This window comes from Streptococcus plurextorum DSM 22810 (assembly GCF_000423745.1).
Classification (GTDB): domain Bacteria; phylum Bacillota; class Bacilli; order Lactobacillales; family Streptococcaceae; genus Streptococcus; species Streptococcus plurextorum.
Window position 1 is genome coordinate 57,672 of record NZ_AUIO01000002.1, and the last position, 115,343, is coordinate 173,014.

Consider the following 115,343-nt stretch of genomic DNA (forward strand, 5'->3'; position numbering starts at 1 on the left):
TGTTTTGGTCATAAATAGTCCTTCTTTTCTTTTTTATGTAGCAACAAACTGTCACTCTTTATTAGATACGAGGGCGTTAAGCGAGCACGACAAAAATAGGAGTTTTAACGAAGAACTTTCCGTTCTATGAGAAACTCTCTTTTTTGTACAGCTCGTAGCCCAAGTTCAATACCATCATAAAAAAGAAGGCTTGATTTTGTTATCACAATACATTAATGTAAAAGAAAATGTTGCTTTTGCACTACAAATATTGTAAAATTGTAGTATAAAAGCAACATTGGAAGGAGTAAGTATGTCAAAAAAAGAGATTCTACTTGAATTTATAGAAAACCACAATGGCATTATCACCTATAAAGATTGTAAAGCTCTAAAGATTCCAACAATATATTTGACAAGACTAGAAAAAGAAGGGATTCTATACCGCGTCGAAAAAGGAATTTTCCTAACCCAGAATGGAGACTACGACGAATACTACTTCTTTCAGTACCGTTATCCCAAGGCTATTTTCTCTTATATCTCAGCGCTTTACCTGCAACAATTTACAGATGAAATTCCTCAATATTTTGACGTAACCATTCCTAGAGGCTACCGTTTTAATACTCCTCCAGCAAATCTGAACATTCATTCCGTTTCTAAGGAATATAGCGAACTGGGAATTACACTTGTAAAAACCCCTATGGGAAACGAGGTAAGTGTGTATGATTTAGAACGTATTATCTGTGATTTTGTGATTCATCGAGAAAAAATAGATACTGAGCTTTTTGTCAAAACACTTCAACATTACGGAAACTATTCTAAAAAAAATCTTACAAAACTCTATGAATATGCGACAAAAATGAACACTTTGGACAAGGTCAAACAAACTCTGGAGGTCCTAGTATGAATAAAGCTAAGCTAACAGCACTCTGTCATAAAATATCAAAGAATACTGGATTAACCTTTAATTCCGTGATGACCTATTACTTTCTTGAAGTGATTTTGAAAAAATTAAGTCAGAGTACCTATTCAAATCACTATATATTCAAAGGAGGATTCCTACTGTCAAATGTTATCGGAGTTGAATCTCGTAGCACTGTTGATATTGACTTTTTATTCCATCAAATAACACTCTCAGAAGAAACTGTTAAACAGCAACTTGAAGAAGTTTTAGCAGATTCTGAAAAAGGTATTTCTTTCACAATTCAATCTATCACAGCTATAAAAGAAAGTGATGACTATGGTGGCTATCGTGCAACCATTTTGTGCCAACTTGAGAATATTAAACAAGTTATCCATTTGGATATTGCGACAGGTGATGTTGTAACTCCTCAGCCGATAACATACGACTATAAAGCTATTTTTGATGAAGACAATTTTCCAATCATTGCTTATACAATTGAAACAATTCTAGCTGAAAAACTTCAAACCATCTATTCACGTAACTTCTTGAACAGTAGAAGCAAAGATTTTTACGATGTTTATATTCTTTCAAAACTGAAGAAAGAAGACATTGACTTCATTCAGTTGAGAAATGCCTGTCAGAGAACATTTTCATATCGCGAAACAGAACTCGATTTTGTAAAGATTATTGAACTACTCGAGAGGTTCAAATCTGATCCTATTCAGAATAAACAATGGCAAAATTATTCAAAAAAATATAGCTATACAAAAGGGATTTCACTTGCAAATGTGCTTGATGAGATGATTAGTCTTATTACAATTATTATTTCTACTGACTCTGATTAAAACTTTTAACTGTCAAACTAGGTAATCGTGACATTAAACGAAAAGGATATGCTAACATTTATTCATTTTGTTAGCATATCCTTTTTTATTTCGTCGTATAAGCAAAACTCAAGCTACTATCCACTCCAGATAATTTACGGAAGGTATAGTTTGGATTGCCATTATAGTTGGTTTCTGAGATAAGAAATGAACCATCTGGGTAGACTTTCTCCACAAAAGCCACATGTCCGTATTCTGTTGGTGTGCCATGTCCTCCTCCCGCAAAGGAAAGGATAGCTCCTTCTTGTGGACTTGTCCCTGTCTCTCCACCTAGACTTGCGGCTGTTCGTACCCAATCTTGGCCATTGCCCATGGTACTGATAATTGGAATCTTCTCACCATTTTTACCTTTGAGTTTTAGACCCAGTTGGTTAATACGGGCTGCGACTCCCCAAGTACATTGGCCGTAAGCATACCCCATACCGTCACCACCTCCTGGAACAGAGTTTTCAAAAAGGTCTCCTCGTACAGCTTCAAGTGCTTTTGGATCACTTTGTGCTGTCCCACCGTTGGGTTGACTAAAGCCTTTTTCAATTTGGTAATACCACTCACTTGCTCTTGTCTGACGTTCAAGTAGCTTATCACCACTATTTCCTTCCCAGTAAATGAGAAAGAGTTGGGCAAGACTAGCTGGACTACCTGTATTTTTGAAGAAGTCCTTTAACCAATTGGTGTAATAAGGACTATCCCCATGCAACATGAAATCCAGTTGTAAGCCTAAGTCATACCACTTTTGATGTTTTCCTTTGGCATATTCCAACAATAAAGTATGTCTGCGTGACCCATCCGCGGTATCTGTCCATTGGCCTAAGCCTAAACCACGTTTGAGAATATTTGGGTAACGTCCATTGTATATAGTTGGACCATTAAGTGAGAGCCAGCCCTCATCATCCCACGAACTATCTGTCGCACCAACAGGTGGAGATAAATAGTCGCCTTCAGCTCGTTTTGGATTAATGGAGGATTCTACCGACCAATTTCCTAAAATGGCTGCAATAGCTTGATTGGTCGCACCTTTGCTTTTAAGATAGTCATAAATTGCCTTGGCTCTCTCGAACTCATCGCCGCCAAACTGACCGATAGTTGGAAGAATGGTGGTCTGAACCTGAATCACTTTTGGAAAGTAGAAAGCTGGATTGACATAGACCAACTTATCCGTGTCATCATCAACCTTTTGATAGGTGACTTTGAGACCCGTTCCGTCTTTGGTCTGACCAATAATATCTCCTGCCAAGACTTGTTGATGTTCACTCACACGGCCTGAATGAATGCCAAACAAAGTTAGTTTAGTCTTATTCACTCCCTTACCAGATGTCAAAACAACGTTCTCTCCATCAAGAGATACCTTGCCATCCATCGGAGCTACAATGACTTGACCTTCTTTTGCTTCTAAGATGATATGGTGATGTAGCGTTGGTTTCTCATCAATGACCTCATACCCATATCGGTAGGTCATGCTTAAGCTATCCTCGTCAGTCTGTCCCTGAAAGGGATTGCCCAATTCTTGAAGGGCTAGATAGTTGCCTCCTTCTGTCAACTCCTTTAACTCTTCCTGGTCCTCATCAGACAGCTTGTAAGCAGGTTCTTTATACAAGTCAGACATGGATTTAATAGAATCACCACCATTTAAGTCCGTCCAGACTTGACTGAGAAATGCTTTGTAGGTCGCACCACCTGTTTCCATGACATCGTCAAGCTTGTAGTCTTGGTATTGATGATTCATGTAAACCATGACCTCATCAATCTTGGTGTAATAGGTAATCCCTTTTTCGTTAGTTCTCGTATGCTCCGCATCTTCCCACGTCATGTGGGTATAGGCCTTGGTCAATTCCATCTCATCTTGTTGAATGACACTGCTTCCTGAAACACTCATGAAAAAGCTCATCATCAAAAGGAGTATCAAGAGAATGCCTGAGACAATCCAAGTCAAAGGATTTCCCGCAAGGACAGAAAAGAAAGTCATACTTCCCTTAATGGCTTGGACGATTCCTTTGAAACCTGCGACACTTTGTTTTCTGGCAAGCTTTAAAAAGGTTTGGTAGCGTCTTCTTGGTTTAAGAGGTTTCTGGCGTGTGAATCCTTTTCCCTTTTTGAAGTTCTGGAATCGTTCCTTTCCATGAGAAAATTTTGTTTTGGTAAACCGCACACCAGTCTGTCCACTTTTTACTGCCACCTTACCTGCTTGAAAGGTAAACCTTCCATAGCGTCTGGCTTTCAAACTAGTATCCTTCATGATTCTTAGACCATCTAAATCATCCTCCTGTGCTATCAGGTCAAGGGATTCAGATGCAGCTAAGCCTAATCCAGCTTTGACTTTGGTAGAGTTTTTCTTAGTCTTTTGGACTTTCTTGAGTTGTTTAACCTCACGCTTGGCAGAACTTACGTCTTTTTCTGCACTTAGTCGATCAAATGATTTTTCTTGGTGAAACTGAAAACTAGACTTCAGGGAAGGATTTTCTTTTTGGAAAGTAAACTTGGGATTAACTGCCTTTTGCTTCTCACTTAGTTTCACTTCTGACAGATGTTTTCTTGCGGTCCGCAAACGCTCTTGAGCTTGAGGAAGTCGATAGTTCTTGATTTCCTTTACCTTCAACAGTCTAGGAGACACATAGGTAATTTCTTTTAGGAACTTCTCTTCTGCTTCCTTTTGGCTACTGAGTAGATTTTCTTTTAACTCTATTTTCTTATCTTGAAACAGAGAATTTTGGGCTGGTTTTCGAAATCGTCCTTTTTTAGGAACAGTCTGTCTTAAGGTCCTAACTTCTTTCCGATAATGCATACGGGCTGATTTTAAGTTGCTTCGAAAGTTTTGCCTAGCCTGTTTGACTAGCTTTTTATCCTCTTTCATCTCATGTCCTCATTTTTTCAGGGTCCGTACTCATGATGTCAAAGAGCATGGTGTGTTGTGGAATCTTATTCTTGAATGGGACAACGGTGGAACCGGCCTTGATTAGGCCAGCCCCTTTTTCAGGATTGACTAAGTACTTCTCCAGCTCTTTAGAAAGCCCAAGCATATGCACCAGTTCTTCGCGATCGCTCTTAGCCTGTTTCAAAAGAATCATAAACTCGCTATTGGCAATAATGCGTCTGCCGTTGGCATCCAAAAGAAGCGTTTCTACATTCTGAGTAATGCCTGTCGGTATCGCCCCATACTTACGGACACGACTCCAGAGTTTAAAGAAGAAATCAGAGGCATACTTGTCCAATAAGAGTAGCTGCATTTCATCAAAGTAAATCCAGGTCTTCTTCCCTAGCTTTTGGTTTTTGACCACCCGATTCCAAATTTGGTCAAAGATAACCATGAGGGCAATTTGTTTTAATTCATCGCCTAACTTTTTGACATTGTAAATCAGGAAATGACTGTCTGTTTTAATATTGGTCCGATGTGAAAATATGTCCAGCGACCCTTCCACATAGAGTTCCATATCCAGTGCCAAGTCCTTAGCTTCCTGTTCAGGTTGTTGAGCTAAGACAAAGACCCATTCGACCAAGGACGGTGTGTCAAAATGCTTATAAGTGAGTCTTGTCACACGGTCAATCAAGGACTTTTCACGACCATCCATTTTACGGTCCAAGAGCTTTCCAATCCAAGACAAGAGAAATTCGGACTTGACCTTAACCGGATCCTCATCCATATTCTCATCAGATAGATCTAAGACATTTAAGAAGGTGGTAGAATCTGGGGCAATATCAATACTCTCCCCACCAAAGGCTTGACCGATAATACTGTACTCATTTTCTGGGTCAACAATAATAATTTCAGTATCACTATCTGCTTCCTTGAGCTTAGTTGAGATGATTTCATGTTTTGTCGCCATCCCTTTGCCAGCTCCAGAAGTCCCTAAAATCAAACCTGACGGAGTATTTAACTTGCCACGGTCAATACTGATGATATTACTTGAGATTTGATTGATGCCATAAAATTTCCCACCCTTGTCCTGAATATCTACGGAAGTCCAAGGGGCATTCACGGCAATGTTTGAAGTCAATAGAGACCGAGAAATACCTTCGAGATAGTTCTTCCCAAATGGCAAGAGACTATTAAAGGCAGCTTCTTGCATATAGGTCAAATTATCAATAATCATATCATTAGACCCTGCAACTTGCTTGATAATATCAAGAGATTGTTTGAGTTGGTCTTCAGTATCCGCAAGCACGCCAATTAGAAATACGGTGTCAAACAGTTTATCTCCTGTTTGGGTCATGGTTTGAAGAAGAGCCTCAGCTTCATCGATGTTGTTCTCAAGAACATGGCCGACCTTCTCCAAATATATTCCAGTCCGAGCCATCTTTTGTTGTTCCCCAATCTTTTGTGATTCCATCAAGGTCTTCTTGGTTCGTAGCTTGGTCATGGTTTCAGACTTGGTAGAGCCTTTAGCATGTAGACTAATCATCACTTCCAAATCTGACTGCATCAAGTCTCGAATAAATTTATCCCCTAGCTCCATACCATAATCACGAACATAGACAATCTGTAATAATCGATCATCCAATTCAATATGATTCTTGTGTTTAAAGGAAAGGTAGGTTGGGGCAATAAAGTGTTTGGTGGATTGACCTGAGAGGGTCAAATCCTTGTAAGAGAACGGTGAATGATTTTCACCTCGTAACATATCCGCAAGGACATTCACTCGCTCCTCTCCACCGAGCAGACCAAGAGATACATCAATCTCTGAAAAGCCACTCTTGAAATATTCCCCAATCTGTGACAGAGAACGAAAAGCTAGTTTTGGTGTTTGGTCGCTCTTGCCAAATGAAAGAAACTTGACGGCTGAAAAGTTGTTCTCACCCGCCTCTAAGTTGGCATCCATCATGCGATTCAATTCATCACGATAAGCATCAAACCCATCTTCCTGCAAGGGATAGAGAATACTCTTACGGAATTTTTCCAAATTAACTTTTTGATTGAAAATAGTCAGTTGGAAATTGGTCTTATCATCCAGTGAATTGATTAAATCGGAATATTTCTCAACAATAGCTCCCTTATCATCTAAGCCAACTGTTTGATAATTAACATCTCCTAAAAGATAGGTTTGTGAGAAATAGCTTGGACTGACCTGCATAAGGCCATTCTGAAAAAGCCCTTGATAGGCTAACGTATTTACGGTAGAAGGTCTGAACTCCTGCTTCTGTATTTTCGTCTTTTGATTTTTGTCATTAGAAGAGGTCTTTGGTTTCATTGAGTGTTTTAATTTTTTCACGTTGGTCTCCTTTTCTTCCAGTAAATGTACGATCTGGTACTGTTAGTTCATAATGAAAACGGTACTTGAGGTAGGTTTCAAATGGTAAATCGTTGGGGCGATAGACCCCAAATAACATGAGTGGAATGGTAAAGCTAAAAACAAAACCATAGACAAACCAATCCCCAAATTGCCAGTAAAATAGGTTCAAGCCCAATACCAAAATGGTTATGGCGACGGCTGGAAATACAAAAATAACCTGTCTAGTTGTAAATCCTAACCATGCCCTGTGTTGAACCTTTGAGATGTCCTTAAAGACACGTGTGTTCATAAATGTTCTCCAATCTAAGTAAGCTATAAAAAGAGGAAGCGAGATAATGACTCCCTTCCTCCTAAATCCCCAAAATACTTCGGGCGGTTCGTTGACTGCCAACTAAGGCAATGATTAACAAGATGGCCTGTACCAAGCCACCAAACATAATGGCGAGTGATTCCATCACTCCAGCTCCATTTGATACGGCAATCTTTCCAGCCGATTCAAACAAGGGAACAAGAGATACAATTAGAAAAATCAAAATACCTTGAACGGCATAGACCATGATGTTTTTAAGGTAACCAATCCCAACACTTCTCCAGTCATCACTAAGAAAGGTCGGAATGGTAACAGGGGCAAAGGGTATCATCAGATAGAGTTGGATAAAACGAATGGTAATCAAGATATTGACAACCATGATGCTGGCCATTCGTACCAACCAAATGAGAATCGCAAAAAAGCCAATAATCATTTTTCCTACAATTCCAGATCCCTTAATGCCTGAAATGGTATCATAATTAGCACCACCATTCGTGACAAGACTTGCCACTTGTTCAATAACATAAGAGGCAATGGCAATAATAGCTTCCACAATAACCGTCGTATTGGTAATCACGACCGCGACCATGATGTAGCTGACAATCATAGGTGCTATGGCTTCAAAGGTCATTGCACCACCTGAGTTTGCGATTTTCTTGGCCATTTTTGAAAATTCGAGTACGAGAACAACCGCAAGAATAGCTACTCCCAAGGGCTGCATAATCCCCTTGGTAATGGCTGTCATGTAAGACCACACCGTCGGATTAAAGTCCGCTAGTGACTTAACCAAGTTGGCGGTTGATTCTAAATCCACTTGAAACCCTTCAAAAAGGCTATCGCTAGATACTTTTTCAGAGGCTAGAAATACAAAAGGTGACGTAAAATTCATTATCATGTCATGTGCTGTCCTCCCCTAAATGGTAATCTGTGTCACAAAAGCACCAGCGGCTCCCACCATGACCCCACCAACAATTTCTAGAATAGCATTTCGGACACCTGGTCCACCATCTTTAATATTGGTTGAAAGGTTGATAATTCCCATGACAACAAGAAAGGCTCCTACTGCAATTAAGCCTTTTTGTAATAGAGACATGGCTTGGGAGAACATGGAGCTGGCGTCCACTCCGTAAACAAAGCCTGTTAGTTTTTGATTCATATAATTCCTCATTTCTATTAATGTAGTGTCGTTTCTGTGCTTAAATCCCTTATTTTATGGCCTGACAAATCTACCTCTTCCTCAGCAGTTAGGGGATTGATGTGATAGTGCCACCATCGTTCATCGGTTTCCTTATCCGCAAGCCATTTCCAATTCTTATGTTTGAGTGGAAAATATTTCTTGGTTCGAAAAACAGGAACCCCTGCAATGCGTACAAGACACTCATCTCGTTTCATATTCCCGACTTCATCAGCCGTCATCAAGTCACGGGCAATTTTCTGGTGAGAGGTCGAACTTGAACCAGTCTGCCCAAAAGAACGACTGGTGCTTCTGACATCAACGGTTTGTTTGCCTAGAAGACTACTCATAAATTTGAAGGTTTCCTCATCATTTCCACCCAAATAGAGGAGGCTGTCACAGTTCCCCAGTATAGTTTTCCAAGCCTCTTTTTCCTTATAAAGTCCTTGGAGTTGAGCAATATTTTGCAAGATTGGAACTAGACTCATATTCCTAGAGCGGACTGTTGAGGTTTGTTCAGCGAAGTCTGGGATTTCTCCGACATTCGCAAACTCATCCAGATAGCTTCTAACATGAATAGGCAGTTGCCCTTTAAAGTCAACATCAGCCTGTCTGGTCAAAGTGGAGAAAACCGTAGAGAAAAATAATGCAGATAGAAAACGAAAGGTCGTATCATTATCTGGAATAACAAGATATACCATGGTCTTTTGAGTGCCCCACGTTTTCAAATCCATAGTGTCTCTTTGCGTCAAATCAATCACCGATTGAATATTAAAAAGGGCGAACTTAGCGGTCGTCACAGCAATGACCGAATCCAAGGTCTTGTCTTTGTAGTTCTGAAAATCCGCCCAGTTTCTCATGGTAAAGTTCTCATGACCGTATTTTTTAGCGTAATCTTCAAACAGGACTTCAAGAACACTTTTGTCCTGATTATCTCCCTTTGATAAGAGTTTGATGAGTTTCCCAATCTCAGAAAAGGCTGGATAACGGCCACGCTTACGTCTTGCTTCCTGCTCTTGCTTGGAACTTCCTGGAGGATTGTAAAAATCCACCAAATAAGAGGCAATAGCTCTCACCAATGTCATGGAAGCCTCGTCCCAAAATGGATCACTGCGAGAACCAGACCCACGGGTATTGTTAAAATAGACCGTTAACATGCGGTTCAAATCATTCTCAGTTTCTACATAACGAAAGGGATTAAAACCGTCTGAATTGGTCATATTAACCAAGTCTAAAACCTTGACCTGATAACCGTTTTCTAAAAAGAGTTTACCTGTCTTCTCAGCCAAATGGTCTTTAGGATCTACGACAATATTGGAACAATTAAGTTGGATAAGGTTGGGTTTAACAAATCGAAAGGTCTTGCCTGCCCCAGAACCCCCAATGACAATCAAATTTTTATTTCGGTCAAACTGGGGTTTCTTCTTTTCCAACAAGGTTAGACGAACATCACGAGCCAAAATCGTGTCATTGAAAGGATTCTTACTGTAAAAGTTCCGCTTTTCCTTACTGTTTCCAAATCGTGCAGAACCGTATTCTTCCCCTTCTCGATAGACCTTCTGTCCTGTCGATACATAAAGATAGACTAGCGTCATCGTTAGAACCCCAAGGATAAAGGCAAGAAGAGATTTTTGAGTAAAGGAAAATAGCCATAAAGGTTTGAAAACCTGATTTAACCCCTCTCCTAAGAGGTAGGCAATACGTTCCATAGGTGGGGCATTGGTTAAACTATCATAGAGCAGGGTTAGACGATGGCAGAAATAACCAAAGGCGAGCCCCAAGAGTCCAAAGACAAATGCTTTTTGCCTGGAATACATTACAAGGTCACCTCCTTGGTTTTGACTGCCGAAGGTTCTGTTACTCTAATTTTCTCTTTGGCCAGTTCTATCTCTTGGTCCAAGGTTTTATCAAAGGTTAGACCTTCTAGCTTCTCAGGGTTAGACACCAGTTTCTTCAACAATTCATCCAAGTGATGATCGAGCAAGGTCTTATCCTTGGCATAAAAGTAGAGATAGTCTTTTTGCCAACTAATTGCGATTGGCAGTTTTTCTGACTCCATCAACTCCTTAAATTTCTCCACATCGATTGGCTTATCCAGTATGTCTTTACTAACATCTATCGCTTCAATTGCGTAAGGGCTTTGAAGGAGTTCTTCCAGTTTTTGAACCCCAATTTTATAAGCTGAATCTTGAGCTAAGGCTTGCCTAGCCGACCATTCTAAGAGCTTTAAGAGGGTTCTGACTGTCAATAAACTACTTCTTTCCACGTATTGCATCGCTTGACGTTCTTGTTGTTCAGATGACATGGTGACCTCCTCTTTTTTCGATTCCCTATCAAACATAAGGTGCTTCCATAATACGGAAGCACTCTTGATTTTGGTATCACAAGAAAGTTACGACATAAGCCAAACTATTCCAAAGTAAATGTAAGGCGATTGCCGTCATACAATCAGTTTTCAATCGAACAACAGCCAAGGTCAAGCCAAGACAGCTATACATGAGCCAACTCCCTATCTGATTGGGTCCATGGGCTAGAACAAAGAGAAAACTGGTCACGCCTATTTGTAGAAGAGGGAATGTCAATTTTTCCCACAGCAGTTGCCTATAAACAATCTCTTCAAGGAGACTTGCATTGACCAGAAACAATAAAAAGATAAGATGAGGAACCTGCTTTCCTACTTGTACCAATACTGCTTGATTCCTAGCCTGAACTGAAAATAGGAAACTGATGAAGACTGCCAAAGCAACCATAGTCACAAAGCCAAGAAGCAACCATCTTAGACGATTGCTTAAGGTTATTTTTTTTGCTTGAAGAGTTTTATGACGGGCAATCTCTAGGCAAGTCACACTTAATAGGACCAATTGTAGCAAGACTACACCCTCTATCGTCATATACTCTTGTAGGTATAAACTCACCAGAAGTCCATTAAGCTGTATGGCTAGATAAAACACCACTATCCTTATCATTGTCAACTCTTAAATAAATCTTCATAATCAATTTCTAAGACTAGAACAATACGCTCAACCCATCTTGTTTGTGGCATCAGACGATTGGATTTGTAATGTCGCAATTTTTGATAGAGGCGATTAAACTCACTTGGATAAACATATTGACCGTTGAATACTTTGCGAGCTAGTTCTGCCCAAGTGAGGTCTTTTTCTGACAGAATGATTTCTAAATTGTCCCAAAATCGTTCATTCATCTTCACACCTACCCTGTCACTTGTTTCATCAAGCTGGCTTGAAACAGTTCTTCTTTTACCTGTCTGGGAAGAAAAGTACGCACTTCGTCTAATCCAATAGCTGGATAGACGTGATTCTGACAGACAATGAGAGGCAGACGAAGGTTTTGGTCTGGCTTTTGGAGAACGAGCTGAATCATCTCATTCAAACTTATCGAATATTGACGCTTAAAGCGAAGAAATCGTGGCGACAGCAACTCAAAACAATCCGTGGTTTTGGCGAAGAGTGACAGTAAGATTTCACGGTTTACATCACATGCTTTTGTACAACGATAAGCCACTCCATAGGTCGTCAAAATGGTTAGTAAATCTTGATTTGTATTGGCATTATTTCCTAGATATACCTCAAGCATAGGCACCTCCTTATAGGGTTAGGTTATTTTCAACTGTTGGTTCAGGAGTTGAGAAATAGCGACTCATATCAATGGGCATCCGTCCTTCACCAAAGCACTTGACCGTCACTAGAGTCGTTAAAATGCCCTCCTTTCCCCTAGCAGAATAATTTTCACCAAAGGCACGAAAGGCCAGGTGATTGTCTTTCGTCAATAGTGTATCTACACCATTTTTAATATCCCTAGTTTCCAAAAAATCCGAAATCCGATGAAGATTGGATTCGTAGAATAGGGGATCATTCATCTCTTTGTGGTAATCATCTTCAAAAGTCACCTCAAAGTCACAATCAAAATTGGGGAGCGACAGTATCTTTTGTAATAGCTGATTGGTTTCAGCTTGGTGAATACGTTCTTCTAATTCAGTACAATCTAGGATACTTTTCTTATGTAGTAAGTTCATGTTTTTCTTCCTCTTCCGTTCTTCTAAATTCTCTGGCAATGGCTTCAATAACTGTGACAGTCACGCTATTGCCGGCCTGTTTGTATAGCTGGCTCTTACTGGAAACACTTTCTGCTCTTTCATAAGCCCAATCAGGAAAGCCTTGAAGTCTGAAACACTCTCTTGGTGTCAGTCGTCTTATTCTCAGGCGATAAAGTTTTCCCTCTAAGACAATGCCTGTGACTTCATACCACTTATCCTGTCGATATTCCAGAGCAGCAACCACCACTCCCATATTGTCTGAAGTCGTCAGAGTATTGGATATTCCCTTTCCCACACGTCCCCTACGTTTGGTTGAGTCTGGATAAGCCAGATTAACAGAGTCTCCAAGAGTTGCCTTTGCGTACCCTGTTTTTGTGGCTTCCTTGATTTTCAGAAATGGCAGCTCCTCCCTCAGCAAAATTTTTGGCACCTTATCTCCACCTTGCATGGTGGTCAAAGTCGGTGACAAGCCAGCAATGTCAAATACTCTTCCAGTTTGGTCAAAGCTAGTCGGCAGATTTCCTGCGACAACAACTCCGTGTCTGTCTTGACTGGTCAAAGTAAACATAGGGTCTTGATTGTCCTTAAATCGACGACCATGTTGGCGTTTTTCTAGTCTATCTGGTGTTAAAACTGGAATGGCGATTTTTGCCCCCTCTCCTTTACCTCTTGTTAGTGTAGGAGCAAGTCCATTCGTCAGATAGACTTCACCATTCAAACCACGTTTAGAGGGATTGATATTTCCTAGCCTTTCAAGATGAGCTGGGCTGTTTTCTCTTCTGAGAGGAAATATGAATCTGGAACGGTATCTTCTAGAATGTCCGATAATAAAGACCCGCTCTCTGTTTTGCGGGACTTGGAAGTCCTTACTGTTAAGCACCTGCCATTCGACATCATACCCCAATTCATCCAACGTGGAGAGGATTGTGGCGAACGTCCGTCCCTCGTCGTGATTGAGTAGGCCTTTGACGTTTTCCAAAAATAGAAAACGTGGTTGGATTTGTTTGGCCGCTCGAGCAATCTCAAAAAAGAGAGTCCCTCGAGTATCTTCAAATCCCAATCGTCTGCCTGCGAGTGAAAATGCTTGGCAAGGAAATCCCCCGCAGATGATGTCCACTTGCCCTCTAAATTGTCTAAAGTCATGGTCTGTGACCTCTTTAATGTCATGGTATTCTATTTCCCCTTCTGTGTTAAACATAGCTTTATAAGATGTTCTGGCGAATTTATCAATTTCACAAAAGCCCAGGCATTTATGACCTTGTGATTCCATCCCTAGCCTAAAACCGCCTATTCCAGCAAATAAATCTAAAAATTTCATTTTTCCTCTCTTTCCAACTAAAAAAGAGCCTTACACATGTAAAACTCTTGCTTATATATGATCATCCATTTCTGGTGCACGAATGATTTCAACAATCAAAATGATGATAGAAATCAGATAGATTCCGCCTAGTATCCACAAAATCACCTTATTCACCTCCCTTTACTTCTTGTCGTCTCAGTTGCTTGGTCCACTCTGATAGCACACCATTAAATACGTATTCAGCTATTACTTCCGCTGACCGAGCAAATCGCATATGTTCCAAAGCATACTGATAACGGTCACTAAAATAAATCATGGCATAGTCACTAGCTGACTGAGATAGACCTGTCTGTCTTAACTGGTCATGAACCAAACCCCAAATATAGTCTCGATCGTACTTGGTCACGCCATCGACTTTTGCAGTAAAGTTTTCTTCTTGTTTCTCATCTACCAGCTGTCTCTCCTCCTCATCCTCAATAAGGAAATCACTCCCTTTAGTTTCACTACATTTAGTCTCACTTCTTTCAGTCTCACTAGGGGCTGAATTTAAGACCGGCCCCGTCTTTCTTTGAGACCCCCCTAGTGTTTTTTTAACACTAGCCCCGTCTGTATGTAAGACTGGGGTATTATCATGTTCTAATTCCCCCAAGTAAATTTTATTTGCCATTCGACCTCTTTCACTAGAGGACTGTTGGACTTCATCAATTAAGCCATAGTCACGTAAGTTTTTTTTGATTGAAAGTAATTTTGACTTTGAACAGCCTAATAGTGCCATCAGATTTGAATTGGAATAAATCAAATAAATAGCCCCATCCTCATCAATCCAACCTTTACTCAAAGACAACTCCAACCGATCTTTTAAAACCGCGTAGGCTACCTTAACCTCCAGCTTCATATCCTTATAACGTTCACTCTCAAACAAGACTTTTGGGAGTTTATAATAACGCTCTGATGTCTGATACTGATTAGCGGTAATACGTTTCATGATTATCCCTCCAAGACTAAAAGTCCAACATTTCCGAATTCATCAAATCGGATTAAACCTACTTGTTCCAATTCATCAACCAGATGAGTTGCTTTCTCAATATCAACTCCTAAAATAGCCACGAGATGGCACATCACGATTTGGCGTGATGATTTTTCCTTCTTTTGCATGATTACCTCCAAAACGCAAAAAAAGGGGTAGACAATTTAATGTCTACCCCCGAAAATTTATTAAAACAAAAATCCTGCCAAAGAATTTTTGGCAGGATTTTTGGCAGGAAACCAAATCAATTTATCAGTTTCTATCAATCGCTTATCGCTCTCAAAGACTGGTAAATAGGGATTCCGCAATCTAATTATGATGTGACTCTTATTTAAGAGTAACTGAAGCTCCAGCTTCTTCCAATTTAGCTTTGATGTCTTCTGCTTCTGCAGTTGCAACGCCTTCTTTAACCATAGCTGGTGCACCGTCAACAAGCTCTTTAGCTTCTTTAAGGCCAAGACCAGTGATTTCACGTACAACTTTGATAACGCCAACTTTTTTGTCGCCAGCAGATGTCAATTCAACGTCGAATGAATCTTTAGCAGCACCTGCATCAGCAGCGCCAGCAGCAGCTACAGCTACAGGAGCAGCTGCAGTTACACCAAATTCTTCTTCGATAGCTTTTACAAGATCGTTAAGCTCAAGGATTGTAGCTTCTTTAATTTCAGCAATAATGTTTTCAATGTTCAATGCCATTGTGATTTCCTCCAAATTAGGTTTTAATAAAATGTTTGTAGCATTAAGCCGCTACAGGCTGACGCATTAAGCTGCGTCTTCTTTTTCTGCAACCGCTTTGACAGCGTATGCAACGTTGCGTACAGGCGCTTGAAGTACAGAAAGGAGCATAGAAAGCATTCCTTCGCGGTTTGGCAATGTCGCAAGGGCTTCGATTTCTGCTTTTGTAGAAACCTTACCTTCGATGGCACCACCTTTGATTTCAAGAGCTTCTGCAGTTTTCGCAAAATCGTAGATAACTTTTGCTGGTGCTACTGCATCTTCGTTTGAAAATGCAACAGCTGATGGTCCTACAAACAACTCAACAAGTCCTTCAAGACCAGCTTTTTCAGCCGCACGACGCAAGATTGAGTTTTTGATTACTTTGTACTCAATGCTCTCACCACGCAAGTTACGACGAAGAACAGTATCTTGCTCAACAGTCAAACCACGAGCGTCAACTACGACGATAGATGTAGCTGCTTTCATTTGCTCGGCAACTGCGTCTACTAATTCCGCTTTTTTAGCAATAATAGCTTCTGACATGTTATTTACCTCCGTTTTTATTTTGGGCTAGGCACAAAAAAATCGCACCTAAACCTAGACACGAAAGTACAAATACGTTTATATCCATAATCGTTTTGTGCCTCGGTAGGATCTTTATGAGTCCAGCTCCCCTACTGTCTTAGGTCAGTTTTTTCAAACCTTAGCTATTTTATCATGCCTCTAAAAAACTGTCAAGAGATTTTTTCTATTTTTTTAAAAAAATCCTCCTTTACTGATGAAAGGAGGACGTCACGAGTGGCTACTCACCTAGAATGCTAGCAATCTTTGTGGTGATGACATCGATGGCAACGGTGTTGCTAACACCTTCTGGGATGACAATATCTGCATAGCGTTTGGTTGGCTCGATGAATTGGTGGTACATAGGCTTAACGACACTGGTGTACTGCTCAATGATAGAGTCAAGGCTTCGTCCGCGCTCTAACATGTCACGCTTGATGCGGCGGATAATGCGAATATCGTCATCAGTGTCTACAAATAACTTGATGTCCATAAGATCGCGCAAGCGTTCATCTTCCATAACCAAAATCCCTTCGATGATAAAAACATCCTGCGGTTCTTGGCGATAAGTTTTATCGCTTCGCGTGTGTTGCGTATAGTCATAGATGGGAATATCAACTGGACGGCCAGCAATCAACTCTTTAAGCTGCACAATCATAAAGTCTGTGTCAAAAGCTAAAGGATGGTCGTAGTTGGTCTTTACCCTTTCTTCAAAGGTCAGGTGACTTTGGTCTTTATAGTAAGAATCATGCTCAATCATGGCAATCTTTGCATTTGGAAAATTGGCCAGAATTGCCTGAGACACGCTTGTCTTTCCACCACCAGAACCTCCAGTCACTCCGATAACGATAGGTTTATGACGCATAATAAAGTGTAAGCCCCTCTCCTCAAAAATCTTATTCATGATATTTTACCATAAATCATGCTATAATGGAAAAGAAGACTCTAAAAAGGATGTAGTTATGATCAAAAAATTGCCAGATATTTGGCTAGAACAATTGAAGAATCTCGGTTTTGATTCCTTTACACCAATCCAGGAACAGGTATTTGAACCGATTGTTTCAGGGAAACATGTGCTTGGCATCAGCCCAACTGGAACTGGAAAAACCCTGGCTTATCTCTTACCTGCACTGCTATCTCTAACTCCAAAGAAAGCGCAGCAACTGCTGATTTTAGCTCCTAATACTGAATTAGCAGGTCAAATTTTTGAGGTCACAAAAGAGTGGGCAGAACCGCTCCAGTTGACGGCTCAGCTTTTCTTATCAGGATCTAGCCAAAAACGCCAAATCGAACGGTTGAAAAAAGGGCCTGAAATCCTCATCGGTACACCTGGACGGATTTTTGAGTTGATAAAGCTAAAAAAAATCAAAATGATGTCCGTAAACACCATTATTTTGGACGAATTTGATGAGTTGCTCAGCGATTCTCAATATCAGTTTGTTAAGAGCATCACTTCCTATGTGCCGCGTGACCATCAGATGGTTTATATCTCTGCTACTAACAAAGTGGATGCTTCTGCTCTTGCCGAGGACACACAAGTCATTGACTTGTCTCATCAAAAGCTTGATGCGATCAAGCACTATTACATCCAGGTTGATAAGCGTGATCGACTTGAGCTCTTGCGAAAATTCTCTAACATCCCTGATTTCCGCGGATTGGTCTTTTTTAACAGCTTATCTGACTTGGGGGCGGCTGAAGAGCGGCTACAATTTGCTGGTAGTTCTGCGGTTTCGCTAGCTAGTGATGTCAATGTCAAGTTCCGAAAAATCATTCTCGAAAGATTTAAACATCATGAGATTTCTTTACTTTTGGGGACTGATTTGGTTGCTCGCGGGATTGACATTGAGGATTTGGAAGTCATCATCAATTTCGAAGTGGCTCGTGACCGCGACACTTATACTCACCGTTCTGGACGGACTGGACGTATGGGGAAGGCTGGTGTTGTTCTTACCTTTGTTAGTCATCCGGAAGATTTGAAAAAGTTGAAGAAATTTGCCAAGGTTAGCGAAGTCTACCTGAAACATCAAAGCCTGCATGAAAAAAATCATTGAGATTGCTCATCTCAATGATTTTTTAGTTATTGGCTTGCTTTTTAGCCACGTGATCTTTGATCAGCTGATAGAAAGTGGCGGCTAGTGGTACTGCCATCAACATGCCTAGAATGCCTCCTAGAGCACCACCTATGGTAATCGCCATCAAAACCCACATACCTGGTAAGCCAATGGAGCCTCCAACCACTCGTGGGTAAATAAGATTTCCCTCAAATTGCTGCAAAAGCACTAAGAAGACTACAAACCAGAGAGCTTGTGTGATGGAATGCGTGGCAATCAGGATAAAACCGATCATCGTTCCGATATAAGCTCCTACAACTGGAATGATCGCTGTAAAGGCAATCAAAACACCTACCGTTGCTGCATATGGGAAGTTGAAAATATTCATCCCAATAGCTGTCAGACTCCCTAAAATCATAGCTTCTAAGGTCTGACTGACAAAAAATCCATGGAAACGTTTATCAAGGACACCAGCGACATAATGAACGCTTTTGCTGTATTTTCCTAAATAGGTATCAACTAGTAGACCAGCTTGACGTCCTAGTTGTTCTTTATTGCCCAAAACATATAGAGAGAAAATCAAGCTGACAAAGACATTGAGAACCGTCGAGGCTATGGAAGTCACAGAAGTCAAGACACCTGTCAAGACTGATAGGACTTGCTGGAGGATTTGTTGGCTGTACTGACTGATACGCGTCGCTAAATCAGACTCCTGTCCCAGGTATTCTAATACCCTAGCGACATATTTATTATCATATAAGTCGCTAATCCATTGGTAGATAATTGCTGTGTCAAAGTTTAGCAGGGTTTTGATGGAAGCAATCAAATCTGGGAGGACGATAGAGAAAAGCCAAAGGATGACAAAAATAAAGGTCAGATAGGCTAAAACCATCGATAAGCCTCTTCTCATCCCTTTAGACGGCTCATGAGACCAAATAAGAGCAAAGAGTCTTTCATAGGCTGACATGACAATATTGACCACGTAAGCGATGGCTGCACCTATCAGAAATGGCTGATTGGCACTCCAAATGGTCTTTAAAATACCTGATCCAGATTCCCAATAGGAATGAATCACATAACATAGGACAAAGGTGGTTACGACATAGTAAATGTGTTTCTTTTCAAAATTCATAGAACGATTATACCATATTCTCTAAATAAGGGGTAAGTAGGTGAGCTAATTTTTCATAGGCTTTGGGGGTCAGGTGAAGGCCATCAGTCGTGTAGGGGACTGCTAGCTGTCCAGTTTCATCTAAAAATTCAGGATAGAGATTGATAAATTCAATGCCTGACAGACCTTTAAGACTTTTATTAAGCTCTGTGATAAGGGCATTGCTTCTGATTTTAACGGTTTTGGCATAAGCTTGCGCCTCATTGACAGGAAGGACTGAGAGCAATAGTATCTCTGCCCCAAAACAAGTCATCCGTAATTGACCCAGTAGCTCCGCCATTCTCTCGACAATATCAGAGATTGAAAACCCCATGCCAATATCATTAACACCAATCATGAGGATAATCTGTCTTGGCTCCAGAGCTACTACCTGTTCATCAAGGTGTGATAGCAACCAGCTGGTGTCCATTCCTGCGATTCCGCGATTGATGAGAGGGAGATCCCTTCCGAGATATTTTTTTATAGGGAAAAATTCTGTAATCGAATCACCCACAAAGACAATACCCTGAGGGGAGAGTTTCGTATTTTCTAGGCGAAATTGTGCCAATCGTTTCTGATGATAGGCGGCAAGTTCTGGGGTGATGACATCTAGCATATAGGCTCCTTCTATACAATTGATACCAGTGATTTCACACCATTATATCAGATGATGTCCAAAAACCAAAAGAACTACTTTCATTGAGATGACTGTAGTGCTCCTAGATTGCAGAAAAAGTTTTTTGATACTTTTCTTAAGTGGTGCGGACGGTTGCGACTTCATTCCTGATTTTTAACCCTAGGGTCTCAAAAATTTCTGGTAGCGGAAATACTACTTTCACCTGGTCGAAAAGTATCCGATGAGGCTTGCTATCACTCGCAAAATCGGTAATCATATTTTAAACTATCGGAGCTTTTCAGATTGTTTGTAGAAAAACGATAGTTTGTCTCTATTCTAAACGAACTGCTTTCATTACCTGGAAAGCAGTTCGTTTATTATTTGACTTTTAGTTCATCACGCTCTGTAAGGTGCGTGACAAATAAACCACCCGTTTGACGGGCGGTCATGATTATTTAACTTTTTCTTCTTTGTAGTCACAGTTTTCATGACTGCAGGCGACTTGCTTGCCTCCACCGCGAACTTTTTTCTCTACCAGGTAGTGGCCAGATTTTGGACAGAAACGCCCGACTGGTAAATCCCATGAGGTAAAATCACAGGTTGGGTAGCGGTCACAGCCATAGAAAATGCGGTTTCGCTTGGTCTTACGCTCGATAAGCTGACCTTGTTCACATGTTGGGCAAAGCACACCAATCTCTTTTGTGATGGCTTTGGTATTGTGGCAATCAGGGAAGTTGCTGCAGGCGTAGAATTTCCCGAAACGGCCTAATTTGATGACCATCTCATGCCCGCAGACATCGCAATCAAAGCCGGCGGGTTCGTCTTTGATTTGAATTTTTTCAATCTCTGTCTCCGCCTTTTCCAATTCTTTGGCAAAAGGTTGATAGAATTGGTCAATGACTTGTTGCCACTCTTCTTTACCAACTTCCACTTCATCTAGTCTACCTTCCATCTCAGCGGTGAATTTCACATCTACGATTTCAGGGAAAAATTGGATGATGAGGGAGTTGACAATTTCACCAAGTTCAGTCGGCTCAAAGCGTTTTGCAGCTAGTTTAACGTAGTAGCGGCGTTGAATAACATCGAGCGTCGGTGCATAGGTAGATGGTCGCCCGACTCCATTTTCTTCCAAGGTTTTAATCAAGGTCGCCTCAGAATAACGTGCTGGCGGTTGTGTGAAATGTTGTTCAGGTGTGGTTAGGACTTTCTTGACAATGTCTCCTTCAGCCATATCTGGTAACATCTTGTTTTTATCAGAGTCATTGTAGACTGCCATATAACCGTCAAATTTGACCTGACTCCCGTTTGCTGTAAAGAGGACACCGTTTTGGGTCAGATTGACCTTGACAGTATCAAAGACTGCTGGTGTCATCTGACTTGCCACAAAACGATTCCAAATCAACGTATAGAGCTTGAGCTGATCTTTGTCTAGATACTTAGCTATAGATTCTGGGGTTTGGTAGATGTTTGATGGACGGATTGCTTCATGGGCGTCTTGCGCTCCTGTGCTATTTTTCACACGGCTACCATGCTTAGAATACTTCTCTCCAAAACGCTCGCTGATAAAGCTTGCTGCTTGCCCTTGAGCCAGAGGGCTGATACGGGTAGAATCCGTACGCATATAGGTAATCAAACCTTGCTGACCAGAACCGAGATTGATTCCCTCGTACAATTGCTGAGCAACCATCATGGTTTTACGGGTACGGAAATTGATTTTATTGGCAGCATCTTGTTGCAGAGAGGATGTGGTATATGGCAGCGGAGCATTTCTGCGGCGTTCCTTCTTTTCAACCTGTTCTACTTGAAAATCATCCGTGGTGATTCGTGAAAGCACTGCTTTGACGTCCTCATTTGTGGATAATTTCATCTTTTTGCCATCAAGTCCATAGAAAGAGGCTTCAAACTTCTTAGTACCTTTTTTGAAAGCCCCATTGATGGTCCAGTATTCTTCCGGTTTGAAAGCCTTGATCTCATTTTCACGATCAATGATGAGTTTTAGGGCAACAGATTGCACACGTCCTGCTGACAAACCTTTTTTGACCTTTTTCCAAAGGAGTGGCGAAATGGAATACCCCACAATTCGGTCAAGAACGCGACGTGCTTGTTGAGAATCTACCAAGTCCATATTGATTTGACGTGGCTCTAAAAAGGCATTTTTAACAGCATCTTTGGTGATTTCATTAAAAACGACGCGGTTTTTATCTGCTAAATCAAGGCCTAAAATGTGTGCCAAGTGCCATGAAATAGCTTCTCCCTCACGGTCCGGGTCACTTGCGAGGTAAACTTGTTTGGCACCCTTTGCCTCTTTCTTAAGCGACTTAATCAAATCACCTTTACCACGAATGTTGATGTATTCTGGCTCATAGTTATTATCAAAATCAATGGACATGCTTGATTTTTTCAAATCGCGGATGTGTCCTACTGAAGCGACAACCTTGTAGTTTCGTCCTAAATATTTTTCAATGGTTTTAGCCTTGGCAGGCGACTCCACAATCACCAAATTTTTCTTAGTAGCGCTTGTTTTGGTTTTTGTTGTTTTTGCTTTTTTAGCAGTAGCTGTTGCCATAGATTTTCCTCAACATTTCATTAAATCTATTGCATGATACCCCAGTTTGGATAAACTGTCAATAAAAAACTTTCTCCTATAGGAAAAAGTTCCTTTTTTGCTCTTTCGTGAAACAGCCTTCCTCCTTATCACAACTGACTATATTAGCTTATTTAAGCTGATATTCCATGAGCACATCAAATCCTGAAGAAATACATTTTGCGCCTTCTTGAATGAGGTGAATACAGCCATCTGAGCAACCGTCTAAAATGTTGCCTGGAATGGCAAAGACATCTCTTCCCTCTTCCATGGCTCGTTCGCAAGTGATAAGACTGCCTGATCTCATCTTGGCTTCTGCCACAATGACACCTTGCGAGAGACCGGCAATAATACGATTGCGCTCTGGGAAATGGTATTTGAGGGGTGGTTCTCCTGGAAAGTATTCTGTTAATATTAGGTGATTTTTACCGATATAATCCTGAAGCTTGGCATTTTCTTTGGGGTAAGCGACATCTAGACCACAGCCAATAACTGCAATCGTTGCTCCGCCATTTTTCAGACTAGCGACATGGGCTGCTGTATCAATTCCTCTGGCAAGACCTGAAACAATCACAAAATGATTGCCCAATTCCTTGATGATTTTAGCCACAGATTTACTACCTATTTCGCTACACTTACGTGACCCGACCACTCCTAGCTTGGGTTTATTCAAGAGTTCGATATCTCCTTGATAAAAGAGTAAGGCAGGGGGATTATAGATGTTCTTTAACTCAAGCGGGTAGTCCTTATCAAGAATGGAAAGACTGGGGAAGCGATTAAATTCTTCGCGCAATGACTTCGTATCCAGATTTTTGTAGGCCTCCATCACTAAAAGGGGCTGTTTGCACTTAGAAACGACTGCTATGTCCCGTAGTGACAAGGATTTTCCTATCCGATTTTGATAGTCCAAAACATTCAATAATTGATGATTATTAAGACCACTTTTTCGCCATTTATACAATTCAAAATTATTCATGCGATACCTCCACTTTATTATTCGTAAACCATAAAAAAGCTAGGACAAAGTCCTAGCTGCTAGATATTTATAAAAATGCTTGATGTGGTCCTAATGGTTTTCTAATGGCGTAAGTGTTTCGATTTGTTTGATGATTTTAGCAGGATTTCCAGCCAGCAAAACATTGTCACCGAAGGACTTGGTCACCACCGAGCCCGCTCCGACAACGACATTATCACCTAGCGTTACGTCAGGCAAGATAATGGCTCCGCCACCAGCCCAAAAATTATCGCCAATGGTAATGGGAGCTCCGTACTCTTGACCAGAATTTCGCTCAACTGGATCCAAAGGGTGTAGGGGCGTCAGCAACTGGACATTTGGGCCTAACATAGCATTTTTCCCAATCCGAATCTCGCAGACGTCCAGCATGGTACAGTTGAAGTTAGCGTAAAAATCCTCTCCAACATAGATATTGCTACCATAGTCACAGTAGAAATTAGGCTCCATATAGAGCCGCTCGCCCGTTGCCCCAAACCAACTCTTCAGCAAGTTTGACCGCTTTTCACCGTCCAGTTCACTGTTGAAAGCACGCATATTCTGACGAGCCAAATCCCGCATCTGTCGCAATTCTGGGTCTGCTGCACGGTAGAGCTGACCCGCAATCATTTTTTCTTTTTCTGTTAGCATAAATTCACCTCTAATTGACAATTAAACTAATCCCTACTGCCACTAGATAGATAACAGTGACAGTGACAATCCCAAGCCCCCAAAAGTGCTTTTTCCGACTCATGACCAAATAGCCGACAAACTCACGGATAAAGGCATTCAAACTGAAGTAAAACTTGGTCCTAGCCCCGTAGCCAATACATTTTATCTTTAGTTTTCGGGCCAATAGCAGAGCTCTAAAAACATGATAGTAATTGGTTACAAGGGCAAATCGACTGCCAGGTTTCATCAGGGCATAGGAAAATTTCAAGTTTTCCTCGGTATTGGTTGATTGGTTTTCTATCACAATATCTTCCAAAGGAATACCCTGTTCCATGGCATAATTAGCCATGGCCTGCCCCTCTGCCAAGAGTTCATCAGGACCCTGTCCGCCTGACATGATCAGCTTGCTGCCAGGATGTTTCTTGTAGATCGCTATGCCTTTTTCAATCCGCGAAGCCAAAAGTGGCGTTACCTTGTCACCAATCAAGCCAGCACCTAAGACCACCACATAATCAAGCTTGCCTGGGAAGAGATTGACCAAATTGACAAAGCTAGACGTGGTATAGAGCATGCTGATGATAATGGCATAGGACACTAGAAACCCAACATAAACAAACACCATATTTAACAAACTAATACCAGACAGGGATTGCACCACAAAAGGAGCAATAAAGAGGTAGAAGGTCAAACCTACAGCAAGTCCCAGTGATAAGAAATTGTGAAAACGCGCCCCCTCTCGCCTCAGAATCTGAAAACCATTCAGATAAAGCGTGAACAGCAAAACAAATGGACCACTTAACAAAGCTAGAACCAATAACATTGCCAGAGCGATTGCCAACAACCGCAAAATTTCGTTATTTTCTAAAATACCAGTTGACACAACCCAGGCCAAAGCCCAGACGAGGATATTCAAGGCAAAAAGAGAGATAAAAATCGACCGTCGCTCCCAGAAATAAATGAGAGTAAATAATCCAATGGAAGCTAGAAAAATCCAGAAAAAGACCGTCACGACGATTTTCCTCCTGTTACCATTGACTTAATGGGCTCAAAGGTCTTGCGGTGAATAGGTGTGATGCCTAGCTTGTTCAAGCCTTCTAAATGCTCTGCCGTTCCATAGCCAGCATTCTTGGCGAAGCCGTAGCCTGAGAACTCCTTGTCATAGTCCGCCATCATCCTGTCCCGCGTCACCTTGGCAACGATTGAAGCTGCTGCGATAGACAGACTATTGGCATCTCCTTTGATGATGGAAGTTTGCGGTATGGGCGTATCCAACGTCATGGCATCGATGAGCAGGTGGTCAGGTTTCTGGCTTAATTTCCCCAAAGCTTCCAACATGGCTAACTTGGTTGCCTCGTAGATATTGACCTGGTCGATGACAGCTGCATCTTTGATGCCTACTCCAACTGCCACCGCTCGCTCCATGACCTCTTGGTAGATGGCTTCATGCTTGGACTTGGGGATTTTCTTAGAGTCGTTGAGGTAGCGGATTTTACAGCCCTTGGGCAAGATGACCGCCGCTGCCACCACAGGACCTGCTAGAGGCCCTCGGCCGACTTCGTCGATACCAGCGATGAACTCCACCCCATTTTCATAAAGGGCCTTTTCGTAACATAGCATAGCTTCTAAGCGGGCATCTTCTGCTGCTTCTTTTTCCAGCTCCTTACGGCGTTTCTTGATGGCAGCCTGGACCCCTGCTCGCTTATCTTGAGCTAAGTCTGCCCAGACAGGACTGTCCAGACTATCTACCTGATCCAGCAGAGCAGTCACTTCCTTAATCGTTGCCATCTACATCACTCACCCTGTCTAATGTATAAGTGCCTAAACGCCCGTCCCGAACGTCCTTGACAAAGAGATTGTAGAAACGGTCATAATCATCACGAAAACCTAGTTTTTTTGTCCAGTCCATGATGAGTTCAGGCGTTTCCAGCTCCAAATCCATACCCTTGAACCGCTCTTCTAGGCGTTCTGGATAGTTGGCTTTGAAGTAGTCCAAACCAAAAATGGTGACTTCATCCATAGGCAAAAGTTGGTCCTTGATAGCCCCAGTCAGAGCCAACTTGAGACCGACTTCTTGGTCTTCAAATTTAGGCCAGAGAATTCCAGGTGTATCAAGGATTTCAAGATCCTTGTTGGACTTGAGCCACTGCTGTCCCTTGGTCACACCTGGTTTGTTGCCGACAACGGCGATTTTCTTACCAGCCAGACGGTTCATGAGAGTGGATTTTCCAGCGTTTGGAATACCGATAATCATGGTCCGCAGGGTTTCTTTTTGAATCCCTCTTTGGCGGAGGCGTTCAATCTTGTCTTTCATCAGACTCTTGGCTGCGTCGGTCACCTTTTTCACCGTCGCTTGTTCTTTTGAGTTAATAGCAAGGGTACGAATGCCCTGACCTTCAAAGTAGCTCTGCCATTCTTTCGTACGGACAGGGTCTGCCAAATCGACCTTGTTGAGAATCATGAGCTTGGGCTTGTCGCCGACAATCTTGGTCAGCATAGGGTTTTGGCTGGATAGGGGCAGGCGGGCATCGACCAAAATGGTCACAAAATCAACGTGCTTGATGTTTTCCTGCACCTGCCTGCGAGCTTTTGACATATGGCCCGGAAACCATTGAATTGTTGCCATGGGATTAAAACTCCTTTACTTTGGGCTTTTATGAGCCTAACTTGATATTTTTTAAAAGAAATGGGCAGTTATTGGGCAAAATCAAGCTTATTAAAATAAGTTGTGATTGCTTGAACTGATTTTTCCTGAGTCCCAACTTCAAGATGTGTATATCCATTAGTTGTCTCTACTTCAACGTGTCCAACTCTTAATTGAATTTCTTTTAATGGTACGTCATTATTATTTCTCAAAGCAGAAATGTGAATATGACGGAAGCTATGTGGCACAACGTTTTTGTTCCATTTAAAACCATACCGAGCCTCACAGTTTTTTCGTAAATCTTTATTGATTCGTGTCAGAATAGCTCGAAAACTTTGCGAGGTGATTGGTGAACCATACTCCGTCTTAAAAAGATAACTCTTCCTAAAAGCCTAGATAATGCTCCTTTATCTAAGCATTCATATAAAGGAGCATATCAATTCGATTATCATCTCTGCACTCCTTAAACATCTATTACTCATAAATACCGTAAGCTTTGTTTATATTTTGAATAAAAAGGATCCCATTACCTGGCTTATCAATTTCAAGTTTTTCTCGTATTGACGTTACAATAGCCTCAGTAATATCTTCTTTTGATAGGATAATAACTATTTCTTTTTCAGGTTCTATATCCATATTAAATAATTTACTCGTTTCATGTACCCCCGAGCCTCTTGCATTAATTATTGTGCCACCCTTTGAGCCAACAGCTTTTGCTGCTTCAATTACTTCCTCAGCTTTACCTCTATTAACAATGGTTATAATATTTTGATACATTAGTTTATTAACACCTCTTCCTTCTTCGTTTTCTTCAGACTTATAACACCTAGATCCTACAATTTCACAAGCACTTGTGGTAAAGACAATACCATGATTTGGTTTTTCAAACTTGAATTCTTTGTTTAGTTCAACTAAAGCATGGTCTGCAGTATGGTTATCTGTTCCCAATAAGACTATTTCCTTTCTTTCATCGTATAAAGATAAGAAATTTAACAGGGAATTATTTATAGTTCCCTTTCCAAGGAAAATGGTCCCACCAGAAATACCATGTTCTTTTGCCTTGTGTAATATCCTGCTACCCATTCCATAGTTAACAACTACATATATTAATTCAAAAATCGGTATACTGTTATAATTAGTCATCCCTTTTTTCAACTCCTTTTGTTTTTGATTTTATAGCAAACACCAATCCCAAAGCTTCTAAGGTGATAATTGGTGTCATGGCAACCATCGCAATCATTCCAAAGCCATCAACCATTAGATCCGCCCCCTCAAAAGCATGTGCTGCCCCTTGTATAAATGCCAAAATAAAAGTTGCAGTCATAGGACCAGTAGCCACCCCACCAGCATCAAATGCAATTCCTACAAAGAGCTTTGGTATAAAAAACATCATTGACAGACATATGATGTACCCTGGTAGCAAGTAATGCCATAACTGTATCCCAGGCACTAATATACGTATAACCGATAAAGCAACGGCAAAACCAACTCCAATTGCCAGCGGAATTAGAACTGCTTTTCTCTTTACGTAACCGCTTGTTACATCTTCAATCTGGTGAGTTAAAACATAAACAGCTGGTTCTGCTAAAATGGTTACAACTCCAAGAACAAATCCAATGATTATGATATAAGCTTTATTATCCAATAAAGCCAAATTATTACCAATGCTTGTTCCTACATCCATAAAACCTGCATTTACACCTATTAGGAATACAAGCAAACCTGTAAATGCAAATGCAAATCCCGTAAGTAGTTTTCGAAGTTCTTTTTTCTTTAGTTTAAAAGATATTTTCTGCAAAACTAATAATATTACTAATAATGGTAATATCGCCATAAAACTTTCCATTAAGTAATTAGGGATTATATCTATAAATGGTCTAATGATTGAATTTGAATCAGAAATTCCTGAATCAAGCCCCGCAGAGAATTCATTTGTTTTTGAAAATATGTCTAAGAGCAATACGGACATAATTGCACCAGTTGACGAGATGGCAACCAAACCAAAACTATCTTTTTCTGATGCCTTACTATCCTTTTTTAGCTTTGATATACCCACTGATAAGGATAAAATAAATGGTACTGCTAGTATTCCTGTTGTTGATCCGGAAGCATCAAACGATATCGCCAAGAATTCACGTGACGCAAAAATTGCTAATCCAAAAATGATTAAATATAAAGCAAAAAGCACTTTATATAAAGGGACATTGTAGAAAACTCTTAAAAAACCCAGTGATAGCATTATTGCTAACCCTATTGACACAATAATAAGTATACTAATTCCGGATATTTGACCTGATGTCACTAGATTGACTTGATTCGCAAGAACCATTAAACCCGGCTCCGCTATTGATATAAAAAAACCAAGTATTAATCCTGCGATCAACACAATCCATAGCTTGTTTGATCTAGCAAGTGATGTTCCTATTAACCCTCCAAGCGGAGTAATACCAATGTCTACTCCTATCAAAAAAATGGTCAGACCTAATATCACGAAAAAAGAACCAATAAGAAATCGAAAAATTAATGTTGTGTCTATCGGAGAAACAGTAAAATTTAATACTAAAACCAATAATGTAATTGGAAGAACAGAAAAAAGCACTTCTTTAAATTTTGAAACAATCACATTCAATGCAGTCATCCTTTCTTTATGCTAATTATGCTTCTATGATGTAAGCATCGCCTCACTTATAAATTTCAATTGTATGGGAGTGTAAATATTTTTGTGTAAATGAATTTTTTATTACGAAACTGGATAAACTATTATCAACTTTTTCTCACTAAAAGGATAGAGCAATGCTGAGGAGCAACTCGAGCAGTTAGTGAGGTTTTGTCGAGGATAATGGGTCCAGTCCATTGTCCTTTTTCTTGAATAATTGCCATGGGAGTCTCCTTTAGTTTATGTCATGGAAAAAAGCCGTCAAAACGGCTTGGTTTGTATCTATTATAGCAAAATTAGGGAGGTTTGTCATATACTGCTTTTTTGACTGATAGACTCATATGCTATAATCAAATGTAGGAGGTTAGCTATGCGAAATAATTTATTCAAAATGTTGACAATGCAAGATAGGAGATTTCGCCCCTCAGTCTATTATAATTATTTCATGATTTTCGTCATAGTGCTCAGCCTTATTCCACTTATGACAAAGTCACATTCTTCTCTGTTGCAACTACTTGAAGTATTGACTTTTTTCGTCTTTGCTTTAGATTACATACTTCGCTGGTCAGTGGCTGACTCACTTTTAGGTAAAGAAGCAAAGAGTTTTTTGATCTATCCCTTCACCTTTTGGGCTATCTTAGATTTACTGTGCTTACTACCATATGTTACACTTCTTAATAATAGTTTTAAGTTACTAAAGCTATTTCGTATGATACGAGCATTGAGAGTTGTCAAGCTATTCCGATATTCCAAAAATATTGAAATAATCATCAGTGTCTTAAAGAAACAAAGAGAAGCCTTATTCATTGTTGGTATGCTTGCCATAAGCTACATTTTTATTTCCGCCCTTCTTTTGTTTAACCTAGAACCCCAAACATTTGAGAATTTCTTTGATGCGATTTATTGGGCAACAATTTCCTTAACAACTGTAGGATATGGAGATATTTATGCAAGGACTGTCCTCGGAAAAACTCTTACAATGATTTCTGCACTATTAGGGGTTGCCATTGTAGCCTTGCCAGCTGGAATTATTACCGCAGGGTACATGGAAGAACTCTCTAAACACAAAAACAGCTAGCAGCCAAAACTGCTAGCTTATTTCTTAAAACAACTCTTTATAGAAGGCAATGGTTTCTTCCAAGGTTGGCATGAATGGGTTACCTGGTGCACAGGCGTCAATCAAGGCATTCTTGGACAGGTATTCAAAGTCGAAGTCTTCTTCTTTGATGTCCAACTCGGTCAGTTTTTTCGGAATGCCGACTTTTGCTGATAATTCTTCGATTTGGGCGATAGCGTAGTCTGCACATTCCTCATCAGACTTGCCTGCAATATCAAGTCCTAACGCTTTTGCGACATCACGGAAGGCTGCTGGTACACGTTTGGCATTTTCACGTTCAATGATTGGCAAAATCATCGCACAGCAGACACCATGTGGTAAGTCATAAACAGCTCCCAGCTGGTGAGCCATAGAGTGAACATAGCCCAGACCAGCATTATTGAAACTCATACCGCCAAGGAAAATAGCATGGACCATAGCCTCACGAGCTTCAATGTCCTGTCCATTCTCAACTGCACGTGGCAGGTATTCCTTGATCAGCTCGATTGCTCCCATGGACAACTTCTTAGTCACACCGTAGGCACCTGGTGTCACCAGGGCTTCAATGGCATGAGTTAGAGCATCCATACCTGTTGCCGCAGTAAGAGCTGCTGGCTTGGACAACATAAGCTCAGGGTCATTGACTGACATCACTGCCAAGCTATTTTTATCTACCATCACCATTTTAACCTTGCGATCTTCGTCTGTAATCACATAGTTAATCGTAATCTCAGCTGAGGTACCTGCTGTTGTGTTAATAGCAACGACTGGCAGCCCTTTTTTCTCTGACTTATGAAGCCCTTCGTAGTCTTGAGGTTTGCCACCGTTTGTCGCCATAATGGAAATGCAGCTGGCAGCATCCTGAGGTGATCCACCACCGACTGAGATGATAAAATCACAATCATTTTCCTGCAAGACAGCTAGTCCGTCGTAAACATTTTTACAGGTTGGGTTTGGATCCACATGGCTAAAGACCACATAATCCACTCCTGCTTCATCCAAAGGCTTGGTCACTTTGGGCAGAATATCACTTGTTAGCAGAAATTCATCCGTCACAAGCAGAGCCTTCTTGTAGCCCAATTCTTTGACATAGCCACCAATTTCGTTGACACAACCGCGACCAATCAAGTTGACCGCTGGGACGTAAAATGTTGCCATAGACAACCTCCTTTTTCTTTTTATTATATTATAATACTCTTTTAAAATCAATATCTGGTGATACTATTCACAAAAATCCCTTGCGTTAAGAGCTGACTTGTGATCAGCTCTTACTCATATGACTTATGGCAAATCCAAAAATCCTGCATGCGGTACTTGTCCAAAATAATCCGCAATTTCTTGTAGTTCTTGGTCAGTAATGTCTTGACAAATCTTTCCACCTTGGGCATGAACCTGTGAAAAAATCATGGCTGCTTTTTCGATAACTTCAATAAGACCAAAGGTTTCGTCCAATGATACCCCCGAGGCAAAGAGGCCATGATGTGGCCATAGCACCGCCTGAAATTCAGACATTTTAGCAGCTGTCGCTTCTCCAATGGCAGTGGTCCCTGGTGTCATGTAAGGAATGACTCCTATGCCTTCTGGAAAGACGACGATTGACTCCGCTTGCATTTTCCAAAGGATTCGTGATAAATGCCGTTCTTCCAGTGGCTGGGTAAAGCTCATAGCAATTAGATGCGTTGGGTGGCAATGAAAAACGACACGTTGCTCTGGATTGACCTTGCGTCGCTCAATATGACTGAGCAAATGACTTGGAAATTCAGAGGTTGGTTTTCCGCCATCCTCAAAGCCCCAGACAATATCATAAGACTGTCCATCTTCAGAGATTCTAACCAACCCTAAATCAAGACCAGGTCTGTCGTAAACATTGCGGAAATAGCGGCCCGTACCAGTCACTAAATAATAGTATCCTGCGATAGCCGAAGCATCAAAACCAAGTGCATAAGTCGCCTTAACTTCATGAACATCCTCAAAACTTTCAACATCATCTGGCGTCAGGCGATAGGAAACATTTCCCCCATTTCGTTCATCCCAATAGCGTCTATAAGACTCGCGTGTCACCTCACGCATATTTTTGACAAATGATGAATCAACAAATTTTACCATTTTCTCTTCCTTTTTTCTTTCTGATTATTTCTTAAATACCAAGATAGCCAAACTGATACCACTGGCCTTGATTTCTGATCTTATGGCCATTTTTTACTGGCGTACTGCCAGAATTTCTTTTTCATAGTCTTGCACTTCCTTGAGCCAGTCAAGTCCCACTGGAACTCCATTTTGCTGGCAGAAGTAATTCCAAACATCAGCGTATGGGAAGTCTTTAAGTTCTTCTGTGTAGGCTAAGCGCGATGTCAAGTCAAAGCTGTTCTCCATGGCTTTTAAATCTGCGATTGGCTCAAGCATAGCCTTCAAGAGTGCCTTTTGAGTATTTCGTGTGCCTATAACCCAAGCTGCAACACGGTTAATCGTCGCATCAAAGAAATCCAAACCGATAACGGTTTTATCAATCAAGTCATTACGGACAATTTCCCTAGCAATGTCTTGTAGTTCGTCATCCATAATAACCACGTGGTCAGAATCCCAGCGGACAGGACGTGAAACATGAAGCATCAGATTTTTATCGCTAAACAGTGACAAGGCTGACAATTTGTTGGAAATGACCTCTGTTGGATGGAAATGGCCCGCATCAAGTAAAATCGCCTTATGACGTGTCAAGCCATAGCCCATATAAAATTCATGCGACCCAACCGTATAAGCTTCTGCTCCTAGTCCGAATAACTTGCTTTCGACAGTATCGACGGTATAAGCTTCATCGATGGTTTCAGAGAAGATATCATCGAGTGATTCCATGAGCCGTTTACGAGGAGACAAGCGATCAATAGGAAGGTCCTTAAAGCCATCCGGCACCCAGAAATTGGTATAGCAGGTTTTCCCTAATTCTTTACCAAAGTACTCCGCCACACGACGGCTTCGTTTGCCATGTTCAATCCAAAAGTCACGAACCTCTTTATCTGGATGAGATAGGGTAAAACCATCTTTCATCATCGGATGAGAGAAGAAGGTAGGATTGAAATCCAGTCCCAGTCCTTGTGCTTTTGCCCATTGCACCCATTTTTCAAAATGCTTTGGTTCAATGGCATTCAAATCAACTGGCTCGTCCGTATCTAAGTAGATGGCATGAAGATTAAGCCTATGTTTTCCTGGAATGAGAGAATACGCTTTCTCAAGATCTGCACGAAGTTCATCAGGGGTGCGTGCAGCACCAGGATAATTGCCTGTCGACATGATACCTCCTGTCAGCTCACCTTCTGGCGTCAAAAAACCTTTGACATCATCCCCCTGCCAACAATGCATGGAAATAGAGATGTCTTGAAGGCGTTTAAGGACAGCATCCGTGTCTACTCCGATACTTGCATAGGCTGCTTTTGCGTCTTGGTAACGTTGTTCAATGGTCATGTTTTTCTCCTTTAAGTGCGATGTTTTGATATTTTTTCAAATGTTCAGAATCTGCTAATGGCTGTGGTTCAAAGTATTCTAACTGCTGATGTTTTGCGAGCCATTGCCGGGCGTCTGCTAAATCGTTCAATTGACCAGACCAGATCAACTGAACCATGATATTTCCTAGAGCTGTCGCTTCACTAGGACCTGCCACTACTGGTTTTCCGATGATATTTGCCGTTAATTGGTTGAGTAAGGCCACATTGCTCCCTCCGCCAACGATGTGTAGCAGATCTATTTCCTTACCCGTCAATTTTTCCAAATTTTGCCACTCGTGAGCGTAGGCTAGGGCCAAATTAGAATAAACACACATGACTAATTCACCTAAGGTTTCTGGAACAACTTGATGGCTTTCTCGGCATGTGGCTTTGATTTCTTCAATCATGTTAATTGGATTGGTAAAGCGGTTATCATTGAGATTGATGTATTGTAAAAAAGGGGGAACTTGGCTAGCCTGCTCTGCCATTTCTGCAAAAGAATACTGATGTTCCAAAAGTCTAGCTATTTCCTGGATGGTCCACATCCCTGTGATGTTTTTTAGAAAACGATAGGTCTGAAAAGCTCCCCATTCGTTAGTATAGTTTGCATCAAAAGCTGCCTTTATCGTAAGGGGATGTGCATTTTCTACACCAATAAGCGACCAAGTCCCACTTGAAAGATAAGCCCAATTTTTCGTTGTAGCAGGTACTCCAACCACAGCAGACGCGGTGTCATGAGTTGCGACAGCAATCAGGGTAGCTTCTGGTAAATCATAATGGTCATAAAGCTCTGGTTTTAACCTTCCTATGACTTGGCCAGCTTCTATCAGATTAGGTAGTTGATGTTCTGACACTCCTGCGATAGCCAGTAAGTCTTTATCATAATTGCGATGATGGAGATTGAGGTATTGAGTCGTCGAGCTATTGGTCACTTCCCCTACTTTCTTCCCCGTCAAACAATAGGCAATATAGTCTGGAATCAGCAATATTGTGCTGGTTTTTTCTAACAAATCCTTGTCTTCTGCAAAGAGTTGATAAAGGGTATTAAAGCTAAGAAACTGAATACCAGTTTTCTCATAGATGGCCGTCTTAGAGATTTTCTGAAAGACTTGCTCCATGGCGCCATGTGTCCTCTCATCACGGTAAGCAATCGGTTCTGTTAAGAGATTGCCATCTTTACCAAGCAGAACATAATCGACTGCCCAAGTGTCAATTCCTACCGTACAGGATTCGACACCGTGTTTTTTGACCTTTTCAAGCCCTATCACAACTTCTGTGACCAGACGGCTAATGTTCCAACGATCGTGCCCCTCTTGTTTTGTAAACCCATTTTTAAAGCGGTGAATTTCTAGTAGCTCTAGGCCATTACTGGTATCTGCTAAAATGACACGTCCACTTGACGCACCGATATCGACAGCAACATGATAGGTCATAGCATTTTCTCACTTCCTCTACTTTTCTATAAGTCTATTTAATCTTATTTCTTTTTATGGTACAATATCACCAACTCATAGAAAACGTATCACATTTACAGGTTGTTTTAGTAAGCGCTTAAAAGCTACTATTATCAGGCTAAAATCAAATATCAAAACCATAATAAGAGAGAAAATATGCATCCTTTAGATCAATTATTACTATCAGAAACTGAACATGAACTCCTACAGAAAAAACAGGGATTTGTCGCTGATTACGTCGAAGCTGGCCAGACTAATCTCCCAAAACTTCCTCAATCCTATTTTTTTCAAAACAAAGATATTTTTCTGTCTAAGCACAGCCGATACGCTCCATACCCCGAACACACCCATCAATTTTTAGAAATCAACTATGTCTATAAAGGCTCTTGTAAACAAATGATTAACGGGCAGCTTTTTAAACTTCAAGAAGGGGACATTTTACTTATGGATGTCGATAGCAGACACTCCATCGAAGCCCTCGGAAAAGAGGATATTCTCATCAATATTCTCTTTCAAAATCAAGACATTTCAATCAACTGGCTAAAGCAACTCCAAGGAGAAAATAGTCTGCTCTATCAATTTTTACTATCTGATGCTTCTCAGCAGTTCAAGCGGGACAATTTTTTATTACTCTCCACCCATAAAGACAGTTCAATCCGCCGCCTATTAGAAGACATGATGGTAGAGTATTTCTTGCCACAAGAATTTTCGCAACAGATGTTGAAACATTACGTCCCTCTCCTTTTTTATCAGCTTGCTAGACTATTGCCTCAAGTTGACAAAATCGTGGACCTTCATCTAGAAGAGTCCACTTATGCTCAAGTTCTCAAAATCATTGACCGCGAGTACGCTAGTATTGGTTTATCAGAAGTAGCCAAACGTCTGAACTTTAATAAAAATTACCTTAGCAATTTGATTAAATCAGAATCGGGACAAACCTTTACGCAATTGGTTAACCAGCGAAAACTCATGAAAGCCCAACTCCTTCTCAGGACAACGCAACTTCCCATTCAAGAGATTGCTCTTAGCGTTGGTATCAGCAATAAAACCTACTTTTATAACAAATACAAAGAGACTTTTGGCTACGGTCCAAAAGGCGAAAGAGATTTAGACCAAAGTAGTGGGAAATAAGGGCTAAGCTCTTCTGTGCCATTAAACTTAAGGATGCAGACTTACTCCCAAAGCCTCTTCCTATCTGAAAACCCCTGAAATTGTACCGCCCCCAAAACTTAGATAGGAAAACCTAACTTTTTTGGTGGTAATACAGTCTTTCAGGGGTTTATCATGTCGTTACAAGAACTTCTGAAGGTGTTGGGTTTCCGGAATCCTATACTCAAGTCACCTTCTTTCAAATGCTTGAAACACCTTAGTGCGAGAGTTTTAGACGTATTTGCTCAACTGTTTCTTTTGGGCAGAATTTTTGATGATTTGTCACTACGGCCTAATGATCATCAGTCCAAAATCCTTGAGCTACTAACTTTCTACTCGTTTGTGCAAACATCTCAATCTTCCCTCCACCTGAGATAAATCAATAGTAACAGGCATATTTTCTGGCAAGGAGACGCTCCAGTCCTTACCTGTTTTTTCAATAATGATTTCGCCGCTGACCGACTGATATCGAAAATCAAAATCCTCTACAATCTCAACCGATGGGCAAATGCAAATGGATTGATAACCTGGTTCAAGGCTTTTTAAACCGACAGTCTCTCGTATTATCCAATCTAGTACACATCCAAAGGCATAGTGATTGAAAGAAAATGTGCCGACTTTGCCATCAGGCTGAATGCCAGCCCATGATTCCCAAATGGTGGTTGCTCCTTGATTGACTTCGTAGAACCATGATGGACAGCTTTCTTGGAAAAACAATTCGTACGCTAGCGCCCTTTCACCAAATCGACAGAGGACATCCAATAGATAGGGAACAGATACAAATCCTGTGTCTAATCGTTTGCCGTTGGCAATGATTTTGGCTACTAATTCTTTTATCAACTGATGTTCAATGCTTTTAGGAACCATCTCAAATGCTAAAGCTAAGACATAGCATCCTTGGTAGTCTGCTGTCAGACGCCCACTTTCAGTCACGAAATGCTTGGTAAAGGCTTTTTTAACCTTATCAGCATAGTCATTAAAGACTGCTCCGCTTTTTCCTAAAACTTCCGAAATCTTAGCTAGTAGTTGAGCAGAATGGGCTAGAAATGCCGTTGCTACCAAGTCTTTGGTTACCTCTGATGTACGCATGGGGTTTGGTTCTTCCATCATAAAACTTGGAAACATCCAGTCTCCATAGTGGAATTTAGTGTCCCAGATGTAGCGAGAATCTCCCATCTTATTCCCTGCAGCACTTTCTTTAGAGTAATGAAACCATTTTAGCATGGCATCATAGTTGTCTACTAACACTTGCTGATTACCGTATCGCTCATAAAGTGTCCAAGGAACCATGATGATAGCATCTCCCCAACCAGCTGACGAATAAGAACCCGTCAGCGTTGATGTTTTGGCATCTTTTGGAAGGGGGACATAATCTGCAATTTCGCCTGCTTCGCTTTGACTGATTCTAACATTTTTCAACCACCGTTGAATAAAATCTTCGGTATCCAGGAAAAAGGTAGCGGCTGGTGCAAAGACCTGCATATCTCCTGTCCAACCGACACGCTCTCTCTGAGGGCAATCTGTTGGGATTGATAACATATTACCTTTTTGACTCCAGAAAATATTGGATAACAGTTGATTGACTTTGGGATTACTGGTTTTTAATTGACCAGTTCTCTTCATCTGCGAATAAATGACAACAGCTTGGATTTCTTCGATATCAAATGTTAAAAGACCAGAAAGTTTGGCATAGCGAAACCCATGAAAGGTAAAGTCTGGCTCTAAGATATCACGTCTACCTCGTCCAATGTAACTATCCCTCGCGTCTTTGTTTCTTCCGATGATATTTTTGAAAAATCGTCCCTTTTCATCAAGCGTCTCAGCGTGTTCTACGACGACTTCTTGACCTTCTGCTAATCTTGCCGTTAAGCGCACGCGCCCTGCAATCACTTGACCAAAATCTACAATGATACTTTCGTTTTCAATCCATAGGCTTTGAGCTGACATGATTTCCTGACGGTAAACCATCGGTCCTTCTTGTGGAACTAGTCTAGAGAAATCCGCATCAATAAGGATGGCTGAATCGTCCAAATCATCGATAGAAGTTTTCCAATCTGATTCCAAACGTAAATCTTGCTTTTCTCCAATCTGAATATCCGCATAAATGTGCTTGCCAGTCCCAGTAGAAAAACTGGAATCTGTCCCTACTATTTTTTGACTGCCATCATTTAAGGTTAGTTTCAACTCTGCCAGAAGAGCTAATTGATGCCCAAATTGTGCGCTTCCCCCAGATACACTAATCCTCCCTGCATACCAACCATCAGCCACTTCAACAGCCAAGACATTATCTCCCTCTTTTAGCAGTTTTGTAACATCATAGGTCTGATACATCAGAAAGTCATTATACTCGGTATAGTCTGGCGTAAAAATGGCATCTGTTACCTGTTTTCCATTCACATAAGCTTGGTATATTCCTTGGCTTGTGATTGTCAATTCTGCTTGTGATAAGGGCATTTCCACGGTAACTATTTTTTTAAAGTAGACCGTAGGTTTTAATCTCTCCTCGACTGGTAATTGTAGAGGCATCGCTCCTGAAAACATTTCTGCTAAGGAGAAGTCAGGTTCCTCTGATACAGTCGCATGAGAAGAGCTAATCCACTGCCCAATCCATTGCTTCTGATCTTTTTTCATGATAATCCTCAGAGTCACTATTGCCAGCGACTTTTTTCCTCCAAAGGTAGAGCAAAGCGTTTTTCCAACCAACTCTCAGCCAGTTCTATCCACTTTCTAGCCTCTTGATTGAGTTCTATTAGAGAGCCTGCTGTTGCCTGTGTAGCAAGAGACAAGCCATGCCCTCCCTGTTCAAAAATATGTATCTCAAAAGGGATTCCTTTTTCTGCAAGTGCTGTCGCTAGACGCGTTGACTGGCTAACATGCACCGAGGAATCCTCCGCAGTGGCCCAAATAAACATCGGCGGAGTCGTCTCATCAATTAGCCGACTGGCACTTGCTTGTTTCATTTGTTCTTTTGTCGGAAGACCTTGTCCAAAAAGAGAGATATTGGCTAATGAAAAAAGCTTCTGTGCTATATGATCTTGCTCTTTGACAAAGGCTTCATGGCTAAAATAATCTGTGATGGGGTAACCTGCAATAATAGCTGCTGGTCTGATTTTTGTCACATCAAAATGCTCTGTAAGAATTGGTTTATTCCAATGAACAGCATAATTGGTCACATTATTACCCCCAGCTGAGAAGCCACATAGGGCAATCTTATCCGTATCAAGCAACCACTCCTCTGCGTAATCATAGATAAGGGTAAATGCCTGAGCGATATCTCTAAGCTGAGCTGGAAAAAGGGTATGCTCTCTAGGTTGTTGTTCACTCATTAACAGTGACTCAAAATCCTCATCCACTTCTTTAAAAACGTGGTATCTAAGCACAAAGGCATGGTAGCCCATAGCAGCAAATCTGAGGGCGACAGCTTCTCCTTCACGATCAGAGCAACTGATATATGCGCCTCCTGGACAAACGATAACTGCAGGACGCTTCTTCCCAGCCAAGAGCTCTGGGGAATCGTCTAGAATATAGGCTGTCATATTAACGTTTTTATGCTTTGGGTCTAAAGTAAATGTTTTAATGTCCATAAATTTCCTCTCCCTAACTTACAGCAAATAAGATTGAAGGTAGTCGCAGACTTTCTGATAACCTTTAAGGGTTAAATGCAAACCATCTTGAGTAAAATCTGTCTGTAACTGACCACTTTCTTTATCTAGCAATAATGAATAAATGTCATGATAATAAAGACTTTCTGATGTTTTAGAATACGCTTCAAGTTTTTGGTTTATCCTTACAATTGTCTTATTTTTCCGAATCCCAACCATATCATTGGCATTTTCAATAACTGGGTAAAGAGACAAAAGATGTCGCTTGACATTTGGAGTTTCCAAGGCTAATGCTTCACATAAATCCATGATAGCTGTTACGGTTTCAGCTATGGAACGTCCTTTTCCAATATCGTTTGTTCCCAATAAGATAAAAACTTCACTTGGACACAATCCTTTCAGCACACGGTCATATTCTTTGACAACTCTTATCGCCTCAATTCCACTGATTCCTCGTTTGTAAATCTGTTTCTGCGAAACCAGCAATTCGTCAATAGGAAAGCCTTCTGTAATAGAGTCTCCAACAAAGACTATCTGGTTAGGTTTTGCCAATTTATTCAAGCCCGAAAACATTTGGAGCTTCTCGTTAATTGCCCCTAATAGAAGGTTATCAATTAGGGCTTTGACTTCTTCTGACAATTGCATTTTTACCACCTTCATCTCCCCTTTCCAAATACTTTCAAGACCTCGTCTTTACGAATCATAATTGATCCTTTGCCATGTCGAATACGGCAAAAGCTACTTGCCCGTGGATCCATTTCTATAAAACGATGGTTAAGCTTGTCCTCAATCGTCACTGTTCCCTCAAAAATCCCATCAACCAAATCTAAGTAATCTTGTAGATAAGAAGTCGCAATCGGTGCACCATTATGATTTGGCAAGAGGTAATCATACCGTTCAGCATAAGTTAAGAGAAGTTGAGTATTAGCTTTAAAATTTTCCAATCTCTGTCTAACATCATATGCTCTTTCCTGGTCTGGGTTTCTAGAATTTTCAAACAATATAACCTGAGCCGCCTCCATTTCATCGCCACAAAACATCATGCGATGTGTCGCATCAAAGAAAAACAGCGAGGAATTGCAATGAGCTGGCTTGACTTCTAATAGCTCTATCGTACGATTTCCAAGCTCGATGCTATCTCCAGCAGTTAACTCTATACATTTGTAGTTTGGAAATGGCAGAGCTGTGATGTCAAAAGGTCCTTTGTTTTCTGAGACAGATGGAAAATCAATCCCATATCCTTTTGGGACATAGACCTCTTCAAACTCGCCATTACCACTCGAATGATCTGGGTGAAAATGGGTATTAGCACAAATAAGAGGTTTTGATGTCAAGCCCTCAGCAAATTTTCGAAGGGTCCCAGAGCCATAACCCGTATCTAAAAGAAGGGCTCTGTCATCTCCTTCTAAGAGGTAACAATTTTGACTACCACTCATGAAGTTAATGACCCATGTCCCCTCTTTCAATTGAAATGCCGTATAGTTTGCAAAGATTTCTAGTACATTCATTGATTTCTCCTTAATAAGAAAACCCTAGGTAAACCTAGGGCTGTGAAACAGTCCTTGGGACTGTAGTTAGTTATGCTTCATGATTGTCTTCTGAATGGTCACGAATCATTGATTTCATCACTTGGATATCCGCACGATGCTTATCTACCGGATTAAAGCGAAGGGCAAAAAGCATGATTAGACCAATCAAAACTGGGGCACCAAAGCGTAAGAAGTTAATGGCAAATAAAGTTGCTTCATTTTGTTGACCAATCGCATTTGGCACATAGCCCACCAAACCAAGCACAAAGAGGACACCTGAGCTTGTCAAAGCATTGCCACATTTTTGAGCAAAACCTTTAATGGATGAAATCACACCATTAGCAGAAATGCCCTCTGTAAATTGGATGTAGTCAATGGCATCATTAACCAAAACGTTTACCAAAGCATTTTGCATGGTTGAGAACATTGCCGCAGCAAAACTAAGCACTACTAATAATGTGAAATTGGTCTTACCAAAGAAGAATAAGGTGACAAAGAAAATTCCTGATGCAAATACTGAGAAGGCAAGAGCTTTTTGAGCTGTCTTCAAATATTTCAAGACCAGTGGCATGATGACCATCATGGAAATAATCCCAGCTGGAGACGTCAATGCCATATAAGTACCGATCAAATCTGGTCGCGCCCAGTAATACATAACATAATAAACTGAAGCTGCAAATCCTAGACCATAACCTAAGGAAGCAAGTACCCAAACCACTATAAATGGGGCTAATTCTTTATGTTTTAAGATGCGTTTTAAATCATCTATCAAGGGACGATCTGGTAGGGGTTCGATGTATTTTTCTTTAGCTGTTGCAAAAAGTCCCCAGAAGGTGATGCAGGATAAAGCACCTAGAATCAGCATCAAAGGAATGTAGCCATTGGAGACACCAAGACTTTTTTCAAAGAAGGCCTTGATGTCCATACCAAAGGATGAACCTATTGTAAAGGCGATAGCTGTCACCCCTGCACCAACTGAGATGATGATATTACGGTTTTTATCCTCCTTGACATGGGCTGGCAAAATCGCCATCTGAGGCATAGTATACATGGTTACCGTCATGCCATAGCCGATGTACATGAGTAAGAAATACCACCATTTTCCTGAGGCAGAAAAATCAGGTACAATCCATACCATTGTCGCAAAGAATGTGAGCAAAAGGGGAGCTGGTAGAAAATATGGGCGGTATCGTCCCCACCTAGATTTGGTTCGGTCAGCGATAACCCCCATCATCGGGTCGTTAATAGCATCCCAAAGGGTCGCAATCAACATGATGAGAGCTCCCGATGTAGCGCTAATCCCTAAGTTATCCGTCATATGAATACTCAGGAATGAGGCCATAGCTGCTGCTATCACCATTGCAGGACCGCTAACAGAAGTAGCGTGGAAGAAAGCAAACTTCCAATCCATCTTCTCTTTTGGATGTTTGTTAGCCATAAACAATTCTCCTTTAATATTTTTATCTTTTATAGTTTCAGTATAGCTTATAGAAAGCGCATACACTATATGCTATTTTTTGTTATTGTCTGTTCATTTCGTAGATGTTGGTAGATGCAGATCACGAATATTCCAATACGATTTCCTTATCATCTGCTTTTAAGGTTAGGCTAATCGGTGAGGACGTCCGTTTTAAAATGATTTGAGCTCGTCCAAAATAGCTACTTGTCACCTTCCCCTTATAAGAATGAGTGGGCTTAGGATCTCCAGAACCAATTCCCTCTAAGTGAGCGCCTTCTATGGCCAAGACTTCAATGTCAGCGTCTTGATCAGTAATGAGAAGACCATTTGCATCCTCAAAGGATAGGCTAAGATAGACCAAGTCTTGGGCTTCAAAATCCACTTTTGCAACTAAATGCTTGGTGGCTCTATCTGCACTGGTCAGATAGGACTCTCCAATTTTTTGCCCTGCTTGGTAGTTGGCAGCTCTTAGCGTCCCTGCTTGATAAGGCACTTCAAAATAAGTGACAAAGGCCATTTCTTCACCTATCGCCTTGCGACCAATGAGACAATCATTCAGATAAAGTTCTACTTGATCTCCTGGAGCATAAACTTCCACAATCGTCTGCTGCCCATCTACACCTGACCATGTCCAAGAAGCCACACTGTCTGAGATGACCCAAGGTGTTTTAATTACTTTTTTGCCATAATGATGAGGATTTTGAACAGTGATATAGGGAGTTTTTCTTAGTCCAAATACAATTTCCCTATAATAAGATGCAGGACGTCTAAAGCCTGTAATGTCAATATCCCCACAGAATGCTAGCTGACACGGAAATTGTGCACCGAAGCCTCCTTGGCCCCACTCGTAAGCTGGAACACCAACACCTGCCTCACCAATATAGTCCCAACCTGTCCAAGTAAAGTCTCCAATAACACTCGGTAATTGTTGAACCAATTCCCAGTTTCTTGCGATTTCTGGTGGATAGGTCTCACTTCCTACTATGACACGATTTGGGTGTTCTTTGGCATCTAGCTGGTAACGAGCAGTCATGTAATTATAGCCGGCAACATCTGTTGCTGCTGTTGCCCAATCTAAGTTTTGACTAATGATGGGATGCACAACAATCTTGTCCATGCTAGTGTCCATTATAGACATAAAATCATTGACATTCCCTGTAACAGTCTGTCCTTCTGCTTGATTTTGCGCCACCACATCCGCCGTAATTTGAGGTATTTTATCTCCTGCAGCAAAGACACCGTTAATACCTGCTAAGGTTGGACGTGTCTTATCTAACGATTTAATCTGGTCATGAATCTCCTTAGCGAGGTGGCTGCCATGTTGGGTTGCAATTTCAGGGATTTCATTGCCAATAGAATACAGAATAACTGATGGGTGATTAAAATCCGACTCCACCATGGCCCTGACGTCCTTACGCCAATGCTCCTCAAAAACAAGACTGTAATCAAAATCACTTTTAAATCGCGTCCACATGTCAAAAGTCTCGTCCATGACATAAAGACCTATCTCATCACAAGCTCTCAGTAAAGCTGGTGCTGCTGGATGATGTGCCATGCGAATAGCATTAAATCCAGCATCCTTCAATAAACCAACCTGTCGGCGATGAGCAGCTTCGTATGTCGCGGCTCCCAGTAAGCCACTGTCATGATGGATACAAGCACCACGGAGATTGACGGACTGGTTATTAATCCTCAAGCCGCGTTTACTATCAACCGAAATCGTCCGAATGCCAAAGGCTTGTTGGTCCTCATCAATCAAGCTCTGTCCCTGGCGAATGATAACCTTGACCTGATAGAGGTATGGGGTGTCTGCTGTCCAAGGAAGTGGGTGTTCAAGAGTTAGCACACATTTAAAATCCTTTGATTCGCCCGCTTTAATCACATAAGGACGGCAATCCCATTGAATCAATTGACCATCTTTATCTTGTATGCTGATATCTAACTCAAAGGATTGACATTTTCCTGTTTCGTTGACAATAGGAACAGCGACTTCTAGTCTTGCTAACTCATCTGTCAGCTCTAGTGTTTCCACACGGCTTCCTATTTCTCTTATATGAAGGGCTGGACTGGTTAAGAGATAGACATCCCGATAAAGACCACCACCAGAGTACCATCTGCTATTGCTCATCGCTCCATTTCTTACCTGAACACGGATTTCATTATCTCCTTCATGAAGAAAATCATGAATGGCTACATAAAAGGTGGTGTAGCCAAAATGATGTTTACCTGCCAGTTGCCCATTCACATAGACAAACGTATTCATGTAAGAACCTTCAAATTTTAAAAGGATGCACTTATCCATATCTTCTTGATTTAGGAAAAAATGCTTTAAATACACGTATTGATGCCCATCACGGAAACCTGTATTTCCCCCATTGGGGCTGTCTGCATATGGTTTTTCAAAAATCATTGCATCATGTGGTAGCTGAACATCTTGGGCATGTTCAGGAATATCCCACACCAGAGCAAATGAATCCTTATCTTTCCAAAATTTCCAATGGTCATTGAATAGCTGACTCTTCATAGAACTCGCCTTTCTCAATTTTAATGTATTAACAGTATATCCTTTCTTACCTTACCTGACTATAGCCAAAAAAATCCTGACCTATGGTCATTTCATAGGTCAGGAAAAAATCACTAACGTCTTTCCTTGCGATATTCTGCAGGTGAAAGACCTAATATTTTCTTAAAAATTTTATAGAAATATGAGGGATTTTCATAGCCCACTTGAAGCGATATTTTTTCAATCGGTGCATCTGTATAAAGAAGGTAATCAGCAGCTACATTGATCCGCTGTAAATGAACCAGCTTGATAAAGGATTTCCCTGTTTGCTTTTTCAAGTAGGTCGATAAATAGTTAGGATTAAAGCCAAAGTGGTCACCCATTTCTTCCAATGTCGCATGAGCATAGTTTGTTTCGATGTAGTGTAATAAAGATAAAAGGTTGGACTCTTCTTTTCGGTTGGATAACATCTTATGATCAGGTTGAGTCGATAAGCGCAATAATTTAGCAAAGAAAATCAATAACTCATGGCGAATAATATGGCTGGCTTGCGCATCACTCTTTTTATAATATTCATAAATTATATTAGTCAGGGTTGGTTTTAATCCATCTTCTTGCTGTGTATGAAAAACGGTATAATTGCCCTTATCGTGGTTACTTGGCACAAAAAAGAGAATGTCTGTCAAGTAGCCCCCAGATTCTATGCGACGTAAAAAATCCAGGTCACTACTTGAAAATGCCGTCTTTCTCAAAGCAATATTTAATACCACATCCTCTGAGCCAATCTCCACATTTTTATGAATCAAGTTAGGACTAGCGATAAAAATATCCCCTTCTTTTAGGTGAATGGTCTCTTCTTCTAGTTCAAGGGTTAACTGACCTTTTAGAACCAATATCATCTCCACATAGTTATGAAAATGAAAGGGAACAAATGAATTAATAGGATTGACGGTTAAGGTAATGGGTTGTAAATTCAATTCTAATTCATCATCAAGATTGCTGAAAAATTCATAAATTTCTTGTCCTTTTATGGTTCTGACCGGGACTGGATGAAAATTCTCAACAATTTCTTGCCAGTCTCGTTGGCGGGTTTGTTGCTTCAATAAATCTAAAATGATGGCATCCATAGGCATCTCCTTTTCCTCTAATCATTATACCCTTTTAGTCAATCACGTCAACCTATCTACGAAATGAACAGTTAACTTATTTTTTTCGACCATTGTTTCCCACTTGACATATGCTAAACTTAAACTAGTTATGATAATAATGAGAGGATTAGGAGATTTACGATGGTAGATTTAACCAAACAACCTTACAATTTGAATAAGGAACAAATTGACTTTGTTCACCAAACGGTCCAACAGTTAACGGCAGATGAAAAAATTGGACAGCTCTTCTTTGTCATTGGGCAAGACGAGCATTTAGATGATTTTATTGACCAATATCAGCCTGGTGGGATGATGTATCGTCCTGGATTAGCTGCTGATGTGAGAGCTAAGATTCAACGCATCCAAGAGCATTCGAAGCTGCCTTTGTTTTTTGCAGCGAATCTAGAGTCTGGTGGTAACGGCATTATCACTGAAGGCACTTGGCTTGGAAACCCTCTACAAATAGCGGCTACCGATGATACTGAAGCTGCCTATCAGTTAGGACGGGTAGCTAGCTACGAAGCTAATCAAGTGGGCTGTAACATGAGTTTTGCTCCTATTGTTGATATTGATTATAATTTTAAAAATCCTATTACCAATACCAGAACCTTTGGCTCTAATCCTGATCGGGTCTTACAGATGGCACAAGCTCAAACCAGAGGTTTGGCAGAACATCATGTCATTCCTGTTATCAAACATTTTCCTGGGGACGGAGTTGATGATCGCGATCAACATTTGGTATCAAGCATAAATAGTCTCTCAGCTGACGAATGGTCTAAAACCTACGGAGCCATTTATAAAACCTTGATTGATCAAGGCATTCCTAGTGTCATGATTGGCCATATCTATCTTCCTGAATGGGAACGTAAACTAGCACCTGGTATTTCTGATGCTCAACTACGACCAGCATCTGCTTCATCATTATTGGTAGATGGCCTCCTACGCCAGGAGCTTGGTTTTAATGGTCTAGCAATAACAGACGCAACAGCTATGATTGGCTACAATGTCATCATGCCTCGGGAAGAATTATTAGTTGCTACGATTAATGCAGGAATCGATATGATTCTCTTCAATAAAAATATTGATGAAGATTACAATACGATTAGAACTGCTGTCCATAATGGCAAGATAACTCCTGCTCGTTTGGATCAAGCTGTGACACGTATCATCGCTACAAAAGTCGCTCAAGGACTCGTCACTACCAAAGGACAATTAGGCCTCACGATTCCTGAACAACTAGAGCTTCAAACACATAAACACCAACTCATTACCCAAGAAATTGCTAAAAAATCTGTGACACTAGTCAAAGATTCTCAGCAGCTACTGCCTATTTCTCCACAAAAAACGCCTCGCGTTCGTCTAGTTATTTTGGGTGATTCTGATGAGGGGGGCTTTAAAGAAGGTGGAAAAGTCGCAAGTCTTTTTGAAAAAGGACTGATAGATTTAGGGTTTGAGGTCACACCATATCAATTAGATTTTCATGAAATATTTGAAGAAGGGGTGGAAGATTTAAAAGCTAAGTTCGATCTAGCTTTTTACGTGGCAAATGTCGAAACAGCTTCCAATCAAACCACAACGCGATTGAACTGGATACAGTTAATGGCAGCCAACGCTCCTTGGTTTGTCAAATCCATACCAACCGTTTTTGTGTCAACGGCAAATCCATACCACCTCTATGATGTGCCTTTCATGCCAACCTTTATCAATGCCTATACAGGTACTCCTGCTACTGTTGACGCTGTACTCCGCAAAATGACAGGACAAGAAGCTTTTGAAGGGACTAACCCTGTTGATCCATTCTGCGGTGATTTTACAGCCAAATTGTAATTAGAAAGAAGAACCAGATGAACATTTCAAGTATTCTTATTAACCATATGACAGAACCGATAGGATTTGACTTCAACAGTTTACGTATTGACTTTAAAATAGAAGCTGATTCCTACTCTGACGTGGAGAAAAAATTGATCCTCTCTACGGGTAACCAAACCATCTATAAGACCGATTTTATCCCTTTTACCAATAATTTCTTTGAAGTCAACATCCCCCTTAAGCCTCGTACCCGCTATGATGTTAACGTCCAAGTAAGGTCACTAGAAAAGACCGTTTGTAAACAGTCCTTCTTTGAAACAGGGAAAATGACCGAACCTTTCTCGGCTAAATGGATTGCCAATCCTGATAAAAACATTCAAAACACGCTTTTTCGCTCTGCGATTAACATCACTAAAACCGTCAAAAGAGCCCGTCTTTATATGACTGCCCTTGGAATCTACGAAACCTATATCGATGGTCAAAAGATTGGGAATGAATTTTTAGCTCCTGGTCAAACAGCTTATGATGAGTGGATCCAAGTCCAAACCTATGATGTGACTGATGCTTTAACAGCTGGACGACACGAGCTGCTTATCTCTACAGCCGACGGTTGGTTTAAAGGTGTTTATGGCTTTATTGAAGGCATGGATTGCATCTACGGTGATCAGCACCGCGCTTTAGCCGAATACCATATCGACTATGAAGACGGCAGTTCTGAAGTGATAATTACTGATGAGAATTGGGAAACAACTTCTGGAACTGTCTCTAAGTCTTCCATTTACTATGGCGAGGATCGTGATGATAACCTTAGTGTCTCAAACTGGCAAGCTGTTGACATTCTTGATGCTGACAAGAGTATTCTGACCGATCGTCTCAGCCTTCCTCTTATCGTGAAAGAAACACTCGATGTTAAAGAAGTCCTAAAGACACCTTCTGGCGAAACAGTACTTGACTTTGGTCAAAACCATGCGGGAATCTTCCGATTCTATAATCGCACTCCAAAAGGAACCAAGGTTTATTTACAAGTTGGTGAGACCTTACAAGAAGGGAACTTTTATAGAGGAAATCTTCGTTCGGCACGCGCCGCCTTTGAATACATTTCAGATGGTATTGAAAAATGGGTTCAACCGAAGTTCACCTACTATGGCTACCGATATTTGAAAATCGAAGGCTTTGAACAAATCAACCCAGAAGACTTCAAAGCTGATGTCATCTACTCTGATATGCTTTCCACAGGAGAAATAACAACCAACCACAGTAAAGTCAATCGCCTCCTTCAAAATGTTATTTGGGGACAAAAAAGTAATTTCTTTGACGTTCCTACAGACTGTCCTCAGCGTGATGAACGCCTGGGCTGGTCTGGAGATGCCAATGTATTCTCAAATACTGCTCTCTATAATATGGATGTTTATGCCTTCTACCGTAAGTATTTGCGAGATCTGAGCATCGAACAAAAATTAAACGACGGGCGAGCTCCTATGTATGCCCCATCATTTAGAAATCCTGATGGCGGTGGGGCTATTTGGGGAGATGCGACTACCTTTATCCCATGGAACTGTTATCAGGCGACTGGCGATACTAGCCTTTTACGAGAACATTATCCCTCTATGAAAGCTTGGGTCGACTGGATTGGACGCCATACCAAAACGCCACATCTATGGACTGGTTGCTTCCAGTTTGGAGATTGGTTAGCTCTAGACGGTGAAAATCCTGCGATGCCAACTGGCAAGACAGATGAGGATTTCATTGCTTCTATCTACTATCACTACTCGGCTTATATCGTCTCAGAGACTGCTAAATTAATCGGAAAAACAAGTGATGCTGAAGCTTACAGTAGGCTTTCTCAGGACATTTTACAAGCTATTCGCGATGAATACCTTTCTAAAAATGGTAAGCTGACCATTGATACTCAAACCGCTTATGCTTTAGCACTTCAATTTGACCTCGTTTCTGAAACTCAGCGCCAGCGTCTTGTTAGAGACCTGGTCACACGATTACATAAGGATAATGACCATTTAAAAACAGGCTTTGTCGGGACACCTTATATCAATCAAATGCTCTCTAAGTACGGCGAACATTCGCTAGCAACAAAACTATTTCTCCTTGAGGATCTCCCAAGTTGGCTCTACGCCGTCAATATGGGAGCAACTACCGTATGGGAACGTTGGAACTCCGTCGAACCAGATGGCAGCATGAATCCTGAAGGCATGAATTCTCTCAACCACTATTCCATTGGTGCTATCATGGAATGGGCCTATAAATATGTTGTCGGCATTAGAAATCCAAAATCGGGCTATAAAGACTTCGATATCGCCCCTGAATTTGACTACCGACTAGATACTGTCAAGGCTTCTTTTGACTCTCCTTATGGAAAGATAGCTGTCTCGTATCAGATTGAAAGTGACGAATACCATACGATTAAGATGGTGATCTCCATTCCTTTTGGAAGCACCGCGCACCTGAAACTGCCCCGTTCAAAGGATACGGAAGTCTTTGTTAATGGCAATAGCTATCCTAGCGGGCACTTTGACCTTACCTGTGGACACTACACCATTACTTACATCCCAACCCAAGATTACATTGAGCGCTATCAGGCTGATACCAGTCTGGCTGAAATCATGGCAGATCCTTATCTAGTAGAGCAGATAGATGCTATTGATCCTGTTAACCCTATTTTAGACTTTTTTAAAAATGACCCTAGCACGGTTAATGGCGGACTAGGAAAAATGTCTCTAGCTAAAATCAATGCCATTCTCCCTTTTATTACCATTTCTGACGACAATTTGGAAAAGGTCTCTAATATTTTGAAAAATACCGTCATTCTTAACCAACGACAAGTAGGAACAGAATAAACTGATGGTATGTGCTTTTCGAACTCTAGAAAGGAAATCTTATGTTTAAAGGTGCACTTTTTGACCTAGATGGGGTCATTGCGGATACAGCTGTCTATCACTTTGCAGCTTGGCGCAACCTCATTAAAAATCATTTCCAAAAGAACCTTCCAGATCAATTGGAAGAAAAAACCAAAGGGGTCAGTCGTGAGGATTCCTTGAAGATTATTTTGGACTATCTGAACATCCAGGTGTCTGATGAACAATTTGCTGCGCTTTGCAATGAGAAAAACATGGCCTATGTCAACGCTCTCAATCTACTGACTGAAAAAGACATCCTACCTGGCATTGCCCAATTGATTGCAGACTTTCGTAAACAGGGCATTAAAATAGCCTTGGCTTCTGCTAGTAAAAATGGTCCTGTCATTCTTGAAAAGCTAGGACTATCTGATGTCTTTGATGCCATTGCTGACCCAAGTAAGGTTGCTTCTGGCAAACCTGCACCAGATATTTTCCTTATGGCTGCTAAGGCTCTTGGTCTTTTACCAACTGATTGCATTGGTTTTGAAGATTCTGTAGCTGGTGTCATAGCTATCAATGCTGCTGGCAGTATGTCCATTGCTTGTGGTGGACCAGAACTCAACCAGGCCCACAAGCGTTTTGATAGTACCGCAGATTTTACCTACGACGCAATCTTGAAAGCCTGGCAAGAACACGTTAAAGCGTAAACATTGCCACGAAGAGCCTTGCACTCTTTCTTGAAAGGATGACTGTGATGAAGCGACAAGATATAAATATCCGAGACCCCTATGTCTTGGTTCATGAGAACACCTATTACCTATACGGGACAAGGAGTCAAACCACTTGGACTGATGCCGAAGGTTTTGATTGCTACGTCTCTAAAGACCTTGAACACTGGGAAGGTCCAATCGAAATTTTCAAACGCTCCAAAGACTTTTTTGCCACTCAAAACTTCTGGGCTCCTGAAGTATACGCTTATCGAGATGCCTTTTATATGGTGACAACTCTAGGTGCTAAAGACCGTAACAAAGGGATTTATGTGCTTAAAGCAAAGCAACCAACTGGTCCATTTGAACTAATCAGTGGCTGCATAAGTCCTGAGGAATGGTCTGCCATCGACGGAACACTTTATTTTGAGGATGATGTTCCCTATCTTATTTTCTCTCACTCCTTTGAGACATCTCCTGATGGTCACATGTGTCTCTTGACCTTATCTGATCAACTGACAGAAGCTATCAGCCAACCTGTGACCCTTTTTTCAGCAGCAGATGCTCCTTGGTCACAACCCATTCCTTTTGCAAAGGAAGAATTTGGCAAGGACGGAGATGTCTATTTCACTGATGGCCCCTCTCTCTTTAAAGACGAGCACGGTAAAGTGCTTATGCTTTGGTCTTCTTGGGGACAGTCTGGTTACGCCATTGGAATTGCCCGTTCAGAGAGCAACAGCATTCATGGGCCATGGACCCAATTAAAATCGCCAATCTTCTCTGAAAACGGCGGTCACGCTATGGTTTTCCGAGACTTGACCAATCAACTACGCATGGCCTATCACTTCCCAAATGATAAGTATCAAGAACGGCCACAATTTGCACACCTTCAGTTTAATAATGGCAGCTATCACTTAGACAATCACATAAATTCACAGGAGTCTCTCTTATGACAGTTACCTTGTATCAAAATCCTACTTTAAGGGGAATGTTTCCCGATCCATCTATCGTACGAGTTGATGACACCTTTTTCATGGTCAATTCTACCTTTGAATATTACCCAGGTATTGCACTGTCGACATCAAAAGATTTAATGAATTGGACACGATTACCAGGTATTGCTCAGACACCACTGCAAGCTGACCTTAGGCAAGCTCAATCGAATGAAGGTATCTTCGCAGCTTGTATTCGCTATCATTTAGGTTACTTTTATGTTATTACAACAAACTTTGCGGAATTTAAGAACTTTGTCATTCGTGGAACATTAAGCTCGGACGGCACTTCCATCATCTGGGAAGATAAAAGGACTGAAATTGACATCTTCGGTATCGATCCAGATTTGTACTTTGAAGATGGGAGGACCTATGTTCAATTTACTGGTTATATTGACGATAAGGGCACCAAAGCTATCCAGCAAGTTGAAATTGACCTCACTAGTGGCAATATCTTAGCAGGACCTCGGGTATTAAGTTTTGGGAGCGGTGGCCGAGATGTTGAAGGACCACATCTGATAAAGCGAGACGAGTGGTACTATCTCCTTGCTGCTGAAGGGGGTACTGGGCAAGGGCACATGATTACCATGTTTCGAAGCCAATCCCTTTGGGGACCTTTTGAGGGCGCTCCTACTAACCCTCTTTTTACCAATAGAGACCGAGCAATGGAAGCTCTTCAAAATATTGGGCATGCTGATATTTTCCAAGATACCAACGGAAATTGGTGGTTAACTTGTCTAGGGACAAGACCCGCTACAATCAATCATACCCAACTCACCACAATAGGGCGTGAAACCTTATTGTACCCTGTTGATTGGTCTGGGGATTGGCCTCTTATCTATAATGGCATCCCAACAGAAACCGTTGATTTAAGCCATTTTCCTCATCACGCCAAGACATTGTCTCCTCAAATCATCAGCGCCTTTGTTGACACATTTACCAGCCATAGTCTGCATCCTGAATGGTTGACCTTACGTAGCAATCTGGATAATCGTCTATCACTGACTACAGGCAAACTTTATCTAAAAGGCTCTCCTGTACAACTGTCTGATCTGGGTACTCCAAGTTTTATCGGTTTACGTCAGACCGAGCATCACGAAAGTTTAGTATTAGACATTAACCCTACTGACACAAAAGTCAATACTGGCTCATTTGGTATAGCTGTCATCATCGACTCTAGTCACTACGGTGCACTATTGGTTGAAAAATCAGACATAGGATACGATATCTTCAAGAAAGTTCAGGTATTAGATCTTCACATTCACGAGAAAGTAGCTACTTTGCCTAATCTTCCAAATCAATTGTGTGTGGAACACGGCACAGACTTCAAACGGTTTACAGCAAAGGATGTCAATACAACTGTTACCTTTGACCTGCATGCTCAACACTTTTCAAACGAAGCCATAGCAGCTCTAAATACCGGTAACATTGCCGGCCTATATGTCCTAGGAGATGCCGAAGTCTCTTTGAAAAAGGCTTATAGGGGAAAATTAGGTAAACGGAATGCCTCAAACAACCATCAAATCTCCTAACCATAAAAAGAGCACCACAATCGGTGCTCTTTTGATATCAAGATAGCTTTTAACCTGACAGCTCTAGGCTTATCGACGCCAAATATGGGTATCAATCAAACCACAATAAGCATCAACTGGTGATACACCCGTAAATTCTGAACGACCAGAAAGTTTTTCAACCAAAGCTGCCATGGTAATCGGCATGCCGTCGTAAGCATTGATATAGGTTGCAACTTGTGGCATGTCTGCCAAGGCAAATGGATGCTGTACTGAAACCACAATAGTTGGCACTTCATGCACATAGAAAGGCTGATCTGGTGTCCCTTTAGCTGCTGGCCAGATAATCCGTTGTGTAGTGCCTCCAGAGTTAACATCAACCAAGTTGATAATCAAATCATAGTTATCTGTAATTTGTGAAATGGGACGTTTAGAAGCATAGACGTCTCTTATAGCAAGCGGGCGCTCTTCTTCAGGTAATTTTTTAATGCGTTCTTCCGTATTTTCCCAAATGGATACCTGGTGACCCGCTTTTTCAAGGAGATCTTTCAAAGTATCTGATGCTCGTTTTTTACCTGCATTAATCATAGCACCAAAACCACCCTTGTAGCCATCGACTTCGACCAAAAGGATGCGTTTGTAACGCTCTGGAGTGATCGGGAAGAGCCCTTCTTCTTTGGCTTTAACCAGTGTAATGGCTTTGTCTGCTACTTCTGCCGCGATAGCCTTAGCTTCTTCTGTACCTATTTTCTTTAGGGCCTCTTCTTTTGGTAACATGATGTCTTCGCGTCGTCCTTCATAGGTGTGAAGACCTAACTTCGCTTTTAGACCAAGGGTTCTACGAAGGGCATCGTGAAGTCGCTCATCTGATAAGAGTCCATTTTCATAGCCCTCTTTCATCCATGTTAAATCTTCATCTGGATCATTGAAGAATAGGAAGAGGTCACAGCCTGCTTCGACAGCTGTTGGTAAGAGGAGACGACGTGGCATAGAAGCTGTCATCGCAACCATGTGCGAAGCATCTGTAACAATAGCTCCGTTATAGCCAAGCTCCCCACGCAGCAATTCATCGAGTAGTGTCTTATTCAGCGAAGCTGGAAGCATGTCGTCTAGTTCACGTTCAGGATGCATTTCCTTTTCAACATTTGGTAGGTGAATATGACCTGCCATAATCCCTGGAAGACCTGCTTTTGCCATTTCACCGTAAATCCGTCCAAAACTCTCCATCCACTCAGACTTGGTCATCGGATTAGAGGCAAAGGACAGGTGATGGTCACGCTCATCAATACCGTCACCAGGGAAATGCTTGGCAAACGGCAGAATGCCATGTTCCATGATACCACGCATGTATTCTTTTGATAGGGCCAAGACTTGCTCTGTATTAGCACCCCAAGTACGGTTGGCAATGATGGGATTGCGCCAGTTACGACTCAAATCCATAATAGGTGCAAAAGATGCGTTGCAACCAACGGCAGAGGCTTCAATTCCTGCAATGCGACCCAGTTCATAAGCATATTTTGGATCATTGGTAGCTGCAACTTTGACCTCATCTCCAATTTTGGTACCATCGGTGACAGCTCCGTTACCACCTGACTCTGTATTGGCAGCGATAATAAGAGGGATTTTCGACTTGGTTTGTAAAATATAGTTTTGCTCCCAAATTTCATCTGCTGTTCCAGGATTGTAACGTACTGCTCCAATTTTATAGTCAGTTAACACACCAGTCAGATACTCTTCTGTCCGGCTGCTGCCCATATTGACAAATAATTGACCGATTTTTTCATCCAAGGTCATGTTAGCAATGGTTTCTTCCACCCATGCAATAGCCTCGTCATCCAATTGATAAGGCGTTTTTCGTAAATCTACTAAATGCGTCATCTGATATACCTCACGATTCTAAATTATTCCAAAAAGCGTCGATAAAGAGATCCTGATCTGCCTGAGTAAAGTTTCTAGACTGAAACCGCTCTGCGACGGCCTCACGAAGCAAGGTCCAAGAATTAACTTCCTGACCCACTAAGATGGGGTAGAAAGCCACCTTGTTTTGTGTCGCCGCCTCAAGGTCCCCAGGAGAATCGCCAACCATCATAATATGGTCTGGCTTGTAACCCATATCAATTAAGGCTGCAATGACATCTTCTTTTTTACCGCGGTCCTGACAGTAGAGGTCGTCAACATGCTCCATCAAGCCCTGTTCTAGCCACTCTTCCTGAACCGCTTCTTTATTGGCAGAGCTCACCACAAAGACTTTTCCTAGTTGATGCAGTCTCTCTAGCCCTTCCACAGCGCCTTCAAAGGCAAGTGCCTCTCCTTGATACGCTTTAATCTGGCGATTGACTTCATTTGACCAAACAAGCGCCTTTTGCAAATCCTCAGATGGGTTTTGAGAAATCTCCGCTTCTAAGGAAGCATTTGACAGAGAAGCCGTTGTCTCTACCCATTTCTTAAGAGAATCAATAGGGCTTATACCTGCAAACTCAAGTCCCTTAACAAGACCAACAAAACGGTTGACCCCACGGGTTTTAGAGTAAAGATTGACACGATTCCACTCAGCTAGAAAGGTTTCCCTATCTGAAACACCAAAAACATCTGCTGCAATTGGCCCAAAGAATAGCTTGTGCTTGTAAGTCATAGTGTCCATGGCACAACCATCTGAGTCAATACAGAAAACAAAATCTTCCTTCATGTTACACTCCTGAATAGGCTGAAAATCCACCATCTATCGGTAAGACCACGCCATTGACAAAGCTTGCTAAGTGTTCATCAGCAAGGAAGAAAATCCCCCCCACTAGTTCTTCTGCTTCACCAAATCGGCCCATTGGGGTGTTGCGCAGGATTTTCTCTGCACGAGCCGATGGCGTGCCATCTTCATTAAAGAGCAAAGCTCGATTCTGATTGCTGACCAGAAAACCTGGTGCGATGGCGTTACAACGAATTCCAACTTGAGAAAAATGTACGGCAAGCCATTGCGTCAAATTAGAGATAGCTGCCTTAGCACCTGAATAAGCTGGAATCTTTGTTAGGGGCGTATAAGCATTCATGGATGAAATGTTGATGATATTTGCTCCAGGACGACCAATCATGTCTTGTGCAAAGACTTGCGTTGGCAATAAGGTCCCTAGATAATTGAGGTTGAATACAAACTCAATACCTGATTTATCAAGATCAAAGAAGCTCTTTGTCCCCTCTGGTAAATCCACGCTGTGAAATTCATTGTCCGTGGTTGCCTTAGGATTGTTGCCGCCAGCACCATTGATGAGAATGTCTGTCGGACCAAGGTCTGAAAGAAGGGCTTGACGGACCTCTTCTAAATTCTCTTTATCGAGTACATTTGCTTTATAAGCCTTGGCTACGCCTCCTTCAGCAAGGATGTCATCAGCAAACGCTTGTGCCGCTTCTAGGTTCAAATCAAGTAGGGCTACCTTGGCACCAGCCTTGGCAAATTCCTTGGCAAAGAAGCCACATAAAACGCCCCCTGCTCCTGTTACAACCACAACTTTATCTTTAAATGAAATAACTTTCGACATTGATTTCTCCTTTTTGATTTAGAAAGTCCGACTTAGACAAGTGAAAACTAACAAGCTCTTGACTAGATAAGCCTGTGAGTCTTGCGATTTTACTTATCCCCAACGGTTTTTGCCTTTGTGCCAAAGCTTGGAACTTTACCTGCTGCACGCATGTTTGCCTCGTAGAGACCATTGAAGTAGGTTGCTCCAAGCGCACGGTCATAAAGCCCATAACCAGGCGTCTTGGTCTGATCTCCCCAGATACGACGACCGTGATCCGGTCTCAAGCTACCTTCCCAATCATAATCCACGAGAAGCTTGATAACCGCATTCATATCAATATCACCAGCTTCTGACAAGTGAGCTGTTTCTTGGAAGCCCCACTCACCAGCTGTAACATTACGCGTATGCATAAAGTTAATACGACCACGCTTAAGCGCATATTCCGTCATGGCTAAGACATCATTTTTAGGATCAGAAGCATAAGAACCGACACACATGGTAATGCCGTTATATTCTGAATCATAGAGATTAAGGAAACGCTCGACAGCGTCTTGCCCTGTGATAATCCTTGGCAAACCAAAGATTCCATATGGTGGATCATCTGGGTGAATCGCCATTTTGACACCAGCAGCCTCAGCGGTTGGCATGATGGCCTTGATAAAGTAGTCCAAATTAGCCCAAAGGTCCTCTTCTGAGATATTCTCACGGTAGTTCTCAATAATAGCCTTCATTTCTTCTTTTGAGTAAGAAGAATCCCAACCAGGCAAGTTTAAATCCTCTGCAACTGGGTCCACACCTTCAAGGTCAGACTTGAGAAAGGCTAGGGAAGTTGTGCCATCTGGAAGGGGGTGATTAAGGTCTGAGCGCGTCCAGTCAAAGACGGGCATAAAGTTATAGCAAACGACTGGAATCCCTGCCTTACCGACATTGATAATTGAGGTCTTGTAATTTTCAATCAATTCATCACGATTGGCCTTGCCTTGCTTAATATCTTCATGAACGGGAATAGACTCAATGACTGTAATTTCAAGCCCTGCATCCTCCACCATTTTTTTTAGCTCAAGGATATTTTCTAATGGCCAGGCTTGCCCAACTGGCACATCATAAACGGCTGTCACAATGCCTTGCATTCCTGGAATTGCTTTGATGTCTTCTAAACTAACAGGGTCTTTTTTCCCGTACCAACGAAATGACATTTTCATCATCTAATACCACTCTTTCTCTATAGTTTCGTATCCATTGCTCATTGACCGAAATAGCTTACCGCATTGCCATAAGCGATGTCTTTGGCAACTTTTCCAATAGCTTCATAATCTTCTGGCACTTCCCCGTCAACAATCCATTGACCAAGATAGCTGGCTAAAATTCTGCGGAAATAATCATGCCGTTGATAAGATAGGAAGCTGCGTGAATCTGTCAGCATGCCGATAAAGTTTGCTAGTATGCCTTGCTCTGCTAGAGCATTCATCTGACTAATCATTCCTAGCTTGGTGTCTGCAAACCACCAACCCGCACCGAATTGCAAGTAACCTGCTTGACCCTCTTCATTGGCCTGGAAATTTTGCAGGGTATTAGCAACAGCGATATTGTAAGATGGGTTTAAGTTATACCAAATCATCTTTGGCAAACTCTCCGTCTGGACAAGATGGTCTAGTAAACGGTTCATATTTATGGTCAATTTGGTCTGATCGCCTAGCGAGTCAACGCCAACATCAGCTCCTAACTTATTAAAAATAGCGGAGTTATTGTTTCGCAAAGCACCAAAATGCACCTGCGTCACAAAGCCATATTGTTTGTAGAGGCGACAGAGTTCTGCAAAAACTGCTGTTTGCCACTGCTTCATTTCCAACTGGCTTGGCTCATATCCCTCTAAAACACTAGCAAGGAGTTGATCTAAACTAGCTTCATCAGCTCTTTCAAAAACAATCTCTGTAAAGCTGATGTCAGAAGCCTTACAACCATGGTCAGCAAAGTAGGCGACACGCTTCTCTAAAGCACCGACAAAGCCTGCAAAATCAACGATATCCTGACCAGTCACTTCTGCTAAGCGACTCACAAAAGTCCTGAAATTCCGATGTTCAATAAAGGCTTCATCAGGCCTGAAGGTTGGGGCTACAACAGTCTCAAAACTCTCATCAGCAGCTAATTTCTGATGCCACTCCAAGCTATCTAAGGGGTGATCGGTCGTCCCGATAAATGTGACCTTACTAGCGGCAATCAACTTCCGAGGACTTATTTGATGCTCTACCAAGTAGGTGTTGAGCTTATGATAAATGGCCTCTGCCTTATCTTCGGTCAAGTTTTCCTCTAGACCAAAAACATTTTTCAGCTCCATTGCCGACCAATGATAAACGGGGTTGCCATAAGCTTTTTCAAGGGTTCTAGCAAAGGCTTTGAACTTATCTAACTTAGACGCAGAACCCGTGATTTCTTCTTCTGAAATCCCATTGGCACGCATGAGACGCCACTTATAGTGATCCCCACCCAACCAGAGGTCTACTATATTCTCATAGACCTTATCTTCAAAAATCTCCTGAGGATTTAAGTGGCAATGGTAATCAAAAATCGGTTGATCTTTGATGAGGTCATAGAGCTTTTTTGCGGGCTCATTTGTTAACATAAAGGTTTGATCGTTAAATGCCATATTATTCTCCTGCTGCAGCCACAAATGCCTTAGCGATTTCTGTCACACTGTCGTAGCCGTCTGTTGCTACTTTACTCGCCAAAGCTGACCCTATCCCAACAGCACAGGCGCCAGCTTTTTTCCATGCCGCCACGTTTTCAATGGAAACCCCACCTGATGGCATAAGGTCAACATCTGGAATAGGTCCATGAATATCTTTGATAAAGCCTGGCCCCAAAACACCACCTGGAAAGAGTTTGATAATAGGACAACCAGCTGTCATGGCAGTGACAACTTCTGTCACCGTAGCACATCCCGGGAAGTAAAATACTCCAGCTTCCTGCGCCACCAGTTGAATCTCAGGGTCAAAATGTGGACTGACAAGGAACTTGGCCCCCGAAGCAATGGCTTCTTTGGCTAAGTCTGTCGTCATAACAGTACCTGCTCCAATCACAACGCTAAGGTCTGCTGCAAAGTCATCCGATAGTTGTTGAATAACCGCACCTGCATTTGGGGTCGAGAAGGTGATTTCAATATTGCGAATACCGCCTAAAATAGCATGGCGAGCAATTTCAAGGGCATCTTCTACTGTCTTACCACGAATAACAGCAAAGAAATAGTTTTCTTTTAGTCGTTTAAGCATATTTCTCTCCTTTTTTTGTAACCGTTATCACAATTCTTATTATATAAGTCATCAGATGATTTGTCAAGTAATAACCATAAAAAGAGGAACTTTTATAGCTCCTCTTTTTATGATTTATTTTGAAAGTCCGGACATGGGTAAGTCTTTGTGAAACCACTCATCAAGTACAGTTCTACGGACCTCCAGGATGTGCCCTAGCATACTGTCATAGGCTGCGATAGGATGTCTGGTTTTGATGGCGTGGAGAATGTTGCGATGGGCTTGTAAACTAGACTCTTTCATCTGACGACTCGTGTAGTCCTCATTGATCAGATGAACCGATTCATTGATTATAGGGACGATACTGGTCATGGCAATATTACCACTCATCTCAGCTAGCATTCTGTGAAACTGCACATCTAATTCCAGATGCTTGTCATCACCTTGGGCAACAGCCTCCTCAATAGCAATCACTATTTCTTCCAGACGTTCAATGTCCTCATCTGTAGCAAATTGTGCTACCCGCTCTGCAATGCGCGGCTCCAAGAGGTAACGAAGCTCAAATAAATCCGTGGTCAACTTTACCCTATCTTTGATAAGGGAAAAACCCAAAGGGTCTTCAGCAATCCCTTTTTTACTGCTGATATAAGTCCCTGATCCTTGACGCACTTCTAAAACATTACGCCCCGCCAAAGCCCTCACAGCTTCTCGTACCGTCGAACGACCAACTTCCAAAACTTTAGCCAATTCGTATTCATTTGGCAATTTGGTGCCAACTTCTAAGCCATGATCAACAATATATTTCCAAAGACGCTCTGCTGCTTGTTCAACTCTTGGTTTCGCCATACTTTACCTCATTCTCGATTTCTACCATTATATCATTTTTTCTTATTGAAGTAATGAGGAATAGAAGTCCAGCGTTTTTGGATTTCTCTGACAATGGCTTTTGGCTCACGATTACGTGAGAAGAGTCCCTTGTGATTGCCTTTAATACGAATAAGCATGACATTGGTCTCAAAATCCGCAAAGTTCCAGACTTGCTCTCCAACTAGATTTGGAATACTATCAAAGACCTTATGGTTCATGTCATAATAATCAAGCTGATACTCTTCTGTATACGGAATATCCCACATGGAATGGAGCCCCGGTAAAGTATCTGCACCATATTCTGTAATCAAAATCGGTTTTTCTGGGTATAGGGACTGCCAGGTTTCTAATTCCTTACGAAGTCCTTTTTCTGCCGTAGCTAACTCTCCGTGAGCTACATACCAACCGTAATAACGGTTGAGGCTGAGCACATCAACTAAATCCATGACCTCATCTTTATCAGGAGTCGCGTTCATGATATTAACCAATGTCACAGGGCGTTTTTGTGGGTCACGATCACGCATGCGTTGAATAAGTGGTTCAAAGTAAGCACGTGCTCCTTTTTCATGAGCCGCAGGTTCGTTTGCCACCACCCACATCACGACAGAAGGGTGATTTTTGTCACGCGCTATCAGCTCATCAATGACTAGCTCATGAGCTTCTTTAGTCTGCATCACTTCCCAAGTGTTTTTAAGCTCTGTCTTTTCGCCTGTGAGGTTCAAAGCTGCGCTAAAGAGTTGGAAAAGCCCCACCGCTGGCACCTCATCAATCACCACAATTCCCAGACGGTCTGCCAGACGCATCATTTCCTCAGAATAAGGGTAATGAGAGGTGCGGAAAGAATTGGCACCAATTTCCTTCAATAAGTTTAAATCCATAAGATTGGCTGCTTCATTGAAACCACGTCCATTGATAAAGGTGTCTTCGTGTTTTCCAAACCCTTTGAAATAGAAAGGTTTATTATTGATGAGGAATTGACCATTAGCAACGGTCACTTTACGAATACCAAAACTTTCTTGGTAGCTATCCACCAAAACACCGTCTTTCAGCAGGTCAACCTTTGCAGTGTAAAGATAGGCATCCAAAACTTCCCAGAGACGAGGCGAAGAAATGCTTAGTTTGCCATCTTCTGCTGTCCCCACCAACTGACCAGCCTGATCAAAAATGCTAATCCGCTTTTCAAGATTGTCATGACTTGCCTCAACCGAAACAGAGACAAGTGCTTCTGATAAATCATCTGAGACTTCACTCACAATAACAATATCCTTGATATGACTTTTCGGACGCTTGTAAAGATGGACATTTCGTTGAATACCAGCATAGTTAAAGAAATCAAAGTTCTCTTTAACCACCTTTTTGACGGTACCATCATCTTGAACTTCTTCGAAATAATTTCCCACAGGTAGTGTGGTGTAGTTGAGCTCATTATTGGCACAAACGGTTAAACGGAAACTCTCTGCCTCGTAAAGTTCCTCTGGAATGAGGCATTCAAATGGTGTGAAACCACCTTTATGCTCTCCAATCAATCTGCCATTTGCGTAAACCTTTGCCTGATGGGTTACTGAACCAAAACGTACCAATAAATCCTCATCTTGACCAACTTGTGGCAGAGAAACTAGCCTTTCATACCAGTTGTCCCCTATAAAAAGACGTTTGTCCTTATCAACCACAATATCGTTGAAAGAACTTGGCACGACCATAACCTCGTCTGTCTCTAAGACAGAAAGCGGGTCGTTATCCCCTTGTAAGAAATTCCAAATACCGTTTAAAGAATAAACCGAACGTGTTTTCGTTTGAATGGGATACAGCATAATATTTCTCCTATCGTTTAATGTCCTGAGCACCTTTTCTCATGAGTTGCTCGATGTCTTTTTTAGTGACAATATTGATATCACCCTCAATAGTATGTTTGAATTTAAAGCTTGCCATAGCAATATCCAGAACTTCCTGCATAGGCACTTCTTCTAAGAGACCATAGATGATGCCTGCGGTGTAAGCATCACCTGTTCCGACACGATCCAAAACTTGGATGATTTCACGGTCTGTTTCATAGAGCTCTTCACTCTCACCATCATAAAGATAAGCCTTCAAGATGTATTCATTAGTCGCACCAATTTCACGTTCTGTGAAAGCAATCCTCTTAAGCTGGTAGCGCCTAGCCATTTCTTTTAAAATCAATAACAGAGCTTCTCTGTCACGATAAGGTCTCGTCAAACCAAGATCATCTTTTAAGTCTGTCCCGTTTTCAGTCAAGAGCGAAACAGGTTCTAGACCAATACAAACATCTGCCAAAGTGAGCAATTTGGACAATTCGACGCGTGCTTGTTCAAAAGATTCCCATAAACTTTCGCGATAATTGAGGTCAAAGGAAATGGGAATTCCTTTTTCTTTAGCCTTGGTCATCAATGCCAGTGCAATGCCATAGATTTCAGGATTTAAAGCTACTGTGATACCACTGATATGGAGCCACGTCATGCCCTCACAGATAGCGTCCAAATCATAATCTTCTAATCTTGACTCATAAAAGGCTGAATATTTGCGATCATAAAGCACACGGCTCGAACGCAGAGAAAATCCCTTTTGATAATAGTAAATGCCTAAGCGATCCCCTGATTTGACCAAATGTTCTTGGCCAATCTGATGGGCAAAGAGAAAAGACTCTGCCATATGCCCCACATCATTATCAGGAATAGCCGACACCATCGAAACGGGATAACCCAACTGTCCCAAAGTTGATAGAACATTTAGTTCTGATCCTCCAAATTGGCAATCAAAGGTGCTTGCCTGAGTCATAGTCTGATGTTGGGGAGGAGACAAACGTAGCATTATTTCCCCAAAAGCGACAATTGTCATAGCCTATTCTCCTTCTACTTATCACATATCTGTAAATGAATTTTGAAAAAATACCCTGAGAAGTTAGAATGCTTCTAACTTCTCAGAGTAGCAGGTATATCACTTCTAATGACGATGACTATTTGTCATCATATTGATCAACTTTGTATTGTTTGACATCAACATAGTCCATGTCTGTCAGTGGAACGTTTTTGGCAATAGCTTGAACACGCTCATCATCTTTAGCGGCTTTCATGACATGAATCTTTTCTTGAACACGAGCCATTTCTTCACGGTCAAGTTTGTAGAATCTCATCAAGAATAATGAAATGGTGAGCACGATGATTGGAATAACAGCCATCAAGACAATCAAAGCCATCTTCAAATCATTCGAAAATGCTGTTTCAACAGTTGGGTATTCCTTGCCAAAACCAATCGCAGCAAGCACGAAACCAACTACCATTGGTGCAAATGAAGAAGCAATTGAGTCAGTGAGTGAGAAGATGGTACCAATCATACCAGACAAGTAACGACCAGATACAGAAGTTTCATAGTCAGTAATGTCCGCACCCATGGTCAAAACCAAACCAGATGGCGCAGAAGCAAAATAACGTGCAATAATAAAGATTAGGAAGAAGCCGATAGTGTAAAGATTCCAAGCTGCCAAATCAAGCATTCCTGGTTTTGCTATCGCTAACAAACCACCTAAAGCTGCAAGACCTAAAATACCAACTTGTAAACTCTTCACATAGGCATAGCGCAAGCCTTTACGACGAGCCACCTGAGCAGCTCCAATATTGACTAAAATTCCTGGAACAATCAAAAGCATGGACATTTTTCCAGAAAGGGCATAGTCACCAAAAATGATACCATACATCATAACCCCAACAACAGAGTCACCAAATAGCATAGCTACAAATTTCACAAAGGCTGCTGAAATAGAAAGGACTTTAAGAGGTTGGTTGCCTTTAATAACTTGCCAGTAGTCTTTAAGCTTAGTTTCTTGAGTCTTCTCACCAAGACCAAAGTATTTCTTGTTATCTTTTTCCCAGATACCAATAATAGCAAGAATTCCTAGGATAGCAGAGATGACGACCACTCCAGTAAAGAGCTCTACAAAGAAACTCATGGTGAAGCCACCATGTTTTGGCACCAAGGTTCCAGACACAACAACCTGACTACCAGTCATCAAAACTGTTGTTGCAATACCATCGACAATATTGAAAATTGGACGTTGTTTTGGATCATTAGTCAAAGCCACCTGACCAGCTTTTGTGATGGTCTGTTGAAGCGAGTAACCAACCTTATGAACAATCAAAACCAGAATAAATAGTGGCAAGCGCATGCTCTCACTCACACCACTCAAGCCCAACATCATGAAGAGGGAGGTCGCCGTAATCAGATTTCCCAAGACCAAAATCGGACGGTATTTACCAAATTTGGTATCTGTCTTATCGATTAAAACCCCAATAGATGGGTCAATGAAACCATCAAAGATACGAATATAACCCATGAGTTGACTGACAAAGAGCGCTGCCAGTCCCAATACTCCAGTAGACAAATAGGTCACAAATGTAAATGCAACCAAATAGATATTGGTAGATGAGTTGTTTAAGGCAAATAAGATAATCTGCCATAACTTCGCACGGTTGTAGGTCACATCCTCTGTGCGTTTATCCAGTGTTTTTTCCATGATAGGAACCTCCATGAATATGATTTTATTATTGTAAGCGCTTCACTACAAAGAAATAATATCATACATCAGATGTATTGTCAATGATTTTTTCTTTTTTTGCGGATTGTTTCCTTTTTCATCTCGAAATCATCTGACTTTTTTTGTCGAAACAGCTCTCCTAAACGTCAAAAAAAGGCTCCTCTATCAAGGAGCCTCTTATCGCCAATGAAGGGGATGTTATTCCCACAATGAGCGCCCATTACTTGCAATCACATCCTTGTACCAATAGAAGGATTTTTTGCGATACCTATTGAGTGTCCCTGTCCCATCATCATTTCGATCCACATAGATAAACCCATATCGCTTACTGAGCTCTGCGGTACTTGCTGATACCAAATCTATTGGCCCCCAAGTCGTATAGCCTAGGATATCAACACCATCATAAAGTGCCTCAGCCACCTCTTGCAGATGCCTTTTAAGGTAATCAATACGGTAATCATCTTCAACAGTAGGACCATCTGGGCCGTCTATTAAACCATCCTTTGCTCCAAGACCGTTCTCCACAATAAAGAGTGGCAATTGATAACGGTCATAAAAGGCATTCAAGACTAAACGCAGGCCAATCGGATCAATTTGCCAACCCCATTCAGAACTCTCTAGATAAGGATTAGTAATCCCTCCTAAGATGTTCCCCCGCCCTTTAGTATATGCCTCAGGATTATGGGCAACAGCTACACTCATATAGTAACTAAATGAGATAAAATCAACCGTATTTTCAGCTAACAGCGCTTCATCTCCTTCTGCAAATACAATGTCAATGCCATTTTCTTTAAAATAACGCTTGATGTAGTTTGGGTATTTGCCACGTGCATGAATATCACTAAAGAGATAATTTTGATTGTCAAACGCTCTTTTAGCTAGCTGATCTAAGGGATTAGACGTCATGGCATAGCTTGGCATGGCTAAAACCATACAACCGATTTTGAAATCAGGATTGATCTCGTGCCCAATTTTTGTCGCTAAAGCTGATGCGACAAGCTCATGATGAACAGCCTGGTAAAGGTCTTGTTTTGACAGTTCTTCCAAAGGAGTGATGATACCTCCTGACATAAATGGAGCATGTAAAACAGAGTTCACTTCATTAAACGTCAGCCAATATCTGACCTTATCCTTATATCGGGTAAATAAGGTACGGACATACCTTTCATAAAAGCCAATCAACTCCCTATTAGCCCAACCATTATACTTTTTAGCGAGGTGAAGCGGGGTTTCGTAATGGGATAAAGTCACCAATGGCTCAATCCCATATTTTGCCAGCTCCTCAAAGACCTTATCATAAAAAGCTAGCCCAGCTTCGTTAGGCTCTGTTTCATCTCCATTTGGAAATATTCTGGACCAAGCAATAGATAGTCGAAATACCTTAAAGCCCATTTCCGCAAAAAGAGCAATGTCTTCCTTGTAGCGATGGTAAAAATCAATGCCTTCTAGTTTAAGATTATCTGGCGTGGGTTGCTCAGTAATCAAAGGATTCAGACTTCCTTTGTCCCTAGGGACACCTCCTTTTGGAGTCACATCTTGGACAGATAAACCTTTGCCGTCAATGTTATAAGCCCCTTCACATTGATTAGCTGCCGTTGCACCTCCCCATAAAAAATCGTCTGGAAATACTTTTAACATCTTATCCTCCTCCTTTCCCCTCTTCTACATTCAGTAAAAATTGATAGAGAGCTCCTAGCAAGTTAGCTTCGTTACGATGGGCACAAACCAAAATTTCAGGCTTAGTCACCATAAATTGGACCAGTTCATTGCTCTGATGAAGCTTATCATATTGCTTATTGATTTCTTCAACGACAATTTCCTGAGCACTAATACCTCCTCCGATGACATAACGCTTAACATCAATCACCGCTTGCATGTTGTAAATCAAAAAAGCAATTTGGCGACAATAAGCTTCAAAGATAGGATAGACCCTTTCATCCTTAGCATTGATGTAAGCAAATACTTGTGGACCGTCGGTAAGGTTATCAAGTTCCAAAGCTTCTGCACAAGCTTCAATCAGCTTGACCGCTGACCCCCTTATCCCAACCATGTTATCAACATAAATCACTTCATCAGGAGCAGCATGAAAACTTAATTCACCAGCTTGAAAATGCTCTCCCTGCAACAGGTGACCATTCAAGATAATGCCACCACCAACACCTGTTCCAAGAATAATCGCCGCACCGTTATCAATACCTTTTAAATGACCTAGCCAAAGTTCTGACAAGGCTGCTGCTTTGCCATCATTAATAACAGAACAAGGCAGCTGAAAGCCTTGAAAAATATGCTGTGGCAAGTTTAAGCCATGCAAGTATTGGAGAGAGCCACCGAAGTAAATAAGGCCTTCTCTGCTATTCACCTTGCCAGGGCAACTAATGGCAACGCCTCGAATAAGCTCCTGATAGTTAGCGATGATGCTATCAAGACCTTTTAAGAAGTCTTCCAAATTATCTGGTGTCTGACATTTTTGACTGTCCATAATCATCCCTGAGTGGTTAATCAGGGCATATTTGATTTGAGTCCCACCAATGTCAATACTTAAATAGTTATTTTTGTCCATCATTTTCTCCAATACTAGAAAGTTCTCTCCAAGCTTTTGCCAAAGAGAACTTTTTAGTATTCTAATGCTATTATTTTTGATGTTTTCGCATCTCTAACTCATTAATAATCGTATCATATTCTTTATCAAGTTTATAGCCCCAAGCTAAAATAAGAGCAGAGATAATCGCCATAACAAGCGGTAGGTAAGAATAGACGATATTAACAGCTGTAATGGCACTAGCTGTTTGACTAGCTGCCTCTGCATTGTAGCCACCTGCCGCGATAATCCAACCAAGGACTGCTCCACCGATACCAGAACCAACTTTAGAACCAAATGATGACGCTGCATTGGCAAGACCTGCTGATCGAATACCTGTTTTCCATTCACCATATTCAATTGTATCAGACAGCATCCCCCACATACAAGAAGCTGCAAAACCATTTCCAATCCCTTTAATGATATTAGCCATCATAATTAAGGTAAAGTTTGTCCCTACCAAAGCGGCGATGGCATAGCCAATCGCTGCTAAGCCCATAGAAATTAACATGCCGTTTTTCTTACCAATGCGTTTGATAAATAACGGTGCTGCCACAAACATGGTAATGATTTGAGCGATTGAAGTAGCGTTACCTAGAGGTGTCACATAATTGGTATCATTCAAAACCGCCTTGGCAAAATAGACTGCTCCACCACCATTAACCGTCAGTGAAAAGTAAAGAATGAAGATAACGCCAGCAACCATGAGCCAATATTTATTTTTAAATAGCGCTGCCAACTCTTCTCTGACATTTGTTTTCTCTGCTTCTGCTTTTTCCTCCTCAACAACACGCTCATGTGTAAAGAAGAATGAGAAGGCAAATATAGCGACCGTCATCAAACCAAAGACTGCAAACGTATAAGTCCAAGCACGCGCATCACCACCAAAAAAGTTAACAACTTTTTAATGTAAATGTGTTGATAAAGAGAGTTCCTGCTGTCGCCAGTAGCATACGAAAAGTTCCTAAAAGGGTCCGTTCATACTGGTTTTGTGTCATCATAGCATTCATTGCAGCGTAAGGCACATTGATTGCCGTAAAGATAATGGTTGACACTAAGTTATAACTCAAGAAGATGTAAATCAATTTAAAGGTTTCACTAGCATCAACGGGCACTGAAAACAGGATAACAGCACTCAAAGCATATGGAACAGCCATTCTTGCCAACCAAATCCTTGCCTTACCATAATTGGATTTGGTACGGTCTACAATCGCTCCCATGATAATATCAGAAATCCCATCAAAAATGCGAGATACCAACAAAATCATACCTACTGAAGCAGCATTAACACCAATAACATCTGTGTAATAGAAAACTAAGAAGACCGAGATCGCAGAGTAAACAATATTCCCTGCAAAATCTCCTGTCCCATAAGCAAAGCGCTCTAAAAAGCTCAGTTTGCTTTGCGGATCTGTATTGTATGAAATACCAAATTCTTTTTTAATAGCCATATTAGACTCCTTCTTCTAAAATGATAAGGTCCCATGGATCAAGGGATAAGGACTGACCAGCCAAAACAGGAACATTGTCTCTAAGGCTCACAGCATTTTTTCTTGCCACAAGACGCTGCTCTTGATTGGAATAATTTAAGAGGTAAGTGACTTGCTTGTGATGATCATTTCGACCTGTTTTCACCACAATTGGGAAACGCTCTTTCGGTAGATGATAAGCAAATTGCTCTGTAAAAATTTTAGCAATAATATCAATAAATGATGACTCTTCTATGAAACATCCTATATAAACGGCCTTACCTTTGCCATAATGATTGGCTGTTATCGCAACATTATCATACCACTGACAGTTCTCGTAGGTTGCTAAAACGTCAGCCGTTAGCGGTTGTAAAAATTCTAGAAATCCTTGAACCTTAGCACCCTTACCAAACTGCTCACTGGATAAGGTTTGCCCTGTAGGGGAGGCAAATTGATTATAGGTCATCCCAAGAGCCTCTTGTAGGTATTTGGGTGTCCCTTCATGTGAAATTTTAAGATTCTCATTAGCAACGCCAGACTTAAAGCTCATCAAAAGCTTACCACCACCTTTGACAAAGGCAACCAATTCCTGATAAACATGGTCTGGTGCTGCATACAAGGCCGGTACGACTAAAATCTCATAGTCAGACCATCCTTTTGAATCAACAGAGACAATATCACACTCGATGTTGAGCTTGTATAGGGCGGTATAATAGGCACGAACAACCTCATTATAACCAAGAGTGGCTGTAAAAGTTGACTGAATATCTATTGGAAAATGTTTCAGTGCTGTCAGTGATTCATTGCTAACCAGCAGTGCCACACGATTATCTTTTTTTAAATTAACCAATTTGGGTGACAAGCGCTTTAATTCATTACCAACAGTAACCGCTTCCTGATAAGTTTTATTTTCAGCAAAATCATGAGATAACAATCCCCGCCAATAGCTTTCCGCAGAATTATGGATCGAATGCCAATGCCAATACATCACCCCATTAGCTCCACTAGCTAAATGACTATAGGCTTGTAAAATGAGTTGATTTTTATATGGCAGCATATTAGAAAAGCCTTGAGCCTGCGTCTCTACAACTAAATAATTATCTTTTTTCAAGTTGCGCGTACTGTCACCACAAAAAGCAATTTCTAATCCTGTTAACTGATCTTGACTGGGATGGTAAATATCACACCCTGCTAAAGTAATAGCGTTTGATGCCTTTGTATGATTAACATCTGGTTGGACCCCATAAGAATATCCTCGCCAGTCAAAATCAAAGTTTTGGGTGATGAACTGATCGTCTCGCTTGTATTCTGCAACAATATCAGCCTGCCACTGTAGAAAATCATCTACTAGTAGCCGTTGGTATTTTTCAAATTCTGCAGCCAAGCTCCCGTTGATAGTGCCATTAACATTAGGAAAATTTTCCCATGAGTCAATGCGATTGCTCCAATAATCCAATCCAAAAGCCGCATTCATCGCCTCTAAACTACCAGCAAATTTCTCTTTCAAGTAGTCGATAAAAGCTCGCTGAACATTGCGACTTGAGGTGCCGTAGGCTTTCGTCTCATTATCAATTTGAAAACCAATAACATTCTCATAATGTGCAGAAACTTTCATCAGTTCTCTGATAATGCGCTCAGCATAATAGAGGTAGGTTTTGTTGGTGATGTCCATTGATTGACGCATCCCATATAAGGCGCGGCCGCTCCCTTTTCGTTCAACCATAACAGTTGGATCCTGTTCGACCAACCAGGTTGGAACCGCGTAAGTCGGCGTCCCTACAATAACCTTAATATCCGCATCGGCCATGGCTTCAATCACTCGAGTCACACTTGAAAAATCAAAATTTCCCGGGCTTTTTTCATAAGTAGACCAAGTCGATTCCGCGATACGAACAACATTAATACCTGCCTTTTTCATTAAGGCAATATCTTCTTTCAACCGATCATAGGGCATATACTCATCGTAGTAAGCCACTCCGTATAAAATGTCCTTCATCCTGTCTCCTAATCTAGCCTGAAGCACTTAAAGTTTAAACTGCCTTGTCCTTTAAAGGTCACATAAAGAGCCTGTTTTCCAGTCACATTGCTTGTGACGTTTGCTTTTGAAGTTACCCAATCTTGACTTTCTGAGACATCGACGCTTGCAATAGCCTCACCACCTTTTTCTAATGAAAATACCAGCTGTCCTTGACCTGTTCCTGATGTTTCAACGGTCACTTCTCCTAATTGAGAGAATTCAAAATATTTATAGCCAGCAAGCGCCCCATCACGCATATTACAGATGTATTGACTATCTTCTAGAGAGCCATCAGCTAATTCTTGAGTAATATAAGGGTGTTCCTTTTTCAATTCAACAGTAGCAACCTCAACACTCTTGATTGCACCATTTGGTCCCATTAAGTGACAGGCAATCGCCGCAGGATAGGTTCCTTTCCCTTTTAGCGGACCTCCATTTAACCCACAACTTGTTAATTCGGCTTGATTAAAATGCCCCTGTTCTGTCATTTGTAGCTCTTCTGCCACACCTTGGCGTGAAAACTCTGTCTGATTGGTCTGACGATGCCCAAAGATATAATATTTTCCGTTAATAGAAGCAATCGACCCATGATTATTTCCCCAATAATTCTGGGGCACCTTGTAGCCATTAACACCAAGGTCTGCATTAGAATGCAAAACACCTCCAAAGACAAAACCTTCTGTTGGCGAATCACTGATAGCATAGGCCAACTCATGACTCAAAAAGGTAGAATAAATAAAATAATATTTGCCATTCAATTTACGCATGGAGCTAGCTTCAAAAAATTCATGCCCCTCAAAGGAAGTTCCCTTACCATCCCAAACATTTGGAATCACTTGTTTAGGAGCAGATTTTAAGGTAATCATATCAGCTTCCAGCTCCACCACATGATTCCCAATCTTTGTTAGAGATATGCCCATGATTTCCTTCACTTTAGCAACAATTTCTGGGGCTGGTGCAAATCCAGTGTAAAGATAGATACGCTTATCATCATCCACTAAAACACCAGGATCAAACTGAAAAGGGTCATTTTCTAGGTCATCACCGTAAATCCTACCATCTGCATGCCTAACATAGTCCAAAAAAGCAAATGGACCAGTAGGAGTGTCTGCCACTGCTACAGAGATTCTGCTATAAAAATCCATTCCATAGTAAAGATAATAACGACCGTCTAATCCTTGAACAAGATCTGGGGCATACATATTATACGCGCCATCTGGATTAAAAGGATCCTGTGTCTTTTGATAAATGACACCTTCATAGCGCCAGTCAGACAAATCATCGACTGGAGCCGAATAGCAAACATAATCGTTTTGACAATACATATCACCATTAAACCGATCATGGCTTCCGTAAATATAAAGGCGATTGCCAAAAACTCGAGGTTCCCCATCTGGTATATACTCATAGCTAGGCAAGTAAGGATTAAATACCTGTTTTTTCATGAAAGACTCCTTTTGTAAGCGTTTTTATAATGTTATTGTAATGACTTTTATTTATAAAATATATAAAAATATACTCTTTTTTGGTAAAATCAAATCATAATATAAAAATATCAAGAGGTTTTTTGATGAAGCAAGACACCTATCTTTTAAAATATCTGGCTAATAAATTGAAAACAACTATCAGTGTTTATCAAGCAGGACAACGGCAATTTTCCATTTGCACCAACAAAGACCTTTACGATAGCTATTCTCCTTTGGAAGAAAACATTTCAAATTTACTCCTATCTGTCTCTCGACTCTCTGAACCTCGATTAATTAGTTTAAACACAACCTATTGCTTTGTAGTCATTAGTCACAAAGACTATGCTATTATCATTGGTCCATTGAAAACAGTTGACATTCAATCACTCAAGTATCAATTTACCATAACAAATATAGCCTTCTTAGACGACTCTCTTGTCCCTGTATTTTCTATCAGTGATATTGTTGAATACGCTATCTTACTCAACAATACCATTAACATTTTTGAAATGACCGAAGCGGATGTATTTGAAACCAACATCAATTTCTTGAAACAGTCCATAAAAACGGATCTCACCAATAGGCTGTATCACAGGCTTGAAAACGGAGAATATCATAACTCCTATTCTCAGGAGAGACGGGAGCAACACGCGATAGAAACGGGGAATCTGATTAAATTAAGAGAAAGTTGGCAAGAAGTTTATACGGGAAAGATTGGGATATTATCCGATGACGAATTGCGACATTATCGCAATCTCGGTATTGTCATCATCACGCTTGCCTCCAGATCTGCAATGAGAGGAGGGGCACAGCCCGAAATTTGCTATTCTATGAGCGACAACTATATCCAGAAAATCGAAAAAATGGATAATATCAATATGATTTTTTCCTTAATCCATCAAGCTGAGATTGAATACACCCTTCTTGTCAAGCAAACTCAAACAATCATCAAAGGCACAAAAAATGAATCCCTCCACCCTTTTGTTATCAAAAGCAAAGAATACATTGTAGAACATTTACATAAACCGATAACACTCTCTGAACTTGCTAATGCCATCCCTTGCTCAGCCAGCTACCTTGTTAAGCTCTTTAAAACAAATCTTAACCTTTCTATTCAAGAACACATTACAAAAGAGCGCTGCCGATATGCCGAAGACCTACTGGCTTACAGTAATAAGAGTATCAGTGACATTGCCACAACACTGGGCTATACCTCACAGAGTTACTTTAGTAAAGTTTTCAAAAAAGAGACAGGTTACAGCCCACTCAACTATCGGGCTAAATTTAGAATATAAACCATAAAAAATGCTAGTAGATCGTCGTCTACTAGCATTTTGACTTATTTAATGAGAACATACTCAAGGCCAACTAATTTTGCCCAAGCCATCACTTGCTCTGAGGTCACATTCAATGACACTACCGTATGATGGCCTCCCCCTGCCTCAATCCAAGATTTGACACCTTCTTGAAAGTTTGGTTTAACTTCCCACAAAACACGTGCCACGGGTAGATTTGGAGCTTCTTTCGTGGGTTCAAAAGCTTGAACTTCATTGATTAACAGTTTAAAGTGACTTCCAAAATCGGCCATTGACACAACCACCCCGTCTCCAGCTTTACCATCAAAGACTAAGCGTGCAGGATCTGATTTTCCGCCAATACCTAGCGGAGCAACCACAATCTTAGGTTTATCAGCAGCCAGACTTGGATCAACCTCTAACATATGAGATTGCAACACAGCCTCTTTTCCAAGCGCCAGCTCATAGGTATAATCTTCCATAAAGCCTGTGTTTTGATTGCGAGCCATAATTTTCATCAATCGGTCAAGTGCAGCTGTTTTCCAGTCTCCTTCACCTGCAAATCCATACCCCTGAGCCATCAGACGTTGTACCGCTAAACCCGGTAACTGATTCATGCCATGCAAATCTTCAAAGGTATCGGTAAATGCTGAATAGCCTCCGGCATCAAGAAAACGTTTGAGGGCAATCTCATATTTAGCTTGTTCTTTGACGTGATTCTCCCATACGTTTTTATCATAGCTTCCATAATCAAAATCATAAAGCCTCTGATACTCAGCGAAAAGCTCTTCAACATCATCATTTGTCACCTGATTGATGACATCAACCAAATCGCCAACACCATAATAATCAACTGTCCAGCCAAACTGAATTTGAGCCTCGATTTTATCCCCATCAGTCACAGCTACATGTCGCATATTATCACCAAAACGCGCTACTTTAATATGAAAACTCTCATTGTAGGCTACTGCCATGTCCATCCATTGACCAATCTGAACCTGAACCCTTTCATGTCGCCAATAGCCAACCACAACTTTATTGTTTTTCTTGAGTCGTGCATTGATAAAACCATACTCACGATCACCATGTGCTGATTGATTAAGGTTCATAAAATCCATATCAATCGTTTCCCATGGAATAGACTCATTAAATTGCGTTGCTAAGTGCAAAAGTGGTTTCTGTAGCAGCTTTGTCCCACGAATCCACATTTTAGCAGGTGAAAAGGTATGCATCCAAGTAACAACACCCGCAACCTGATCTCTGTAATTAATTTCTTTCATCAATTTCGTGATGGTATCTGCTGAGACCGCTAATTCTTCTTGGAAAATTAAAGGATAGGGCAAGTGACCACTGGCATTCAAGTAGGCAACCATTTCACGCGCATGTTTTTTGACTTCTTCAAGAGCCTCTTCACCATAGAGGTGTTGAGAGCCAACCACAAACCAAAATTCTTTCTGTGTTTCTAACATTTGTAAACTCCTTTTATTCGGTAATCACCTTTATTTTTGACCATAATAAGCATCCTTGCCATGCTTTCTCAAATAGTGTTTATCTAAAATATACTGAGGCAACCCTGAAGCCATTGGATTCAGGAGGCGTGTAATGGTATTCATACGACAGATTTCTTCCAGAACAACTGCATGCATGACAGCATCAGCTGCGTCTTTCCCCCAAGTAAAGGGACCATGTCCTTGTAGCAGAATTCCTGGAATCGCTGTGGGGTTTAAGTCACGTCTGCGAAATGTTTCAACAATGACATTCCCAGTCTCAAACTCGTATGCCCTCTCTACTTCTTCTGGTGTCAAGAATCGGGCACAAGGCACTGTGCCGTAGAAAGTGTCCGCATGAGTGGTCCCTAGAGCAGGCAAGTCCAACCCCGCTTGCGCCCAAGACGTTGCCCAAGGTGAATGCGTGTGAACAATCCCTCCAATCTCAGCGTAGGTCTTATATAATAGCGCATGGGTTGGCATATCTGACGAGGGACGGAGTCCTCCCTCAATCACATTACCATCAAAGTCACAAACGACCATATCTTCTGCTCTCATATCATGGTAGTCGACACCTGATGGCTTGATGACAAATAGTTCCCTTTCTCGATCAACTTGACTGACATTTCCCCAAGTGTATTGGATTAAATGCCGTTTAGGTAATTCTAAATTTGCCTGAAATACCTTTTCTTTTAAGCCTTCTAACATTTTTCTTACCTCCTAAGAGCATTAACTGCTGCTCTTTCAATAACCAAACCCTTCTGATACCTTTCCAAATAAGTCTGGAATCCTTCCTCATCAGCTGGGTTAGGATGAATAGTATGATGAGTGACCTCTGAAAAGACAAGCTGATCAAGGTAGGCTTCAAGGCTCCGCTCCTCATCATTGAGATAGTCAGCCAAAAGAGCTATCCCCCAAGCTCCTCCCTCACCTGCTGTCTCCATTGTAGCAATTGGTGTGGACAAAGCTGCTGCTAACAGACCTTGAGCTACCCCAGGAGTTTTAAAGATGCCACCATGCCCTAAAATACGATCAATTTGAATATGCTCAGCGCCAATTAACTTCTCCATCCCAATAGTTAAGGTTGAAAAAGCTGATAATAATAAACTACGCATAAAATTTGATAGTGTGAATTGACTGTCAGGCCTCCTCACAAAGAGCGGACAGCCTTCTGTTAGATGAGTGATACTTTCTCCAGAATAGTACCCGTAAGCGAGCAAACCACCGCAATCCTTATCGCCTGACATAGCTTCCTGAAAGAGCAAAGAATAGAGTTCTTGGCTCGTCACGGGGTTATCTGTTAGCTCACTAAATTCTTTAAAGAGTGTGACCCAAGCATTAATGTCCGAACTGCAATTATTAGCATGAACCATGGCAACTGGATGGCCAACAGGAGTTGTCACAATATCAATTTCGGGATAATAGTGTTTCAAGTCCTGCTCTAAAACCACCATGGCAAATATCGAAGTCCCAGCTGAGATGTTCCCTCTTCTTCTTGCAATGCTATTTGTCGCTACCATCCCAGTTCCTGCATCACCTTCTGGCGGACACATCCTAGCCCCTGACACTAATTGACCACTAGGATCTAAGAGCTTGGCACCTTCCTCTGTTAGAATCCCCGCCACTTTACCAGCAGTCATTACTTTTGGTAATAGTTGTTGTAACGTCCAGCCTAACTGTCTATCTGCTATTTTTCTAGAAAATGTTTCTAAAAAATCCAACCGATAATCCCCTGTTTGTGAATCAATTGGGAACATCCCCGAAGCATCCCCTACCCCTAAAACTTTTTGACCCGTTAATTGCCAATGAACATAACCCGCTAGAGTTGTGAGGTAGTTAATTCTAGCAACATGATCTTCTTTATCTAAGATAGCTTGATAGAGATGAGCAATGCTCCAACGTTCAGGGATATTGAAATTAAAAAGCTGACTAAGCTCTGAGGCAGCTTGACTAGCTGTGCTATTGCGCCAAGTTCTAAAAGGGACAAGTAAACAATGCTGATCATCAAATGCCATATAGCCATGCATCATAGCACTAATGCCAATTTGCCCAATTCGTGTTAAGGAAAACCGATACCGCTCCTCGACATTTTTAACCAGGTTGTGATAAGCCGTCTGAAGTCCCAACCAAATAGCTTCTAGAGAGTAGGTCCAAATACCATCAAGGAACTGATTTTCCCACTCATAGTTACCTGTCGCAATGGGCTGCTGTCTACTATCAATTAACACTGCCTTAATACGCGTTGATCCAAGCTCTATCCCGAGAGAAGTACGACCACTACTAAGGTCATCTATTATTTTTTCCATATTAAAGCCTCCTATTTGTATTCGCTTACATTTTAACACAAGGTGTATGTACATGTAAAGATATTTTTTTATATGTATGTACATTTTATAAAAAATACGCTAGATTCTCTAGCGTCAAAATATAGATAAGCGCCTTTAAACCAGCAAAATTTGGATAGGTTTACGTGAACTGATCATGTGTTAAACTCTTAGAAACCTTGATCGTTCAATAGTTCTAAAAGTTTTTAAGTGTTATCACAAAGAAAAAAGATTGAAGAAAATTGACTTTTTCTTCAATCTCACGATAGATTCCCTAACGTCTCTTTACTTATACAAATCAATCAAGCCTGATTGGAACCACAGACTCTCGAACCTTGAGTTCTGGGTCGTAAGATATGCTCGTCAAACTCGACTGCCTTTCAATGTAATTCACTATTTGTACCGCAACAGCTCTTCCCAGAATGTCTTTAGGATGGCAAATACTTGTCAATTGGTGTGCTTCCGCAAGAAAGGAATCGTCATGACTGACAATTGATATTTCCCTTGGAAGGTGTTTACCCAAAGCCTTTAACTGTTGGAGGAGTTCGCTGGCCACTAAATCATTGTAACAGACAATCGCCGTTGGCGCATCATCCTGACACAATACATGATCAACATAATCCTTGATAACCTGACTTTGATTCTGGGTGTTAAAGGTCGCAATAAAAGAGGCATCATAGGTAAGGTTTGCCTGTTTGTGTTTTTTAAGGTAGCCCTTTAACCTTAGCTTTCCTTGTAAATCATCTAATTTTGTCAGAATACCAATCTTACGATGTCCACTGTCAATCAGATGCCCTGTCGCTAGATAGCCTGCTTTTTCATCATCAATACTGGCATAAGGAAAGTCCAAAAGATCATAATAAGCATTGATAAAATAAATGGGAATCCCTAGATCATTGAAACGAGAATAATAAGCAATATTGGGATTGTATTCATTACTTGCTGTCGGCTCTATCAACAATCCAGCAACTCCCATTGCCATCATCTTTTGCAAACATCGGAGCTCTTCTTTGGGATCGTTATTAGTTGCGCTTAGAATCAAAGAATACCCTCGTTTTCGTAACTCCGATTCTATTCCTTCAATAATTTTAGGGAAAATATAGTCTGAAATATAGGTCGTGATCAAACCAATTGTTTTACTTCCCTTTTGACTGATGGTGTCATGAGTAGAGTAATCTAAAACATAAGTGCCTACTCCCTTCTCAGCACGTAGATAGCCTGCTTGTATTAAAAGGCCTAAGGCTTGTCTAATGGTTTGACGACTAACTTGATAACTCTGTGCCAAACTATTTTCTGGCGGAATAAGCTGACCAACGCTATATTCCTGCTTTAATATCTTATCAAGTAAATCATCGGCAATTCTCTGATATTTACTCATTTCATTCCTCAATCTCTATACACTAATCATCCATAACATCTTGTCACCATAATTATACAGAATCCTAAATACGATGTCAAAGTGGGATTTCCTGTACTTCACCTGTTCATTCAAAAAAGAAGCCCTTTCGGACTTCTACACTCTTTAGATTCGCCTGATACCATACCAGTCAAGCATCGTCTTACTCTTTATTTTACAGCAGCCAGGGCCGCTTCATAGTCGGGGTGTTCGTTGACATTATCCAGGTATTCCACGTAGGTGATTTCATTGTCGGCATTGAGGACAAAGACCGCACGTGCCAGCAAATTCCACTCCCGCATGAGCACACCGTAGGATTTGCCAAAGGCATGGTCATAGTAATCAGACAGAGTCACTGCATCGTCCAATCCAGCAGCTCCGCACCAGCGTTTTTGAGCAAAGGGAAGGTCTGCGGAAATGGTCACGACAACCGTATGGTCACGGTCAGCCAGTTCCTGATTGAAGCGACGGGTCTGGGTGTCACAAATACCTGTATCAATGGACGGAACGACACTGATAATTTTAGTCTGCTTGCCAAAGTCCTTGAGACTTTTCAGGCTCAAATCATTAGCCATAAGCACAAAATCAGGGGCAGTATCTCCCACCTGCAAACGCGGACCTACCAAGGTCACCGGCTTACCAATAAAAGTCGTCATAAACATCTCCTTATCGTTTAATATAGTCATTGTAAGCGTTTTTGATAAAAAACACCACTTTTTTGACCGAAGATTGATGAATCTGACCAAGGAGTTCGGTAAACCAATGATGAACTTTATGGGAATTGAAGACTTAAAAGGAGTTTATCCCTTTTAGGTAATCTAAAGATTTAGACACTGGCTTATGTTATAATAGGTTTAGTGAGATAAAAATTTTTGTACAAACTAAAGTGAGACCAGAAGTATTACAATTAAAAGACATGGGCAAAATGCCTACAGAGTCAATTAACGATGATGAAACAAGAGTTTCAAACCGAAAATAAACTAATTGATCCCGATACATATAAACCTGATATTAACGAAAAAGCAACATTATATGATTATAAATCAGGTAAAAAAGGAAATTATGTTAATGGAAAATGGACTTGTAATTAAAAAAAATGGCTATGCTAAAAGAAAAATTAACGACTAATTCACTTGGAAAAATTGAACTGAGAAAATCCATAGATTACTTAAAAGAAGATTTTAAGAAGTATTGTATGGAAGGCAATTTAATTTATGAACACTATGCTTACATTTTTTAAGCATTAAAATTTATGAAAGTATTAAACTTATGAGTAGTGTTTGGACATTTAAAGAAAACGAAGATTATCACAAACTTTATGATTGTGCTGTTTCACCAGAGTATGTAGATTCTTTATGGATATACCAAGGATTTCCTCTAAAAGAGGATGAAGAGGATAAAGATTGGAAAGAGCCATCATTCAGTATACAGTATGGGGACTTTCCAGATTTTATACTAAATGATTGTCAATGGATTTTATGCTCAGAAAGATTAAAAGATTGTATTTCTAAAAATATAAGTGACTCCAAGGTAAAATGGCTACCTATAAAAGTGATTAATGGAGATACATTTTGTAGATACTATTCCATGTTAATAGAAGATTTTTTCAAAGAAGATATTATTGTCAATCACGAAATGTCTAGAAAACTAAAAAATGGAGAAATTTATTTACCTATATTCATATATAATAGAATTAAAAATCTTGATTTATTTGTTGTACAAAACGATGGTATTCATATTTTTATTTCAGACAAGCTAAAAAAAGTATTAGAAGTAGAAAAATTTAAAGGTCTAGGATTTGAACAATGGGAAGTAAAATAAGTATTGATAATTATAAAGAGCTGGATACTTCAGCATTTGAAAATTTTACTGAAGCAAAAATAAGTTTATCAGAGAAAATAAAAAACAATTATGAAATAATTACAGAAATGAAATTACAAAAAGTAGAACTATAATGAAAAATAATAAAATAGAAACATTTAATGTAAAATGGGGTATTTATATAACATTGTTTATGACAATTGTGGGCTTTCCTTTAGTTCTTTGGATAATGGAAATATATAGTATATATTCTCCTCGTGTAATATTACCATTTTTTTTCGGAATATTTATTATTGGAATACTTGAAACTAAATATACGCTTGTTATTACTGATAATGCTATTCTTGATAAGAAAAAAACAATACTTTTACAAGATATAAAATCTTATTATATTTGTAATTATGGGAGAAAAGCTTTTATATTTCGAATAACAATGTTGGATAATCAGCAACGATTTTATATCTCTCCAGAAGTAGAAAAAAAAGGAAATGATAATAGAATTTTTCAAATCATGTCCAAAAAAACAAAATTTTACTGATAAATTATTGTTGCTTTATCCGTATTTTTTGTTTTTAGTCTATGGTATAGCAATATTAATTTTTAGTATTAATCTATAATATATAATTATAATATTACTTGGGTCTATGAAACAAGCTCACTTGTACCGTTTGTCAAATGACAGTTACTGTTTTTCATATTCATAAATAATCTTGTGCTTTTTTTCTATGATATTCTCTTGAAAAGAGTTTTCTAGAAGAATCGGTTTGAGGGTTTCTGTGATTAACTGTTTTGCCTTTGCTGTATCTTTTTTGCTAGTGGCCATAAATCCTGTTGCCAGAAATAACTTGTAGTGACTGGCAGAAAGAGTAAAAACTGAGGCTTGAAATTCAGGATTATAACTAAAACTTATCTTATGAATATCTTGAAGAGGTATTTCTTGTAACATAGCATTTCCCTTCTTTATGGTGAAATAATTCTCTTGGCAAGAAAATTCATAATAAGAAGAAAATAGATAGTATGAGAGTGATTTCCATATAATTTTTAGCATGTAAAAAGGAATACCTACTGCAATGAAATGATTCCCAATATCCTTCATCAAAAACAAGGCTATAATAAATGGGATATAAGCGATGAAAAACGGGATAAGTATAGTATATTTCCCCTCCACTGCCTTAAAACGAGTTCTTGCCATTTTGAGTTTCGAATCTTCCATATCATATTTTTTATTGTTCCTAGCAGGCAAAGGCCTGTTTTTATTTTGTCGCTTTTAAGCCATCTTTTCCCTCATGGACAAAGAGATGATGATAACTTAAACTTAGCTTTTTACCCTATGATGTCATATTAACCCAAAACTGGTCATTTTTCCACTCAAAAAGAAGCCCTTTCGGACTTCTCGCTTTATCATTCTTATTCCGCATCTTCAGCTGGACGTGATTTACGGGCAATATCCGCTAGGATATGATCCACAAATTCTGCCACAGACTGAGTTTGCGTTGCCTTGCTTCCGTAGCGACGAACGTTGACAGCATTGTCTTCCATTTCCTTGTCACCGACGATGAGCTGGTATGGAATCTTGCTAGTCTGGCTCTGACGGATCTTGTATTGCATCTTCTCGTTCCGCTCATCCACGTGTACGCGAACGCCACGGTCTTGCAATTCTTTGGCAACCTTCCAAGCATAGTCCAAGTGAGCTTCCACAGAGATTGGAATCATGGTCACTTGGGTTGGAGCCAACCAAGTTGGGAAGGCACCCTTGTAGGTTTCAATCAAGATAGCTGTGAAGCGTTCCATAGTTGAGATAACACCACGGTGAATCATAACTGGGCGGTGCTCCTCACCGTCAGCACCAATGTAGGTCAAGCCAAAACGTTCTGGCAAGAGGAAGTCCAACTGAATGGTTGATAGGGTTTCTTCGTTACCAAGGGCAGTCTTCACTTGGATATCCAATTTCGGACCGTAGAAGGCAGCTTCACCCTCAGCCTCAAAGTAGTCCACGCCCATTTCATCCATGGCACCTTTCAGCATCCGTTGGGCATTTTCCCACATCTCATCGTTATCATAGTACTTCTCTTTGTCCTCTGGGTCACGATAAGAGAGGCGGAAACGGTAGTCATTTAGGTTGAAATCTGCGTACACATCAATAATCAACTGGAGAGCTTTTTTGAACTCTTCTTGGATTTGCTCAGGTGTGACAAAGATATGACCGTCATTGAGGGTCATCTCACGCACCCGTTGCAAACCAGTCAATGCACCTGATTTCTCATAGCGGTGCATCATACCAAGCTCAGCGATACGCACTGGCAATTCGCGGTATGAACGCACATGGTTCTTATAAACTTGAATGTGGTGCGGGCAGTTCATCGGACGAAGAACAAACTCTTCACCGTCACCCATGTCCATAGTTGGGAACATATCTTCTGAATAATGCTCCCAGTGACCTGAGGTCTTGTAGAGCTCAACGGAAGCCAACGGTGGCGTATAAACGTGCTGGTAACCTGAAGCCAATTCCTTGTCTGTGATGTAACGCTCCAAGGTACGACGGATAGTCGCACCATTTGGCAACCAGAATGGCAAACCTTGACCAACTTCTTGGCTGATCATGAAGAGATCCAATTCCTTACCAAGTTTACGGTGGTCACGTTCTTTTGCTTCCTCACGCATTTGAAGGTAAGCCTTGAGGTCTTTCTTGTCAAACCAAGCCGTTCCATAGACCCGTTGCATCATAGGATTTTCGCTCTTACCACGCCAGTAAGCACCTGCGACATTGAGCAATTCAAAAATCTGGATACGACCTGTTGACGGAACGTGTGGGCCACGGCAGAGGTCAACGTATTCGCCTTGGGTATAAATGGTCAAACCACCCTCATCATCCGAGTGTTCTTGAATTAGTTCCAACTTGTAGGGATCATTTTTGAAAATCTCAAGAGCTTCTTCCTTAGTCACTTCACGGCGTTCAGAAGGGAAGTTTTCCTTGACAATTTTAGCCATTTCTTCCTGAATACGTGGCAGGTCTTCATTTGAAATCTGACCAGCCGCGTTGTCCGTATCATAGTAAAAACCATCCTGAATAGCTGGACCAACGCCCAACTTGATGTCTGGGAAAAGGCGACGAGCCGCTTGGGCAAATAAGTGAGCTGCTGAGTGACGCAAGATGTCCAAGGCATCCTCGTGGTCAGGCGTTACGATTTCAAGCGTGCCATCCTCATCAATAGCACGAGTGGTATCAATCAATTTACCATTGAACTTACCAGCAAGTGCCTTTTTCGCCAAAGACTTGCTGATGCTCTCCGCAATTTCAAAAGTTGTCACACCAGCCTGGTACTCACGAACAGCACCATCTGGGAAAGTAATTTTAAGCATATTTATCTCCTTTTTATTTATTTTTTAATCCCTAGTAGCTCTTCTTTTTGAGCTAAAAAGGTTTCCATTTCTTTTTGAATATCAATATCCAGGCGGTCAGCTAATTCAATCAACCACCAGATATTTTCAGCCAATTTATGCTCCAAGGTATAGGGCGTCTCATCATAGTAACGACCCTGCTTGGTCATAATCAGGCGGTTCATGTTGCCAATATCATTGGTCAAAGCCAAGAGGTCCTCCTCAATGGACCACTCTTTCTCATGGTGCTTGAGTTCCAACTCTCTATAGGCTCTCCGCACATCTTGACACCGTTTTAATAAGTCATCAGGTAGCATAACTACTCCTCCAAAAGAAAATACGACATCCTCGCAAAAGGACGTCGTAACGTGGTTCCACCTTGGTTCGCAGTCACGCCAAAAAAGCTCGACTACCTCGATTGGCGATAAGGGGACCACCCTTTTATGTTTGCATAAAATCATACCGAGTAGTGTCAATCCTATCCTCTATGTGCTTGCACCCACCGCACACTCTCTCTAAGATTTCCTAGAATTGATAAGTCTCTGAAAACCATTATAACAAGTTTTAGTAAAATTTCAATAGTTTAATCCCGCTTTTGTCAGAAAAGCAGAATTAGTCCAAAAAACGCCTAATGCCCTTCACTAATCTTACCGGTGCTTTAATCACTTTTGCCGTATTTCTCGTTAATTTTTCAGGAAAGACCTTTGATCTCGTCTCAATTTGGAATACGTGCTCCTCTTGATCCTTAGATACCGTCAAGGATAATTTATCTCTTCTGCGGGCTGCTTGCGCACTTTTTGAAATGATGACATCTAAATAAAATTGGTGAATCGTTTTTCCAAATTCTTCTGCTGAAATGGCTTTTCGTTTCGCATTGAGTTGAGCAGGGCTCATTTGGGGAGTATATAGGATAGCGTCTAGAATCGCAGATGCCAGATCTGCTGGATGATAGTAGAGCGTTCCAAATGCTTTATCATCGATAATGTCATTGAGATAAGGATTCCCATGGGCAATAATCGGTTTCCCACTCGCAAGACTTTCCAAATAGGTCAACCCTTGTGTTTCACTCGTTGAAGCTGACACAAAGAAATCACAAGCCTTATAATACAGCGCTGTATTATCTGGGCTAATCATACCTGTAAAAATAACATGTGACCATAAACCAAGTTGAGCGGTCAACTCTTTTAATTCTTGAAGGTAAGGACCATCTCCAGCAATAACTAACTTAACGCTTTTATTTTCAGCTAAAACCTCAGGCAAACTTCTAAGAACAGCTTGGATGTTTTTTTCAGAAGAAACCCGCGACAAACTGAGTAGCATGGTCTCATGGGGGGAAACTCCCAGACTGTCACGTAACTCTTTAATCTGCTGTTCTGTAATGTCACGACCGACAAAGCGCTCCAAATCAATCCCCGTGGGAATAATCCGCTTAGGAATCGTAACAGCATAGTCATCCAAAAGATTAAGGACAATCCGACTTGGGCACACCACACCATCTAAATCATTAAGATAGCCTCGGATAATATACTTAACCATACCTGGACGAATCAATTTCCCCTTAGCGATATAGCCCACATAGTCTTCATACTGAGTGTGATAGGTATGAATAACCGGTATCTTTAAAGAACGCCCAATCATCTTCCCTAAAAGACCTAGACTAAACTCCGTTTGAGTGTGAATAATGTCAAGTTTATAACTTTTAGCAATCTTAAGAGCAGTCATAAAGCCACGATAGGCAATTCGGCGGTCAGTAAATGAAATAAAAGGAACACTTGGCAAACGAATAATGGTAGGATCCTCATAGCGTTTGACATGTTTATCTGTCGTTGTGAAAATATAAACCTCATGACCTGCCTTTTCTAGCTCAGTTTTTAAGGTTCTAATACTTGTTGCCACTCCCGAGACTTGTGGCAGGTAAGTATCCGTAAATAACCCTATTCGCATGCTTCTCTCCTTTCAATTGTACTAGCCCTTTGTCACTTGTTCTTTGTAAAAATCAATCCAAATCCCCAACAGTTTTTCTTCCGAATATTCCCTTGATATCTGTCCTGACTTTTCTTTTAATTGCAATAAAGCAGTGTTGTCTTGGGACAAATCCTCGATAGCAGATTGCATCTCAGTGACATCCGCTACAGGTAGGTAAGCTCCCTCTAAAATAACCTTGTAAAGCTCCAAATCTCTAAGCATGATAGGAGCTCCACAAGAGGCAGCTTCTAAAATAGTCATTGGAAAAAGTTCATTGTAACTAGGTAAAAAGAACAAGTCAGCCATCGCATACAGCTCACGCATTCTTTCTGCTGTGACAATCCCTGTAAAAGTGAGATTCTTTGGCGGATTCTCCATGATTTTTTTATAGTGGTCGTAACCGTCGGTAATCCCTCCAAAGGAGAAACCACCTGCCCAAATAAATCTAATGTGCGGCATTTTGTGAGCTAAAGCCACAAAATCATCGATACCTTTACGCTTTTGAACCTGTCCTGCCCCTAGAACTACAAAATGATCCTTAGACAGTCCAAATTCAGCTCGTAAAGCAGTTCTATCTTCAGCTGTTGAAGGGTACCACTTTTCCTTGTTGACAAAATTGGGAATATAGCTAATCTTATCTCGATTAATACCAAAAGCGACTAGCTCATCAATAAAACTAGGATTCACCACCACAAGCTGGTCCATCCTATTATAAAAGGAAGTGACATATTTCCCTAAAATGTTTTGAAACAATTTGGGCATTTTCAAACTCCCTTTTAGAGTATCTGGTAGAAAATGAACATAACCAACACGTCGACCGACTTGTTTTTTGAAAAAAGTTGATACATAAAACAAAGGGTCTATCGTATGGTAGTGAGTAACATCTGCTTTGACAGATTGATTTTCAGTGATTATCAGTTCTTCTGTCGCATCGCGATACAGTAAACGCATCAACTCACGATAGGCACCCGATACTCCTTGACCAGCCACTTTTTCGCTGGAACTTTTCATATTCACTCGGATTTTTTTTGTACTCATAAGAGATATTATAGCCTTTTTTAAGGTAAAAGTAAAACAGCATCTGATAGATTTTACTAGCCGATATTTGTGACATGGGCCATAAATAAAAAAACAGGAAGCTTTCAACGATAAGCCCCTGTCTTTCATTATTGTCTTAAATTTCTTTACTCTGAGCGTCTGTCTTTAAGTTTAACGACTACTCTAAATTGTCGATCGGGATGGTTTTCAGTATTGGACATTTGTATGTGGGCTTCCAAGATGTCATGATAGCCAAAGTAAAGCAGTTTACTAATCAGGCTATTTTTTGTTGTCGGTACATACCCTAATTTTTTACCAGAGTAGTAAATAGCCACTGCCTCTGAATCATAAGGATTTGAAGGCTCAGCTATCAAAGCAACTGCTGTCCCTGGTTTTAAGTCATCAATAACCTCTAAGCCATCATAATAAGCAAAAGCCGCTAAATGAAAATCTTCAATGTGTCTACTTGGTTCAAATGTTGAAAATTCCATATGGTACCTCATTAAACCATCAGAATACTAGGTTTCTGAATTAACTTCCTAAAGCCGTCCTCTATTTTGTTGACTGTCGCTCTTTAAGACCGTGTTTCAAAATGACTTCTTTTTGCGTTAGTTCTTCTTTATTCATGATTTTAGTTAACATACGCATAGCCACTGCACCTAAGTCATAGATAGGCTGGCTAATAGAGGTCAGATTTGGGCGAGTAAATTGCACAATAGGTGAATCATTGCTGGTAATGATTTCAAAGTCTTCTGGTACTGACTTGCCTGCAGCAAACAAACCGTTGAGCAGACCTGCTGCAATTTCATCTTCAACCACAACAGCCGCAGTAGCACCAGCATTGATGAGGCGTTGCGCTAAATCAAAGCCTTCTTTATACTTATAATTGACTTCAAAGACAAGCCCCTCATCAAAGGTGAGCCCATTTTTTTCAAGTCCCTTTTGGTAGCCCACTAGGCGTACTTTACCATTAATATCGTCAATAAGCGGACCAGAAACTAAAGCAATTTGCTGATGACCTTTAGCCAAATAACTAACGCTATCTGAAACGGCCATACTGTGGTCGATATTAACACTTGGAAGTTGATGCTCTAAGTCTACCGTTCCAGCCAAAACTACTGGGGTACGTGAACGTGAAAATTCTGCTCGAATTTTATCTGTCAAATGGTTGCCCATAAAAATAATACCATCAACTTGCTTGGCAAAAAGGGTATTGACCACTTCCACTTCTTTGTCATCATCCTCGTCACTGGAAGCAAGGACAATATTGTACTTGTACATGGCAGCGATATCATCGATTCCTTTAGCAAGAATCGAAAAATAACTATTTGCCAAGTTTGGAAGAACCACACCTACTGTTGTGGTCTTCTTACTAGCAAGGCCACGGGCTACTGCATTTGGTCGATAGTCTAAACGGTCAATAACTTCCAATACCTTCTGTCTGGTATTTTCTTTGACGTTTTTATTGCCATTGACAACTCGACTAACAGTTGCCATCGATACCCCTGCTTCACGTGCCACATCATAAATGGTAATCGTATCATCTGTATGCATAATGACATTCCTTTCTTTATGAAAATATCGTTTTCATTTAATTGTACCACTTGGTGTAAGCATTTTCAAGTCATGTGCATAGGATTTGAAGTATTTTTTCAAAAAAATAGCATTAAAAACGCCACTTTTCCGAAAATTATCTCAACGAAACTTGAAATTTTCTATAATTAGCGTACAATAAAAGAAAACAATTTGGAGGATGCTATGTCAAAAATTACGGAACTGATGAAACGGCTTGAAGCTCAAAATACCTATGCAGCGGTCTTATCTGACCCTGTTTCTATCAACTATTTAACAGGGTATTTTGCTGTTCCACACGAGCGCCACATGTATCTGTTCATTTTTACAGATAAGAAGCCCCTACTTTTTCTACCTGCCCTTGATGTGACAAGAGCTGAACAAACTGTCGATTTCCCAGTGGTTGGCTATCAGGATGCTGAAAACCCTTGGGATAAAATCAAATCAGTTTTACCAAAATTGGATTTCCCTCAGGTGGCTGTTGAATTTGATAACCTCAACGTGACCAAATTTAAAGGTCTAGAGACCGTTTTTTCAGGAACATTTGTCAATCTAACCCCAACTTTACAACATATGCGTCTGATTAAGTCTAAGGACGAGATTGACAAGATGCTGATTGCTGGAGAATGGGCTGACAAGGCCATGAAAATTGGTTTCGATCACATTTCTTTAGAAGCAACTGAGACAGATATTATTGCCCAAATTGAGTTTGAACTCAAAAAACAAGGGATTTCTAAAATGAGTTTTGATACCATGGTATTGACCGGAGACAATGCCGCTAATCCTCACGGCATTCCTACAACAAATAAAATAGATAATAATGCGCTCTTATTATTTGATCTTGGCGTGGAAACCTTAGGTTATACTTCTGATATGACACGAACCGTTGCTGTTGGTAAACCTGATCAATTTAAAATTGACATCTACAACATTTGCTTAGAAGCTCAGTTAACAGCCCAAGATATGATCAAGCCTGGTGTAACGGCCAGCCAAGTCGATGCTGCTGCTCGTCAGGTCATTGAAAAAGCAGGCTACGGTGAGTATTTCAACCATAGACTTGGTCACGGTCTCGGTATGGATGTTCACGAATTTCCGTCTATTATGGCTGGAAACGATATGGAAATTCAAGAGGGGATGTGCTTTTCTGTCGAGCCGGGTATCTATATTCCTGGCAAAGTCGGCGTTCGTATTGAAGACTGTGGCTATGTGACCAAGACTGGTTTTGAAGTCTTTACAAAAACACCAAAAGAGCTCCTCTACTTCTAAATCAAAGCTCCCGTTGGGGGCTTTTTCTTTGTTTTATGTTACAATTTTTCCATGACTAAATTAGCAATCATGAGCGACCTTCATATAGACCTCAATAACTTTGGTGACTTTGAAATCACGACCCTCATCCAAACCCTACAATGTCAAGGTATTGATTGGCTTCACCTAGCAGGGGATATCTCCAATCACCACTTCTCAACTTCAGTTCCTTTCCTCGAAAAAATGGCAAAGCATTTTAAAACAACCTATTCCCTTGGAAATCATGATATGCTTGATTTGAGTGAAAAGGAGATTCAAGCCAATGATTTCCAATGCTATGACTTAGGTGACAAGGTTTTCATCGCATTTCAGGGTTGGTATGACTACTCGTTTGTCCCAGATAAATCAGAAGAGGAAAACAGGCGGTTTAAAAATAGATTTTGGTTCGATCGTAGGCTAAATCGTCCCTATTCAGATCCTGAATTAACCCAAAACATTTGTCAAAAACTGGATAAAATCCTGTCACAACAAACGAAACCAATTATTATCGCTATGCATTTTGTTCCACATCGTGACTTTAGTCTGAGCCACAAAACCCTTATGCCCTTTAATGCTTTTTTAGGTAGCCAAGCTTTTCACGAGATTTTTAAACGTTATTCTGTTACCGATGTTGTATTTGGTCACTCTCATCGCCCCTACTCAACCTGCACAATTGACACTATTCACTACCATTCTCGTCCTTTAGGATATATTCGTGAATGGCACCTAACCATTGATTATGTTAATAAGCACCCACATCTTAACCCCTCTGGAACATGGAATTTATCTAAGCGATATCACTTGGTTAAAAGACTTCCTGAATTTCACGACTACCTACAAAAGCAACTGCCAAACGAATTTCTTCGTGCAATGACAGTTTTTGACTATTAAAAAGCTCCTCAATTCCATGAGGAGCTTTGTTCTTATTATAGCGATACTTTAAATCGCTTTTTCATCTTGTCCAAGCGCACGTTGAATGAATTTCACGACTTCTACGATGACTAAAGCAAGGAATGAGCCGATAAGGACAACAATCCATTGATTCAAATCAAGGTGTGAAACATGGAAGATTTTTTCCAAGAATGGAACCGTCAAAGTTGCTACCAAAAGTAGAAGCGATCCGATAATAGCCCAGTTAAAGCTCTTATTTTTGAAAGGTCCTACTGTAAACACAGATTGGTAAACAGACTTAACGTTAAAGGCATGCACCAACTGGATTAAACCAAGTGTTGCATAAGCCATGGTTAAGGCATCTGCATGGATGGCTGGCTCATTACCAGCATGAACTGGATTGGCAATAGCATAACCATAAACCCCCAATACTAGAGCACCTTGCATGATACCTTGATAAGCAACTGCTCCAAGAACACCACCTGAGAAGAAACTGGAGTTACGTCCACGAGGTTTGTGACTCATGACACCTGGCTCAGCTGGTTCCATACCAAGTGCAATCGCTGGAAGGGTATCTGTTACCAAGTTAATCCAAAGAAGATGAACTGGCTCTAAAACATCCCAACGAAGAAGTGTTGCAAGGAAAATAGTCAAGACTTCTGCAATATTAGCTGAAAGTAGGTATTGAACTGTCTTTTGGATGTTAGAGAAGACCTTACGTCCTTCTTCAACCGCAACGATAATGGTTGCAAAGTTATCATCTGCAAGGACCATGTCAGAAGCACCTTTAGACACTTCTGTACCTGTAATCCCCATACCGATACCAATATCGGCTGTCTTAAGTGATGGGGCGTCGTTGACACCGTCACCAGTCATGGCAACAACTTTACCTTCATTTTGCCAAGCTTTAACGATACGCACCTTGTGCTCAGGTGATACACGAGCATAAACGGAGTATTGCTTGAAGACTTTTTGGAATTCTTCGTCAGACAACTCATTAAGCTCAGCCCCTGTAAAGACATGGTCTTCTGTATCATTTGGATCAATGATACCAAGACGTTTAGCAATCGCTTCCGCAGTATCTTGGTGGTCTCCTGTAATCATGATTGGACGGATACCAGCTTCCTTAGCCACACGCACAGCCTGCGCTGCCTCTGGACGCTCTGGGTCAATCATACCAACCAAACCAGCAAAGATGAGGTCATTTTCAACAACTTCAGTTTCAAGTGTCGGAACCGCACTTTCAAACTTATAAGCCATCATAAGGACACGAAGGGCTTCCTTGGCAAGGGATTTATTAGTTGCAAGAATAGCATCTTTATCAGCCTGAGTGATGTCGCGCACTTGGCCTTTATCTTCGATTTTCGTCACACGTTTGAGGAGTTGATCTGGAGCACCTTTAACGGCAACCAAGAACTTGTCATCAGCTAACTTGTGGATTGTTGACATCAACTTACGATCTGAGTCAAATGGTAACTCAGCCACACGTGGCTCTGATTTTAGCGCCTCACGCACATCAAAGGTGTGGTCAAAACCAAACTGAACCAAAGCTGTCTCTGTTGGATCTCCAATGAGCTTGCCATTTTGGTCTACCTTCGTATCATTGGCAAAGTTCATGACACGTAGGGTCATGTTATCCATCGCGATATCATCTGCCGCATCAAAGACTTGACCATCGTAGTAAACCTTCTCAACTGTCATTTGGTTCATGGTGAGTGTACCAGTCTTATCTGATGCAATAATCTCTGTCGACCCTAAGGTTTCAACAGCTGGTAATTGACGAATGATAGAATTACGTTTTGCAAGAACTTGTGTCCCCATTGACAAAACAATGGTAACAACTGCTGGCAAACCTTCTGGAATAGCAGCAACCGCAAGGGCAACGGCAGTCATAAGAGCTGCTAGAGGAGCTTCTTGACGAATGAAGACAGCTACTACGAAGGTAATGGCTGCGATAATCAATACAGCATAAGTTAGAATTTTAGAGAGATGGTGTAAGTTTTGTTTGAGTGGCGTATCCGTTTCTTCTGCGTTAGCCAACATGCTTGCAATATGACCAACTTCTGTATACATACCAGTATTTGTCACCACACCAATACCACGTCCGTAAGTGACGTTTGAGTTTTGGTAACCCATATTAACACGGTCACCAAGACCAGCATCCTCTTTGAGGGTAACCTCAAGATTTTTCTCAACTGGTACAGACTCACCTGTTAAGGCTGCCTCTTCAATTTTGAGTGAAGCAGCTTCCAAAAGACGCATATCGGCTGGAACCACATCTCCTGCTTCTAATAGGACAACATCTCCAGGAACCAGGTCTTTTGAATCAACTTCTGTCACATGCCCGTCACGACGAACACGTGCCACTGGACTTGACATTGATTTTAGGGCATCAATCGCTGCCTCAGCTTGCCCTTCTTGGTAGACACCAAAGGCTGCGTTGAGGACAACCACTAGCAAAATGATAATGGCATCTGTCAGCCCTTCCATTCCTTCGGTGACAACTGATAATGCTGCCGCAGCCAAAAGAATGATAATCATCAAATCCTTGAACTGATCCATAAATTTTTGCAAGAGGGTTCGTTTTTCCCCCTCATCCAGTTCATTGTGCCCATAAAGGCTCAAACGCTCTGCTGCTTCTTGGCTCGTCAAACCTTTTTTAGAGGTCTGCAAAGCTTCAAAAACCGCTTCTTCCGTCATGGTATAATAGGCCTGACGGTTTTGTTCTTTAGACATAAAGTCTCCTTCCTCTTGGTCTTTTCTCTATAGGAAAAACCTGTTTTTTTAAACAAGTCTCGCTGTTTAAGGTTAGGCCGGAAATTGCTTTCGTAATGACGACATAACCACGGGTTTCCCCATCTGCTACTCCCTTGATACCTTTACATTATATACAATCTCACCTTAAATTTCAAGGTTTCTGCGCTAAATTTGAAACAGCTTTCACGACTAGACTTACAAAAATATTTTACAAGTCAACCAAATAAGGTTACAATATTTTTATGATGATGTATAAACTTATAGCCTTAGCCTTTTTGTTTTTGACCCCCATTTTCGGGTTAGCCCTTACAAGACTTCTCCGCTTGGATCGTTTGAAAATAAATTTTGCAGATCTTGCTCTTCCTGTTTATATTTTTGAGATCAATATGGTGTCTCAGAAATTTTTTCCCCGCTCTTATCTGCCTTATTATTTAGTAGTAGCGTCGCTCTTAGCAATGATTGTCGCTATCGGTCTTTTTTGGAAAAATAAAGAAAACTTTACTTACAAACGTTTTCTTAAAATTTTCTGGCGTACTGGCTTTATCATGACCTTCTTTTTCTATTTGGCTGTGGTCATTGCTGTATTTATCTTCTAAGTGTTAAGCTAACATTAAAACTCTCAGAAACACTTCTTTTTCAGTGCTGCTGAGAGTTTTTTATGTTGACAGCAAAAAAGATTGAAGATATTATCCAACATGGATGTGTTCTTCAATCTAAAGCAATGTCAATAGCGTTTATTGTTCTAGAACTTTGCGTGGTTTCGTGCCTTCAGCCGGTCCGATGACACCTGCTTCCTCCAGCTCCTCCATCAGTCTAGTAGCTCGGTTGAAACCAACTTGAAGCCGTCTCTGAAGCATCGAAGCACTAGCCTTTTGGGTTTCGAGAACGATCGCTTTCGCCTCAAGAAAAAGAGGATCTCCTTCCAAAGCTCCGCCATTGTCATCAAAGGAAGCCTCCCCATCTGATACCTCTCCAGGGTCAAACGATTCATCGTAGTCCGCATCCGCTTGATTTTTGATAAAGGTCACGATGCGCTCAACATCATCGTCTGAGATAAAGGATCCTTGCAAGCGTAACGGTGCTGATTCACCGATTGGATGGAAAAGCATGTCTCCACGACCTAGCAATTTCTCCGCACCATTTTCTCCCAAAATGGTCCGTGAATCGGTTCCTGATGCAACGGCAAAGGCAACGCGAGATGGCACGTTAGCTTTGATAAGACCACTAATAACATCCACTGACGGACGTTGTGTGGCAAGAATCATATGAATACCAGCTGCACGTGCTTTCTGCCCCAGTCGAATAATAGCATCCTCCACTTCTTTACTAGCTACCATCATCAGGTCCGCCAGCTCATCTACGATAACAACAATAAGGGGCAATGGGATTTGCTTGTCTGGTGAGCTGGCATTATAAGTGGCAACTTTGTCATTATAGCCCTCAAGATTTCGAACACCCACCTGACTAAAGAGCTCGTAGCGATTCTCCATCTCCTGAACAACACGTTGCAAGGCCTTGCTGGCCTTACGTGGATTAGTGACCACTGGTATCAAAAGATGGGGAATATCATTATAAACGGATAATTCGACCATTTTAGGGTCTATCATCATGAATTTGACCTGATCTGGTCTTGCCTTCATCAGAATCGAGGAAATGATGCCATTAACCGCTACAGATTTTCCAGAACCTGTTGAACCTGCCACTAGAAGATGGGGCATTTTTGCCAAGTCAAAACATTTTGCTGTCCCGTTAACGGCTTTCCCAAGTGGAATTTCAAGCAACTTTTCTGGTTTCGTCTCTGATTGCTCCCAAAGCTCTCTGAATGAGACCGTTGCAACTTCCGAATTAGGGACTTCAATCCCTACCAGTGATTTTCCAGGAATTGGCGCTTCAATCCGCACATCCTTGGCAGCCAAAGCCAAAGCCAAGTCATCCGCTAAGTTTGAAATCCTATTGACCCTAACCCCTACTGCTGGTTTGAGCTCGTAGCGAGTCACCGAAGGACCGATCTCTGCTCGTTCGACCTTAACATCAATGCTGAAGCTCTTAAAGGTATCTTCCAAAATCTTGATGTTTTGACGCACAATATATTTTTCTTTGGATTGGTTCTTAGGCTTATCTGGAGCAAAAAGATCAATGGAAGGGAGTTTATAGAGTAGGTCAGACTTTTGTGGACCAGTGACTGACCTTGCCACTTCTTCTGTGAGGGGAGCTTTAGTGGCAAAGTTATCATCAACAACCTGATCCAAAATCGTGTCAACATCATAGACCCGATCATCTAAAATGGAATCACTGACTATTTCTGCTGCGATAATCGGAATGACCTCTTCTTCTTGTTCTAAGGTATCGTCCTTTTCTTGATCATAGGCATTCGCTGACAGTTCTTGCTCAAGCAATGCCTCTTCTTGGGCAAGAGCCTCCGCACGTTCCCTTTCTTCTTCCTTACGCAAAAAACGTTGCTGTCGCTTTATTTCAGCCCTGCTCCGCCATTTTTCAAAACCTTGAACTAAGAAATTGGACACATCGTGAATGTCCCATGGGCTCATCAAAAACAGACCTAGAAGAATGAAAAGCAAACCGACTAAGAAGGTTCCTATATTGGCAAAGAGAAATGAAACGGGAAAATAGAAAAGTGCTCCTAGCATGCCTCCGCCAAGAAAATAATCTGTTTTAAAGGCAGTTAAGTCTTTAAAGGCTAGGCCAAGAGTGGTCGCTAAAATATTTTTTCCAGCAAAAGCTTTCATCGCAAAAAGCCAAGCATGCCATTCTAGCAAAAGTCCAATCATAAAAATGATAAAACCACCAACCAAGCCTTCCATTTGTTTGAAGTAACGATAGCCAATCAAATACACGATGGTAGCAAGCATCACAAAATAGGATAGACTACCTACAAAGAGGCGAACAAGATTATAGACTGTGATTCCAAATATCCCAATACGAAAAACCGCAAAAAAGGATAGTAAAATGATAATGGCACTCCATATGAGACGCTTGTTGGTCTCTCGTTTATCTGCCTGTGTCTTTGTTGAACGTTTGTTTGATTTTTTCCTTGTATTTGCCATGTTTCCATTATAGCATTTTTCCGCCCTTTTGTGAGAAATCCAGATAGCAAAATCCCTCTTAAAATGCGATCAGAATAACTCATTAAAAAGGAAAATAGATAAATACAGCATATCACTTTTCAAAAAAGATTGAACTTTGACTTAGTAAATAACTACCGCTCAATAGCTTCACGGCTAACGAAAACCTCCGAAACACTAGTTTCAGAGGTTGACAATTTTAGGCGCTAAAATGAAGGATTTAGCAATATTTCTCAGTTATTGCTCTCGGTTTTAAAAAGGTTACAAAGTCTCCTGGCGTAAATCTCCTGCTTAGCCTGAGACAGCCTTTAATGATTATTTTTATTGATGAGATAAAATTCTCCATTTTTTTCTTCAAAATTGAGATAAACTTCTTCAAGATAGCCATCACTTGTCTCATCTGCTATATAATAAATAGATAAACTGCGCTCAAAGCCATCTCCGTAATTACTCAAATGCTCACTAGCATCTGTAGGTGCGCCAAATTTGGCTTGGATATCAGACCATTTTGTCCCTAACTCTATCGAGCTGTAGTCTCCCACCACTAAAGCATCAAAATCTGCTTGAGTCCAAGTGGATTGGTAGTCCTCTGTTCTTATCGCTATTTTCTGATTTGAAAGGTCGGCCGCAAAACCATCACTAGCAATCCAACTGCCCGATGAATCTTGTTTGAAGGTAATACTAACATAAGCAAGACTATCATCAGCGTAGTAGCTTAGCTCTAAATAGTTCTCTGCGAGGTAAGCATCATCTGCTTTTCCAAATTGTGACAAAATCTTTTCGATGGATGTTCCTGATGTGCCATCGTAACCTGAAAAATCGATCTCCCTAAAGTCTAACTCTGTCCAAACAAATTCATATGATTCGTCAACATAAGCATCAAGCGCTGAATCTCCAGAAACTTCCCATTCATCTTCCCAAACGTCTTCTGCTTCATACGCCAGCGCCAAACGATACCTTACCTCTGATAAGACCTGGTAAGCTCCTACACTACTGCCTACGGCAAAACTAAAAATAGCTAACGGCAAAGCAATGATGGATAAGGTTTTAGAGGTTTTTTGAAAATTAAACACTAAACTTAAAATCCCCAATACTAAGGCAATAAAAGCCACGCTAAAAATAATATATGGGGATTTGACAAATAGGCTAACAAGAAGAGCAATTCCTGATAGGACAAATGAGACGATCGGAAGTGCCATCATCTCCTTTTTTGAAGCACTAGATGAGCCTGTCTCTGAAAAGACTGCTGTTTCTCCATTGTGAAGAGAGTCGGGTAATACCTCTGGTTCACTAGCACTTATCTCCTCTGTCTGATCTTCAGACAGTTGCTCAGTTTGCTCCTGGCTACTTTTTCCTTCTTCCTCAAACACTCTTCCCTCTGAAACTGGTAAAATAGCTTTTGGGTCATAGCCACTCTTCTCTGCAGCTAACAATTCAATTTCAGTCGGTTTCCGACCGATAACCTCCTCGAAAAGGTCTATCCATTCTTCTCTGGTTTTCATCACAATTTCCTTCTAAATGTTTTTTTACATTATACCATATTTCTGCCTTCCTTATCATTTTTAAGCAAAATCAACCGCCTTTATGATAAAATAAAGTAATTTACAAAAAAAGGAGTTCTCATGTCTAAATTTTTTAAACTTTCAGCACTGGCTTTAGTGTCTCTGACCTTTTTAACAGGGTGCAATCAATTAGACCGTGCCATCAAAGGTGATGAGTATGCCGATGCTAAACTTGCTGCTCAAAAAGCTGAAGAACGGATTACTAAACTTAATCAAGACAGCACCGTTTTCCCACAATTATCAGAAGAAGTTGCTGAAAATGAGGCAGCTGTTATCATGCATACCAGCAAAGGCGACATCACAATCAAACTCTTTCCTGAAGAGGCGCCTTTAGCGGTTGAAAATTTTCTGACACATGCTAAAGATGGTTATTATAACGGCGTCATTTTCCATCGGGTGATTAGCGATTTTATGATTCAGTCTGGAGATCCTCAAGGGGATGGAACTGGTGGTCAATCCATCTGGAAAGATAAAGACTCTAGTATCGACCAGGGCTTTGGGTTTAAAAATGAAATTTCTGATTACCTCTACAACATCCGAGGGGCTCTTTCGATGGCAAATGCTGGCCCTGATACTAATGGTAGCCAATTCTTCATCGTTCAAAACCAGCAAGACTGGTCGTCTCAATTAGACACCCAAATCTATCCTAAAAAGATTATCGAGGCTTATCAAAAAGGTGGTTTCCCAGCCCCAACTGGTGGAGATGGGAATTACACTGTCTTTGGTCAAGTTATTAAAGGAATGGATGTGGTCGATAGCATCGCAACAGTCGAAACCGACTCATCCGACAAACCTTTGGAAGCTATTACCATTGATTCCATCGAAATCATCAAAGACTATAATTTTGCAAAATAAGACTGAATTTTATTTTCTTTCTTGACAAGTTAAGAAGACTCTGATATATTACTGTTCGGGCACCTCTTTTAGGAGGACGACTAAAAAGCTCCCTAGTTTCTAGGGGGCTTGTTTTGTTTTTCCCTGTTATTTTATTTTGAGAAAGGGATGTTCGGCCACGTTATTTCGTCGAACAGGAGACAAGAATCTCCACAGGTAATTTTTAATATGGCAAAATACATTTTTGTAACTGGTGGTGTCGTGTCGTCAATCGGTAAAGGAATTGTGGCAGCAAGTTTAGGACGTCTCTTGAAAAATCGTGGCTTAAAAGTCACGATTCAAAAATTTGACCCTTATATCAACATTGATCCTGGAACGATGAGTCCTTACCAACACGGTGAAGTTTACGTGACAGATGACGGTGCTGAGACTGACCTTGACCTTGGTCACTACGAACGTTTCATTGATATCAACCTCAATAAATATTCCAATGTGACAACAGGTAAAATTTACAGCGAAGTGCTTCGTAAGGAACGCAAAGGAGATTATCTAGGAGCTACCGTCCAAGTGATTCCACATATCACAGATGCTCTTAAAGAAAAGATGAAAGCAGCTGCTACCACAACCGATTCTGATATCATCATCACTGAGGTTGGAGGAACTGTGGGGGATATTGAAAGCCTGCCTTTCCTTGAAGCGCTCCGCCAAATGAAAGCTGACCTTGGTTCTGACAATGTCATGTATATCCACACCACCCTTCTCCCCTACCTAAAAGCAGCTGGTGAAATGAAGACCAAGCCCACCCAACACTCTGTCAAAGAGCTCCGTGGCCTAGGGATTCAGCCTAATATGCTGGTTATCCGAACAGAACAACCTGTCGAGCAAAGTGTCAAAAACAAACTAGCACAATTCTGTGACGTGGCTCCAGAAGCCGTTATCGAATCACGCGATGTGGAACACCTCTATCAAATCCCGCTCAACCTTCAAGCTCAAAACATGGACCAAATCGTCTGCGACCATCTCAAAATAGAAGCTCCTAAAGCTGATATGACCGAATGGTCTGCCATGGTGGATAAGGTCCTACATCTTAAGAAAAAAGTCAAGATTGCTTTAGTCGGCAAGTACGTTGAATTACCTGATGCCTATCTATCTGTCGTAGAGGCCCTCAAACATTCAGGATATGTCAATGATGTTGTTATCGACTTAGACTGGGTTAATGCTGCAGAGTTAACCTGCGAAACTGTCGCTGACCGTCTTAGTCACGCTCAAGGAATTATTGTCCCTGGAGGTTTCGGTCAACGTGGCACTGAAGGGAAAATCCAAGCCATTCGTTATGCGCGTGAAAACGACATCCCTATGCTTGGCATCTGCCTTGGCATGCAACTGACTTGTATCGAGTTTGCCCGTCATGTGCTCAAACTCCAAGGAGCAAATAGCTTTGAACTCGACCCAGAAACACCTTATCCTATCATTGACATCATGCGAGACCAAATCGGTATCGAAGACATGGGAGGTACTCTACGACTAGGCCTTTACCCTTGTAAACTAAAGGCTGGTAGCCAAGCTGCAAAAGCCTATCAAAACCAAGAAGTCATTCAACGTCGTCACCGTCATCGCTACGAATTCAACACCAAATTCCGCGAGCAATTTGAAGCCGCTGGCTTTGTCTTTTCAGGAGTTTCTCCTGACAATCGTCTCATGGAAATCGTGGAAATACCAGATAAAAAATTCTTTGTGGCTGCTCAATACCACCCAGAATACCACAGCCGACCAAACCGTGCTGAAGAACTCTACACTGCCTTTGTTACCGCAGCGGTAAACAATCACTCATAATCATCAAGAAAAGGAATTACCATGAAACAAGCATTTAGCTCAGAACAATATCTTAATTTACAACGCGATCATATTTTGGAGCGCATCGCTCAATTTGACGGAAAGCTCTACATGGAGTTTGGGGGTAAGATGTTAGAAGATTACCATGCAGCGCGTGTGCTCCCAGGCTATGAACCAGACAATAAAATTAAGCTTCTTCATGAGCTCCGAGAACAGGTCGAAATTGTCATCGCTATCAATGCTAGCAATATTGAACAATCTAAGGCACGTGGAGATTTAGGGATTTCTTATGACCAAGAAGTGCTACGTCTCATCGACAAATTTAACGACTTGGACATTTATGTCGGTTCTGTTGTCATCACTCAATATAAGGGGCAAGCTGCAGCAGATGCCTTTCGTAAGGAATTAGACAAAAATGGCATTACCTCCTATTTGCATTACCCTATTGCTGGCTATCCTACTGCAATTGACCACATTATCTCACCAGAAGGGATGGGGAAAAATGACTACATCAAAACCAGTCGTAACCTCATTGTCGTAACAGCGCCAGGTCCTGGTTCTGGTAAACTTGCCACCTGTATCTCTCAGCTTTACCATGATCAAATCAATGGGGTAAAATCAGGCTATGCTAAATTTGAAACTTTCCCTGTCTGGAATCTTCCGCTCCACCACCCTGTCAATTTGGCCTATGAGGCAGCGACTGCTGACCTTGATGACCTCAACATGATCGACCCCTTCCACCTGGAAACTTATGGTAAGACTACCATCAACTATAACCGCGATATTGAAATTTTCCCTGTTGTCAAACGTATGCTAGAACGTATTCTTGGTCAATCACCGTATGCCTCTCCTACAGACATGGGAGTCAATATGGTGGGGTTTGCCATTATTGATGACGAAGCCGCTAAAGAAGCTTCTAAACAGGAGATTATACGCCGTTACTATCAAACGCTAGTGGACTTTAAGGCAGAGCGTGTCAAAGAATCAGCTGTCAAAAAAATTGAGTTGCTCATGAATGATCTGGGCATTTCACCATTAGATCGTCTGGTGACAAAAGCTGCGCGTGAAAAGGCTCTGAAAACTGGAGCACCTGCTCTTGCCCTACAGTTACCAAATGGTCAAATCGTCACTGGAAAGACTTCTGAACTCTTTGGACCTTCAGCTGCTGTGATTGTCAACGGTATCAAAGCACTCGCGGGAATCACTAAACCCACCCATCTGATTGAACCAGAATATGTCAAACCTATTCAAAATCTCAAAATCAATCATCTTGGCAACCGTAATCCTCGTCTTCACTCGAGTGAGCTCCTCATTGCTCTAGCCATCACTGCCATGACCAGCCAAGAAGCTGATAAGGCGATGAAAGAACTGGGCAACTTAAAGGGGTCAGAAGTGCATTCAACCGTGAACCTTCCTGAAGAAGATAAGAATGTTTTCCGAAAATTAGGAATAAATGTTACCTTTGACCCTATTTATCAACAAGATAAACTCTACCGCAAATAAAAAATCCACCTCAGGTGGATTTTTTTGATTAACTACTTTTCTGAAGGAAGCGGTGTGGTGTTTAACGCACTTCTGCTCCAACATTTTCTGTCAAAGCTTTGGTGATTTTTTCCATATAGCCCGCAACTTCCTCATCTGTCAGATTGTCTGATGGGTTTTGGAAAGTCAAACTATAAGCCATAGACTTCTTGCCAGCTTCGATATTGCTACCAGCGTAGACATCAAAGAGCTTCACCTCTGTCAGACGTTTAACGCCTGCTGAGGCAATGGCATCTAGGATTTCCTGATGGCTAGTTTCTTGGGACAATAGCAGAGCGATGTCACGTGACACTGCTGGGAATTTTGTAATCTCTACAAAAGGACTTGACGGTGCCAGGGCAGCCTCAATAGCTGTCAAGTTAAGTTCTGCCACATAAGTCTCTGGCACACCATAGTCTTTGGCTGTTTGCGGATGCACTTGTCCCACAAAACCAATGGTCTGTCCACCCAGAACAAGAGCTGCTGTGCGTCCTGGATGCATGCTATTAAGTGACTTATCCGCCACATACGCCACTGACAGTCCAAGTTTGTCAAAGAGAGCTTCAAGAATTCCCTTAGCATAGAAGAAATCTACTGGTGTTGCCTTGGTTTGGAAATCTTTTTCAGTCACCAAACCAGAAAGCGCAAAGGCAAAGGTGTCAATCTCTTGTGGGAGATCTGTGCTAACATCTCCCGTCTGATGGAAGATTTTACCAATTTCATAAATAGCGACATTGCTATTTTTACGATTAACATTATAGGCAACCGTATCTAACATGCCAGACACCACATTCTGACGAAGAACCGAGCGGTCAACGGTCATAGGCCACATAAGCTTGGTCAAAGCTGTTTTTTCCAACGTAAAGTCAAGAGCTTTTTCTGGGGTCGTCAAAGCATAAGAAATGATCTCTGTCAGACCTGCGCCTTCTGCAATGGTACGCACCTTACGGCGGAGTGCTTGTGTTGATGTCAATTCACCTGCTGTACCTGCTGCTTCGGGAAGCGTCGTTGGTAGCTTATCGTAACCGTAGATACGGGCAATTTCCTCAACCAAGTCCGCCTGAATGGTAATATCCCAGCGACGACGTGGCACTGATACAGTAAACTGCTTCTCATCGCCAGAAAGCCCAAAGCCAAGCTGAGCAAAAATCCTCTCGATATCTGCAAATGACAAGTTTGTCCCGAGACGAACATTAACATAATCGAGACTTGTCGATACGTCAACAGGCTTGGTATCAAGCTGACCAGCTGCTACGCGACCCATAAGCACCTGACCACCTGCTAATTCCTCCAGCATTGCAGCCGCAAAATCAAGAGCTTCGGTTACGGTTTCAACGTTGATGCCTTTTTCAAAGCGTGAAGAACTTTCAGAACGTAGATTCAAGCGACTAGAAGTCTTCCGGATGGCTTTACCATCAAAGACCGCTGCTTCAAGAAGGACATTTTTTGAGGTCTTATCAATTTCTGTCGATTGACCTCCCATAACGCCACCTAGGGCTACAGGCTTATCGTTCACTGTGATAACGATATCCTCACCTGTCAAGTCGCGTTCTTCCCCATCAAGAGTTATCAACTTTTCACCCGCACGAGCCTCTCTCGCAAGGAGGGACTGACCTTCAAACTTATCAAGGTCAAAGGCATGCATGGGTTGACCAAAATAGAGCAACACATAATTGGTGACATCAACCACATTGTTAATCGGGCGAATGCCAGCATTCATAAGCTTGTTTTGTAGCCATTGTGGAGACGGTGCTACAGCGACATTCTCCACCACACGACTCGCATAATAGGCAACTTTCTCCGAATCAATAGCGACAGCAATACGCTCACTAGCTGCTCTGCTAGTTTCCAACAAGGGTTTGCTGTCAAAGCTTACTGTTTTGCCGTAGATTGCCGCCACCTCATGTGCCACTCCGCGCATAGATAGCGCATCTGCTCGGTTTGGAGTGATAGATAGCTCAATAATCTCGTCATCAAGGTCAAGGTAAGGGAAAATGCTGTCCCCTGGCACTGCATCTTCTGGGAGAATTTGAATGCCGTCTGAAAATTCCTTTGGAATAATAGCATCTGATAAGCCTAGCTCTTGAAGAGAGCAAATCATGCCAAGGGATTCCATACCACGGATTTTCCCTTTTTTGATTTTGTAGTTATCTGCGATACGTGCACCAGGAAGGGCCACAATAACCTTGATCCCCGCGGTCACATTTGGAGCTCCGCAGACGATTTGACGTGGTTCTCCATCTCCTGTGTCCACCTGACAGAGATGGAGATGAGTCTCTGGCACGTCCTCACAAGAGATGACATGACCAACAACCACTTTTGACAGACCTTCTGAAGGTGTCGAAACCCCTTCTACTTCAATGCCTGTCGTTGACATTTTTTCAGCTAAGTCTGATGATGGCACATCAATGTCCACCAATTCTTTAAGCCATTTGTACGATACTAACATAGATTACCTGCGGAAATCCCGCTTATCTTCCTTTCCTTATCTTTCATTTACAAACGTTTTTTTAAGAGCCAATCCGTGTCTACCTTATCTTCTGCCACGTAAAAAGCATGTTCCGAAAACTTTTCAAAGCCATAGTTTTTGTAAAAGCGCTGAGCTTTTAGATTATGTTCCCAAACACCCAACCAAGCATAGGTAAAACCTTTTTCAGTTGCCATGTCTAAAGCAAATTCAAACAACTTTTTCCCTAGACCTAAGCCTTGATAGTCTCTGAGCACATAAAGCCTTTGAATTTCAAATGCATTTTCAAGCTGGTGCTCCGTCTGTGCAGAACCCCAATTGACCTTTAAAAATCCAGCTATCTGGTCATCGACGGTGACAAAATAATGGTCAGATTCAGGGTTTTTAACTCTTCACTCAGTAGGGATAAACTGTAGGTCTCACGATAATAAGTTTCTAATTGCTCTGGACTATTGTCGTGACCAAAAGTCTCTGTGAAGGTTTTTTTCGCCAGATTTTGCAGAAGAGTCCCCTGATTTGTCTGGATTGGTTTCAGTTGAATCCTTGCCATTTCCTAATCCTTCAGGGTTATAGATTGGATATTGTCGATACGAACGAGCTTGATTTCCTTATCACCTTTTGTTTTAGTCCGTGATAGTTTTACCCATTCGCCATCAACTCCTAAAATGTCATAGGTATTAGCTACTTCAAACCAACTGTCCAATTCAACCAGACATTTCTGCCCAATACATTCTTTTAGCAGTTCTGACATGTTTTGCTTTCCCTCTCGCTGATTTCCTTTTTTCACTTGTCTGCTTAATGCCTTCAATTCACCTAAAACCACTAGAAATAGGAAGACACAAATTACTTGCCACATAAGCTTACCTCATTTTCAGTTCTCAGCCCTTAAATTGTTCTGAGAAGCGGACATCACCTTGATAGAAGCCACGAATGTCATTGATACCATAGCGGAGCATGGCGATACGCTCTTGTCCTAAACCAAAGGCAAATCCTGAAAATTCTTCTGAGTTAACACCAGACATTTCCAAAACTTGCGGGTGAACCATTCCAGCACCTAGAATCTCAATCCAACCAGTCTTCTTGCAAACGTTACAGCCATCACCGCCACACTTGAAGCAAGACACATCCACTTCAACCGATGGTTCTGTAAATGGGAAGTAGGATGGACGCAGGCGAATCTTACGCTCCTCACCAAACATCTTCTTAATAATCATCTCAAGGGTTCCTTTTAGGTCTCCCATTGAAATGTTTTTACCAACAACCAAGCCTTCGATTTGGTGGAATTGATGTGAGTGAGTTGCATCGTCTGTATCACGACGGAAAACCCGTCCTGGCGAAATCATCTTCAATGGCCCTTTTGAAAAATCATGCTCATCAAGGGTACGCGCCTGAACAGGCGACGTATGAGTACGGAGTAAGATTTCTTCTGTGATGTAGAAGGTGTCTTGCATGTCACGAGCTGGGTGATCTTTTGGCAAATTCATGCGCTCAAAGTTGTAATAATCTTTTTCAACTTCATAACCATCCACAATTTGGAAGCCCATGCCTAAGAAAATATCTTCGATTTCCTCTGATGTTTGCGTCAGTACATGACGGTTACCGAGTGACATCTTGCGACCTGGTAGGGTGACATCTAGGCTTTCTTGCTCAAGCTGTGCCTGAATTTTTGCATCCTCAACAAACTGTGCGGTTCTCTCAAAAGCTTCCGTTAGGACATCACGAACCTCGTTAACTTGTTTTCCAACAATAGGTTTCAGGTCATTAGACAACTCTTTAAGACCTTTTAAAAGTTCGGTCAGAGAGCCTTTTTTCCCAAGAACAGCTACACGCAATTCTTGCAATTCCTTGCTGTGATTACCGTTCATTTCCATTAATTTAGCTTGAGTTGACACCTTCAACTCTTCTAATTGCGCTTGTAAATCCATCATTTTTATACAAAAGGGGTTAAGATTTCTTAAAAACCTGTCCCTTTCTTTGATTACAATTGCCTGGCAACTATAATCAAAACTTCCTTTCATTATGTAATCTGTTGAATAGTGAACATCAAAAACCGCATGCCACTGCTCCCTAAAATCGGAGCGTTGACACGCGGTACCATCCGTTTTCGTTTGACGTTAAACATCAAACCTTCATTCCTTGCCCTTAAGCGAGTGAATTCCATCAGCTTTCACTGGCTTGGCTTTCAGTCACGACCAAGCTCCCTAGTCAGTTTCCCCTGATATACTAGTCTCGCAGGCACTATTCAATTGTACTCTATTTTATCAAAAAACGATAAATATGGCAAATAGAATCCTAGAAATCTCACTCCTCGCATCAAAAATACATGTCACCTTTTCAGGCGACATGCATTGGTTTCTACGTGCTAACTGCTAAATCATCAGTAATGATCTATTTACTCCCCTTCATCTTAAAGACGACAAAAACGGTTTTGACAAGAATCTTAATGTCAGACCAAATTGTCCAGTTGTTGATATATTCCGTATCCAGTTTGACGATTTCATCAAAATCCTTAATGTCACTGCGACCAGATACCTGCCAAAGACCAGTAATACCTGGTTGGAAACTTAACCTACGTTTCTGAGCTAAGGTATATTGATTGTATTCATCAACTGTTGGTGGACGTGTCCCAACAAGACTCATATCTCCAATTAAGACGTTCCAAAACTGTGGTAATTCATCAATGCTCGTCTTACGGATAAACTTCCCAATAGGTGTGATACGAGGGTCATCATCCATCTTAAACATCAGACCGTCCATCTCATTTTTTGCCATCAATTCTTTTTTCATCTCTTCAGCGTTGATATGCATGGAGCGGAATTTATAAAACTTAAAAATACGACCATTTTTTCCAACACGATCCTGAGCAAAAATAGCCGGACCACCATCCTTACGGATGAGGGGAACAACAAAGAGACCAACAAGACCACAGATAAATAAGCCAACAAGGGCCCCTAAAATATCAAGTAATCGTTTTAAGACAAGATGACTGTATTTCTTGAAATGACTAGAAATGGTGATGACTTCATAGCCTAGTAAGGTTTGGAATTTCTTTTCCCCGATAATATTCGAATCGATAGAATTGATGTTGATCGAAGCAGGAATGCCAACGCTCTCGGATAGGGCCAACAAGCGCTTGGCATCAAGCATTTCTGAAGGCACATCAATCAACAAATGATCCACAACAGACTTTGTGATGTAAGATTCCATCAAATGAATGGGAACATTGTGGAAATAGTCATCTCTAAGGTAATCGGGATCATCAATAAACGTAACCGCTGCAACTGTCCCGAAGAACTGGGTGAGGTCATGATCTGGGTGAGCTAGGAAACGCTCAAATCGATTCACCGTCGTTACCAAATAGATTTTACGAGCAGCATCAGATACTGAAAAACTGCTACGGTATTTTTTCAATAGCAAATTTGTCAACAAAAGCAGCCCATAATCCAGTAAAATAAAATAAAGTGCTCCTCTTCTGGAAAGGATGAAATCGTGTTTCAAGATAAACGAGAGGGTCACAATGGTTACAAACAAAGTCAAGCTATATTTTAAGGTGGCATAAACTTCCTCTAGGTAGCCACGCTTATCAAATGTTCTATGCAAAGCGCTCAAACTAAAGGAGATAAAATGCCCCAGTATAATAATAGGAAAATTTGAAAAGGTCAAATCTGATTGAGGAATCTGCGTAACAATATAGACTGAAATCAAAGCAGGCAATATATCAATAAATAGCATGGCTAGTTTTTGCCACTCTTCTCGTTCTCTTTCCATTGCTACATACTCCTCTAATTCTATCCGTTATTTAATCACATGCATAGAACATTGTACTAAATTTCCTAAGAAAATTCAAAATTTTTCTCAAACCTTTTCTTCCTTATGAGAGCTTACCGAGGTAAATCAGCTTTCCTGTGTCAAAAAAGCACTTAGATCGAACTAAGTACTGATTTTTACTAATTGTTTTGCTTTTTCGTAATACGGTTTAAGGAACTTTATAAAACCTTGAGTATCGTTTGTGTCGTGTTCTTCAAGGAACATGAAGAATTCATAATCACAAAATAAATCGAACATTTCAGGATTTTCTTTGTCCCACCCCTCCGCGAACTCTTCATCTTCCCCTAGTAGGGCATTGAAATCAAATGAAAAGTCCCAAAAATCTTCAAGCTTACCACTAATCGCCTCTTCTAGCATAGATAATGCTTTTTCACTGTACTTCATACGGTGCAAATCCTTTCATTCGTCTTGTCTTCATCATCGTTACTACAATACCCGTATCAGGTTCTGTGATATAGAGGATACTGTTATAGTACCTTGTAAGTCTGCCATTCTGCTCTGATACATAGTTAGGAGGCAGAGAAAAAGCGGTTCTAACTGTCTCATAGTTGTATACGAACGTTCCGTTTTTGCGTCTCATACGCTCTATGTAGCGCGCTATCGCATGATCTCCAAACACTATCCCATCTTTTTTGAAATTAAAGTAAGCTTCTACCGCCTGTTGCTTCTGCTGCTCAGTCAGTTTCTCGTTAATATCTCCCTTGAAATAATTGACAATCCTATTATCATACCTTAAAGACTCTTTCTCAGAGCCACTTAATGGCTTGAAATCACTATAAGATTTGGGTGCTTTATTTCCCAAATTTTGTAGTATTTCAGAATACTCTTTTTTCAACCTTTTGTCAATTGATTTATAAAGATTTTTAACATTTTCTTTGTTGTAATAATATTTTTCGTTGTCCTTAAAACGATAGAGAAACGGATTATCATTTAACAAGGCTTTTAAAGCGTGCTTCTGATTACCTAGCTTCATCTTGTAACGGTCTATCAACTCCATATCGCCCAATTTCTTAGCCACATGGATTTGTTCTTTGGTAAAGCGAATAGACCGCTCTAAAGCTCTCTGCTTGGCTTATACATTAAGGTCATACTAAGGCAATTGACCTACTAATTTTATGCCCCAAATTGAAGCAAAAGACTTTTGCTTTATCTCCAACCTCCCAGAGTCACTCCCCTGACTCTGGGAGCCCCAAACCACACAAAAAAGCCCATCGAACAAGCTAGAAAGCTTGATATGACGGACTTTTAAAGGGTAGATTATTTTACAGCGTCTTTTTACGCTCCTAACTGTTTTTCTCGTTTGATATTTTCAAGCATTTCTGCCAATGTTTCTTTTTTTGGTCTGTATCGATTGCGACTTTTCCACTTGATAAATAATCGGAAACCTTCGTAGTTAACAAAAACAATTCGATGAGTTGGATTTTCAATATATTGCCTGAAGTCCGGATGCTCACGCATTTCTGCTGCCCAAACCTTAGCCGTTCCGACTGTCAATCCTTCCCAGATTTGGCAGAGGTGTACATAGTCACCAGCTTCAGCCTTTTCAGACTGTTTGGCCGGTCTGTAGACTAATTCTGCTTTTGGCATAGCAATTCATTCCTTTCTGTGTTATAATTTTGTTAGATATTTTGGTAAGCTCCTGACCTTTGTCAAGGAGCTATTTTTATTAGCTTTTCGCTAATTCGTCCAGGCTCACATCAAGAGCCTTGGCGATTTTTTTTACTGTTTCAAAATGCAGATCCTTAACCTTTCCGTCACGAAGTCGATAAAGCATTGCTGGATCAAGTCCTGCATTCAAAGCTAACCTATAAACCGAAAAATTTTTTTCAGTCAAAATTCGTTCGATATTTTTCCACAACATATAGTTTCACTCCTTATCAATATTTATATAATTAGTTTTTATGTTTATACAGATTTATACACTACATATAGTGTTGTCTTCGCTTATATGCACTATATGTTGACAATCTTGCTTTTTTATACTATAATAAACCCATAACAATCAGGAAAAAAATCCAACTTTAACTACCAAATCAAATGGTTTTCTCCTGTGCGTCAAATATTAAAGAAAGGAGAAACGATATGAGTAAAAATCTAATCAAACCAGGAACTGACAATCAACCTGCAGGGACTTATCAAGAAGTTGGTCCTCGCGGTGGCCAAGTTTCTGGTGGTCGTGTGGTACACATCGACAATGGCGACCGCTTACCACCTACTCAAGAACCTGGTCGAAACTGGGTCAAACAATAACCCATTGAGCGTGTCAAATTTTGATACGCTTTTTCCATAGGCAGAAACACTTGCCGAAAATATTGATTTGTATCCAGCTCTCAGCATACCTCTGATTGTTCTCTGTGTACTTTGTTATGTAGTGATGTAACATCCCCTCCTCCTTCCTAGTCCTCAAGAACTAGACGCTTAGTCTTGATGATGACTTCTTCAATACGAGCACGTTTCAAGCCTTTACTGATAAAATAATCAATAATAGCACTACGGCTCATTCCTGTACCAAGCGACAAGTTATCAACCTCGTCGTAGTTCTCACGACTAATGACCACTGTGGGACGGTTATTCCCTTTCTGCCCTGTACTTGGGCGACCGTATCTTTGCTTTGACATGTTAGTCCCTTTCTAGTTTGTTAGTTGGGTAGTTTCCGTTCGGGAACGTTGTCTTCAAAAAAAATTCCTAATTCATCTCTTGAAAATCCAAGGATTGAGGCAATATTCGCGAACTCATTCACGCCGATATCTACCAAACCATTCTCTCGTTTAGCGTATAAAGCGCGGTCCTTCAAACCCATACGGCTTGCCACCTCGTCTTGAGTTAGACCTTTTGCTATACGTTCTGCTTTTAGACGTTTTAAATTTATTTTCATCTATACTCCTTTCTTGATAACTTTCGTCGTTCCTGTTTTGGAACAATTTTAGTATATATCCTTCGTTCCAATTTGTCAACACTTTTTTTGAAAAAAATACAAAAAATATTTTTTTTGCTTTTATTTGTGTTTTTTTGGGAACGGTGTTATAATGTAATCAAATTTAAAAAGGAGAAAAATTATGAGGACCAATGAAGAAATAATCCAAATACTAATGGATAAATTGGGAGAAAAAAATATCTCAATGAGCGAGTTGGCCCGTCGTACAGGAATTGCCAAATCAACACTTTCTAGATATTTTAATAAAACAAGAGAATTTCCACTAAACCGCGCTGACAAATTTGCTAGCGTTTTAGGAATATCAACTGAATATTTGCTCGGTATGGAAACAACGCCTGAAAATCTCCCTACTCCCACAATCGATTTCAAGGAAATGGCAGCAGAGTCCATGTCTTATGACGGCATGCCTCTCAACGATGAGGATATCGACCTCATCGCCTCAATCCTCGAAACTCGCATGAAAAACAGAGATAAGGAATAATTGCCTATGATGACACCAGAGTCAGTCTGCGCAGAGCGTGGCATTGATTTGGTCTATTTTGACGGTAGAGATACGGACAAGAAAGGCATATACAACAAGCGTGCGAACATGATTGCCGTCGATGTCTACTTGGACGATGTCGAGAGAAAGAAAGTCATCTACCACGAAATGGGCCATGAAGACCACAACCCGTCCCAATACGACCGCAAACGCGAACAATATGAACTACAAGCAGACAGGAATATGATCCACTACCTGGTCAAAGAAGAACTAGCCCTGATGGACGATATTAGCGAATTTAATTATGTCCGCTTTATGGAAAAATACGACTTAAAAACCACGGTCGATGAAACCATGGTGATTGAGGAGTATAATAATTTAAAAAGCATATTTTAAGGAGTAGACTTCATTGTCAAATTATCAATCTAAAAAACAACTAGGAATTACTGATAATAAAAGCATTATCATTGAATCCATAAAAGGTATCAATATTAAAAATTTTCGATTAATAAGTAATCAAGAGTTTAATCTAGGTAAGCAGATTACTATTGTGTCAGGTAGAAATGGCACTATGAAATCTACTATTATGGGATTAGTTGCACACCCTTTTGAAACTGATGAAAAATCAATTACAGGTGAAAAAATGTCTACGTCATTTAGCGAAGTTTTTAAACTTTCCCTAACAAAAGACAAACAGTATGAGTACGATATCAAAATGGATATTAATCATAATAATGAAACAAAAAATTTAATTGAACCTGTAAAAATGTATAACAGATCGAATAGGTTTCGTCTAGTCCCTAGCGGAAGTGAAAAAGGGGATGGTTTTTTTAATCTTCCCTCAGTTTATATTAATCTAAAAAGATTATATCCACTAGTCGCTATTTCAGATGAAGAAATTAGAGAACTAAATATAGAATATAATGACAAGGAAAAAGAATTTATCTCTAAATTCTATGAACGAATATTTGCTAAAACTGAATTCTCAACTTTCCAAACTTACGAAACTGATTCTAATAGTGTGCATAAAAATCCGATAGGTCCAGGCACTACGGCGAGTTATGATATAACATCGATTTCTTCAGGAGAGGATAACCTTAGTGCTTTTGTTAAAATATTA

At 41.0% G+C, this 115,343-nt stretch carries 103 protein-coding genes, 4 pseudogenes and 1 other annotated feature (2 of these 108 cut by a window edge); of the genes and pseudogenes, 25 read left to right on the forward strand and 82 right to left on the reverse strand.

Annotated features, from left to right (window positions below; translation table 11 throughout):
* Window positions 1–12, reverse strand: the beginning of a protein-coding gene (locus tag G575_RS0102200; RefSeq protein ID WP_027971261.1) for an SspB-related isopeptide-forming adhesin. It extends 4,884 nt beyond the left edge of the window; the window shows 12 of its 4,896 coding nt (coding positions 1–12); it begins with the start codon at window positions 10–12; its stop codon lies beyond the left edge, outside the window.
* A 280-nt stretch (window positions 13–292) separates the two neighbouring features.
* On the opposite strand from G575_RS0102200, the gene G575_RS0102205 reads away from it, so the two are divergent.
* Window positions 293–883 (forward strand): type IV toxin-antitoxin system AbiEi family antitoxin domain-containing protein, encoded by a 591-nt coding sequence (locus G575_RS0102205; RefSeq protein ID WP_024401254.1) that lies wholly within the window; start codon window positions 293–295, stop codon window positions 881–883.
* Entirely contained in the window at window positions 880–1,725 is an 846-nt protein-coding gene (locus tag G575_RS0102210) for a nucleotidyl transferase AbiEii/AbiGii toxin family protein (RefSeq protein WP_027971262.1), read from the forward strand. The genes G575_RS0102205 and G575_RS0102210 overlap by 4 nt, the downstream gene beginning before the upstream one ends.
* Window positions 1,726–1,810: 85 nt before the next feature.
* Here G575_RS0102210 and G575_RS0102215 read toward each other — a convergent pair whose 3' ends face one another.
* The 17 genes from G575_RS0102215 to udk form a co-directional block, all read right to left on the reverse strand.
* Entirely contained in the window at window positions 1,811–4,612 is a 2,802-nt protein-coding gene (locus G575_RS0102215; RefSeq protein ID WP_027971263.1) for a phage tail tip lysozyme, read from the reverse strand.
* A gap of 1 nt (window position 4,613) precedes the next feature.
* Window positions 4,614–6,965, reverse strand: a complete 2,352-nt coding sequence (locus G575_RS0102220) for a VirB4-like conjugal transfer ATPase, CD1110 family (protein WP_027971264.1) — start codon at window positions 6,963–6,965, stop codon at window positions 4,614–4,616.
* Complete coding sequence (locus G575_RS0102225; protein WP_014636633.1) at window positions 6,922–7,275, reverse strand: PrgI family protein; 354 nt, start codon at window positions 7,273–7,275, stop codon at window positions 6,922–6,924. Before G575_RS0102225 ends, G575_RS0102220 begins: the two co-directional genes overlap by 44 nt.
* Window positions 7,276–7,336: 61 nt before the next feature.
* The gene (locus G575_RS0102230) at window positions 7,337–8,191 is read right to left on the reverse strand and encodes a VirB6/TrbL-like conjugal transfer protein, CD1112 family (protein WP_024380979.1); all 855 of its coding nucleotides are present in this window, start codon (window positions 8,189–8,191) and stop codon (window positions 7,337–7,339) included.
* Between the two features lie 18 nt (window positions 8,192–8,209).
* Window positions 8,210–8,452 (reverse strand): hypothetical protein, encoded by a 243-nt coding sequence (locus G575_RS0102235; RefSeq protein WP_001072182.1) that lies wholly within the window; start codon window positions 8,450–8,452, stop codon window positions 8,210–8,212.
* A 17-nt stretch (window positions 8,453–8,469) separates the two neighbouring features.
* Window positions 8,470–10,287, reverse strand: coding sequence for a VirD4-like conjugal transfer protein, CD1115 family (locus G575_RS0102240; protein WP_027971265.1), 1,818 nt, complete (start codon window positions 10,285–10,287; stop codon window positions 8,470–8,472).
* Entirely contained in the window at window positions 10,287–10,775 is a 489-nt protein-coding gene (locus tag G575_RS0102245; RefSeq protein ID WP_016480093.1) for a hypothetical protein, read from the reverse strand. The genes G575_RS0102240 and G575_RS0102245 overlap by 1 nt, the downstream gene beginning before the upstream one ends.
* A 76-nt stretch (window positions 10,776–10,851) precedes the next feature.
* Window positions 10,852–11,436: a CPBP family intramembrane glutamic endopeptidase gene (locus G575_RS0102250; RefSeq protein WP_027971266.1), complete on the reverse strand. Its 585-nt coding sequence runs from the start codon at window positions 11,434–11,436 to the stop codon at window positions 10,852–10,854.
* A gap of 2 nt (window positions 11,437–11,438) precedes the next feature.
* Complete coding sequence (locus G575_RS0102255; RefSeq protein ID WP_027971267.1) at window positions 11,439–11,672, reverse strand: hypothetical protein; 234 nt, start codon at window positions 11,670–11,672, stop codon at window positions 11,439–11,441.
* A gap of 8 nt (window positions 11,673–11,680) precedes the next feature.
* A complete protein-coding gene (locus G575_RS0102260) occupies window positions 11,681–12,064 on the reverse strand; it encodes a thioredoxin domain-containing protein (protein WP_027971268.1) in 384 nt (127 codons plus the stop codon).
* A 10-nt stretch (window positions 12,065–12,074) separates the two neighbouring features.
* On the reverse strand, window positions 12,075–12,503 hold the full coding sequence (locus tag G575_RS0102265) for a hypothetical protein (RefSeq protein WP_027971269.1): 429 nt from the start codon (window positions 12,501–12,503) through the stop codon (window positions 12,075–12,077).
* A complete protein-coding gene (gene dcm, locus G575_RS11000; RefSeq protein WP_037622517.1) occupies window positions 12,487–13,842 on the reverse strand; it encodes a DNA (cytosine-5-)-methyltransferase in 1,356 nt (451 codons plus the stop codon). The genes G575_RS0102265 and dcm overlap by 17 nt, the downstream gene beginning before the upstream one ends.
* A gap of 148 nt (window positions 13,843–13,990) precedes the next feature.
* Window positions 13,991–14,809 carry a replication initiator protein A gene (locus tag G575_RS0102290; RefSeq protein ID WP_024401260.1) on the reverse strand — a complete coding sequence of 273 codons (819 nt, stop codon included), beginning with the start codon at window positions 14,807–14,809 and terminating at the stop codon, window positions 13,991–13,993.
* 2 nt (window positions 14,810–14,811) lie between these two features.
* Window positions 14,812–14,979, reverse strand: coding sequence for a hypothetical protein (locus G575_RS12085; RefSeq protein WP_032499127.1), 168 nt, complete (start codon window positions 14,977–14,979; stop codon window positions 14,812–14,814).
* A 199-nt stretch (window positions 14,980–15,178) separates the two neighbouring features.
* Window positions 15,179–15,547: a 50S ribosomal protein L7/L12 gene (rplL, locus tag G575_RS0102300; RefSeq protein ID WP_027971270.1), complete on the reverse strand. Its 369-nt coding sequence runs from the start codon at window positions 15,545–15,547 to the stop codon at window positions 15,179–15,181.
* Between the two features lie 66 nt (window positions 15,548–15,613).
* On the reverse strand, window positions 15,614–16,111 hold the full coding sequence (gene rplJ / locus G575_RS0102305; protein WP_027971271.1) for a 50S ribosomal protein L10: 498 nt from the start codon (window positions 16,109–16,111) through the stop codon (window positions 15,614–15,616).
* A 27-nt stretch (window positions 16,112–16,138) separates the two neighbouring features.
* Window positions 16,139–16,273 (reverse strand) — a sequence feature (ribosomal protein L10 leader region).
* A gap of 97 nt (window positions 16,274–16,370) precedes the next feature.
* Entirely contained in the window at window positions 16,371–16,994 is a 624-nt protein-coding gene (udk, locus tag G575_RS0102310) for a uridine kinase (protein WP_027971272.1), read from the reverse strand.
* Window positions 16,995–17,091: 97 nt separating this feature from the next.
* Here udk and G575_RS0102315 point away from each other — a divergent pair, with 97 nt between their 5' ends.
* Window positions 17,092–18,180, forward strand: coding sequence for a DEAD/DEAH box helicase (locus G575_RS0102315; RefSeq protein ID WP_027971273.1), 1,089 nt, complete (start codon window positions 17,092–17,094; stop codon window positions 18,178–18,180).
* A 22-nt stretch (window positions 18,181–18,202) separates the two neighbouring features.
* On the opposite strand, the gene G575_RS0102320 is transcribed toward G575_RS0102315, so the two are convergent.
* The 11 genes and pseudogenes from G575_RS0102320 to G575_RS0102370 form a co-directional block, all read right to left on the reverse strand.
* Window positions 18,203–19,312, reverse strand: coding sequence for an AI-2E family transporter (locus tag G575_RS0102320; protein ID WP_027971274.1), 1,110 nt, complete (start codon window positions 19,310–19,312; stop codon window positions 18,203–18,205).
* A gap of 7 nt (window positions 19,313–19,319) precedes the next feature.
* Window positions 19,320–19,946: an SGNH/GDSL hydrolase family protein gene (locus G575_RS0102325; RefSeq protein ID WP_027971275.1), complete on the reverse strand. Its 627-nt coding sequence runs from the start codon at window positions 19,944–19,946 to the stop codon at window positions 19,320–19,322.
* Between the two features lie 451 nt (window positions 19,947–20,397).
* Window positions 20,398–22,512 carry a type I DNA topoisomerase gene (gene topA, locus G575_RS0102330; RefSeq protein ID WP_027971276.1) on the reverse strand — a complete coding sequence of 705 codons (2,115 nt, stop codon included), beginning with the start codon at window positions 22,510–22,512 and terminating at the stop codon, window positions 20,398–20,400.
* A 148-nt stretch (window positions 22,513–22,660) separates the two neighbouring features.
* Window positions 22,661–23,506, reverse strand: coding sequence for a DNA-processing protein DprA (dprA, locus tag G575_RS0102335; RefSeq protein WP_027971277.1), 846 nt, complete (start codon window positions 23,504–23,506; stop codon window positions 22,661–22,663).
* Between the two features lie 90 nt (window positions 23,507–23,596).
* Window positions 23,597–24,172: a sugar O-acetyltransferase gene (locus G575_RS0102340; protein ID WP_027971278.1), complete on the reverse strand. Its 576-nt coding sequence runs from the start codon at window positions 24,170–24,172 to the stop codon at window positions 23,597–23,599.
* 10 nt (window positions 24,173–24,182) lie between these two features.
* Window positions 24,183–25,202 (reverse strand): YdcF family protein, encoded by a 1,020-nt coding sequence (locus G575_RS0102345; protein WP_027971279.1) that lies wholly within the window; start codon window positions 25,200–25,202, stop codon window positions 24,183–24,185.
* A complete protein-coding gene (locus G575_RS0102350; protein WP_027971280.1) occupies window positions 25,199–25,978 on the reverse strand; it encodes a ribonuclease HII in 780 nt (259 codons plus the stop codon). The genes G575_RS0102345 and G575_RS0102350 overlap by 4 nt, the downstream gene beginning before the upstream one ends.
* The gene (ylqF, locus tag G575_RS0102355) at window positions 25,965–26,816 is read right to left on the reverse strand and encodes a ribosome biogenesis GTPase YlqF (RefSeq protein WP_027971281.1); all 852 of its coding nucleotides are present in this window, start codon (window positions 26,814–26,816) and stop codon (window positions 25,965–25,967) included. The genes G575_RS0102350 and ylqF overlap by 14 nt, the downstream gene beginning before the upstream one ends.
* A gap of 68 nt (window positions 26,817–26,884) precedes the next feature.
* Window positions 26,885–27,205: pseudogene (locus G575_RS0102360) on the reverse strand (tyrosine-type recombinase/integrase); the annotation flags it as partial.
* 103 nt (window positions 27,206–27,308) lie between these two features.
* Entirely contained in the window at window positions 27,309–27,977 is a 669-nt protein-coding gene (locus G575_RS0102365; RefSeq protein ID WP_027971283.1) for a P-II family nitrogen regulator, read from the reverse strand.
* Entirely contained in the window at window positions 27,970–29,472 is a 1,503-nt protein-coding gene (locus G575_RS0102370) for a DUF1538 domain-containing protein (protein ID WP_245562363.1), read from the reverse strand. The genes G575_RS0102365 and G575_RS0102370 overlap by 8 nt, the downstream gene beginning before the upstream one ends.
* 388 nt (window positions 29,473–29,860) lie before the next feature.
* Here G575_RS0102370 and G575_RS0102380 point away from each other — a divergent pair, with 388 nt between their 5' ends.
* A complete protein-coding gene (locus G575_RS0102380; RefSeq protein ID WP_027971285.1) occupies window positions 29,861–30,568 on the forward strand; it encodes an ion transporter in 708 nt (235 codons plus the stop codon).
* A 24-nt stretch (window positions 30,569–30,592) separates the two neighbouring features.
* Here G575_RS0102380 and G575_RS0102385 read toward each other — a convergent pair whose 3' ends face one another.
* The 4 genes from G575_RS0102385 to rhaB all read right to left on the reverse strand — a co-directional run bounded on the left by G575_RS0102385 (window position 30,593) and on the right by rhaB (window position 35,495).
* Window positions 30,593–31,744: an iron-containing alcohol dehydrogenase gene (locus tag G575_RS0102385; RefSeq protein ID WP_027971286.1), complete on the reverse strand. Its 1,152-nt coding sequence runs from the start codon at window positions 31,742–31,744 to the stop codon at window positions 30,593–30,595.
* Between the two features lie 123 nt (window positions 31,745–31,867).
* The gene (gene rhaD / locus G575_RS0102390; RefSeq protein WP_027971287.1) at window positions 31,868–32,692 is read right to left on the reverse strand and encodes a rhamnulose-1-phosphate aldolase; all 825 of its coding nucleotides are present in this window, start codon (window positions 32,690–32,692) and stop codon (window positions 31,868–31,870) included.
* Window positions 32,693–32,785: 93 nt separating this feature from the next.
* On the reverse strand, window positions 32,786–34,042 hold the full coding sequence (rhaA, locus tag G575_RS0102395) for an L-rhamnose isomerase (RefSeq protein ID WP_027971288.1): 1,257 nt from the start codon (window positions 34,040–34,042) through the stop codon (window positions 32,786–32,788).
* A complete protein-coding gene (gene rhaB, locus G575_RS11005) occupies window positions 34,032–35,495 on the reverse strand; it encodes a rhamnulokinase (protein ID WP_051176889.1) in 1,464 nt (487 codons plus the stop codon). Before rhaB ends, rhaA begins: the two co-directional genes overlap by 11 nt.
* A 177-nt stretch (window positions 35,496–35,672) precedes the next feature.
* Here rhaB and G575_RS0102405 point away from each other — a divergent pair, with 177 nt between their 5' ends.
* Complete coding sequence (locus G575_RS0102405) at window positions 35,673–36,647, forward strand: helix-turn-helix domain-containing protein (RefSeq protein WP_027971289.1); 975 nt, start codon at window positions 35,673–35,675, stop codon at window positions 36,645–36,647.
* A gap of 342 nt (window positions 36,648–36,989) precedes the next feature.
* Here G575_RS0102405 and G575_RS0102410 read toward each other — a convergent pair whose 3' ends face one another.
* The 7 genes from G575_RS0102410 to G575_RS0102440 form a co-directional block, all read right to left on the reverse strand.
* Window positions 36,990–39,296, reverse strand: a complete 2,307-nt coding sequence (locus G575_RS0102410) for a family 78 glycoside hydrolase catalytic domain (RefSeq protein WP_027971290.1) — start codon at window positions 39,294–39,296, stop codon at window positions 36,990–36,992.
* 17 nt (window positions 39,297–39,313) lie between these two features.
* Window positions 39,314–40,249: an alpha/beta hydrolase gene (locus tag G575_RS0102415; RefSeq protein ID WP_027971291.1), complete on the reverse strand. Its 936-nt coding sequence runs from the start codon at window positions 40,247–40,249 to the stop codon at window positions 39,314–39,316.
* Window positions 40,250–40,267: 18 nt separating this feature from the next.
* The gene (locus G575_RS0102420) at window positions 40,268–40,927 is read right to left on the reverse strand and encodes a GDSL-type esterase/lipase family protein (protein ID WP_027971292.1); all 660 of its coding nucleotides are present in this window, start codon (window positions 40,925–40,927) and stop codon (window positions 40,268–40,270) included.
* Entirely contained in the window at window positions 40,924–41,775 is an 852-nt protein-coding gene (locus G575_RS0102425; RefSeq protein WP_037622519.1) for an MBL fold metallo-hydrolase, read from the reverse strand. The genes G575_RS0102420 and G575_RS0102425 overlap by 4 nt, the downstream gene beginning before the upstream one ends.
* 70 nt (window positions 41,776–41,845) lie before the next feature.
* On the reverse strand, window positions 41,846–43,234 hold the full coding sequence (locus G575_RS0102430) for an MFS transporter (RefSeq protein WP_027971294.1): 1,389 nt from the start codon (window positions 43,232–43,234) through the stop codon (window positions 41,846–41,848).
* A gap of 121 nt (window positions 43,235–43,355) precedes the next feature.
* Window positions 43,356–45,779: a glycoside hydrolase family 2 TIM barrel-domain containing protein gene (locus tag G575_RS0102435; protein WP_027971295.1), complete on the reverse strand. Its 2,424-nt coding sequence runs from the start codon at window positions 45,777–45,779 to the stop codon at window positions 43,356–43,358.
* A 113-nt stretch (window positions 45,780–45,892) separates the two neighbouring features.
* Window positions 45,893–46,885, reverse strand: a complete 993-nt coding sequence (locus G575_RS0102440; protein WP_027971296.1) for a helix-turn-helix domain-containing protein — start codon at window positions 46,883–46,885, stop codon at window positions 45,893–45,895.
* A gap of 162 nt (window positions 46,886–47,047) precedes the next feature.
* Here G575_RS0102440 and G575_RS0102445 point away from each other — a divergent pair, with 162 nt between their 5' ends.
* The 5 genes from G575_RS0102445 to G575_RS11015 are packed head-to-tail and all read left to right on the forward strand — an operon-like array spanning window position 47,048 to window position 54,798.
* Window positions 47,048–48,733 carry a glycoside hydrolase family 3 protein gene (locus G575_RS0102445; RefSeq protein ID WP_027971297.1) on the forward strand — a complete coding sequence of 562 codons (1,686 nt, stop codon included), beginning with the start codon at window positions 47,048–47,050 and terminating at the stop codon, window positions 48,731–48,733.
* A 17-nt stretch (window positions 48,734–48,750) separates the two neighbouring features.
* Window positions 48,751–51,567, forward strand: a complete 2,817-nt coding sequence (locus G575_RS0102450; protein ID WP_027971298.1) for an alpha-L-rhamnosidase — start codon at window positions 48,751–48,753, stop codon at window positions 51,565–51,567.
* Window positions 51,568–51,608: 41 nt separating this feature from the next.
* Window positions 51,609–52,274: a beta-phosphoglucomutase gene (gene pgmB / locus G575_RS0102455; RefSeq protein WP_027971299.1), complete on the forward strand. Its 666-nt coding sequence runs from the start codon at window positions 51,609–51,611 to the stop codon at window positions 52,272–52,274.
* Window positions 52,275–52,321: 47 nt separating this feature from the next.
* On the forward strand, window positions 52,322–53,227 hold the full coding sequence (locus G575_RS11010; RefSeq protein WP_037622521.1) for a glycoside hydrolase family 43 protein: 906 nt from the start codon (window positions 52,322–52,324) through the stop codon (window positions 53,225–53,227).
* Entirely contained in the window at window positions 53,224–54,798 is a 1,575-nt protein-coding gene (locus G575_RS11015) for a glycoside hydrolase family 43 protein (protein WP_037622524.1), read from the forward strand. The genes G575_RS11010 and G575_RS11015 overlap by 4 nt, the downstream gene beginning before the upstream one ends.
* Window positions 54,799–54,867: 69 nt before the next feature.
* Here G575_RS11015 and G575_RS0102470 read toward each other — a convergent pair whose 3' ends face one another.
* The 16 genes and pseudogenes from G575_RS0102470 to G575_RS0102540 form a co-directional block, all read right to left on the reverse strand.
* Window positions 54,868–56,655 (reverse strand): glycoside hydrolase family 3 protein, encoded by a 1,788-nt coding sequence (locus G575_RS0102470; RefSeq protein ID WP_027971300.1) that lies wholly within the window; start codon window positions 56,653–56,655, stop codon window positions 54,868–54,870.
* A 10-nt stretch (window positions 56,656–56,665) separates the two neighbouring features.
* Entirely contained in the window at window positions 56,666–57,463 is a 798-nt protein-coding gene (locus G575_RS0102475) for an HAD family hydrolase (RefSeq protein ID WP_027971301.1), read from the reverse strand.
* Window position 57,464: 1 nt separating this feature from the next.
* Window positions 57,465–58,304, reverse strand: a complete 840-nt coding sequence (locus tag G575_RS0102480; RefSeq protein ID WP_027971302.1) for an SDR family oxidoreductase — start codon at window positions 58,302–58,304, stop codon at window positions 57,465–57,467.
* A gap of 89 nt (window positions 58,305–58,393) precedes the next feature.
* The gene (locus G575_RS0102485) at window positions 58,394–59,488 is read right to left on the reverse strand and encodes a mannonate dehydratase (protein WP_027971303.1); all 1,095 of its coding nucleotides are present in this window, start codon (window positions 59,486–59,488) and stop codon (window positions 58,394–58,396) included.
* Between the two features lie 41 nt (window positions 59,489–59,529).
* Window positions 59,530–60,930, reverse strand: a complete 1,401-nt coding sequence (uxaC, locus tag G575_RS0102490; RefSeq protein ID WP_027971304.1) for a glucuronate isomerase — start codon at window positions 60,928–60,930, stop codon at window positions 59,530–59,532.
* A 1-nt stretch (window position 60,931) separates the two neighbouring features.
* A complete protein-coding gene (locus G575_RS0102495; RefSeq protein WP_027971305.1) occupies window positions 60,932–61,552 on the reverse strand; it encodes a bifunctional 4-hydroxy-2-oxoglutarate aldolase/2-dehydro-3-deoxy-phosphogluconate aldolase in 621 nt (206 codons plus the stop codon).
* A gap of 114 nt (window positions 61,553–61,666) precedes the next feature.
* The gene (locus G575_RS0102500) at window positions 61,667–62,377 is read right to left on the reverse strand and encodes a FadR/GntR family transcriptional regulator (RefSeq protein ID WP_027971306.1); all 711 of its coding nucleotides are present in this window, start codon (window positions 62,375–62,377) and stop codon (window positions 61,667–61,669) included.
* 32 nt (window positions 62,378–62,409) lie between these two features.
* Window positions 62,410–64,209, reverse strand: coding sequence for a beta-glucuronidase (uidA, locus tag G575_RS0102505; RefSeq protein ID WP_027971307.1), 1,800 nt, complete (start codon window positions 64,207–64,209; stop codon window positions 62,410–62,412).
* 10 nt (window positions 64,210–64,219) lie between these two features.
* Window positions 64,220–65,251 carry a sugar kinase gene (locus tag G575_RS0102510; RefSeq protein ID WP_027971308.1) on the reverse strand — a complete coding sequence of 344 codons (1,032 nt, stop codon included), beginning with the start codon at window positions 65,249–65,251 and terminating at the stop codon, window positions 64,220–64,222.
* Between the two features lie 118 nt (window positions 65,252–65,369).
* Window positions 65,370–66,923 (reverse strand): MFS transporter, encoded by a 1,554-nt coding sequence (locus G575_RS0102515; protein ID WP_027971309.1) that lies wholly within the window; start codon window positions 66,921–66,923, stop codon window positions 65,370–65,372.
* Between the two features lie 219 nt (window positions 66,924–67,142).
* Window positions 67,143–68,582 carry a glycoside hydrolase family 1 protein gene (locus tag G575_RS0102520; RefSeq protein ID WP_027971310.1) on the reverse strand — a complete coding sequence of 480 codons (1,440 nt, stop codon included), beginning with the start codon at window positions 68,580–68,582 and terminating at the stop codon, window positions 67,143–67,145.
* Window position 68,583: 1 nt separating this feature from the next.
* Window positions 68,584–69,504, reverse strand: a complete 921-nt coding sequence (locus tag G575_RS0102525) for an ROK family protein (RefSeq protein ID WP_027971311.1) — start codon at window positions 69,502–69,504, stop codon at window positions 68,584–68,586.
* Between the two features lie 70 nt (window positions 69,505–69,574).
* Window positions 69,575–70,405, reverse strand: a pseudogene (locus G575_RS12555) (MFS transporter); the annotation flags it as partial.
* Window positions 70,406–70,415: 10 nt separating this feature from the next.
* Complete coding sequence (locus tag G575_RS12560; RefSeq protein WP_211218381.1) at window positions 70,416–70,973, reverse strand: MFS transporter; 558 nt, start codon at window positions 70,971–70,973, stop codon at window positions 70,416–70,418.
* Window position 70,974: 1 nt separating this feature from the next.
* The gene (locus G575_RS0102535; protein ID WP_027971312.1) at window positions 70,975–72,987 is read right to left on the reverse strand and encodes a beta-galactosidase; all 2,013 of its coding nucleotides are present in this window, start codon (window positions 72,985–72,987) and stop codon (window positions 70,975–70,977) included.
* Window positions 72,988–72,995: 8 nt separating this feature from the next.
* Window positions 72,996–74,453 carry a family 43 glycosylhydrolase gene (locus tag G575_RS0102540; RefSeq protein ID WP_027971313.1) on the reverse strand — a complete coding sequence of 486 codons (1,458 nt, stop codon included), beginning with the start codon at window positions 74,451–74,453 and terminating at the stop codon, window positions 72,996–72,998.
* A 125-nt stretch (window positions 74,454–74,578) separates the two neighbouring features.
* Here G575_RS0102540 and G575_RS0102545 point away from each other — a divergent pair, with 125 nt between their 5' ends.
* Entirely contained in the window at window positions 74,579–75,769 is a 1,191-nt protein-coding gene (locus tag G575_RS0102545) for a helix-turn-helix transcriptional regulator (protein WP_027971314.1), read from the forward strand.
* Window positions 75,770–75,813: 44 nt separating this feature from the next.
* Here the strand turns inward: G575_RS0102545 and araA are convergent, their stop codons facing one another.
* From araA to tpx, 5 genes are all read right to left on the reverse strand, one after another.
* The gene (gene araA, locus G575_RS0102550; RefSeq protein WP_027971315.1) at window positions 75,814–77,238 is read right to left on the reverse strand and encodes an L-arabinose isomerase; all 1,425 of its coding nucleotides are present in this window, start codon (window positions 77,236–77,238) and stop codon (window positions 75,814–75,816) included.
* Between the two features lie 30 nt (window positions 77,239–77,268).
* Complete coding sequence (locus G575_RS0102555; RefSeq protein WP_027971316.1) at window positions 77,269–77,964, reverse strand: L-ribulose-5-phosphate 4-epimerase; 696 nt, start codon at window positions 77,962–77,964, stop codon at window positions 77,269–77,271.
* 5 nt (window positions 77,965–77,969) lie between these two features.
* Complete coding sequence (locus G575_RS0102560; protein ID WP_027971317.1) at window positions 77,970–79,562, reverse strand: xylulokinase; 1,593 nt, start codon at window positions 79,560–79,562, stop codon at window positions 77,970–77,972.
* Between the two features lie 316 nt (window positions 79,563–79,878).
* Window positions 79,879–80,958, reverse strand: a complete 1,080-nt coding sequence (locus G575_RS0102565) for a GntR family transcriptional regulator (RefSeq protein ID WP_027971318.1) — start codon at window positions 80,956–80,958, stop codon at window positions 79,879–79,881.
* Between the two features lie 188 nt (window positions 80,959–81,146).
* On the reverse strand, window positions 81,147–81,632 hold the full coding sequence (gene tpx, locus G575_RS0102570) for a thiol peroxidase (RefSeq protein WP_027971319.1): 486 nt from the start codon (window positions 81,630–81,632) through the stop codon (window positions 81,147–81,149).
* Between the two features lie 291 nt (window positions 81,633–81,923).
* On the opposite strand from tpx, the gene G575_RS12090 reads away from it, so the two are divergent.
* The 4 genes from G575_RS12090 (at window position 81,924) to G575_RS0102595 (ending at window position 83,335) form a co-directional block, all read left to right on the forward strand.
* A complete protein-coding gene (locus G575_RS12090; protein ID WP_156874703.1) occupies window positions 81,924–82,067 on the forward strand; it encodes a hypothetical protein in 144 nt (47 codons plus the stop codon).
* Window positions 82,068–82,245: 178 nt separating this feature from the next.
* Complete coding sequence (locus tag G575_RS0102585) at window positions 82,246–82,797, forward strand: hypothetical protein (protein WP_037622527.1); 552 nt, start codon at window positions 82,246–82,248, stop codon at window positions 82,795–82,797.
* On the forward strand, window positions 82,782–82,931 hold the full coding sequence (locus tag G575_RS12095; protein WP_156874704.1) for a hypothetical protein: 150 nt from the start codon (window positions 82,782–82,784) through the stop codon (window positions 82,929–82,931). Before G575_RS0102585 ends, G575_RS12095 begins: the two co-directional genes overlap by 16 nt.
* Window positions 82,931–83,335 carry a hypothetical protein gene (locus G575_RS0102595; protein ID WP_027971321.1) on the forward strand — a complete coding sequence of 135 codons (405 nt, stop codon included), beginning with the start codon at window positions 82,931–82,933 and terminating at the stop codon, window positions 83,333–83,335. Before G575_RS12095 ends, G575_RS0102595 begins: the two co-directional genes overlap by 1 nt.
* 144 nt (window positions 83,336–83,479) lie before the next feature.
* On the opposite strand, the gene G575_RS0102600 is transcribed toward G575_RS0102595, so the two are convergent.
* The 7 genes from G575_RS0102600 to ccpA all read right to left on the reverse strand — a co-directional run bounded on the left by G575_RS0102600 (window position 83,480) and on the right by ccpA (window position 90,732).
* Window positions 83,480–83,989, reverse strand: a complete 510-nt coding sequence (locus tag G575_RS0102600) for a hypothetical protein (RefSeq protein WP_156874705.1) — start codon at window positions 83,987–83,989, stop codon at window positions 83,480–83,482.
* A gap of 215 nt (window positions 83,990–84,204) precedes the next feature.
* Window positions 84,205–86,157 carry a threonine--tRNA ligase gene (thrS, locus tag G575_RS0102605; RefSeq protein WP_027971323.1) on the reverse strand — a complete coding sequence of 651 codons (1,953 nt, stop codon included), beginning with the start codon at window positions 86,155–86,157 and terminating at the stop codon, window positions 84,205–84,207.
* 17 nt (window positions 86,158–86,174) lie between these two features.
* Window positions 86,175–86,492, reverse strand: a complete 318-nt coding sequence (locus G575_RS0102610) for a nucleoside triphosphate pyrophosphohydrolase family protein (RefSeq protein ID WP_027971324.1) — start codon at window positions 86,490–86,492, stop codon at window positions 86,175–86,177.
* A 295-nt stretch (window positions 86,493–86,787) separates the two neighbouring features.
* The gene (locus tag G575_RS0102615; protein WP_027971325.1) at window positions 86,788–88,119 is read right to left on the reverse strand and encodes a glycosyltransferase family 4 protein; all 1,332 of its coding nucleotides are present in this window, start codon (window positions 88,117–88,119) and stop codon (window positions 86,788–86,790) included.
* 21 nt (window positions 88,120–88,140) lie between these two features.
* Window positions 88,141–89,178, reverse strand: a complete 1,038-nt coding sequence (locus G575_RS0102620; protein WP_037622530.1) for a glycosyltransferase family 4 protein — start codon at window positions 89,176–89,178, stop codon at window positions 88,141–88,143.
* 146 nt (window positions 89,179–89,324) lie between these two features.
* A complete protein-coding gene (locus G575_RS0102625) occupies window positions 89,325–89,669 on the reverse strand; it encodes an HIRAN domain-containing protein (RefSeq protein ID WP_027971327.1) in 345 nt (114 codons plus the stop codon).
* A gap of 61 nt (window positions 89,670–89,730) precedes the next feature.
* Window positions 89,731–90,732, reverse strand: a complete 1,002-nt coding sequence (ccpA, locus tag G575_RS0102630; RefSeq protein WP_027971328.1) for a catabolite control protein A — start codon at window positions 90,730–90,732, stop codon at window positions 89,731–89,733.
* A 204-nt stretch (window positions 90,733–90,936) separates the two neighbouring features.
* On the opposite strand from ccpA, the gene G575_RS0102635 reads away from it, so the two are divergent.
* Window positions 90,937–92,016 (forward strand): M24 family metallopeptidase, encoded by a 1,080-nt coding sequence (locus G575_RS0102635; protein WP_027971329.1) that lies wholly within the window; start codon window positions 90,937–90,939, stop codon window positions 92,014–92,016.
* A gap of 51 nt (window positions 92,017–92,067) precedes the next feature.
* Window positions 92,068–92,925, forward strand: coding sequence for a metallophosphoesterase (locus G575_RS0102640; RefSeq protein WP_027971330.1), 858 nt, complete (start codon window positions 92,068–92,070; stop codon window positions 92,923–92,925).
* 48 nt (window positions 92,926–92,973) lie between these two features.
* On the opposite strand, the gene G575_RS0102645 is transcribed toward G575_RS0102640, so the two are convergent.
* A complete protein-coding gene (locus G575_RS0102645; protein WP_027971331.1) occupies window positions 92,974–95,661 on the reverse strand; it encodes a cation-translocating P-type ATPase in 2,688 nt (895 codons plus the stop codon).
* Window positions 95,662–95,924: 263 nt separating this feature from the next.
* On the opposite strand from G575_RS0102645, the gene G575_RS0102650 reads away from it, so the two are divergent.
* Complete coding sequence (locus tag G575_RS0102650; RefSeq protein WP_027971332.1) at window positions 95,925–96,278, forward strand: DUF3397 family protein; 354 nt, start codon at window positions 95,925–95,927, stop codon at window positions 96,276–96,278.
* A 138-nt stretch (window positions 96,279–96,416) separates the two neighbouring features.
* Here G575_RS0102650 and G575_RS0102655 read toward each other — a convergent pair whose 3' ends face one another.
* Window positions 96,417–98,744 (reverse strand): DNA translocase FtsK, encoded by a 2,328-nt coding sequence (locus G575_RS0102655; RefSeq protein WP_027971333.1) that lies wholly within the window; start codon window positions 98,742–98,744, stop codon window positions 96,417–96,419.
* 326 nt (window positions 98,745–99,070) lie between these two features.
* Window positions 99,071–100,264: a DUF308 domain-containing protein gene (locus tag G575_RS0102660; protein WP_027971334.1), complete on the reverse strand. Its 1,194-nt coding sequence runs from the start codon at window positions 100,262–100,264 to the stop codon at window positions 99,071–99,073.
* Window positions 100,265–100,384: 120 nt separating this feature from the next.
* Between G575_RS0102660 and G575_RS0102665 the strand changes: the two genes are divergently transcribed.
* The 3 genes from G575_RS0102665 (at window position 100,385) to G575_RS0102675 (ending at window position 104,494) form a co-directional block, all read left to right on the forward strand.
* Complete coding sequence (locus G575_RS0102665; protein WP_027971335.1) at window positions 100,385–101,179, forward strand: peptidylprolyl isomerase; 795 nt, start codon at window positions 100,385–100,387, stop codon at window positions 101,177–101,179.
* A 207-nt stretch (window positions 101,180–101,386) separates the two neighbouring features.
* On the forward strand, window positions 101,387–102,991 hold the full coding sequence (locus G575_RS0102670; protein WP_027971336.1) for a CTP synthase: 1,605 nt from the start codon (window positions 101,387–101,389) through the stop codon (window positions 102,989–102,991).
* A 21-nt stretch (window positions 102,992–103,012) separates the two neighbouring features.
* The gene (locus tag G575_RS0102675; RefSeq protein WP_027971337.1) at window positions 103,013–104,494 is read left to right on the forward strand and encodes a DUF1846 domain-containing protein; all 1,482 of its coding nucleotides are present in this window, start codon (window positions 103,013–103,015) and stop codon (window positions 104,492–104,494) included.
* A gap of 61 nt (window positions 104,495–104,555) precedes the next feature.
* Here G575_RS0102675 and pheT read toward each other — a convergent pair whose 3' ends face one another.
* The 9 genes and pseudogenes from pheT to G575_RS0102720 form a co-directional block, all read right to left on the reverse strand.
* Window positions 104,556–106,961 (reverse strand): phenylalanine--tRNA ligase subunit beta, encoded by a 2,406-nt coding sequence (pheT, locus tag G575_RS0102680; RefSeq protein ID WP_027971338.1) that lies wholly within the window; start codon window positions 106,959–106,961, stop codon window positions 104,556–104,558.
* Between the two features lie 47 nt (window positions 106,962–107,008).
* Window positions 107,009–107,529 (reverse strand): annotated as a pseudogene (locus G575_RS11025) (GNAT family N-acetyltransferase).
* A 3-nt stretch (window positions 107,530–107,532) separates the two neighbouring features.
* Window positions 107,533–107,835, reverse strand: coding sequence for a hypothetical protein (locus G575_RS0102690; protein WP_027971339.1), 303 nt, complete (start codon window positions 107,833–107,835; stop codon window positions 107,533–107,535).
* A 22-nt stretch (window positions 107,836–107,857) separates the two neighbouring features.
* Window positions 107,858–108,904 (reverse strand): phenylalanine--tRNA ligase subunit alpha, encoded by a 1,047-nt coding sequence (pheS, locus tag G575_RS0102695; protein ID WP_027971340.1) that lies wholly within the window; start codon window positions 108,902–108,904, stop codon window positions 107,858–107,860.
* A gap of 463 nt (window positions 108,905–109,367) precedes the next feature.
* Complete coding sequence (locus G575_RS0102700) at window positions 109,368–110,747, reverse strand: sugar transferase (protein WP_027971341.1); 1,380 nt, start codon at window positions 110,745–110,747, stop codon at window positions 109,368–109,370.
* 162 nt (window positions 110,748–110,909) lie between these two features.
* Window positions 110,910–111,191, reverse strand: a complete 282-nt coding sequence (locus G575_RS0102705) for a hypothetical protein (RefSeq protein ID WP_027971342.1) — start codon at window positions 111,189–111,191, stop codon at window positions 110,910–110,912.
* A pseudogene (locus tag G575_RS11030) lies at window positions 111,178–111,867 on the reverse strand (phage minor capsid protein); the annotation flags it as partial. The gene G575_RS0102705 and the pseudogene G575_RS11030, both read right to left, overlap by 14 nt.
* Before the next feature lie 215 nt (window positions 111,868–112,082).
* On the reverse strand, window positions 112,083–112,394 hold the full coding sequence (locus tag G575_RS0102715; protein WP_027971343.1) for a hypothetical protein: 312 nt from the start codon (window positions 112,392–112,394) through the stop codon (window positions 112,083–112,085).
* Between the two features lie 79 nt (window positions 112,395–112,473).
* Window positions 112,474–112,668: a helix-turn-helix domain-containing protein gene (locus G575_RS0102720; protein WP_027971344.1), complete on the reverse strand. Its 195-nt coding sequence runs from the start codon at window positions 112,666–112,668 to the stop codon at window positions 112,474–112,476.
* Between the two features lie 221 nt (window positions 112,669–112,889).
* On the opposite strand from G575_RS0102720, the gene G575_RS11845 reads away from it, so the two are divergent.
* On the forward strand, window positions 112,890–113,057 hold the full coding sequence (locus G575_RS11845) for a YjzC family protein (protein ID WP_083958822.1): 168 nt from the start codon (window positions 112,890–112,892) through the stop codon (window positions 113,055–113,057).
* Window positions 113,058–113,203: 146 nt separating this feature from the next.
* Here the strand turns inward: G575_RS11845 and G575_RS0102735 are convergent, their stop codons facing one another.
* On the reverse strand, window positions 113,204–113,425 hold the full coding sequence (locus G575_RS0102735) for a hypothetical protein (protein ID WP_027971345.1): 222 nt from the start codon (window positions 113,423–113,425) through the stop codon (window positions 113,204–113,206).
* 20 nt (window positions 113,426–113,445) lie between these two features.
* On the reverse strand, window positions 113,446–113,682 hold the full coding sequence (locus G575_RS0102740; RefSeq protein ID WP_027971346.1) for a helix-turn-helix domain-containing protein: 237 nt from the start codon (window positions 113,680–113,682) through the stop codon (window positions 113,446–113,448).
* Between the two features lie 181 nt (window positions 113,683–113,863).
* Between G575_RS0102740 and G575_RS0102745 the strand changes: the two genes are divergently transcribed.
* The 3 genes in view from G575_RS0102745 to G575_RS0102755 are tightly spaced (at most 13 nt apart) and all read left to right on the forward strand, a layout consistent with a single transcriptional unit that may run on beyond the window.
* On the forward strand, window positions 113,864–114,223 hold the full coding sequence (locus G575_RS0102745) for a helix-turn-helix domain-containing protein (RefSeq protein ID WP_027971347.1): 360 nt from the start codon (window positions 113,864–113,866) through the stop codon (window positions 114,221–114,223).
* Window positions 114,224–114,229: 6 nt separating this feature from the next.
* Window positions 114,230–114,619 carry an ImmA/IrrE family metallo-endopeptidase gene (locus G575_RS0102750; RefSeq protein ID WP_027971348.1) on the forward strand — a complete coding sequence of 130 codons (390 nt, stop codon included), beginning with the start codon at window positions 114,230–114,232 and terminating at the stop codon, window positions 114,617–114,619.
* A gap of 13 nt (window positions 114,620–114,632) precedes the next feature.
* A protein-coding gene (locus tag G575_RS0102755; RefSeq protein ID WP_027971349.1) for an AAA family ATPase crosses the window boundary here: on the forward strand, window positions 114,633–115,343 show its 5' portion. It continues 945 nt past the right edge of the window; only the first 711 of its 1,656 coding nucleotides appear in the window; its start codon is at window positions 114,633–114,635; its stop codon lies beyond the right edge, outside the window.

Bases quoted from the DNA above. Each gene is read 5' to 3' on its own strand.
- G575_RS0102205 (WP_024401254.1), top strand. From the start codon at position 293: ATGTCAAAAAAAGAGATTCTACTTGAATTTATAGAAAACCACAATGGC.
- G575_RS0102210 (WP_027971262.1), top strand. From the start codon at position 880: ATGAATAAAGCTAAGCTAACAGCACTCTGTCATAAAATATCAAAGAAT.
- G575_RS0102215 (WP_027971263.1), bottom strand. From the start codon at position 4,612: ATGAAAGAGGATAAAAAGCTAGTCAAACAGGCTAGGCAAAACTTTCGA.
- G575_RS0102225 (WP_014636633.1), bottom strand. From the start codon at position 7,275: ATGAACACACGTGTCTTTAAGGACATCTCAAAGGTTCAACACAGGGCA.
- G575_RS0102230 (WP_024380979.1), bottom strand. From the start codon at position 8,191: ATGATAATGAATTTTACGTCACCTTTTGTATTTCTAGCCTCTGAAAAA.
- G575_RS0102235 (WP_001072182.1), bottom strand. From the start codon at position 8,452: ATGAATCAAAAACTAACAGGCTTTGTTTACGGAGTGGACGCCAGCTCC.
- G575_RS0102240 (WP_027971265.1), bottom strand. From the start codon at position 10,287: ATGTATTCCAGGCAAAAAGCATTTGTCTTTGGACTCTTGGGGCTCGCC.
- G575_RS0102245 (WP_016480093.1), bottom strand. From the start codon at position 10,775: ATGTCATCTGAACAACAAGAACGTCAAGCGATGCAATACGTGGAAAGA.
- G575_RS0102250 (WP_027971266.1), bottom strand. From the start codon at position 11,436: ATGATAAGGATAGTGGTGTTTTATCTAGCCATACAGCTTAATGGACTT.
- G575_RS0102255 (WP_027971267.1), bottom strand. From the start codon at position 11,672: ATGAATGAACGATTTTGGGACAATTTAGAAATCATTCTGTCAGAAAAA.
- G575_RS0102260 (WP_027971268.1), bottom strand. From the start codon at position 12,064: ATGCTTGAGGTATATCTAGGAAATAATGCCAATACAAATCAAGATTTA.
- G575_RS0102265 (WP_027971269.1), bottom strand. From the start codon at position 12,503: ATGAACTTACTACATAAGAAAAGTATCCTAGATTGTACTGAATTAGAA.
- dcm (WP_037622517.1), bottom strand. From the start codon at position 13,842: ATGAAATTTTTAGATTTATTTGCTGGAATAGGCGGTTTTAGGCTAGGG.
- G575_RS0102290 (WP_024401260.1), bottom strand. From the start codon at position 14,809: ATGAAACGTATTACCGCTAATCAGTATCAGACATCAGAGCGTTATTAT.
- G575_RS12085 (WP_032499127.1), bottom strand. From the start codon at position 14,979: ATGCAAAAGAAGGAAAAATCATCACGCCAAATCGTGATGTGCCATCTC.
- rplL (WP_027971270.1), bottom strand. From the start codon at position 15,547: ATGGCATTGAACATTGAAAACATTATTGCTGAAATTAAAGAAGCTACA.
- rplJ (WP_027971271.1), bottom strand. From the start codon at position 16,111: ATGTCAGAAGCTATTATTGCTAAAAAAGCGGAATTAGTAGACGCAGTT.
- udk (WP_027971272.1), bottom strand. From the start codon at position 16,994: ATGCGTCATAAACCTATCGTTATCGGAGTGACTGGAGGTTCTGGTGGT.
- G575_RS0102315 (WP_027971273.1), top strand. From the start codon at position 17,092: ATGATCAAAAAATTGCCAGATATTTGGCTAGAACAATTGAAGAATCTC.
- G575_RS0102320 (WP_027971274.1), bottom strand. From the start codon at position 19,312: ATGAATTTTGAAAAGAAACACATTTACTATGTCGTAACCACCTTTGTC.
- G575_RS0102325 (WP_027971275.1), bottom strand. From the start codon at position 19,946: ATGCTAGATGTCATCACCCCAGAACTTGCCGCCTATCATCAGAAACGA.
- topA (WP_027971276.1), bottom strand. From the start codon at position 22,512: ATGGCAACAGCTACTGCTAAAAAAGCAAAAACAACAAAAACCAAAACA.
- dprA (WP_027971277.1), bottom strand. From the start codon at position 23,506: ATGAATAATTTTGAATTGTATAAATGGCGAAAAAGTGGTCTTAATAAT.
- G575_RS0102340 (WP_027971278.1), bottom strand. From the start codon at position 24,172: ATGCTAACAGAAAAAGAAAAAATGATTGCGGGTCAGCTCTACCGTGCA.
- G575_RS0102350 (WP_027971280.1), bottom strand. From the start codon at position 25,978: ATGGCAACGATTAAGGAAGTGACTGCTCTGCTGGATCAGGTAGATAGT.
- ylqF (WP_027971281.1), bottom strand. From the start codon at position 26,816: ATGGCAACAATTCAATGGTTTCCGGGCCATATGTCAAAAGCTCGCAGG.
- G575_RS0102365 (WP_027971283.1), bottom strand. From the start codon at position 27,977: ATGACTAATTATAACAGTATACCGATTTTTGAATTAATATATGTAGTT.
- G575_RS0102370 (WP_245562363.1), bottom strand. From the start codon at position 29,472: ATGACTGCATTGAATGTGATTGTTTCAAAATTTAAAGAAGTGCTTTTT.
- G575_RS0102380 (WP_027971285.1), top strand. From the start codon at position 29,861: ATGCGAAATAATTTATTCAAAATGTTGACAATGCAAGATAGGAGATTT.
- G575_RS0102385 (WP_027971286.1), bottom strand. From the start codon at position 31,744: ATGGCAACATTTTACGTCCCAGCGGTCAACTTGATTGGTCGCGGTTGT.
- rhaD (WP_027971287.1), bottom strand. From the start codon at position 32,692: ATGGTAAAATTTGTTGATTCATCATTTGTCAAAAATATGCGTGAGGTG.
- rhaA (WP_027971288.1), bottom strand. From the start codon at position 34,042: ATGACCATTGAACAACGTTACCAAGACGCAAAAGCAGCCTATGCAAGT.
- rhaB (WP_051176889.1), bottom strand. From the start codon at position 35,495: ATGACCTATCATGTTGCTGTCGATATCGGTGCGTCAAGTGGACGTGTC.
- G575_RS0102405 (WP_027971289.1), top strand. From the start codon at position 35,673: ATGCATCCTTTAGATCAATTATTACTATCAGAAACTGAACATGAACTC.
- G575_RS0102410 (WP_027971290.1), bottom strand. From the start codon at position 39,296: ATGAAAAAAGATCAGAAGCAATGGATTGGGCAGTGGATTAGCTCTTCT.
- G575_RS0102415 (WP_027971291.1), bottom strand. From the start codon at position 40,249: ATGGACATTAAAACATTTACTTTAGACCCAAAGCATAAAAACGTTAAT.
- G575_RS0102420 (WP_027971292.1), bottom strand. From the start codon at position 40,927: ATGAAGGTGGTAAAAATGCAATTGTCAGAAGAAGTCAAAGCCCTAATT.
- G575_RS0102425 (WP_037622519.1), bottom strand. From the start codon at position 41,775: ATGAATGTACTAGAAATCTTTGCAAACTATACGGCATTTCAATTGAAA.
- G575_RS0102430 (WP_027971294.1), bottom strand. From the start codon at position 43,234: ATGGCTAACAAACATCCAAAAGAGAAGATGGATTGGAAGTTTGCTTTC.
- G575_RS0102435 (WP_027971295.1), bottom strand. From the start codon at position 45,779: ATGAAGAGTCAGCTATTCAATGACCATTGGAAATTTTGGAAAGATAAG.
- G575_RS0102440 (WP_027971296.1), bottom strand. From the start codon at position 46,885: ATGGATGCCATCATTTTAGATTTATTGAAGCAACAAACCCGCCAACGA.
- G575_RS0102445 (WP_027971297.1), top strand. From the start codon at position 47,048: ATGGTAGATTTAACCAAACAACCTTACAATTTGAATAAGGAACAAATT.
- G575_RS0102450 (WP_027971298.1), top strand. From the start codon at position 48,751: ATGAACATTTCAAGTATTCTTATTAACCATATGACAGAACCGATAGGA.
- pgmB (WP_027971299.1), top strand. From the start codon at position 51,609: ATGTTTAAAGGTGCACTTTTTGACCTAGATGGGGTCATTGCGGATACA.
- G575_RS11010 (WP_037622521.1), top strand. From the start codon at position 52,322: ATGAAGCGACAAGATATAAATATCCGAGACCCCTATGTCTTGGTTCAT.
- G575_RS11015 (WP_037622524.1), top strand. From the start codon at position 53,224: ATGACAGTTACCTTGTATCAAAATCCTACTTTAAGGGGAATGTTTCCC.
- G575_RS0102470 (WP_027971300.1), bottom strand. From the start codon at position 56,655: ATGACGCATTTAGTAGATTTACGAAAAACGCCTTATCAATTGGATGAC.
- G575_RS0102475 (WP_027971301.1), bottom strand. From the start codon at position 57,463: ATGAAGGAAGATTTTGTTTTCTGTATTGACTCAGATGGTTGTGCCATG.
- G575_RS0102480 (WP_027971302.1), bottom strand. From the start codon at position 58,304: ATGTCGAAAGTTATTTCATTTAAAGATAAAGTTGTGGTTGTAACAGGA.
- G575_RS0102485 (WP_027971303.1), bottom strand. From the start codon at position 59,488: ATGAAAATGTCATTTCGTTGGTACGGGAAAAAAGACCCTGTTAGTTTA.
- uxaC (WP_027971304.1), bottom strand. From the start codon at position 60,930: ATGGCATTTAACGATCAAACCTTTATGTTAACAAATGAGCCCGCAAAA.
- G575_RS0102495 (WP_027971305.1), bottom strand. From the start codon at position 61,552: ATGCTTAAACGACTAAAAGAAAACTATTTCTTTGCTGTTATTCGTGGT.
- G575_RS0102500 (WP_027971306.1), bottom strand. From the start codon at position 62,377: ATGGCGAAACCAAGAGTTGAACAAGCAGCAGAGCGTCTTTGGAAATAT.
- uidA (WP_027971307.1), bottom strand. From the start codon at position 64,209: ATGCTGTATCCCATTCAAACGAAAACACGTTCGGTTTATTCTTTAAAC.
- G575_RS0102510 (WP_027971308.1), bottom strand. From the start codon at position 65,251: ATGACAATTGTCGCTTTTGGGGAAATAATGCTACGTTTGTCTCCTCCC.
- G575_RS0102515 (WP_027971309.1), bottom strand. From the start codon at position 66,923: ATGGAAAAAACACTGGATAAACGCACAGAGGATGTGACCTACAACCGT.
- G575_RS0102520 (WP_027971310.1), bottom strand. From the start codon at position 68,582: ATGTTAAAAGTATTTCCAGACGATTTTTTATGGGGAGGTGCAACGGCA.
- G575_RS0102525 (WP_027971311.1), bottom strand. From the start codon at position 69,504: ATGGACAAAAATAACTATTTAAGTATTGACATTGGTGGGACTCAAATC.
- G575_RS12560 (WP_211218381.1), bottom strand. From the start codon at position 70,973: ATGGCTATTAAAAAAGAATTTGGTATTTCATACAATACAGATCCGCAA.
- G575_RS0102535 (WP_027971312.1), bottom strand. From the start codon at position 72,987: ATGAAGGACATTTTATACGGAGTGGCTTACTACGATGAGTATATGCCC.
- G575_RS0102540 (WP_027971313.1), bottom strand. From the start codon at position 74,453: ATGAAAAAACAGGTATTTAATCCTTACTTGCCTAGCTATGAGTATATA.
- G575_RS0102545 (WP_027971314.1), top strand. From the start codon at position 74,579: ATGAAGCAAGACACCTATCTTTTAAAATATCTGGCTAATAAATTGAAA.
- araA (WP_027971315.1), bottom strand. From the start codon at position 77,238: ATGTTAGAAACACAGAAAGAATTTTGGTTTGTGGTTGGCTCTCAACAC.
- G575_RS0102555 (WP_027971316.1), bottom strand. From the start codon at position 77,964: ATGTTAGAAGGCTTAAAAGAAAAGGTATTTCAGGCAAATTTAGAATTA.
- G575_RS0102560 (WP_027971317.1), bottom strand. From the start codon at position 79,562: ATGGAAAAAATAATAGATGACCTTAGTAGTGGTCGTACTTCTCTCGGG.
- G575_RS0102565 (WP_027971318.1), bottom strand. From the start codon at position 80,958: ATGAGTAAATATCAGAGAATTGCCGATGATTTACTTGATAAGATATTA.
- tpx (WP_027971319.1), bottom strand. From the start codon at position 81,632: ATGACGACTTTTATTGGTAAGCCGGTGACCTTGGTAGGTCCGCGTTTG.
- G575_RS12090 (WP_156874703.1), top strand. From the start codon at position 81,924: ATGATGAAACAAGAGTTTCAAACCGAAAATAAACTAATTGATCCCGAT.
- G575_RS0102585 (WP_037622527.1), top strand. From the start codon at position 82,246: ATGAGTAGTGTTTGGACATTTAAAGAAAACGAAGATTATCACAAACTT.
- G575_RS12095 (WP_156874704.1), top strand. From the start codon at position 82,782: ATGGGAAGTAAAATAAGTATTGATAATTATAAAGAGCTGGATACTTCA.
- G575_RS0102595 (WP_027971321.1), top strand. From the start codon at position 82,931: ATGAAAAATAATAAAATAGAAACATTTAATGTAAAATGGGGTATTTAT.
- G575_RS0102600 (WP_156874705.1), bottom strand. From the start codon at position 83,989: ATGGCAAGAACTCGTTTTAAGGCAGTGGAGGGGAAATATACTATACTT.
- thrS (WP_027971323.1), bottom strand. From the start codon at position 86,157: ATGCTTAAAATTACTTTCCCAGATGGTGCTGTTCGTGAGTACCAGGCT.
- G575_RS0102610 (WP_027971324.1), bottom strand. From the start codon at position 86,492: ATGCTACCTGATGACTTATTAAAACGGTGTCAAGATGTGCGGAGAGCC.
- G575_RS0102615 (WP_027971325.1), bottom strand. From the start codon at position 88,119: ATGCGAATAGGGTTATTTACGGATACTTACCTGCCACAAGTCTCGGGA.
- G575_RS0102620 (WP_037622530.1), bottom strand. From the start codon at position 89,178: ATGAGTACAAAAAAAATCCGAGTGAATATGAAAAGTTCCAGCGAAAAA.
- G575_RS0102625 (WP_027971327.1), bottom strand. From the start codon at position 89,669: ATGGAATTTTCAACATTTGAACCAAGTAGACACATTGAAGATTTTCAT.
- ccpA (WP_027971328.1), bottom strand. From the start codon at position 90,732: ATGCATACAGATGATACGATTACCATTTATGATGTGGCACGTGAAGCA.
- G575_RS0102635 (WP_027971329.1), top strand. From the start codon at position 90,937: ATGTCAAAAATTACGGAACTGATGAAACGGCTTGAAGCTCAAAATACC.
- G575_RS0102640 (WP_027971330.1), top strand. From the start codon at position 92,068: ATGACTAAATTAGCAATCATGAGCGACCTTCATATAGACCTCAATAAC.
- G575_RS0102645 (WP_027971331.1), bottom strand. From the start codon at position 95,661: ATGTCTAAAGAACAAAACCGTCAGGCCTATTATACCATGACGGAAGAA.
- G575_RS0102650 (WP_027971332.1), top strand. From the start codon at position 95,925: ATGATGATGTATAAACTTATAGCCTTAGCCTTTTTGTTTTTGACCCCC.
- G575_RS0102655 (WP_027971333.1), bottom strand. From the start codon at position 98,744: ATGGCAAATACAAGGAAAAAATCAAACAAACGTTCAACAAAGACACAG.
- G575_RS0102660 (WP_027971334.1), bottom strand. From the start codon at position 100,264: ATGAAAACCAGAGAAGAATGGATAGACCTTTTCGAGGAGGTTATCGGT.
- G575_RS0102665 (WP_027971335.1), top strand. From the start codon at position 100,385: ATGTCTAAATTTTTTAAACTTTCAGCACTGGCTTTAGTGTCTCTGACC.
- G575_RS0102670 (WP_027971336.1), top strand. From the start codon at position 101,387: ATGGCAAAATACATTTTTGTAACTGGTGGTGTCGTGTCGTCAATCGGT.
- G575_RS0102675 (WP_027971337.1), top strand. From the start codon at position 103,013: ATGAAACAAGCATTTAGCTCAGAACAATATCTTAATTTACAACGCGAT.
- pheT (WP_027971338.1), bottom strand. From the start codon at position 106,961: ATGTTAGTATCGTACAAATGGCTTAAAGAATTGGTGGACATTGATGTG.
- G575_RS0102690 (WP_027971339.1), bottom strand. From the start codon at position 107,835: ATGTGGCAAGTAATTTGTGTCTTCCTATTTCTAGTGGTTTTAGGTGAA.
- pheS (WP_027971340.1), bottom strand. From the start codon at position 108,904: ATGGATTTACAAGCGCAATTAGAAGAGTTGAAGGTGTCAACTCAAGCT.
- G575_RS0102700 (WP_027971341.1), bottom strand. From the start codon at position 110,747: ATGGAAAGAGAACGAGAAGAGTGGCAAAAACTAGCCATGCTATTTATT.
- G575_RS0102705 (WP_027971342.1), bottom strand. From the start codon at position 111,191: ATGAAGTACAGTGAAAAAGCATTATCTATGCTAGAAGAGGCGATTAGT.
- G575_RS0102715 (WP_027971343.1), bottom strand. From the start codon at position 112,394: ATGCCAAAAGCAGAATTAGTCTACAGACCGGCCAAACAGTCTGAAAAG.
- G575_RS0102720 (WP_027971344.1), bottom strand. From the start codon at position 112,668: ATGTTGTGGAAAAATATCGAACGAATTTTGACTGAAAAAAATTTTTCG.
- G575_RS11845 (WP_083958822.1), top strand. From the start codon at position 112,890: ATGAGTAAAAATCTAATCAAACCAGGAACTGACAATCAACCTGCAGGG.
- G575_RS0102735 (WP_027971345.1), bottom strand. From the start codon at position 113,425: ATGTCAAAGCAAAGATACGGTCGCCCAAGTACAGGGCAGAAAGGGAAT.
- G575_RS0102740 (WP_027971346.1), bottom strand. From the start codon at position 113,682: ATGAAAATAAATTTAAAACGTCTAAAAGCAGAACGTATAGCAAAAGGT.
- G575_RS0102745 (WP_027971347.1), top strand. From the start codon at position 113,864: ATGAGGACCAATGAAGAAATAATCCAAATACTAATGGATAAATTGGGA.
- G575_RS0102750 (WP_027971348.1), top strand. From the start codon at position 114,230: ATGATGACACCAGAGTCAGTCTGCGCAGAGCGTGGCATTGATTTGGTC.